Below are 115,343 nucleotides of genomic sequence, written 5' to 3'. Positions count from 1 at the left end.
ACAACAGCTTCGTTATATTGTTGAAGTTGTTAATCACAACCTAAATGTGTCTTCTACCGCAGAAGGGTTGTATACCTCTCAGCCGGGGATCAGTAAACAGGTCCGCATGCTGGAGGATGAATTGGGCATTCAGATTTTTGCCCGTAGTGGAAAACACCTGACACAGGTGACACCCGCTGGACAGGAAGTCATCCGCATTGCACGCGAAGTGTTATCGAAAGTTGATGCCATCAAAGCCGTTGCCGGAGAGCATACCTATCCCGATAAAGGGTCGCTGTATGTCGCGACTACCCATACGCAGGCCCGCTACGCGCTGCCAGGCGTTATCAAAGGTTTTATCGACCGCTATCCTCGCGTGTCTCTGCACATGCATCAGGGCTCGCCGACGCAGATTGCCGAGGCCGTTGCTAAAGGATCTGCGGATTTTGCTATTGCGACGGAAGCGCTGCATCTTTACGACGATCTGATCATGCTACCGTGCTACCACTGGAATCGTGCTGTGGTAGTAAAACCCGATCACCCGCTGGCATCCAAGACAGACATCACTATTGAAGAACTGGCGGCGTATCCCATTGTCACCTATACCTTTGGCTTTACGGGACGCTCCGAACTGGATACGGCATTTAACCGGGCTGGGCTCACACCGCGCATCGTCTTTACCGCAACAGATGCTGATGTGATTAAGACCTACGTGCGTTTAGGGCTGGGTGTGGGGGTGATTGCCAACATGGCGGTCGATCCGCAAACGGAAACCGATCTGGTGACCATCAACGCAAACAGTATCTTCAGCTATAGCACCACGAAAATTGGTTTCCGTCGTAGTACGTTCTTACGTAGCTACATGTACGATTTCATCCAGCGCTTTGCTCCGCATTTGACGCGTGATGTCGTCGATTCCGCCGTTGCGCTACGTTCGAATGATGAAATTGAAGCCATGTTCAAAGATGTGACGCTGCCTGTGAAGTAAACGTCATTCAGGACGGGTCAAGCACAATAAAAAAGCCAGACACTGTCTGGCTTTTTATCATTTGGCTCTTTACCAATAGCACTTCACATCATTATTTGAGTGAGGTGCTCAGATACGTTATCAGGCAGATGCTGCGGCAGTTTCTGTGTCCACAGGTGCATCGTCGGCATCCTGCGTCATACGCGTCAGTTTTGGTGCCGTCAGCAGCATCAGAACAGCGATGATGCCGGTGACGATACCAATCTGGAGGAAGACATTGCTATAAATCTCAAGAGAGGCATGCGGGTCTACGACGTTCTCAGGCACCGCCATCATATTGGCGACGTAGCCTGCGATAATCGCTGCACCTGCTGATGTCAGGAACCAGGCACCCATGATGAAGCCCATCAGACGCTGAGGCACTAGTTGGGCGACCATCGCCAGACCCAGACCGGAAATCATTAACTCCCCGATACTTTGTAGGCCATAGCAGAGGATCAACCAGTTGACGGACACGATACCCTGTTCGTTGGCCATGCTGGCACCCCATGGTAGCACCAGAAACGCGCCGGAACACAGCACCATACCGATCGCAAACTTGTGCGCCATCGGTAGCTGGTCGCCCATTTTGTTGTAAACCGCAGCCAGAATCGGGCTGGCAACCATGATCCAGAATGGGTTGAGCGCCTGATACTGCTCTGGCTCAAAGGTAAAACCTAAAATAGAGTGTTCAACGTTGCGGATAGCAAAGAAGTTCAGCGATGTTGGCATCTGGTTGTACAGCACAAAGAAGACGACGGCTTCCAACATCAGCAGAAGTGCCACGATCATTTTCCGGCGTTCAGCACCGCTCACCGCCAGCATTTCTTTGATGAAAATCGCGACAACGGCCAGTGAAATAAGTGTCAGGATCCAACGCGCGATGCTTTGGTTGTGCAACAGCCAGGTCGAAATAGCGACCAGCACGACAATACCCACAAGAGTGACGGCAAGTTTCTGTAGATTAATCGGCTGGAAATCGGGTTGAGAACCTTGTGTGCTGACCCATTTACGGCAGAACATGAAGTTAACCAGTGTCAGAATCATACCAACTACGCTCAGGGAGAAGGCCACGCTCCAGCCATAGTGCGCGGCAAGCACTGGGGTAGCTAGCATAGAAAAGAACGAGCCGATGTTCACCGACATATAATACATGGTGAAGGCGCCATCCAGACGCGGATCGTCTTTCGCATAGCAGGTAGACAGCAGGGCTGACGGGTTGGCTTTAAACAATCCGTTACCGACAGCAATGGTTGCCATACCGATATAAACCCATGTAACGCTGTGACCGGAGTAGGAAATCATGGCGTAGCCGAATGCCAGCACGATAGCACCCAGCACGATCACACGTTTGGTGCCGAGGACTTTATCGCCCAGCCAGCCGCCAATGGCGACGAAACCGTAAACCAGCGCGCTGAACGAGGAGAAAAGGGTGATGGAGTCAGTTTCGGACATACCCAGCATTTTGACCAGATAAACCGCCATAATGCCCTGTAGACCGTAGTAACCAAAACGCTCCCACAGCTCGATACTAAAGATGAGATAAAACGCTTTTGGTTGTTTGAAAGCGTTCATGCTGACGCTTTCTGTGGAATCGCTGTTGTTGTTTGCTGTTGACACAAAGACCTCTGATTTTACATATCTCGTTTTTTTTAACGAGAAAATAACAAGAGTGAAACAGTGAAACTGCAACCTCTTTTGATTAGTTATGGGGAGGAAAAACGACGTTATATTGACGTGATTTTACGGATAGACAAGCTTTTTGAAATGTTTTGTTACAAGCGGATTTTGTGGTTGGATAAAACCAGAAAATAAATGTTATGCAGAGTTTAATTTCATAACTTGCTTTTGCTTCAAATGATTATCTTGCTTTGTCACGTTTGTTTTTTATAAAAGGGATATAATCTGCCTTTTCATTAAAACCAAGACAATATCATTAACTATGAATGAATATGCGGTTTAATCTTTTGCATATTACTAAATATGCAGTGAGTATAAAAATCCACCAACAGCATGCAATAAGATGGTTTTGGATATAATCACAATACGTTATTTTCAATCACTAAATTTTCTATTAAAAATAACTTATTGGCCTTAAATAGTGGTTATTTGTGTTTTTATACAGGCTTTTTGATAGAGGAATATGCTACAGCATAGGATTTGGGGAGCAGCGAAACAGTAACCGCAGTTAAGCGGTTACTTTAAATAGCCATTAAATTAAATATTAATGTGCTGCGCCATTATTCTCATGATGTTGAAATGAAGGCCGAAAGGTCGAACTGGACATTGCCACCTCAAAACTCTCTGCTTCAGTGTTCAAAAGCCCCTTCGCAAACAGATAAAAACAATAAACGTCGCGGAAGTTCGAACCCAGGCCAAGTGAAACACGTATTGCTCCGCAGAGGCCCTTGCTGAGGATCTTGTCATCAAAGGTTTTGCAGTCGAGGATTTTTTCATCCTTGTCAAGTGCACAGTGTTCCGCTCCGGCAGTAGTGTATGTCGCCTGCTGAACAGTGCCCAGATTGCAGAAACACCCGTTACGCACAATGATTCCGACGTTCTCCAAAGCTTGCCTGATCAAGGCGTGGGAGAAGATGGCGTTATTGCAGTCGAAAAAATTTAGCATCACTGTGGCCCCTTTATTTTTCACCGACAGTCCATACACCTGACAGAGAGGGGTACCGAGTTTCGTGCTGTGCCGAAGTTCTGACAGTTTCAGCTCAAGCCATCGCGCAAGAGCAGATGAACGTCTCTCAACCTCTTCAAGTCCCAACTCGGAGAGAAACTGAAATCCCAAGGCAATAGCATGGAAGGAGGCATAGTTTGGCGTACCGATCTCAAATCGCCGACCATCATCACGGTACAGCAGTCGCTCCGTTGGAGACCACGGTCCCGAGTAGTAGCACACGGCACCGCCAGCAAAGGAGTGCGGCACCAGTTTATCCAGCGATGATCTCCTGGCAATAAGACAACCAGCCCCGGTCGGATAACCAAACATCTTGTAAAAGGAGATAGTCATAAAATCTGGCTGGTGTTGCGAATAATCCAGTCTGGACTGCGGGACAAACGCAGCTGCATCCAGCAAAACCATGGCTCCCTTCTCCTGTGCGGCATTAACCCACTTCAGGCTGTGCCTGATACCGGTGGCGTTTGACTGTGCCGGGTATGCCAGCAGATGGATATGCCTGGGGGACAAATTATCCAGTGCCCGCCGCATTGAACTGCCAGGGATCTGGAGTGCCTGGTCCAGGGGAATATATTTTACCTGCGCCCCCTTTGACTTAGCGTATTCCCGAATGCCGTGGACAGAGGTGTGGTTATCTTTGGTCAGCAGAACTTCTGTTCCATTTTCGAAGGGGAACGATTCCGCCACAAGGCGGATAGCACTACTGGCGTTAGCGGTGAAGATGATTTCATACTCATCTGGTGAACAGTTGAAAAAGTGATAGATCGCCTGACGGGTCTGCTCATAAATTTCCTCGGAAGTCCTGGAACCACTGTGTGGATTGCCCAGGATAGTGTTCCTGAGCATCTGATAATTCCCTTCAATAAGACACAGTGGTGCCAGCGTGCCACCTACATGGTCCAGATAGGTCACCTTGTGAGAGTCCATACGTGAAAAGTTGCGTGCACGAAGCGCCTCAACCTTGGCTTCAGGGTATGTGGGATATTCGGACAAGAATGCCTGCTTCATTGCCAGGTACTGCTGTAGTGGTTGAGAATTTTGCAGCAAGGGCGGTAATGTCTTTCTCTTCCTGAATGCTTCTGGCGTTAGTTGATAAAACGCGGCCAACTCTGCAAATTCAGGACCCGGAGCCTTTTTAACAGACGTGTTGCCCGTTTTATCGACCTGTCCGCGTATCAGCCAGGCTTCGACCTGATAGTGTCGGTCCGGAACCTGCGCATTAAAAGCGCGGAGCATGGCATCCAGATGTTGCTCTCGCATGACGCTATCACACTGGTTGAACTCTTCCAGAAGAATGCAGACATTAAAGAGGAATTCACGTGTATCATCGTCACTAAGCTGAAAACTCATGGGGTACAGGGTGACGCTCTCATCGGTATTCTGACACAGTCCCTCAAGGGAGAAGGCCTGGGTGATGGGCGAGTGATCGCTCAGGCTAAGCGCTGCGTCCATGATTGCAGAGGGGATACCAAAATATTTCTGCGATTCACTCCGCGCCAGATCGAATAACTCGTTGTAATGAAAAACCGTGCCGTAAATTTTTCCACCGGAACGTAGCACCCGTTTAAACTCACGGGCGATCCGAACTTTGTCCGGCGGGAACATTAGCCCAAAGCCACACACGATAATGTCAAAACTATTGTCTGCAAAAGGCATATCGGCCATGTCCACATCCGCCATGAAGGTGACATCCCGCCTCATTTCATCACTAACCACACGCTGTGCCATGTCAATTGCGATCTTCGACAAATCGGTCGCGGTGAGTTGGATATTTAGTGGCTTTGCCAGCTCCTCATAGATTGCAGTGGTGATACGGCCTGTTCCACAAGCTACCTCCAGGATGCGGGTGGGCGGCGTCCTGGTATCAATATCTTTTCGAATCTCGTTGACAAGCAGTTCTCCATAGGGCTTGTAGAGTCTGGCTCCTAGGACTCGCTCATAGAATTCCGTGAACGTACTCAATGACCATTGTTGATCTGACACAACCTTGCAGTGATGCTGTGCTGCATTATTCATTGTCGGGTATCCAAAATTATCGTGGTCAACGATAACAGACCACAGTTTTAGCATTGTTTCGGAATCTTTTTCCGATTCATCGGGCGTCACTCCGCTGGGGCCTGTGCATAATTTCAGGGTTCTATGAACCGTCTGATTCATACATGGCCCGTACACTGCTTCAAAACGTAGTTCATACTATTCTTTGTGCAAATCCCGTGAAAATGGACGGCTGAACGTTATGTCCATAATGAAAATAAACGAGGAAATGACAGGGTCATTCTGACTGTAAAATAACTAAAGACGAGGCGGAGTGAGGAATAACGGAGAAGACGGTCTGGCGAGAGGGAGTTTCACCAGACCACAAGAGATTAGGCGTCGATCTTCTCGCCAAATTCGCACAAATCTTCGATCAGGCAGGAGCCACAGCGGGGTTTGCGAGCGATACAGGTGTAACGGCCATGTAGGATTAGCCAGTGGTGGCAGTCAACTTTAAATTCTGCTGGAACGACTTTCAGCAGCTTTTCCTCTACCTGTTCGACATTTTTACCCGGGGCGAATCCTGTGCGGTTACTGACGCGAAAGATATGGGTATCAACGGCAATTGTCGGCCAGCCAAACGCAGTATTCAGAACGACGTTTGCCGTTTTTCGCCCTACGCCGGGTAACGCTTCTAACGCTGCGCGATCTTCAGGAACCTGTCCCTGATGCTTTTCCAGTAATAGGCGGCAGGTCTTGATAACGTTTTCCGCTTTGCTGTTAAACAGACCGATTGTCTTGATATAACCTTTAACGCCTTCCACACCGAGTTCAAGTAAGGATTCAGGCGTGTTGGCAACAGGATAGAGCTTTGCGGTTGCTTTGTTTACGCTGACGTCGGTTGCCTGTGCGGAAAGCAGTACGGCGATGAGCAGTTCAAATGGCGTGCTGAAATTTAACTCAGTCGTTGGATGGGGATTGTTGTCTCGTAAACGCGTTAAGATCTCAACCCGTTTGGCCTTGTTCACAGCGATTCCCCTACGGTATCGGTTGCTGGCGTAACTTTCCCTTCGGCGGCAACGGCACGCGCTCGGCGTTGTTTCATTTTCTCATCGATCAAATATTTCACGGCCAGTAGCAGTCCCAGACCGATAAAGGCACCTGGTGGCAACATCGCCAGCAGGAAAGGGGAATCGAGGTGGACAACCTCAATGCGGAGGGCTTTAGCCCAACTGCCCAATAGCAGGTCTGCGCCGTCGAACAACGTACCATTGCCCAGTATTTCACGCAAAGAACCGAGAACGACCAATGCGCTGGTTGCCCCTAAACCCATTGCCAAACCGTCAATGGCTGAAGGAAAGACAGCATTTTTTGATGCGAAGGCTTCAGCCCGACCGATCACGATACAGTTCGTCACGATTAACGGAATAAAAATCCCCAGCGATTGATACAAACCGTAGGCATACGCGTTGATCAACATCTGTACGGTACTGACCACCGAAGCAATGATCATGACATAAATCGGAATACGAATTTCCGCTGGCACCCAGCGGCGCAGCGCAGAGACCGCCATATTGGTACAGGTAAGAACCAATGTGGTTGCCAGCCCGAGTCCCAGCGCGTTAGTTGCAGTGGATGATACAGCCAGAAGGGGACACAGACCCAGCAATTGAACCAGTGCCGAGTTGTTCTTCCATAACCCGTCAATGAAAAGCGCTTTGGTTTGACTCATTGATTCTCTCCACAGGCGGACAGCGTGTTGATTTGTGACGGCAGCGTTTGCAGGTAAAGCGTGCTACGTTTTACGCTGTTAATAACGGCGCGTGGCGTGATGGTGGCACCAGTAAACTGATCAAACATCCCGCCTTCTTTCTTCACCGCCCAGCGGGCGTCATGCTCGCCTTGTACCATTAGCCCATTAAACCGCGTGATCCAGTCAGAAATTCGCACTTCGATTTTATCACCCAGCCCCGGCGTTTCGTGGTGCTCGGTCACGCGGACGCCGAGTACCTTGCCATGAAAATCGGCACCAACCAGCAGCCGAATAGCACCAGAATAACCATCTGGTGCGGTACTTTCCAGTGCGGCGGCTACCGGCTCACCATCCTGACGGGCGATGAAAACACGGTGCGGTGCTGACGATCCTAATGCTGGGTTAGTGACAACGTAACACTCCTTTTGAATGTCACTGTTATATAACTCGGCGGGAACCACCTGATCCAACAACATCTTTTGTTGCAACATCGCCTGATGGGAGATCGTTGGTTCCGTCAACATATTCACCACGGCAGTGACTGCGGTAGTGGATGCAGCAAACAGAGCCAGTGTTGTCGCATGGCGGCGCATTGTCGTCATCATGGGCGTCTCCTCAGCGATGGTGGCCGTAAGCGCGTGGCTTGGTGTAATAGTCGATTAGCGGCACGGTGATGTTCGCCAGGAGAACGGCAAACGCTACGCCGTCTGGGTAACCGCCGTAGGTGCGAATCAGCCACACCAGCAATCCAATCAGTGCCCCGAAAATCAGACGACCACGGTTTGTGGTTGAGGCAGTAACGGGATCGGTCGCGATAAAAAATGCGCCAAGCATGGTGGCGCCTGACAGCAGATGTAACATTGGTGGGGCAAATTTCTCCGGTGCGATGACCCAGCTTAGCGAAGCGCAGAACATCAGCGACAGCAGAAAACTGACCGGAATATGCCAGCGAATGGTGCCGCGCATTAGCAAGAACAGCCCACCGATGAGAAAACCGATATTAACCCACTGCCAGCCAATACCAGACAGCGATTGCGCAAACATCGGCTGTTGCAGAATGGCTTGTGGCGTTTGACCGGAACGTAAGCTGGTTTTAAACGTATCCAACGGGGTGGCCTGACTCACGCCATCAACGTTATGCATCAACTGTTGCATAGTGTGCCCGTCAGGTGTGTGTCCGGTAAAGATGATGATGAGCGCATCATGGAAGCTGAGCGGGATGGTTTGCAGTGGTGCCGGTGGCAGCCAGCTCGTCATCTGGACCGGGAAAGAAATTAACAGCACCACATAGCCAATCATCGCGGGGTTAAAGGGATTTTGCCCCAATCCGCCATACAGCTGTTTGGCGATAATGATAGCGAAGACCGTTGCCATGACCACCATCCACCAAGGCGCTAGCGGTGGCAGGCTGATTCCGAGCAGCACGGCGGTCAGCAATGCAGAATTGTCAGCCAGTGTAGTGCGTACGGCAAACTTTCTCAGTGACAGTGTCACGCCTTCCGCAATCAACGCGGTGGCAGAAGCCAGCCCGACTTGAATCAGATTGCCGTAGCCAAAGAAATAGACCTGCGCCAGCATGCCCGGCAGACAGGCCAGAATAACCAACAGCATGATACGCTGTGTGCGCTGCTGGTTATGTGTGAACGGTGAACTCGCAATTCTAAAAGCCATTTATTCCTCTTGATGTGACGATGCCTGCGCGGCTTTACGTGCTTTAACGCGAGCGATAGCGGCGGCAACGGCAGCCTTACGCGGATCTTCCGGCTCTTGCGCTTCAACAACTGCGAACGATTCTGCTACTGCTTCGGGAATGGCGGAAGCGGCTGCGTCTGTTGCAGACTGCTGTGCAGCTTTACGAGCTTTAACACGCTCGATAGCAGCAGCAACGGCTGCTTTACGTGGATCTTCGGGTTCTTGTGCTTCAACGACCGCGTTCGATTCTGCTGCTACTTCGGGAACAGAGGAAGCGACGGCATCTGTCGCAGACTGTTGCGCGGCCTTACGGGCTTTAACACGAGCGATAGCGGCAGCAACGGCAGCCTTACGTGGATCTTCCGGCTCTTGCGTTTCAACGGCCGCGATCGGCGCTGTAATGGTATCGGGAACGGCTGATGTCACCGTCTCTGTCGTATTTAACTCGGACTGCTGCGCGGCTTTGCGGGCTTTAACACGCGCAAGGGCTGCGGCTACGGCTGCTTTACGTGGATCAAGCTCGTCAGGTGCCGGCTGTGCCGCTGGTGTGTCCTGCTGTACCTGTTTCTCTCGCACCCGTTCTTCACGTACTAATGCTTTGCGTGCGGCACGCGCGGCGATGGCCGCACTGTTATCCGGCTGCGCATCGGGGACTACGGTGATGGGGGAACCGATCTCAGCTTCTGTCGTTTGCTTGCGTCGCACGCGCTCCAATGCTGCCTGAACCGCGTCTTTATCACTGTTCGACACACCCGCTGCAGCCTGTTTATGGCGCAGTTCGCGTGCGGCTTTTTCCCGTTCCAGACGAGCCTGTTTGGCATCAAACCGCACTTTGGCCTGAGCGGCACGCTGAGCGTCTTCGTCGATGGCCCGAATTTCGGCCTTTTCCTGACGATAGTACTGTACCAGAGGAATATTGCTGGGGCAGACATAGGCACAGGCACCGCATTCAATACAGTCGAACAGGTGGTGATTGCGGGCTTTTTCGTGTTCCTGTCCGCGACTGAACCAGTAAAGCTGCTGTGGTAAGAGACCCGCAGGACAAGCATCGGCACATTTGCTACAGCGAATACAGGATTGTTCCTCGGCAACCGGCTCCATTTCCGAATGTGAGGGAGCGAGCAGGCAGTTGCTGATTTTGACGATGGGCACATCCAGCGATGGCAGAGTAAAACCCATCAGCGGGCCACCCATCACGACCATCGGCTGTTTATTAACATGAAAGCCACCCTGTTTGAGCAGATGGCGTACTGGCGTCCCCAACCGTGCCCACACGTTACCGGGCTGGCGTAGTGCCTCACCGGTCAGCGTCACTACGCGCTCGGTGAGTGGCTCGCCGTCGATCACGGCACGCTTGATGGCGAAGGCTGTGCCGACGTTCTGCATTAACACGCCAATCGCGGCGGAGTGTTTACCGAACGGGACTTCTTTGCCAGTCAGAATTTTGGTGAGTTGCTTGGCGCCGCCTGATGGATACTTGGTGGGGATGACGCGCAATTGCATGTCGCTGCGTTTTCCCAACGCCAGTCGCAGGGCGCTAATAGCTTCCGGTTTGTTATCTTCGATTCCGATCAGAATACGCTTCGGCTGCAACAGGAACGACAGGATCTCGACGCCCTGAATAATCTCATCGGCACATTCCTGCATGAGTCGATCATCGGCGGTAATGTAGGGTTCGCATTCTGCGCCGTTGATAATTAGGGTTTCAATCCCGCGCATCCCGCCTTGTAATTTGGCGGCAGTAGGAAAACCTGCGCCGCCCAAACCTGCAATGCCTGCCTGATGCAGATGGGCAAGCAGGGTATCGATGCTCTGCGCGCGGTAATCCGTAAAGGTTTGGCGTTCGCACCAGCGATCCTCACCATCTGGCACGATAATGATACTGAGTTCGGACAAGCCAGAAGGATGCGCCGTCGTGTGCTGGCGAATCGCATTCACCGTTCCCGATGTTGGTGCGTGAACGGGCAATGTACGGCCTTTTCCCCGCGTCAACGGCTGGCCGCGCAGTACTTTATCGCCGACGCTGACGCAGATTTCACCCTCCGGCCCGAGATGCTGCTTGAGCGGAATAATAAACTGCTCTGGCAGCGAGATCTGACGCAGAGGCGTCTGGCTGGACTGTGTCTTCATTTCCGGCGGATGAATGCCTCCGTCGAAATCCCAGATCCTGTCTTTTCTAAAGGCGGAAAACAGCTTAAGCATGTCGTTCTACTTGAATAACGCGTACTGGAATCGTATCGAGATCCCATTTCCAGTTAGCGGGAGTCGGAGCGATAGGACGTAATTCGATACAGTCCGTGGGGCAAGGGGAGACGCAGAGATCGCAACCGGTACATAAATCGCTGACGACGGTGTGTACCGCTTTGGTACTGCCGATGATGGCATCAACCGGGCACGCCTGAATGCACTTGGTACAGCCGATGCAGTTGCTTTCATCGATCCAGGCAACCTGGCGCGCAGGAGCTTGAACGTCAGCGTCGCCTTCCAGCGGCTGCGGGTCGACGTTGAGCTTTTCAGCCAGCTTCAACATCATCGCTTCGCCACCGGGTCCGCATTTATTGATACTTTCACCGTTCAGCGCGACGGCTTCTGCGTAAGGCCGACAGCCAGGGTAGCCGCACTGGCCGCACTGGCTCTGTGGCAGCATCGCTTCCACTTCTTCCACGATCGGATCGTTTTCGACTTCAAAACGACGCGAGGCGTAGCCAAGCACCAGACCAAATGCCAACGCGAGTGCGCTTAATGCCGCAATGGCGATCCAGATAGCGATCATCAGAATTTCACCAGTCCGGTAAAGCCCATAAATGCCAGTGACATCAGGCCTGCGGTAATTAGCGCGATAGAAGAGCCTCGGAACGGTGCAGGGATGTCCGACACGGCGAGTCGCTCTCGAATGGCGGCGAAGAGCACCATCACCAACGAGAAACCCGCAGCGCCGCCGAAACCATAAATCGTCGATTGCAGGAAACCGTGCGACAGGTTGATGTTGAGCAAGACGACGCCGAGTACGGCACAGTTGGTGGTGATCAGCGGCAGGAAAATCCCGAGCAGGCGGTACAGCTCAGGACTGACTTTACGCACAAACATCTCGGAAAATTGCACCACAACGGCGAGCACCAGAATAAAAGCCATGGTGCGCAAATAGAGAATATCGAGCGGGACAAGAATAAATTCGTTGATCAGCCAAGAAAACATGGAACCCAGCGTCATTACAAACGTGGTTGCCATGCCCATGCCAATCGCCGTCTCCAGTCTTTTGGAAACTCCCATAAAGGGACATAGCCCAAGAAACTTCACTAAGACGAAATTATTTACCAGAAGGATGCTAACAAAGAGCAATGCGTATTCGGTCATTACGGTGCCTACAAAACAAAACCGGACTATTATCAGGCATTGTTGGGTTTTCGACAACATACCCAAAGTAGGGTTATCGCCATCCCCTTCAAGGACGGAAGATCAGTGCCTCTTAAAAAGAGACGCGCCGGACTATCAGACAGCAACGCGCAGTGTGTTCTGAGTAATAACCCGGAAGAAAATTATTGCATAATTATTCTTTTTATCGCTGATAATTCGTTATCACTACAGAACGTGATGCCAGACAGATTTTGGCACACAGCCGATATCGAATAAGCGTCCGCCGGATGCTAATTCAGCCCGCCGGTGGTCAGCCGCACGATACATGTTGATGATTTCCTGACTATCTGTCAGAGAATAATTAAGATGGTCAAAGAGTTTTTCCAGACTTTCTGTTGAGCTGACTTTCCTGAATTTGAGCAAATAGTCATGAACGGTCATGGTGAATTGGTCTAATAGTTATGTGGTTGAGATGACTAAGTATATTCAAGCAAGAAAGTCTGTCTAGAGGGTGATGTAATAAAGTACGCTTATTTTTCAATAACAAACGAACCAAAATGAAAAATAATGAATTGACAGGAAAATAACTGGCTTTTAAGGCTACGCCGGGTGGCCGGGTAATAACACAGAGAGTAAGAACGATTAATGCCTATAAAAGAGCAGATTGTCTACGGATGAGAAATCCATAAACAATCTGTCCTGATGCGTGGAATTAGCGACTACAAAGTTTGTAATACACCTCGTTCCAGCGCAGAGCATCTTTGAATTCGTGGAGTCGGGTTTCGTTGTCGATCACCAGCAGCTCAATGTTTTGCATCTCTGCGTAAAGCCGCATGTGTTCAAGATCCAACGCCTGACTAAAGACGGTGTGGTGCGCGCCGCCCGCAAGAATCCAGGCTTCGGCCGCCACTTCCAGCGACGGTTGCGCTTTCCAGATGGCGCGCGCAACCGGCAATTTGGGCAATGGACGCGGCTGCTCGATGGTATCAACCAGATTAACCAACATTCTGAAACGGTCGCCCATGTCAATTACGCTGGCGTTGAGAGACGGCCCGGCAGGCGTGGAGAAAATCAAACGGGCAGGGTCGGCCTTTCCACCAATGCCAAGGTATTGCGCATCCAGAATTGGCTTCTGCTCTTTCGCAATGGTGGGGCAGACTTCCAGCATATGGGAGCCGACGACCAGATCGTTTCCATTCTGGAAGTTATAGGTGTAATCCTCCATGAAGGAGGTGCCACCTGACAGACCGCCAGCCATCACCTTCATAATGCGCAGTAGCGCGGCGGTTTTCCAGTCGCCTTCTCCGCCGAAACCATAGCCTTGCTGCATCAGACGCTGTACCGCGAGACCCGGTAGTTGTTTCAAACCGTACAGGTTTTCAAAATCGGTGGTGAACGCGTGATAGCCGCCTTGCTCCAGAAAACGTTTCATCCCAAGTTCAATTTGGGCTGCATCCAGTAGATTTTGACGGTTAGCGCCGTTGAGTTTCACAGCATCCGTCAGTTGGTAGCTGGTTTCATACTCTTCGACCAGTGCATCGATATCGCCTTTGGAAACGGCATCAACCACGGCGGTTAAATCGCCCAGCCCCCAGGCGCTGACGGAGTAGCCGAACTGAATCTGTGCGCCGACCTTATCTCCTTCAGTAACGGCGACTTCGCGCATGTTGTCGCCAAAGCGCGCGACCTTCAGCTGTTTGCTTTCCTGAATCGCAGCGGCAACCCGCATCCATTTACCGATGCGGACATGGGCGTTCTTATCCTGCCAGTGGCCAACCACCACCTGATGCGCTTGACGCATCCGAGCACCGATAAAGCCGAACTCACGTCCGCCGTGCGCGGTTTGATTCAGGTTCATGAAATCCATGTCCATGGTGTCCCACGGTACTTCGGCATTGAATTGAGTATGGAATTGCAGCAGCGGTTTACTGAGTACGCTCAAGCCGCCAATCCACATTTTGGCCGGTGAGAACGTGTGTAGCCAGGTTAGCAGACCGATGCAGTTATCCTGATAGTTGGCATCGCGACACAGCGCCAGAATTTCATCCGATGTTTTCACCAGCGGCTTCAGCACCAGCTTAACGGGCAGATTTGCCTGTTGATTCAAACCAGCAACGACTTTTTCTGCGTTCTCTTTTACCTGACGTAGCGTTTCCGGCCCGTAGAGATGCTGGCTACCGATGACGAACCAGACTTCAAGCTGCTTAAAATGATCCATGATGACTCCTGTAACGTGATCCCCTAGGGGATAAAAATTAGTTTTTTGCCGTAGACGTTGGGCTATAGGCCGGTTCTGCGAGGCGGCACCACTGCTGATAGCGCTCATAAAGCTGTTGATAACGGGCAACGCGCTGGCTGTCCGGCATCAAGGTACGTTCGATGCTGCTGGCCATATGCTGTTGTGCGGTTGGGATATCGCCGTGAACACCAGCTGCGACGGCGGCAAAAATCGCCGCGCCGAGCGCACAGCACTGATCGGATGCGACGATTTGTAAGGGACGATTCATCACATCGGTACACACCTGCATGATGACGGGGGATTTCCGCGCAATGCCGCCCAGCGCCAGCACGTTCTCGACGGGAACACCCTGATCTTCAAAGCACTCCATGATCGCGCGTGCACCAAAGGCCGTAGCGGCAATGAAACCGCCAAACAGCGTAGGGGCATCGGTGCCCAGATTGAGATCGGTAATCACGCCTTTTAATCGCTGATTGGCAAACGGTGTTCTGCGGCCGTTAAACCAATCCAGCACGATGGGCAGGTGATCCAGCGTGGGGTTTTCCGCCCAGTTACGGGTAAGCCGCTCCAACAGTTTGGCTTCCATCGCCTGTAGCGAGGTTTTGAGTTCAGGATGGTCTTTTGCCGCTTCCTGTAACGACCAACCGAGCAGCCTGCCAAACCAGGCGTACATGTCACCGAAAGCCGACTGTCCGGCTTCCAGGCCGATATAGTTAGGGACGACGCTGCCGTCTACCTGCCCACAGATACCCGCAATGGTGCGGTCGGCAATGCGTTCTTCGTCGGCGATCAGAATGTCGCAGGTGGAAGTGCCAATCACTTTGACCAGCGTATAGGGCTGTGCGCCTGCGCCGACGGTGCCGACGTGGCAGTCAAACGCGCCGCCTGCAAGCGTGACAGTCTCGGGGATACCGAGACGCTGTGCCCACTCTGCGGTGATCGTGCCGACGGGCTGTTCAGCGGTCCAGGTATCGGTAAACAACGGGTACTGCAATGTTTCGGTCAGGCAGGGATCGAGCGCGTGTAAGAAATCTTTCGGCGGGAGTCCGCCCCAGCTCGGGTGCCAGAGTGATTTATGCCCGGCGCTGCACCGGCCGCGACGAATATCGGCAGGCGCTTGTGTGCCGGAAAGCAGAGCGGGCACCCAGTCGCACAGTTCTATCCAGGAAACGGCTGCCTGACGCACCGCCGTATCTTCGCGCGAGACATGGAGAATTTTGGCCCAGAACCACTCAGATGAATAAACGCCACCGATATAGCGGGTGTAATCGGGGAACTGGCCGCTGCGACACAGCGCGTTAATGGCATCTGCTTCTTCTATTGCCGTGTGATCTTTCCACAGCACGAACATCGCATTGGGATTGTCGGCAAACTCGGGACGCAGCGCCAGAATCTGGCCTTGCTCATCAATCGGTGCGGGCGTTGATCCGGTTGAATCCACGCCAATACCGATGATGTGCTGACGTTGCTCGTTCGTCAGACGGGAAACCACGACTTTGATCGCCTGTTCCAGCGATTCGATATAGTCCAGCGGATGATGTCGGAACTGGTTGTTGGCAGGCTGACAATATTTACCCTCACGCCAGCGGGGGTAATAGACCACTTCTGTTTCCAGCTCTTGCCCGCTTTGGCAGTCAACGGCTAAGGCGCGTACCGAATCACTGCCGAAGTCGAGACCAATCGTAATAGCGCCCGCGCTCATGCTTTGCTCCTCATTAATCCCAGATCGTTGGTGTTTACGATAGGCAGGGATAACGAGAGGCGGTTAGGAGTGGTTAGCTGGAAGTATGTATTTTTCTGTCGCCAGCAGCCATTTTGTGAAGCCGGTCAAAGGTTAATGATTGGTTAAATTTGCTAAATGTATGCACAAATCTGTCATTGTTCGGGACTGTGATAGCGCTCTATATTCTTACCGATAATAACGGCTAAAACATAAAGCGTCTGAATGCTACTGAGTAAAGGAATCATGCTAAGCCTGTGTTTTTCCTTTATCCAGACCGGAAATACCTTACCAGGAACTCGAACTCGCTTCAGCGTCGCTGGCGAATGAAAAGATAATTACACCGGAGAACATCATGCATAAATTCACTAAGGCGCTGGCAGCAATCGGGTTAGCCGCTGTTATGTCACAATCAGCTATGGCAGAGAACTTAAAGTTGGGATTTCTGGTTAAGCAGCCGGAAGAACCCTGGTTCCAGACCGAATGGAAATTCGCTGATAAGGCAGGAAAAGATCTCGGTTTTGATGTGATAAAAATTGCGGTTCCTGATGGGGAAAAAACCCTCAACGCGATTGATAGCCTGGCGGCCAGCGGGGCGAAAGGATTTGTTATTTGTACCCCTGACCCGAAACTGGGGCCTGCCATTATTGCAAAAGCGCGTAGCTACAATCTTAAGGTGATCGCGGTTGATGACCAGTTCGTGAATGCCAAAGGTCAGCCGATGGACACGGTGCCGTTAGTGATGATGGCAGCCACCAAAATTGGCGAGCGTCAGGGGCAGGAACTGTATAAAGAGATGAACAAACGCGGCTGGAAAGTGGATGAAACCGCGGTGATGGCGATTACGGCTAACGAACTGGATACCGCACGCCGCCGTACTTCCGGTTCGATGGATGCGCTGAAGGCCGCGGGTTTCCCGGAAAAGCAGATCTATCAAGTGCCAACCAAATCTAACGATATCCCCGGAGCATTTGATGCCGCTAACTCCATGCTGGTTCAGCACCCCGGCGTGAAAAACTGGCTGATTATCGGTATGAACGACAATACCGTGCTGGGTGGCGTTCGTGCAACGGAAGGACAGGGCTTTAAAGCTGCAAACGTCATTGGTATCGGTATCAACGGCGTGGATGCCGTGAGCGAGTTGTCCAAAGGCCAGGCAACGGGCTTCTTTGGTTCACTGCTGCCAAGCCCGGATATTCACGGCTACAAGAGTATCCAGATGCTGAATGACTGGGTCACTAAAGGTGTAGAGCCAGAGAAATTCACCGAAGTGACCGACGTGGTGCTGATCACTCGTGACAACTTTAAGGTCGAACTGGAGAAAAAAGGCCTGATGTAATCACGCCTGATTTCGTAAAGACGCGGATAACGCCGATCGGCATGATGCTGGTCGAGGTTATCCGCGCTCTACCTGCATCGTTATGAGGAAACAGACATGACAGCACAGTCACCCTATTTGTCGTTTCATGGGATCGGTAAAGAATTTCCCGGTGTTAAGGCGCTTTCTGATATCAGCTTTTCCTGCCATGCCGGCCAGATCCATGCATTGATGGGGGAAAACGGGGCGGGCAAGTCGACGCTATTAAAAATCCTGAGCGGAAACTATTCACCGTCAGCGGGCGAAATCCACATTCAGGGCAAGCCTGTGCAGTTTAGTAATACGATGGATGCCCTGAATGCGGGTGTTGCCATCATTTATCAGGAACTGCATCTGGTGCCGGAAATGACGGTCGCCGAGAACATCTATCTGGGTCAACTGCCGCATAAATACGGCATGGTGAATTATTCACTGCTGCGCTATGAAGCCAAACTGCAATTACAGCATCTGGGATTGGATATCGATCCTGATACACCGTTGAAATACCTGTCGATTGGGCAGTGGCAAATGGTGGAAATCGCCAAGGCTCTGGCGCGTAATGCCAAGATTATCGCTTTTGATGAACCGACCAGCTCGCTGTCTGCCCGTGAAATTGAGCAGCTCTTCCGAGTCATTACGGAATTACGCAGTGAAGGCCGGATCATTTTGTACGTTTCACACCGTATGGAAGAAATTTTTGCGCTGAGCGATGCCATTACCGTGTTTAAAGATGGCCGCTATGTGCGCACGTTTGATGATATGCAGCAGGTGAACCATGAGTCGCTGGTACAGGCGATGGTTGGGCGCAACCTGGGAGATATCTATGGTTACGCGCCGCGTCCGCACGGCGAAGAGCGTTTGACGTTGAAAGAGGTAAAAGCACCAGGCGTGAAATCCACGATTTCCCTAAATGTGAAGCAGGGAGAAATTGTCGGGCTATTTGGTCTGGTGGGCGCTGGCCGCAGCGAGCTGATGAAAGGGCTGTTTGGTGCGACCAAAATCACCAGCGGACAAGTGCTGCTGGATGGTAAACCGCTAGTGGTGAATTCTCCTATCGATGCGATTCGTCAGGGGGTGATGCTCTGTCCAGAGGATCGCAAAGCGGACGGTATCATTCCGGTGCACTCGGTGCGTGACAACATCAATATCAGCGCAAGACGTAAGAGCCTGAAAGCGGGTTTTATTATTAATAATCAGTGGGAAGTGGATAACGCCTCACAGCGTATCGACGCGTTGAACATCAAAACACCGTCCGATGAACAGCTGATTATGAATCTTTCCGGCGGAAACCAGCAGAAAGCTATTCTTGGCCGCTGGCTGTCCGAAGAGATGAAGGTCATTTTGCTCGATGAACCCACGCGCGGCATCGATGTTGGCGCAAAGCACGAAATTTATCATGTCATCTATGAGCTGGCGAATCAGGGGATCGCGGTGCTGTTTGCCTCCAGCGATTTACCAGAGGTGCTTGGGCTGGCCGACCGGATTATCGTCATGCGCGAAGGTGCTGTCTCCGGTGAACTGCTGCATGGCGATGCCACGGAGCAGAAAGTGCTCAGTCTGGCTATGTTACGAACCCCCGATATCGAATCTGCGGTTGCTTGACCGCGAAGGAGCAAAACAATGTCAACGGTTACGTCTACAACCTCAGAAAAGAAGAAAAACGGTATGGGATTATCCCGCATTTGGGATAACTACGGCATGCTGGTGGTTTTTGCCGTGCTGTTTCTTGGCTGTGTCATTTTTGTCCCGAATTTCGCCTCGTTCATCAACATGAAAGGGTTGGGGCTGGCGATTTCCATGTCCGGTATGGTGGCCTGTGGAATGCTGTTCTGTCTGGCTTCCGGCGATTTTGACCTGTCGGTAGCGTCGATTATTGCCTGTGCCGGGGTCGCGACGGCGGTGGTAATTAATATCACAGAAAGCCTGTGGATTGGCGTCGGTGCCGGGCTGCTGCTGGGTGTGGCGTTCGGTTTACTTAACGGTTTCGTGATAGCCCGTTTGAAGATCAACGCGCTGATCACGACGCTGGCGACCATGCAGATTGCGCGCGGTCTGGCGTACATTATTTCCGATGGTAAGGCAGTAGGGATTGAAGATGAGCGTTTCTTCGAGCTGGGTTATGCCAACTGGCTGGGCTTGCCTGCGCCAATCTGGATCACCATCGGCTGTATGATTCTGTTTGGTTTGCTGCTGAACAAAACCACGTTTGGCCGCAATACGCTGGCGATTGGGGGAAATGAAGAAGCAGCGCGTTTGGCCGGGGTGCCGGTTGTGCGTACCAAGATCATCATTTTCGCCTTGTCTGGTCTGGTATCTGCCGCCGCGGGGATCATTCTGGCGTCACGTATGACCAGCGGCCAGCCGATGACTTCTATCGGGTATGAGCTCATTGTTATTTCTGCCTGTGTGCTGGGTGGTGTGTCGCTGAAGGGCGGGATCGGTAAAATTTCCTACGTGGTTGCCGGTGTGCTGATTTTAGGGACGGTGGAGAATGCGATGAACCTGCTGAATATCTCCCCGTTTGCTCAGTATGTGGTGCGCGGTTTGATTCTGCTGGCGGCGGTTATCTTCGACCGCTACAAACAGCTGGCGAAGAAAACGGTATAAATGCCCGTGCGGCAGGTCAGTGATCCTGCCGCTTTCTTTCTTATTAGCGTGTACCGGAGGCCTGATGTATCACCGTATGGCGCATGAGTCTCAACCTAATCCTTTGCTGCCGGGATATTCGTTCAACGCTTACCTCGTGGCAGGTTTAACACCGATTCTGGCTGAAGGGCCGCTCGACTTCTTTATCGATCGTCCCGATGGGATGAAAGGCTACATCATTAATCTCACCATGAAAGGGCAGGGTCAGGTCTTTGATGGCGATGAGGCCTTTTTCTGTAATCCTGGCGATTTACTGCTGTTTCCGCCTAAATCGAAGCATTTTTATGGTCGCTCATCGGGCAGCGACTGCTGGTATCACCGCTGGGTCTATTTTCGCCCACGCGCCTACTGGGCAGACTGGTTGGAATGGCATACAAAAAGCAGCGGTATTGGTCGCATGAGTCTGCCAAATAACCAACTGCTGTTGGAATTCGATAGGCTATTTGCCAATATCGAGCAGACGCAGCGTTCAGGGAGGCGTTTCTCTGAAGAGCTGGGCATGAATCTGCTGGAACGTCTATTGCTCAGAGCGATGGAAGAAGATCCGCAGAGCCCGCAGAAGATCATGGATCCGCGCGTGATTGAAGCCTGCCAGTTTATTACCAGCAATCTGGCTGGTGAACTGCGTATTGATGAAGTCGCGCGGCACGTTTGCCTGTCGCCGTCGCGGTTGGCGCATCTGTTCCGTGAGCAGGTGGGGATTAACATTCTACGCTGGCGTGAAGATCAGCGTGTGATTCGTGCCAAGCTGTTATTGCAGACGACACAAGAATCCATCGCCAATATTGGTCGGGTGGTGGGGTATGACGATCAGCTCTATTTCTCGCGCGTGTTCCGCAAGCGAGTCGGCGTTAGCCCCAGTGATTTCCGTCGCCGCAGCAGTGAAATCAACTATCCGGCGGCTAAAACGTTGCCCGTTGCGTGGGGAGAGCGGATACCTAATGCCGTGAGCGGTTAGCATACATAAAAATCTGGCAGATTCCCCTGTCGGTTATCCCTCTCTGCACTCTGGCTGATGACGGGTATATACTGAGTGAGAAATCACAAAGTCAAAATAAGCAAAGGGGAATCGTCATGAGTGAGACCGTTCGTGTTGGGCTGCTGGGCTACGGCTATGCCAGTAAGACATTCCACGCGCCGTTAATTGCAGGTACGGCAGGTATGGAGCTGGTGGCCGTGTCCAGCAGCAGTGCTGAAAAAGTGCATGCGGATTGGGCAAACCTGCGGGTAGAGAAAGACCCTCAGGCGTTGTTTAGCGATCCCGATATTGACCTCATTGTTATTCCTACCCCTAATGACACACATTTCCCGTTGGCGAAACAGGCGCTGGAAGCGGGTAAGCACGTCGTCGTCGATAAACCCTTCACCGTGACGTTGTCACAAGCATCCGTTCTGGGCGCGATTGCTGAACGCGTCGGAAAGGTGCTTTCTGTTTTTCATAACCGCCGCTGGGATAGCGATTTTCTGACGCTGAAACAACTGCTGTCTGCCGGAACATTGGGAAATGTGGTTTATATGGAATCGCATTTTGATCGCTTTCGCCCTGAAGTTCGTCAGCGCTGGCGCGAAGACGGCAGCGAAGGTAGCGGGATCTGGTACGATCTTGGTCCGCACTTGCTGGATCAGGCGTTGGAGCTATTTGGTTTGCCGGTAGCGATTCAGGTGGATATGGCGCAGTTGAGGCCGGGCAGTAAGGCAACGGATTATTTTCATGCCACGCTGATTTATCCACAGCGCCGGGTTGTCCTGCACGCCAGTATGCTGGTGGCCGCAGCGTCTGCACGCTATACCGTGCATGGTACGCGCGGCAGCTTTGTAAAATACGGGCTAGACCCACAGGAAGATCGTCTGAAAGCGGGTGAACGCCCACCGCTGGCCGATTGGGGGCAGGATAAACGTGATGGCGTACTGACACTATCTCGTGATGGCATAACGGCGGAACAAACTATCGCAACGATTCCGGGTAACTATCCAGCCTACTATGCCGCAGTGCGTGATGCGCTGCTGGGTAAGGGGGAAAACCCCGTCAGCGTGCATCAGGCGATTCAGGTAATGGAACTGATCGAACTGGGGCTACTTTCTCACGAGCAGAAAAAAGCGGTCACGCTGAAAAATAGCTAGATTTGCCATGTTTTATTCCAGATAGTTAACGGTTTGTTTAAACTGGCGATCTTAGGATCGCCGTAGACTGCCGTTTTGGGCGATCTACAGATCGCCCGTAGTGTCAGAGTGTTAATTAAGCTAAGGCTAGGGGAAAGGTGTCGTGCATGGGGTGGTTACAACGGTTACGCATTGATAAGTTTTTATTGGTTCTGATTCTGGTTGTGGTGACGGCGTCGATTCTTCCTGCCGAAGGCAGTGTGAAGGTTTTCTTTGAGTATCTGACAACCGCGGCGATTGCTCTGCTGTTCTTTATGCACGGTGCGAAGCTCTCGCGTGAAGCGATTACGACAGGTATGGGGCACTGGCGTTTGCATTTAGTGGTATTTGCCAGCACGTTTATTCTGTTCCCGCTGCTGGGAATTGGCATGAGCCTGTTATCGCCAGTGGTGCTGACGCCAACGCTATATCTTGGTTTCCTCTATCTGTGTGCGCTACCGGCGACGGTGCAGTCGGCGATTGCTTATACGTCTATGGCTGGGGGTAACGTAGCGGCGGCGATCTGTAGTGCGTCGGCATCCAGTATTTTGGGCGTGTTTCTCTCGCCAATACTGGTTGGTTTGCTGATGCACACGCAAGGGGGCGAAACGGACACGCTGCATGCTATCGGTTCCATCATCATGCAATTAATGGTGCCTTTCGTTATTGGGCATCTGTCTCGCCCGCTGATTGCCAAGTGGGTCGAGCGTCACCGTAAGTTGATTAATATTACTGACCGGTCATCGATTCTTTTGGTGGTTTATGTCGCCTTCAGCGAGGCGGTTGTGCAGGGGATTTGGGGACAGATCAACGGTTGGTCGCTGCTGGCCGTGGTCGGTTGTTCGATGGTGCTGTTAGCCATTGTGCTGGTGGTGAATACGCTGGCGGCACGCAAACTGGGCTTTAATACTGCCGACGAAATCACTATTGTTTTCTGTGGTTCGAAAAAGAGTCTGGCAAATGGGATTCCAATGGCAAATGTGCTGTTCCCCGCTGCGGCTGTTGGCGCGATGGTACTGCCGTTAATGATTTTCCATCAAATTCAATTGATGGTTTGCGCTGCACTGGCACAGCGTTATGCCAAACGGCTAACCAAGGAACAAGATACATCTCAGCAATAAGAAACTGTCGGTATCTCTTATAGGCAAAACACCCCCGGTCTATGCAGACCGGGGGTGTTGTTATTTATCGCTATCACTTGTAACTACACGGAAATACAATAAATAATCTATTACAGTGATAGTTTCGTAAGTGTATCACTTTCCCGATCTGTTGCGTTATAACAATGCTGGCTCATCGACATTCGTTGTCGAGGGCAGGGCACAGTTGATAATAATCAGTATGTTGAGATCGAGGGAATATGTTAAAAAAAACGGTGTTAACTTTAGCAATGCTAGGGATGTTGGCTTCCGCGTCAGTGCAGGCAGCTCAGCATATGGACTGTGTGAAAACCGATCAAAAACAGATTGCATCGTTATTTGAGCGCTGGAATGCCTCGCTGCAAACTGGCGATGCTAAAGCAGTTAATAAAAACTATGCACCGGATGCCGTATTGTTACCCACCTTATCGGGTAAACCACGCACGACTGATGCTGAGCGTATTGATTACTTCGAACATTTTCTGGCGAAAAAACCCGTTGGAAAGATTGATACCCGAACGATTCGTATTGGCTGTAATGACGCAGTTGATACCGGAACGTACACCTTCACGTTTGGTGATGGAAGTGAAGCCAAAGCGCGCTACACCTATACCTACATTTGGGACGGGAAGCAGTGGTTGATTAGCTCACACCATTCCTCGGCGGCGCCGAACGACTGATCTCTATCATTCATCTGCAACAAACGTGTGTCAAACGGCTAACAAAGGTTAGCCGTTTTTTCGTATGCCGTTTTGCGTGGGGAAATGCTCAAGGTACAAATTACTGTGTGGCTCCGCGTTTACGCAGAACCTTTTCGCGCAACTGCTGCTTTTCCTGTTCGCTAATAAACGCAATGTTCAGACCATTTTCCTGCGCTTTACGGGTTTCTACCGCCGTTAAGCCAGCAAGTGGTGCAGCAACGTCATATTCGTGGCGGATCTCAATGCCTTGAACCGCAGGATCGTCGGTGTTAATGGTTGCGGGGATACCGTATCGCAGGAAGTGAATCAGCGGATGTTTATCCAGTGATTCCACCGTACTGGTTTGGATGTTGGAGGTCAGGCAGGACTCAATACCAATCCCGTGTTCCGCCATATGCTCCATCAGACTAGGATCGATAATCGCGGTTACGCCGTGTCCGATACGCTCTGCGCCGAGATGATTAATGGCCTGCCAAATACTGTCCGGCCCGGCCGCTTCCCCTGCGTGAACGGTGATATGCCAGCCTGCATCGCGGGCTTGACGGAAATGCGATGTGAACTGTGCACCGGGGAAGCCGAGTTCATTCCCGGCTAGATCGAGTGCGACGATGCGATCGCGCTGTGATAGTAGGGCATCCAGTTCTTGCTGGCAGGCTTCGGTGCCGAATGTCCGGCTCATGATACCAATCAGTCGAATGTCGGTGTCAAAATCACGACTACCTGCCGTAATACCGTCGATCACAGCCTCAACAACGCCTGCAACCGGCAGCTTATGATTCATTGCCATATAGTAGGGAGAGAAGCGCAGCTCGGCGTAATCCAGTCCGGCTTTCATGGCATCTTCAACATTCTCGTAAGCCACGCGGCGACAGGCGTCTAGTGAACCAAGAACGGATACGCCCCAGTCGAGCTTTTGTAAAAAACTCAGTAAATCAGGTTCATTCTTGGTGACCTGAACGTGAGGGCGGAGTGCGTCAAGATCGCTGGCAGGTAACGTAATATTGTACTGGCGTCCAAGATCCAGAATACTCTGGGCGCGGATATTGCCATCCAGATGGCGGTGGATATCCGTCAATGGCAGGAGTAGATCAATCATAATGTCATTGTCTGATTACTGTTTTTCGTACGACAAAGTATAAAAAGAAATCGTGGTAAATAGCCAATTGTTACCGATAAAATTCAAACGTACTGAACAATCATTGAGCAAAAACAATCTGTTATCGGTTTTTTTTCCCCGTGTCAGGCACGTTCAACTTAGGAATGGCCCGGATATAAACGAGTTCACTGAGTAATTCGACTAAAGTTTGGCTGACGATCACGGCTGGGAGTAGCGGTAGTGCGCCCGGTATTGCCAACGCCAGTGGCAGAATAACCAGGGAATTACGCGTGCTGGCGCTAAAGGCTATGGCTCGCGCGCCAGAGGAATCCAATTGGAATACGCGGGCAGTTAACCAGCCAAGCAGCGGTGCCAGCAGCGCGAAGATCAAGTAAAACGGTACCACGAGTAAAACGGATTCCCAAGTGTTACGCAACTGTGGAATGACCGCCGCCACCACGATAAACAATACCAGTGCTGTAGCCGGAACTGGCAGATAGCCCAGCGAGTCCGAAAATGTCGCCATAATACGCTGCCGCGCCGCTAGCCATTGAAGAAGCGCTGCCAGCGCTAAAGGTATGGCAATGAGCCAGATAAAGGCATCGACAAAAGGCGCGAAGGCGATGAGCCCGGCGGCATCATTGCCGAGAAATAGCTTCAGGTAAAAAGGTAACGCCAGCATTTGCAGCAGCAGTAGTATAGGCGTTGCGGTCAGCAGACGGGCGGCATCGGCACGTCCCAGATGCGCGAATGTCACCACGTAATCAATACACGGTGCGAGTAGCACTAATATGATCCCTAGTTTCACTAGCGGTTCAGTGGGTAGAAAAGGTAACAGCGCCGCGACTAGCAAGGGAATCACGATGAAATTGGCAACGATAAGCGCACCGATGAATCTAATCTGAGTGATGCTTTTTCCAATCGTGGTGAGAGGAACTTGCAGAAACGTGACAAACAGCATCAGCGCCAAAGCGGGGTTAATGAGAACATCCAGTTGCTTTGTTTCCGGCAGAACCATCGCTGTTGCCACGGCTGCTATTACAGCGAAAAAGTAGATCGCGGCCTGGTGCGTTTCCATCAAAGGTTTCAGCGCGGACATGACGTTATCTCAATATCAAGAAGAAGATTTAGGGCAAAAAAACGGTGGCTGAAAGGGCGGCCACCGTGTGTTTTAGCGCGTAATTAATATTACCGAGTGCTGGGTTATTGCGCCGGTGGAGCGATTGGCTCTTGCGACGCACCAGGCTGGGATTCTTCACCTTCTTCCGTAGGAACGGAGAAATAAGGGGCGATGAAGTCGGCCAGTGCTATCTTGTTGCCGTTGAAATCAATTTGACCATCAGCGTAGTGCAGTGAACTGGTAATCGCGTTGTCCTTCGTGACACTCATTTGGTTCATTTGGCCAATGTCCGCCATCATCTTAGCTTGCTGCTGCGCCATTTCTGTCGCCTGCTTTTGCTCTTCATCATTGGCTGGTTTCGGTCCCGCCTGCACCATTAACTCTGCCAGCATATCCAGCGGTACGTTGAGCTTGGCATCGAGTTTCTTGACTGATTGGCGAATAATTTTTTCTTCATCGGATACCGTTGCGTCAGCGCCTTTATCTGTGCTCTGCAATGGGTCGGTTAAATCCAGCGCCAGCGTGAACGTACCTTCACCTTTACTGTTCTTCCAACTGATCGGGGAAATCTCAACGCTCGGGTTACCTTTCAGCAGTTGTGGCAGGTATTGCAGGATAGACATAGCGACTTCGTGCTGATAAACATCAGGATCCATAGCACTGGGATCCTGCAACAGTTTCTGCACTTTTGCCTGATAGGCGGTGATGAACTGCTTGGTGCCCGCACCGTCAAGCTGTGAAATAGACATGCTTGCGTTACCCGAGCCCAGATTGCGATCGCCGATGATTAAGGAACCCAGCTTAACGGCCATTTTGCCAGCCAGATTTTTATCATCTTCCGTTGCGCTACTTTGCAGAGAGAAGTCGTTCAAGGTAACGGGATCGCCACCTTCTACGATAAATGTCAGCGTTTTAAGAGATAGAGCACCATCGCCTAAATCAAGATCGAATTTGCCTTTTTGATTGGTTCCTTTGATGGAGAAATCGGTGACATTGACGTTCTCGGTCTGGCCCCAGGCATTTTTCCTTTCCATCTTCACGCTGCTGATGGTGGTATCTAGCTTGCTGCTGCGCAGATCGTGCCCGATATCCAACAGCGCCTCTGCGCCGCTGAAGGAGAATTTCTGTTCTGGCGTCTGATAGTCAATCGGTACTAGCGTAATGAGTGATTGCGTATCACCGCTGTAAGCGACGCGGGTTTCGGCCGTAAAGAACGGTTTATCTTTGGTCAGTTCAAACCAGGCTTTGACTGCTGGAGTGTTGGCCAACTCGGTATGAACAGAAGCCATCGCCGGGGCGAGGTTGAATTTCTTGAGCTGCGCCAGCGGGAACGGCCCGTGAGAGACGGTTTCGTTGAAAACGAGTTCTTCACCAGGAGCAAGGAACTGTGTACCTTTTGCTGTGCCATCGGTCTGTATAACGTAGGCCAGCGTGCTGCTAAACACCCCACCTTGATAGTCGCGATAGACCACTTTTAACCCAGCGTTCGGGTAGGCTTGTTTGATCTTAGTGTTCAGCGTATCGGTGAAACCATCAATCTGCTGAGCCACCTGTTTGCCGGTGTACCAGGATGCGCCGGTCCAGATGGCGCCCAGAGCAACAATGACGCCTACGGCGACTAACGACTTCTTCATTTTTATTCATCCTTTAGTAAAAAAATGCGCGTTCTCAACGTGAAACACTGGTCACTCTCGACGTAGTGCGCAGGTAACTTCAGCGCGATACGCGGGTAACGCAGCGTATGGAACGAGTTATCGGTTAAATACGCGAGCGAGACGCCCCTGTCCCTCAACCGTTATCGGTGATTCATTGGCGGAAATAAAGCAGGATTCTCCCGGATGTAGCGAGAGTCGTTGCTCATTTTTTTGCAAGACGGCATGGCCTTCAACGCAAAATACAATCGCGGCACTGTTTTGACTGAGCGCTTGCGGACTTTGGCTCAGTTCGTGCAGTGAAAAAGCAAAATCATCCACAGGGATAGGGAAGCTGAGTTCATTACCCTGGCGCAGCGGCGTAGTCAGTAATTGGTTTGCTGGTTTGGCTTCAAACACGACATTTTCCAGTAGCTCGGGAATATCAATGTATTTCGGCGTTAACCCCGCACGCAGCACGTTATCCGAGTTTGCCATGACTTCTAATGCCACGCCTTTCAAATAGGCATGCGGTGTTTGAGCAAACAGGAACATGGCTTCGCCGGGTTGAAGCGTAATAACGTTCAGCAACAACGGGGAAAATAACCCGCTATCATCGGAGTAATATTGTGTAATCGCACGGATGGTGGCCCAGGGCTCGTCGTTCTGACTGTTTAGCGCGGCCTTCAATACACCGAGTGCCCGTGATTTTTGCTCACCTTCCATGCTCAGTAGGTTGGTGAACAGCATGGCGAGGCTCTTCGCATCGGGTTGTTGTAAAAACGCGGCGATTGACGGGTGTGCGCTGGCAACCGGCTCTAGCAGGTGCACAATTTCAGATAATTCTCGGAACCCGTTCATGGCCTGAAAGGGCGTTAGCGCATAAACCAATTCCGGTTTGTGATTGGCATCTTTATAGTTTCTTTCGGCGGCATCCAGCGGGATGCCGGCTATATTTTCTTTCGCAAAGCCTTGTTCTGCCGCCGATTTACTCGGGTGGACTTGAATGGAAAGCGGCTGTTCCGCGCACAACACTTTAAACAAAAAGGGTAATTCGCCAAAACGTTGCGCGATCGTTGCGCCAAGATGGGCTGTGGCATCTCCGGCAATCACCTCACGCAGGCTGAGGGTGTTACCTTTTTCATCAATAATCGCCGAACTGCTTTTAGGATGGGCGCCCATCCAAAGTTCCGCCATCGGTAAATCATTTGAATTATCAATGCCATATAGCTCAGTTAAGGCGTGTTTGCTGCCCCAGGCATAGTGCTGGATGCAATTGAGCATTTTTTGCATGTCGGCTCCCTGCTATTACATTAATTGTTAATTTCTGTGATGCTGGCTGTTAATTACCGGAATGATTATGAATACACTGCATCTTCTTCGCTTCATGGTAATGTTTTATGTTGCGTGATACCAGACAGTGTTAGCAGACACAATAAGTGTCATAGGCCAGCCAGTGTTATCAGAATAGGCCCAGCGATGTGATTCGATGTCTTCTACTATTTGAATCTGTGTTTTAAGGAGGAAAGGTAATGAGCACGACGCGTAGTGAAAAAGACTCAATGGGGCCCATTGATGTCCCTGCTGAACGTTTATGGGGTGCGCAAACGCAACGTTCACTGGAACACTTCCGTATTTCGGAAGAAAAAATGCCACGAGCGCTGATTTATGCGCTGGCGCAAACCAAGCGCGCAGCGGCCCGCGTCAACATGGATCTCACACTGCTACCAGCCGATAGGGGAAATGCGATTATTCAGGCAGCGGACGAGGTGTTGGCAGGCAAGCATGCCGGGGAATTCCCTCTAGCGATCTGGCAGACGGGATCTGGCACGCAAAGCAATATGAATATGAACGAGGTGTTGGCTAACCGTGCCAGTGAGCTACTGGGGGGAGAGCGGGGTAACAATCGACGGGTTCATCCTAATGATGATGTCAACAAAAGTCAGAGTTCTAACGACGTATTCCCAACGGCGATGCATGTTGCGGCCGTGGTTGCGATCAACGAACACCTGATTCCTGAATTGAGGGCATTGTATGCCACGTTGGCGTCAAAGGCTGAGCAGTTCAAGGACATCGTCAAGATTGGCCGTACACATTTACAGGATGCGACACCGCTAACGCTGGGGCAGGAAATTTCCGGCTGGGCCGCGATGTTACAGCATAATTTGAAGCACATCGAAAACAGCGTGCCGCATATTTGCGAACTGGCGCTGGGCGGAACGGCTGTCGGGACAGGGTTGAACACGCATCCTGAATATGCGGTGCGTGTAGCGGCGGAACTAGCGAAATTAACCGGTCAGCCATTTGTAACCTCGCCGAATAAATTTGAAGCGCTGGCGACCTGTGATGCACTGGTTCACGGGCATGGTGCCTTGAAGGGGCTGGCAGCATCATTAATGAAAATTGCCAACGATGTGCGCTGGCTGGCATCTGGCCCACGCTGTGGCATCGGCGAACTCAGTATTCCTGAAAATGAACCGGGTAGTTCCATCATGCCAGGCAAGGTCAATCCGACCCAGTGTGAAGCGCTGACAATGCTATGTTGCCAGGTTATGGGCAATGATGTTGCCGTGAATATCGGCGGTGCCTCCGGTAACTTTGAGCTAAACGTCTACCGCCCCATGGTGATTCATAACTTCCTGCAATCGATTCGCCTGCTGGCTGATGGTATGAAGAGCTTTGATGAGCACTGTGCGGTGGGAATTGAGCCTAATCACGATCGTATCACTCAATTGTTGAACGAATCGCTGATGCTGGTGACCGCGCTGAACACGCATATCGGCTATGACAAAGCCGCTGAAATTGCCAAAAAAGCGCACAAAGAGGGGCTGACGCTGAAGGCGTCCGCGCTCAAACTAAACTACCTCACTGAAGCGCAGTTTGATGAGTGGGTCCGACCGGAAGATATGGTCGGTAGCCTGAAGAAGTAATGGCGATGTAGTTAGCGTTTTATCTTGTAGCCTGCTGATGTCTATCCGCAGGCTTTTCTTTTTTATTCCGGTGCATCGGTATACAGATGCAAACGTGGGATGAGCAGGCGAAGTTCCGCTGCTTTCGGTTTGTGCTTATGTTTGATGTTGTTGGCATCGTAAGCATTAAGTTCGCCGATAATTGGCACATCGCCCCCAGATTCCTGCTGACAAAGCACGAGTAGAGGAGACGGGCAGGGATGTTGAACCTGTTTCTGTTGCTCGGGATACCACACGCGTGCGATGGGCTGCACCTTCACCGGACGTTTGATCTTCAATACCGCATCTTCTGGCAACTGCAATACGGCATCCATTTCCTGTTCTACATGCTCAATCCACTGCGCTTTGGTATACGGTATCGCGTGTTTTGCTGCATTCAGGCTTTTGGTCAATTTTTCCAGCAATTCTACGCGCGTCATGTTTTTGATGACGTGCTTATTCGCCCAACCAAACCGGACGGATGCTGGATTCGTTATGAGCGTTAACGAACGGTAAGCGCTGAGTGTGATCAGCCCTTTCAGATGAGTATGGACGAATTCAAAGCGCTGTTCCGGCTCTAATCCTGATTCGACAGTAATAATCCGTTCCAGATCTTTTTTCAGCGCATTAATTTCTGCGATGAGTCGCTGCGCCTGCTGATATTGTGTTGGGTTTACCGCAAAACAGAGCGCGCCCGGCAAGCGAATCGCACTTTTGCTGCTGAGCGTTTCCGGGTAGTGATGAATGAACAGACGCTGAAAGTGCGCTAGCCCTTTATCGCGAGCCTCTTGGCCAACGTACTGCGTGACTGCTATGTCTTCAATGGGATCATGCTCCGTTCCTTTTTCTACAGGGGGAAGGGAGTAGACGCGACCAGCCAACAATCGATACGCGGAGAACTGCTGTTGCATCATGGCAAGTTTCGTTTCTAACGTCTGAAAACAGTGGTTCATGCGATCGATTAGCACATAGTGATTCATATTCAGTCTTTATTTAGTTACAACATACTTGTCTTTATACGCATAAAAACATACCTCAGCAATGGTGATTACCATCGTTTTCAAGCAGGGCTGGTGGGTGGATATCGAGGGAGTGGGCAGAAGCAACTCGGAGTTTACCTCGGTTAGGGTAAACTCCGGTAGGAAAAGAGGTTAAAGGCGGTGTTTTAGTATCAGGCTTACTCCCAGTGCGATAAGTAAGAGCGTCCCCAGAAATAGGGTGATCCCCATCCAGCCGAATGAATACCAGAAGAATCCCCCCAGCGTACCAGCCAGACTTGAACCCAGATAGTAAGAAAAGAGATACATTGATGAAGCTTGACCTTTAGCGCGCCGTGCTCGTTGTCCAATCCAACTGCTGGCTACCGAGTGGGCGGCGAAGAAGCCAGCGGTAAAGAGCATCATCCCAGCAAAGATTGCGAACAGCGGACTCAGCGCTGTCATTCCCAGCCCCGTTAGCATCAGAAGGATCGAAATACTCAGCACTGGGCCACGCCCGTAGCGGGAGGTCAGTGCTCCCGCTTTTGGTGAACTGTAACTCCCAGTGAGATAGACGACGGAAAGTAAGCCAACCACCGCCTGACTGAGCAAATACGGTGGCGCCAGCAAGCGATACCCAATGTAGTTAAACAGGGTAACGAATGCGCCCATTAGCAAAAAACCTTCAAGGAACAGCAGCGGCAAACCCGCATCGCGCCAGTGCAGTTTACTATTCAGTAGTAGCGTTTTCGGGCGTAGTGAGCCGGGACGGAAATGGCGTGATTCCGGCAGAATTCGCCAGAACGTTATCGCCGCAATAAGCGCCAGCACGCCGATAACACCGATAGCAACCCGCCATGGGAAATAGTCCGTTAATACGCCGCTGACGAGGCGTCCACTCATCCCGCCAATCGAGTTACCGCTGATATATAACCCCATCGAAAATGCCAACACACTGGGGTGAATTTCTTCACTGAGATAACTCATGGCGACGGCTGCGACGCCGCTTAGCGATAAACCGATCATCGACCGCATGATCAATACGCCATTCCAACTGGTCATAAACGCGCAAATCACGGTACAGATCGCAGCCAGCATCAGCGACACGACCATCACATTCTTACGACCAATCGTGTCGGAAAGTGGGCCAGTGAACAACAGACCAAAGGCTAGCATCACCGTTGAGACGGAAAGTGATAGGCTGCTGGTTGCTGGTGAAATATTGAAATCCTGAGATAACACCGGCAACAGCGGTTGTACACAATACAGTAGGGCGAATGTTGCTAACCCAGCAGAAAACAGCGCCAGCGTGACACGCATAAATTGTGGTGTACCACGCGTAATATAAGGGGTTTTACCAGACAATTTCGGGGCAATCTCATCCGCATCGTCGGCCGTAGAAATAGGCCAGTCGCTCGGTGCAGAAGATGGCAGGTTACTCACAATAATTCCTTAGCGGGAAAGGTAAATCAGACGTAAAACAATGAGAAGGCGATCATAGAAGAGTGAGATTATTTTGTATAATATATTAATAATCATGATTGATATGTTTAAAATATGAATATAGAGCTACGCCATCTTCGCTACTTTATCGCGGTCGCTGAAGAGCTGCATTTCGGTCGAGCAGCGGAAAGATTACGTATTTCACAGCCGCCACTGAGCCAACAGATTCAGATTCTGGAAGAGCAGGTGGGAGCAAAACTTTTAGCGCGCAACAACAGAAATGTTCAGCTCACGCCAGCAGGCGAGATGTTCCTGAAAGAAGCCTGGTCGATTATCAGCCAGGTTGAGCAGGCAGCAGAGCGGGCGGCCCGTATTCAACGCGGTGAGATTGGAGAATTAACGATCGGCTTTACGTCGTCCGCACCGTTTATCAAAAAGATCTCCAGTAGCCTGCTGCGTTTTCGCCAAACGTACCCAGAAGTGCATATTCAAATGATGGAGCTCAATACCAAACAGCAAATTGAACCGCTGCTGAATGGTAAGCTCGACATCGGAATTATGCGCAATAACCCGTTACCGGACGCGCTGGATCATCAGTTGCTGCTGCATGAGCCGCTGATTGCCGTGGTACAGGAGTCTCATCCGCTAGCGCAGCAGGCCGCAGGGCGTGCAATCAGCATCACACAGTTGGCAAATGAGCCATTCGTTTTCTTCTCCCGCGCCGTTGGAACCGCACTGTATGACGATACGCTGACGTTGTTAAAACGCTATGGCATCAGCCCCTACATCACGCAAGAAGTAGGCGAGGCGATGACCATCGTTGGGCTGGTATCAGCGGGATTGGGCGTGTCCATATTGCCTGCGTCATTCTTGCGTATTCGGGTCGATGGCGTGAAATACGTGCTTCTGGAAGAAGAGGACGCCACAACGGAAGTCTGGCTGGTTACGGCACGACATCATCCACAAAGTGCGGCGGCTAATATGCTGATGTCGCTTATGTTGGGCGGATAATAGTTAAAATATGCGGGCTAAATCACATAACGAATCAAATATTTGACGAGTTTAGTGAAAAGCCCCACCATACCCGCAGTTTTTTTATTTTGCAGCGTGAAAAATAGTCATGCCGTAATAATAAAGATAAATTTTTCAACAGCAGTGCCAGATATAATGCGAATAAGTAGGAGCCAGGTTTGTGATAGCCGACGGTCAACCAGGACACATCGATCAAATCAAACAAATGAATGCCGGTGCAGTGTATCGGCTGATCGATAAGTACGGCCCGATATCACGTATCGAACTGTCAAAACGTGCCCAGCTCGCGCCTGCAAGTATAACTAAAATCGTCCGCGAGCTGCTGGAAGCCCATCTGGTACAGGAAACCGAATATCAGGATATCGGTAGCAGAGGGCGTCCCGCAATCGGTCTGATTCTGGATACAGAAGCCTGGCACTATCTTTCCGCACGTATCAGCCACAATACCCTGTTATTGGCGCTGCGCGATCTCAGCAGTAAACTGGTTGTGGAAGAGGAGATCTCGCTTCCCGCAGAATCCCCACAGCCATTGCTCGACCGCATTCTGAATGAAATAGACCAATTCTTTATTCGTCACCAAAAACGGCTGGAGCGATTAACGGCAATCGCCATTACTGCACCAGGTATGATTGATGCCAGCAAGGGCATTATTCATCGGATGCCGTTTTATGACGTTGAAGAAATGGCGATTGGCCCGGCACTTGAACAGCGCACAGGGCTGCCGGTGTATTTGCAGCATGACATCTGCGGCTGGACGATGGCCGAAGCGTTATACGGTGCCTCACGCGATTGTCAAAACGTAATTCAAGTAGTGATCGACCACAACGTCGGCGCGGGTGTGATTACCGGAGGGCGCATTCTGCACGCAGGAAGCCGGAATCTGGTCGAGATCGGACATACGCAGGTCGATCCTTATGGCAAGCGTTGCTATTGCGGCAATCACGGCTGCCTCGAAACGGTCGCCAGTACGGAAAATATGCTGGAACTGGCGCAACAACGGATGAATACGTCCATGAGTTCGCTTTTACACGGTTCACCGCTCAGCGTAGAGAACCTGTGTGAAGCCGCGCTCAAGGGCGATCAGTTAGCCAAAGATATCATTAATGATGTAGGCAATAACGTGGGTCGAATTGTCGCCATCATGGTGAATCTTTTCAATCCCGATAAAATATTGGTCGGATCCCCTCTGAATAAAGCGGCCAGTATTTTACACCCCGCTATTTTAGGTTGCATTCAACAGCAATCCTTTCCGCCTTATAGCCACAATATCCAGGTGGAAGCGACCCAATTCTACAATCAGGGCACAATGCCCGGTGCGGCACTGGTAAAAGACGCACTCTATAATGGCTCGCTGCTGGTTAAATTGTTGCAGGGTTAACCATAAAGACGTAGAGCAACAAAACATTGCGCTAACGCAAACCGTCCGAATGAGGCATAGCCTAGACTTTCACGCTTGGAAAGCATTTTAGCTGTGCTTGTTTTTTGGTATTCAGGTGGTCTGGAGTTATCCCATGTTGAAACGTATTTTTGTCACTGGTACCGATACCGCTGTTGGCAAAACGGTGGTATCCAAGGCGCTATTGCAAAAACTGGCGCAGGCAGGTAAATCGGTTGCAGGCTATAAGCCGATAGCCAAAGGGTGCGAAGAGACGGAGGCAGGTCTGCGTAATAAAGATGCTCTGCTGCTACAAGCGGCTTCCACGCTGGAACTGCCCTACAACATGGTTAACCCCATAGCACTGCGAGAAGATGAAATTAGCGCCAGCGAAGGTACCATTGATTACTGTGCGATGACACAGGGTCTGCGACAGATGGGCGAGGTAGCCGATATCGTCGTGGTTGAAGGCACTGGCGGATGGCGAACCGTCATGAACGATTTACGACCGTACTCCGAATGGGTGGTACAAGAACAACTGCCTGTTGTGTTAGTTGTCGGCATCAAACTGGGCTGCATCAGCCATGCGCTGCTGACGGCGCAGGCGATCATCAACGATGGTTTACCGCTGGTTGGCTGGGCTGCTAACCGTATTAACCCTGGGCTGGCGAATTACGCAGAAATTATTAACGTTCTGAGGAAGAAAATTCCGGCACCACAAGTAGGTGAACTGCCTTATTTACCGCGTGCCGAACAGCGAGATCTCTCGTCTTATATCGATCTTTCTGCCGTTAGCTACTAATTTCTATTAGTCTTCTATTCCCGCATCTCTGCGGGAATAAATTTCCTCCGCCACGCCACCTGTTATACTCACAGACAGTTTTTCTTCTTATCCTGAAAATATAATGAAAACAGAGAATAACCAGAAACAAACACCTGTTCCACATCGCCATTGGATTTTAATTGCCTGTATGTTGGCCATGTTTACCGCAGCGATTGAAGTGACAATTGTCGCGACAGCACTGCCCACGATCATCGCGGATTTAGGTGGATTTTCCCTATTAGGGTGGGTTTTTGCTGGTTATTTGCTGACGCAGTCGATCAGCATTCCGATTTATGGCCGATTGGCCGATCTGTATGGTCGAAAAAAGATTTTCTTCTTCGGTATGATGGTCTTCCTGCTGGGGTCTATTCTTTGCGGGTTCTCGACACAGATGGGCTGGCTGATTGTTTTCCGCACGTTGCAGGGGTTGGGCGCAGGTGCGATTACGCCGATTGCTTTCACCATTGTTGCCGATGTGTACAGTTCAACCGAACGCCCGAAAATACAGGGCTATTTGTCCAGTGTGTGGGGTGTTTCCGCCATTATTGGCCCGTTGCTGGGGGCGTTTATTGTCCAACACTTCAACTGGGCGCTAGTCTTCTGGGTCAATGTGCCGATTGGGCTATTTTCTATCTTCCTACTGGCTCGCTATCTGCCGACGATTAATGCCGTTCGTCAGCACCAGTTGGACTGGACGGGCGCGTTCTATCTGGTTGTGTCCGTTGCCAGTTTGCTGATGGCGCTGCTACAGGCTGAGGTATTTGGTTACTGGGTGATTCCTCTGCTCGCGCTCTCCATTGTGGGTGCCATTTTGCTGATTCGACAGGAAAAACGTACACAGGAACCTCTGTTTCCGCTGGCGCTGTGGCGTAACCGAGTCATTATCGCCGGTAACCTCGGTGGGTTAGTCGTCGGTGCAGCCATGATGGGCGTGAGCGCCTTTTTGCCGACGTTTATTCAGGGCGTGATGGGTAAAACACCGTTAGAAGCGGGCAGTATATTAGCGATGATGTCGATTGGCTGGCCGCTGGCCAGTACGCTGAGCGGGCGTTTAATGCTGTGGACGTCTTACCGATTTACAGCGATGTGCGGCGGTATTGTGTTGATTATCGGTAGCCTGACGCTGTTAACCGTTCAGCCAGATAGCAATCTTATGTGGGCACGGCTCGCCGCATTTTTGATCGGTTCGGGAATGGGGCTGAGCAGCACCACGTTTCTGGTATCGATACAAAACTCGGTGGACTACTCCATTCGCGGTATTGCGACAGCCTCCGCCATGTTTACCCGGATGCTGGGTTCCGCGCTGGGAACGGCAATTCTTGGCGCTACACTGAACATCAATCTGCACTGGCGATTGCCGGAAGTGAGCGATCCTCTCCAGACGCTCATGGATCCAGCCAAGCGTATCTTGCTGAGCGTAAACCAGCTCGATACGATGGCATCGCAGGTTGCTTCGTCAATCCACGGCGTATTTATCGTTTCTGCACTTATTGCGGCAATCACACTGCTTTCTGCCAGAATGATCCCCGCGAGCCAACGCCCAGGACAGACGTAAACCCAACAGGAATAACAGAAAAAGAAAAGGCGCAAAAAGCGCCTTTTGCACATCAAGAAGAAGAGGTTACGGTGTCGTTGTTGGCTGGCCTTCTGCTGGAGTTGGTGCGCTTTCAGCAGTAGCTTCGCCATCGGCATGGCGGGTGTAAACAATCTTGTGTGAATCATTCTCGCAGTGACCAACCACCTGACCACCGGCCTGACTCACCTGATCGTTCGGTACAATATCCAGTGTAAAACCGGATTCTGGTACGCCATTGGCAATGATTTTCTGGGTAATATCCGCTTTCACACTCTCGCAAGATGCCTGAGCAGCCAACGGAGCAACCAAGAATAACGCAGCACCCAAAATGACGGTTCTTTTCATCTTTTGATCCTTTTCTCTGAAAAAAGTCTCTTTGAGTATATCAAACGATGAAAATAACGCGAAAAAGCCGTGAAATCAGGCCATCAACGATGGCCCGGAAACATTCTAGACGCAGGGCCCGGTGGCGCAGCCATACATCATAAACAGCGGGAAAAGAATAACCGCTGGCACCATGAGAGGGGCAAGCAGTATGTCTTTACCCGAATTATCACTGCTATTGATGACAACGGGGATCGGCTGCGGCAAGCGTCCATTTTCTGTCGGGCTAACTAGGGGGCCTTTTTTCTCACTGAACGTGCCTTGCGCGCTAAACGTAACCTCACCTTGTCCCATTGTTGTGGGAATGCGGGCCGCGTAGAGCTCGCGTAAATCGGTTTTCTGCTCTTTGGTTAATCGGTGAGTATCAATCATATTTTTATATCTTGCATAGACTTGGCCATTATTACGGAGAGAAAAATCGACTCTCACACCCGTGATGATGTCTTTGTAATCACGGTAAAAGGCGTAATAGTCCTGATACTCTTTTTGCGCTCTTGCGTCGGGAAATTTGTAAACGTAGGTATTGGACTCAGCAACAAGCGTCCCGTTGTTATTGGCGATATGCGTGATGTTGTCCGTCTCAGGATATGTGCTTGCGCACGAACTGACTAACAAGCACATGATGAGCAGGCCCCACAATTTTATGTGAAAAGGGCGTGAAAATAACCGTGCTAAATCCATATTCATCCTGATGCACTCCATTTTGGATAAAAACGTGTGTTGCTACGGAATAGCGATAATCATTGAATTTAACGGTGACGTCATCATCTGATGCAGGTTAACTTTCTGCAATCCGAAGAGAAAAGGGGAAACCCACGCCAGAAGGCGTGGGTAAAGAATCATGGATTAACTGGACGCCCAGTACGACGATCGAGGCATCGATCGGTCGTGTTTTCCCAGTAAGCATTGACGTTATAGCTGGCGTTGCATTTTTCACGCCCATCAATGGATTTTTCAGTTTTATCGAATTCTTTCTCAACGCGATTATTGACTTTATTACGCAGTGAGCGGGTTGAATCCCATTGCTCTTTGCTTTGACGCGCTGCTTCTTTCGACAACGTGCTGTCGCCGGAATCGACAATGATATGACGTGTATCAGCCAGAGCGGCTGGCTGCCAGGCCGCGGAAACGATAACCAGAGAAAGCGGGATTAAGGCCCGAATCAAAGAGGAAAAAGAGTAGTGGTTCATGTTTCACCTTGACAGAACGAATGATAAAAACAAACGCCGATGCCGCAAAACGATAACAAGCGCACGGCAAGCGATAGACAACAAAAGGCGACCGCCGTTCCCTGTAACCTTCGCGCTTCGTGCAAAACGAAAGGTTGCCTATTACAAGAAGTATACATCCTTCGCTTCAACGGCACTATAACCGTGCAACATCTGGTTAAATGCCGTTTGTGTCCCAATAAAAAGAGCATGAAACAATGTTCATGCCCTTAATGCTAGTCCTGTCGGTGATATCAGCCTTCGCGATGTACGCTTAACCCAGCGAAAGATTGGCTGACTGGCATCATTTCCAGCGTGTTGATGTTGACGTGCGCTGGCAAGGTGGCAACCCAGAAAACGGCTTCAGACACATCTTCTGCGGTCAGTGGCGTCGTGTTGTCGTAGACTTTGCTGACCTTGTCGTCGTTGCCCTTGAAACGTACTGCCGAGAACTCTGTTCCCCCAACCAGACCAGGTTCGATATTCGTCACACGAATTCGAGTGCCAGACAGATCGGCACGTAACCCCAGGCTAAACTGCTGCACGAATGCCTTGCTGGCACCGTATACGTTGCCGCCAGCATAAGGCCAGTTTCCTGCGGTAGAACCGATGTTAATGACATGGCCGATGTTGCGCGCGACCATGTCAGGCAGCAGAGCTCGCGTCATAAACACCAGTCCTTTATTGTTGGTATCGATCATATTTTCCCAATCGTCTACCGATGCCTTATGGGCAGGCTCCAGACCCAGCGCCAGCCCGGCGTTATTGACCAGCACATCAATCGCTCGCCATTGAGCAGGCAAGGAGGCAACAGCCTGCTCAATGGCCTGACGATCGCGCACGTCTAATTTCAGCGTATATATCGCATCGCCCAACTCTGCCTTCAGCGCATCCAGACGTTCCTGACGGCGACCCGTCGCAATCACTTTATGGCCTGCGCTAATAAATTTACGGGTAATTGACTCACCAAATCCAGCCGTTGCACCGGTAACAAAAATAATCATGCTTTTTTTCTCCCTGACCGTTTTCATGTTCTGCTTGTGCCTGATATCAATATAAATAATGAAAGGCATACGATCATTTAGCCGCGCAATTCCGCTTGGGTCAAGCGTTACTCCGGTTTCAACGGTGTGGTTCAGGAATAATTGCCCCTCAGAAAGAGGGGCGGATGTCGTGTCATGACGCGACAAGCAGGTATGACAGAGAATTAAATCCAGTTTTTGTTACGGAATTCGCGCATGGTATCCGCGACCCACTGCATTTCCTGCGGTGTACCTAATGAGATACGACACCAGTTATCCGCCGGAGGAAATGCACGGCCAATCAATACGCCCGCGTCTGCCATATGCTTTTGGTAATCCTTGAGCGGAACAACCAACTGGTGGAAAACAAAATTCCCTTCTGACGGCAAGTACGGCAGTTTCAGGTCATCTAGCGCCTTCAACAAGATTTGACGCGACACATCATTACTCTTTTTGCTGTAGGTAATAAATGCCGAGTCGTCCATGGAAGCCAGTGCCGCATCCACGCCGCTAAAGTTGATTTTTTCACCTGCGACATATCTCCCCATCAACGCAATCACGCTGGGATGTGCGACGGCATACCCAACGCGCATACCCGCCATGGCGTGTATTTTGGAGAACGTTTTGAGCAGAATAATGTTTTCTGCACCTTGGGTAATCATCGGTGAAATAGAGCGAAAACGCGGATCATTGACGAACTCGGCGTAGGCTTCATCGACGATAAACATCGTATTGGCAGGTTTGCTGGCAATCCACGGCTCGATTAAATCCGCAGGCGTAATCGTGCCCGTTGGGTTGTTGGGATTTACCAGATAAACGATGGAAGGGCCGCTATACCCCGCAACAGCAGCTTTTAGTCCTTCAATATCGAATGCCCAGTTGTCGAGCATTTTGACTTTAGTGACTTTGATTCCGGCAATTTTGGCAAAGTGCTCACCGTCGCCATAGGTTAATTCAGGAATTACCAGTTGTGCATCCAACGACGCGTAGGCTTCAATCGCCGCCCGGATACCTTCGGACGACCCCGCCGTCAGAAAAATGGAAGGGGCTTCCACCTGATGATGCGCCGCCAGTTTATTGCCAAGCATCAAAATTTCATTCTTTGCATAGCGGTTGGCTTTTACAACGGCATCACGTGCGGCGGCTTGTGCTTTGGGCGACATCCCCAGTGGATTCTCATTGAAGTTAATACGGATTGGGTTATTGGCCGACGGTGCAGTAAATGCAGCATTCTCAGGCTGTGTCTCGGCAAAAACTCGTGAACTTAATCCAGTTGTTACCGCAGCCGTCCCCAGTAGGGCGCCAGAAAGTTTTAATAATGCTCTGCGTTTCGGGTTTAACACGTCGCTTTCATTGATTAAAAAATTCATCAAAACACTCTCCTTAGTTACATAATGACAGGAGAGCTAAAGCATAAAACGCGCCAATTTTACGCAGCGCTCGATCTCTAATACCTTGTCAAATAGATAAAATCATATTTTCTTACGACAAGTTTTCCCACATGGCGGGAAATTTCACCTTTTTTGCGCATCAATTAAAGGTAAAAAAAATTGATTTATTCATTGGGTGATTAAATCAATCGATAGTTGTTACTTATGCAAGAACGCCATCATGACGCATGAAATGATGCATCATGATGCGCTTGCCCTATGAGATAGCGATTGCGTTATGCTTCCTGATTGTCGGCTTCTACCGCCGCATATAGCCGGTCAAGAATATCGGGAAAAGCAGACTGCACGCGGTTCCAACTTGGCACAAAGGGTTTATCACCTGGGCTATCGCTATAAGCATGGCCGGAAAAGGTGATCACATCAGAAAATAGCTCCACAGCTGACTCTTCTTTATGGCGGTCAAAACTCAATCCATTCATGCGGGCATCATGTTCGAAAGCATCGATCATATCGAGAGCCGTGCGATAGTAGGTTGCCCGCAGGACACGGAAAGAATCCGTGGTGATATTCACACCAAGAATGGCCAGCTTGCGATACAGCGCTTTTGTGATATCCGCCGCCATGCGCTGCAATCCTGCGTTCGGATCGCCTTCAGACATCGGCTGGTGCTTATGGTCGTAGCGATCCGCGATATCTACCTGGCAAATACGGCGGGTTGCCGTTCCTCGATGGATCTCTGATAGCACACCAATTTCCAGTCCCCAATCGCTTGGAATGCGCAGGTTATTCAGGATTGAAGTGCGCATCGCAAATTCGCCAGAAAGCGGATAACGGTAACTGCGCATATAATCCAGATAGTCGGAATTACCGTAGACCTTTTGCAGTGATTTCAGTAACGGATAGACCAGTAGGCGTCCCACGCGGCCATTCAGTTTTCCCTCAGCAACACGGGCGTAATAGCCTTTGCAGAAGTCGTAACTAAAGTGCGGATTCGCCACAGGGTAGAGCAGGCGAGCCAGCATTGCACGATCATAAGTGACAATGTCACAATCGTGCAGCGCAACACAGGCAGATCGACGTGAGGCTAACGTGTAACCGACGCAAAACCAGACATTTCTGCCTTTGCCGGGCTCCTGCGGTGCCAGTGATTTTTCTGCTAACTCATCGCTGAGTGCTTTCAAGCGAGGGCCATCGTTCCACAGAATACGATGCCGCTGTGGTAGACGAGAAAAAAACTCTCGGGCGTAAAGAAACTGTTCGCGATCGGCGCGATCCAGTCCAATCACAATTTCGCCAAGGTAAGAGACCTGGGACAACTGCTCAATAATATGGCCCAGCGCTGGGCCTTCCAGCTCAGAATAGAGCGAGGGCAAAATTAACCCCATACTATTTTGTCCGGAAAACACCTGAAGTTCATACTCCAATTCTTCCGTACTTCTCTGAGTGAGGTTGTGAAAATTAGTAATGATGCCATCTTGATAAAATTCGCTCATCATGTGCTCCCATATCATCTTGCGGCGAGTTCATGCCGAGAAATAATCGTTGCTGATAAAGTGATCCAGTCCTTCACTCCAGCCTTGAGGGCCCGAAGCCTGTGTGCAATATTGCTCACCGTTATACGTTCCTGGTAGGCTAACGATTTGATTTTCTTTGCCTTTGATTAATACCGCATAGTCTACGGTGCATAAAAGAGAGATATCATTTGGGCCATCTCCGAGGCCGAGGGTTTTGACGCCAGTACCATACCTCTCGGAGTACTGTGTTTTTATCCAGTCTGCCGTAAATCCCTTACTCGTCTCAGCACTCATCACGTGATAGAAGCGACCGCCTTGCGTCAGAGCCAGGCCCACATCCGCCAATAACTGACGAAAATGTGGTAACCGGCTGGCATCATCCAGCCAAAGCAGCGGTTCAGAGGCTTCGCGCTGTTGCGCACGCTGAGAATCTTGCTCGTTTAACCCTGTGGCTTCTGCTATTTCCGCGTAGCTCATATCGCCAAAGCCTTTGAAGCGAAAACCGAATGCGCGCAGTTGCTCTAACTGCGTGCGGATAATGGGATACCCTGAGCCGATTCTCTTCCTTGGATAAGCAGGGTGTGTTTGCCATGCAGGAGGCAGCGCCACAATTGCGCCGTTTTCCGCAATATAGGGATAATCATCCAGCCCAAGCGCCTGCTGTAATGGCTCAACTTCCGCTGCCGTTTTACTGGTTGTGATGATCAGCGGGATTGCCTCATCCGCTAGCCGCATCAGCCAGGGTTGTGCGGCATCCCACCGGTAGGTCTCATGATCAAGCAACGACCCGTCGAGGTCGCTGAAAATGATCAGCTTCGTATTGCGCGTTTGCATGGGTTCTCCATGTTTTATCGTGGATAAACAGAGAGTAACGATGGACGGTTAACGTTAGTCAGAAAGGGCGCATGTTTGCCAATGAGGTATTGTATTCGTGGTATTTGTGAATGTGATCATAATCACATTTTAAGCGTAGGCGGCAATCAGTAGCTTCACCAATAGTATAATGATCTGGCTACTTCGTTGTACGAGATGGGAATTAGCGAATACTGCTTTTATCCTGAAACGTTTTACGCCAGTCAGTTGGACTAACGCTAAAATGCTGTTTGAACTGCTGACGAAATGTCACCACTGACTGAAACCCCACACTATCCGCAATCGCTTCAATTGAGTGGGATGTCGATTCCAATAATACCTGGCTATGACGAAGTCGCTCTGCCGTTAACCAGTCGCTAACCGTCATACCTGTGGCGCGGAAGAAATGCCGGGTAAATGTTCTGCGGCTCATCTGCACGCGGCTCGACAATGTATCCAAAGAGTGGGGAGAGCGGAGGTGCGTACGCAGATAATCCAGCAACTGATTGATTTTGCTATCCCTCGTATTCTCCGGCACAGGATGTTCAATAAATTGTGCCTGCCCACCTTCCCGATAAGGCGGAATAACCAGACGACGAGCGACACGGTTAGCAATAGCACTGCCGCAATGCTGGCGAACGAGATAAAGACAGCAGTCAATGGCTGCCACCGTGCCAGCAGATGTAATCAGATGCCCGTCTTCAACATAGAGTGCGTTGGTATCCAACTGCACGTTAAGAAAGCGGGCGACAAAATCCTGCTCAAACGCCCAGTGTGTTGATGCGCGGCGATCCTCTAACAACCCAGCATAAGCCAGCACGTAGGTGCCCAAACATAATCCAGCGATCTGTGCTTTACGGGATTCGGCAGCGCGTAATGCATCCAGAAGCGCCTCAGAGGGGCGCGTATCTGGATGGCTCCAATAGGGAACGATGATCAGACCGGCGTTTTCTAACGCAGAAAATCCGTGCTCAACATTGATGGAAAAACCGTGTTCAGAGGCAACCATTCCCGGTTTTTCCGCACAGAAAAAAAGCGAAAACTGTTTTTCTTCATAGAGCATATCGCTGAAAACCATGCTCGGTATAGATAAATGGAACGGGCTAAAATGTTCGCAGACAACCACCGCGACGGTTAATACAGCCATCATAGCCCTCACCAAAGATAATATGTTCCGGTTATTAGCCAGTTCAGAATTGCACGCTTTCGCCATCGTTTGGTACGTGCACGATGGACTGAAGTTGTTCTTCCCGTAGGTAGCCACGCAGTTCGACGCGGCTCAGGAGGCAATGATTCACCGCTTCCATGTGTGTAGCGACTATCGCCGCGTTAGGCACAAGCTGATGTACGTGCCGAACATCCTCTTTTCCCATAATAATCGAACCGAAGCTGGGGATGAATGCATTACCGATATTCAATGCCACCACATCGGGAGAATAATTCGTCAGCACATCGATAACATGCTGATTCCAGACGGTATCGCCAGCCAGATAAAACGACTTCTCATTAGCATGTTGAAAGACGATACCGCAGACTTCACCTAGGCGTTCCGCCAATTGTGGATTGGCATAGGTCTCATCAGAACCATGTTGGCCAGATGTTTTTATCAGCGTGATTCCGTCATATTCTGTTTTCTCTCCAAGTACACGCACCGAGATAAACCCCGCACGCCGAATAATCTCGGCATCCTGCGTATTTTGGCTGAAGATTGGCATCGTTTTCGGGATGACCTCGATAGCGGCATCATCCCAATGGTCAAGGTGTGTATGCGTCACAATCACGGCATCAACATCCAGAATTGTCGACATCGGCAATGGAAGGTCGACCAAAGGATTACGCAGATGATCATTTGCCGTTCCAGGGAAGCCGGGGTAGGTAGCTTTGGGTGCCAACATTGGATCAATCAGAAACGTTTTCCCACCAAATTCAAGTTGTAATGTCGCATTACGAATCTGCGTTATTTTCATTTTATTGTTCCTATATCAGGTTAACTGGCAGCGCCGTTATGCGCCAAACAGGATCAGTATAAGAATCTGGCAGATCGCTAACAGTGGCCTGAATGACACACTTCGATGGATTTAGGCCAATTTGCATAAAGCGATTGTTTATTATCGGCGGGGCTATCCTATTGCTGTCTTCATGCACACTAGCTATCTTAACTAACTGGCTATCTTAACCAACGTGCTGTTTCATCACTGAAAAGGACCGTCCTATGCCCCATATTGATGTCAAACATTTCCCAAGAAATCTGTCTGAAGAAGAGAAGAAAGTCATTGCTGAGGATCTCGCTGCGGTTCTGAAGAAGCACTTTGGTTCTTCTAACGATTCACTTTCTGTCGCGTTCAACGAAATTGAGCCAGAACGTTGGAAGGACGAGGTTTACGATCCGATCATCAAACCGCATTTGGATACGTTGGCGAAAAAACCGGGCTATTCGTACTAAAAAATACGTAGTAAAAAGCCGATAACTTTTTGAGTGTTATCGGCTTTTTATGCTGCTGTAGAGCAGGGAGGATTATGCTGTCAGCAGGTGCTGTGCGGTACTTTCAACCAGAGCCAGCAGGACTTTGACATCATTCAGGCTTACCGTTGGGTTCAGCAACGTCAGTTTCAGGCAGGTAACGCCATCAAACTCGGTTACCCCGACGTTGGCGCGTCCTGATTCCAGCAGAGCATCACCAATGCGTTGGTTAAGCAGTGCAATCGTTGCATTATCCGCTGTCGCCAACGGCTGTGGACGATAGCGGAACAGAACGCTTGCCAACTGTGGCTGCATCACTAATTCCAGCGAGGCGTGTCCATCCACATACTGTGCAACCTGCTGTGCCAGCGTGACGCCGTGATCGATGATCGCCGCGTACTGCTCTTGGCCTAACGCTTCCAGACCCATCCACAGTTTCAACGCATCAAAACGACGCGTCGTCTGCAATGACTTCGACACCAGATTAGGCACGCCTTGGGCTTCATCGAACTCAGAGTTCAGGTAAGCCGCCTGATAGCGCATCAGTTCATAGTGACGTGCTTCTTTCAGTAAGAATGCGCCACAGCTGATGGTCTGGAAGAATTGTTTATGGAAATCCAATGTAATGGAATCCACCAATTCAATACCGTCCAGATAATCGCGATATTTCTCGGACAGCAAGAGTGCACCGCCCCAAGCTGCATCAACGTGTACCCAAATCTGATGCTCCGCTGCCAGTGTCGCAATCGCACGTAGAGGATCGATCGCCCCCGCATCAGTCGTTCCCGCCGTCGCAACAATCGCCAGAATCTGCTCACCGTTAGCCTTGGCCAACGCCACTTTCTCAGCTAAATCGTTCAGATCCATCCGCGCGAAGCGATCGGTTTTCACCAGCGTGACACATTGATAACCTAAGCCCAGTAAAGCCATGTTCTTTTGCACCGAGAAATGGGCATTTTCAGAACAGAACACTTTAATTTTCTTCAGGTTACCGACTAACCCATCTTGCTGGATCGAATGTCCCTGACGTGCGAAGAAGGCATCACGCGCTAACATCAGCCCCATCAGGTTACTCTGGGTGCCGCCGCTGGTGAATACACCAGCATCGCCAGACTGATAACCAACTTGAGTACGCAGCCATTCAATCAGCTTCATCTCAATGATGGTTGCTGACGGGCTTTGATCCCAGGAGTCCATGCTCTGGTTGGTGGCGTTAATCAACACTTCAGCCGCCTGGCTGACCACCAAACTTGGGCAGTGCAGGTGAGCGACGCACTGTGGATGATGCACCGACAGGCTGTCTTTCAAAAAGTACTCAATTGCACGCTCAATAGCGGCCTGGTTACCCAGACCCTGAGGATTAAAATCCAGCGTGATGCGTTCACGCAGTTCCGCAACCGTTTTCCCCTGATACATCTCAGGCTGTTGCAGCCACTGCATAACAGCTTGACTACTCTGCGTAATCGCTTCCTGATAGGCTTCGATGCTTTGAGCAGAAGAGGCCAGAATCGGGTTTACCTCTGTTTCAACTAATTGGGACATCGTGGTCATTCGCTCCACTCAGACTGGCTTCACGCCAGCAGACAGCAGGGCGTTTTCAAATTTATCCAGGAAGATTTCCAATTCAGCATTGCTGATCAGCAGGGAAGGCAACAGACGCAGAACGCAACCGTTACGGCCGCCGCGTTCCAGAATCAAGCCTGATTCGAAACATTTTTTCTGCAACAGCGCAGACAAATCGCCATCAGCCGGGTAGCAACCCATGTGATCCTGCGCTTCGCCAGGTTTAACGATCTCAATCCCGATCATTAATCCCAGACCACGAATATGACCGATCACGGGATAACGTGTTTGCAGCTCAGCCAGTTTGGCTTTCAGCCATTCACCTTGCTCAGCGACTTTATCTGCCACCTGATTGTCTCTGAGGTGCATCAGCGTCGTCAGGCCAGTTGCCATTGCCAGTTGGTTACCGCGGAAAGTACCGGTATGGTGACCCGGTGCCCAGGCATCGAACTGCTTCTTGATACCCAGTACGGCTAATGGCAAACCGCCACCGACTGCTTTGGACATCACGATGATATCTGGCTCAATGCCAGCGTGTTCAAAGGCGAAGAATTTACCGGTACGTGCAAAACCAGCCTGAACTTCGTCGATGATCAGCAGAATACCGTGTTCCTGCGTCACTTTACGGATGCGTTGCAACCACTCGACTGGTGCCGGGTTCACGCCGCCTTCACCCTGAACGGCTTCCAGAATGACCGCAGCAGGTTTGCGAACGCCACTCTCAACGTCGTTGATCAGGTTTTCAAAATAGTAGGTTAATGCTTTAACGCCAGCGTCACCGCCAATACCCAGCGGGCAGCGGTACAGATGCGGATAAGGCATAAACTGGACTTCAGGCATCATGCCGTCAACCGCTTCTTTCGGTGACAGGTTGCCGGTTACCGACAACGCGCCATGCGTCATACCGTGGTAGCCACCTGAGAAGCTGATCACACCAGAACGGCCGGTGTATTTTTTTGCCAGTTTCAGTGCAGCTTCAACCGCATCGGCACCAGAAGGGCCGGTAAACTGGAGGCAGTATTCTTTGCCCTGACCAGGCAATAAGGAAAGCAGATATTCGGAGAACTGATCTTTCAACGGCGTTGTCAGATCAAGTGTATGTAACGGCAAGCCGCTAGTAATGACACGTTGGATGCTTTGCAGCACGTCAGGATGGTTATGACCAAGCGCGAGCGTACCCGCACCAGCCAGACAATCAAGATATTGATTATTCTCAACATCGGTGATCCACACACCTTCAGCTTTCGCAATTGCCAGAGGCAACTTGCGTGGATAACTCCTCACGTTCGATTCAAATTCAGCTTGTCTTGCCAAATAGGTTTCATTGTTTCCGTTTAATGAATTCGCACCTAAACTGTCAATACGGACTTTATCCGTCATCATATCTCTCCTACAACCGTGTGCTCGCTGGCAACCACGGTTGAATAAATGAATTAAATACGTAACTACTATAAGAAAAACGCGGCCAATATAGGGTTTTTCAGTCACCGACTCAATGATTTATTTCGTTTCGAAACCTTTATTTTTTCACATAAAAATCAAATGGTTGAATGATTAATTGCTAGTCATGATGCCATGGCTATCTTACATGCTTATTAAATAAGCAAAAAAAATCCTCCTGCAGCAGGATTTTTGAGCCCAAAAGATGGTAACGAACGGAGTAAACAGCACTTTTAGCTAGAGAAAACGGAATAGAAACCGCAGGCTAGGGGGAATGTGATACTGCTTAATGCGTTGTGTTCAGCCTATATAAAGGCTGATGCAGAGGTTTGGATGCCTCTGCAACTCGTTAAATCGGATTCCAGCGGTTCCTGAGGTAATTAACGGCTTCCTGAGTTTGCGGCTGGTTGAGATAGTTCTCTCTGAACAGAATGGTGCCGTTAATGTGCGGCGTAGACTCGTTCAAATCGAGCTGCTTTTTCAGCTCTGGTACGCCACCCTTTATCATCCAGTCTGGTTCATTTTTTGACGGTTCACCCACTTTATACAATGCAACGCCAATATAGAGGCGCGTACTCGTAGGTTTCACCACATCCGCCCACCATTTTGCCAATACATCATAGCGAGCAGCGTCGCGTGCGAAGGGCCAGTAAAGCTGTGGAGCGATGTAATCCAATAGCCCTTGCTGCACCCACAAGCGAGTATCGGCATAGGCTTCATCATAGGCAGCCGCGCCCCGCGTGTCGGAACCTGCTGCATCGTGTGAGCGGTTGCGCCATACGCCGGCAGGGCTGACGCCGAATTCAACCTCGGGTTTCAACTGCTTAATAGTGCGTGAAACCTGCTCAATCAGTTGCTGTGTATTGTATCGCCGCCAATCTGGTTTTGAGCCAAACCCCTGACCATACTTTTTAAACGTCTCTCCATCGTTAAGAACGGAGCCGGGTGATTCAGCATAGAAGTAGTCATCGAACTGCACACCGTCAATCGCGTAGTGCGCTACGACTTCGGCCACGATACTGGTGATCCAGCTTCGTACTTCTGGGATTCCCGGGTCGAGCACAAAGCGATCGCCAGCCGTGCGGATCCAGTCACGATGCAACACAAATACGCTAGCCGGGTTCTGCGACAGCGTGCGGTTTAGCTCAGTAACGGTTCCTAGCTTGGTGTTGACGGATACGCGATAGGGATTAAACCAGGCATGGACTTTCATACCGCGCTTGTGCGCTTCATCCAGCATGAACTGAAGCGGATCGTAGCCAGGATCTTCACCAATATGGCCCGTCAGCATATCTGACCACGGCAATATTTTAGAAGGCCAGAGTGCGGTGCCATCCGGTTTAACCTGGAAAAATACGGTATTGATACCGAGATTTTTCAATTTATCCAGTTTGCTTTTCAGCGCGTCCTGTTGCTGGGTAATGCGGATAGCAGGGCTGCTGGCATTGACTGATGTCACCGGCGGCCAGTCGAGACGGGAGACTGTCGCCAACCAGACTCCGCGTACCGGTTCCTGACTTTGCTGAGGTGTGACCGGAAGCGTCTGTTTAACGGGAGGGACAGGGGTAACAAGTGAACTCGGCGGCTTGGACGCGCAACTGGCAAGTAGAAGCGCAGCAGCAATAAGTACGACTGGCTTTTTCACGTTGGTTAGCTCTTATTTTTACGACTATTAGCCCATGGGTCAACGGCACTATCCTCTGATTTTGCGGGAGCAACATTATCCAGAGAATCAAGATACAGCGCTTCAACTTCGGCGCGAGCCCACGGTGTCCGACGCAGAAACTTTAAACTGGATTTCACGCTCGGATCGCTTTTAAAGCAATTGATGTTGATCCGTTTACCCAGCTCAACCCAGCCAAAACGGTCAACCAGCGCGTTGACTTGCATTTCAAGCGTTACGCCATGTAAAGGGTCTTTAGAAATATGAGCGGTCATGTAGTCGAAGTCCGGTAGTTTCAGATGTTGTTTTCAGAATTGGGCTGTTAGCAAGGGAAGGGTACAAGAAAGCAGGGCGAGCGGCAATGTTGTGCAGCTATGTGAGTATGACAACGTTGTCACCAATACACAGGATTACATTAGCAAAGTGCTAATATGAGCATCCTCAGTAATCATCGAGGAAAGGTAATGAGAGACAGTATTCGGACGAAGATAGTGAGGGTATGTGAAGCCAAGATTGCGGCTAAAGGAGATAATGTTGGCGTGTCATTTTATGCTTTTTTTGCTAACAAGAATGACGATCCAGAATTACTCATGGAAGTCGCTCAATGGTGGATCATGGAGATGAAGCTAGACCACTTTGAAAAAGCCAGAAAAATCATATCTCTCCTTACACGCTAGACAATAATAAATAAGGGTTTTTAATGCTCTGTAAATCGACATCGGTGGCTTTACCTCTGCTAGTAGCGTCGGCACTCCTGCTGACAGGGTGCGCGCCAGCACCGGATCTAACGCAGTGGAAACGTCCTAACACAGACATCGACGGCGTGCGCGTCGCGATGGGTAAATGCGGGGTGCCGCTCCCCGGACCCGATATCCCCAAAACAGACAATGAATCAGTCCTGTATTACCAATGCATGGAGAGTATGGGTTTTACCCGTAAAGACGGATTCAAAATTTGCAGCGTTCGTGTCTACCATGATACCCCAGCCTGCATTAAGCAAGAGCAGGGGGACTCTTTGAGTCAGCGCCAGCTAGAAGCGCTGCATTTTGTCGCAGACAGAGGGTTTCATCCGATTAAGCCGGATTCCGGCGTGAGCCAGTTTTCCTTGGTTAGTTGGCGTAAAGCGGGAGCGTCGCGGCATTTTTCTCATGAAATCGAAAACGACAAACAAGCACTGGCGGTGATGTATCAATGTGGTTATCCGCAGCCTTTGGGCTCAGTGCCTTACGTGCCGACACTGCGCAAAGCCGCGGATGTTCAGCGATGCATGCTGGATAAAGACTTCGAGCCGAAGAACAAACTTAATCTAGTCTGTCGCAATTACCCGCAAGTCACGGGCTGCCAAGATATGAAGTAGATGTACCTAATACAAGAAACGAGAGGCATGCCCAAAATCACTAACATTTTGATTTGTTAGAAAGGGCTCGTGAGATATGAAGTTATTTATCACTATAGGTAATTTAACTTATGTTGAGTAAAAATTCAGTTCATGAATCATATTACCTGTATCAATATGATTTTATTTAATATTTTTAAATATAAGGGTGAGATCACTTTCGGATAACTTCATGAACTAACAAAGAGCTGCTTCTTTTAAGCATTTCCTGACAACCTGCTATACAAACATTGCCCTTCGCAATCGCATATCCCTCCCTACAAATTATAGGTGGGGCCTTATTGTTTTATTGAAAAATTCATGATTTTCAGTGAGATTTAGATACATCAATACTTAATCAGGGCTAAAGTCTCTGATGGCGGTAGCGTTCTTAACGCGGGCTGGGTTACCTAAATCGTATGTCCGAATTTAGTTGACCACTACAGAAAGATAACCGCAGGGTCGTGACACAGTTCGACAAGCTTGCAAAAAGCTATGCGGCAATGGTCTCACTGACTTGTTCCATGCAGTATTTGCGACATCTCATTTCGTACAGAGCACAGGTTGAGTTAGAAGTAAAATTGAGTGTTACTAATTTTCATTCAGGGCCTATGCACGGTGCACATCGACCTGTCTATTGGTTCTGGTTGACTCGGATTGACAAAATTGAAGCATCGCTTGGAAAGTATAAAGTTGTCATTGACTATGATAGAATAATTGAACAGAGTGAATGTGGATTAGATGAAATTTCATCTTTTATAGCACAAAGACTTTCTGTTGTTCCTGAGTCATCAGATACTAAACCACCACTACCTGATGAACAAGAAAATGATGCTGAACAGTTGAATCAAGAACATTTCATCTTGAACGAAGTTTACCCGCTTGATGAGTAACAAACAGTGGGCATCGAGATATTAACTTAGAAAAACGAGAGCTATATGCGCCAAGATTATTGCTTCTGAGATGGTGGTTTTTTTAAGTTCTAATTCTTGTTAGAGTGGCTTTTAATATCATGCTTTATTTATCAGGATTAAAAGGAGATGTGATGCGTCCACATGCTTTAGATACAGCACTCATCACAGAGAATGCATTCCAACTTGTCGTCTGGTGCTCAGGTAATCATCATGTGCTCGACCACTTTTTAGATGATGGAGACCATATTTCATTTGGTCCTACAAAGCCAAATTTCATTTACCATCTACAAAAAACAGTTTGTGAGTTACTTATTGTAACGGCGACAAAAATTAGAATCCTGCAGGATTCCCTCACCGATACATATTTAGATCATGACGAACTCATAAAACCAGACAAAAGGATCACGACTTTTAACCCATGTGCGCAAGAACTGCATTCCTTAAAAAATTTATCAATCCGTGAGACCTGTAATAAAATAATACACGCCACCTCAGTTGCTTTCATTATGTGCAATAAAGATGGCCACAAGGAGCGATTTTTATATTGGTCTGAAGACTTATACGGTTTTTGGTTCAGCGGAGTAGTGGAACTTCATGGAAAAATAAAAGGTAAGGAATGGATCGTCACGTTAGACCCATCAAAGCTTGGAGTAAATATTATTAGCTACATTCATGAACTTGAATCAGAGCATGAAATTTATAGGGCATGGGAATAAGAAATAAGTCGGCCTCATAAAAATGTGTTTTATAGAGGTAGCAGTTCTTTCCTAGAAGATGACTATTACAGAAACACTTTAATACAGAATGTAGTTCTAAGCTCAAAGCAATGGAAACATGAGCCTATCCTAATCTTTCATCATGATCGCGCCATAATTTATAAAAATTGGAGCATCCCTAATTAGGTTTTACCCTGACCACAGATCGAGTTACCGCTAATGTATCAAATGTGTTCACTGGTGAGAATTATTTACTGGTGATTGATGATAATTTCTAGATAATTAATTTAAGGCAACGTATTATCCAGTTGTTCATCCCGATAATGATGGAGATAAGAGTTTAATGAATGTTGAAATAAAAGTGCTTAACCAAAATATTGCAAGGATTATTACTTCACCAGACCTGGATGGGAGTATCATTTCATTTAAGAGGGAATGCATTTCCGCTCTTTCTAATTTGGAAATCATCCCTTCTAGTCCAATGTGTTACATTCTCTATCATGATTATTATGATCGCACTATAGATAGAAATGAAGTTTACATCGGCCAGACAGATGCTGGGATGAATAGAATAAAACAACATCATCAACATAAAGAAAACTGGAATAAGGGTTTGTTGTTTATAAATAGGAAGCCTTCATACGACTTTAGTTTTAAGCTTGAGAGTGATTTAATACAATTAGCTAAAGAGTCTTTGAAGTTTCACGTATCAAACATTAGAAATGAAAATAGAGGGAACTTGTGTGATTGCCAAATAGAAGAATATGATAACTATCTAAATAATCTACAAACTATACTAACTGCTATTAACATTGATATCCTTGAGCGAAATTATGATGGTGCATTCATACATGATACTCAATTAAATCTGAAAGCCCATTTAACTAAAAAAACATTACCATATGAGATAAAAATTCTTGCTGGTAGTTATGCTGAAGTATGTAGATTGGGTTATACAAAGAATTTATTTAACAAGTATGACGTTAAAATTGAAGTTCGTGATAAAGAAATTATTACAAACCGAAAAGATAATCGTCTTCACATCATAAAAGAAGAATATTTCATTTTTGATGATGATATGAATCTTACAATTGAAAACGAAGAAAAGATGGCTCTATACAACTTTTTAAGTATTAATGGTGTTCGAATGTTTAACTATATTGATAAGGTTTAATTTTTTTTACTCCTTATCCTATGAGCTTCATCAATTGTAGTAATAAATTACCATAATAAACCATAAGCGATAATTTGTTAGTTATGGCCTCTAAGTATAGGAAGCCATTTTCTATACATTATCCGTGGCGATTCAGTTTGTGATCTAGGAAACAAGCATAAATCTGATGAGATTCAAAATTATTGCGCCTATACCAGTGCTTCTGTGGCTATAAAATTTATTATTGATAAGTGCGATGGTTTAATTTGATAAATTTTCATGCGATTTAAATTTTCCCTTGGACTAGGAAATTATATGCAAATGAAGTGGGGGGACATTAACTGAATCGCCACGGGTTTAACAGACACCTCAGAGTCATTTATGGACTGACCCCGCCCCGGTAGACGATCCTGCCCTATAGTTTGAGCATAGGTGGAGCGTATGGGCACAGCACGATTTACACCTGAATTTAAGGAAGAAGCCGTCCGCCAGATAACGGAGCGCGGTTATTCTCTTGCCGAAGTATCAGACCGTCTGGGCGTTTCTGCGCACAGCCTCTACAAGTGGCTACGGGCTATCAAGCCTGATAACAGCGAACATCTTACCTCGCTTCAATACCAATACATTTTTAATGGGTATAATATGTGATTGCTTTTGCCGCATTATTGACAGGAACAAGGACTGGTGATGAATATTGATTTCAGTTTAATTCGCAGCGCCCCCAAAAGCCGTAACGATAGCTTTGAAGCACTTGCCGTACAGTTATTTAGGAAAACCTGTCGAGTACCGACAAATTCAACATTTATTAGTCTGCGTGGAGATGGTGGAGACGGTGGCGTTGAGGCATATTTCCGCTCACCGGACGGTGCCGTATTCGGTGTTCAGGCAAAATACTTTTTCCAGCTTGCTTCCGCAGAGCTTACACAGATTGATAGTTCCCTTAAAGCTGCGCTAAGCAACCATCCCACACTAACCGAATACTGGATTTATATACCGTTTGACCTGACCGGGCGTGTTGCTGCGGGAAAGCGAGGAAAAAGCCAGGCGGAACGCTTTGAAGAATGGAAAAGTAAAGTCGAATCGGAAGCGTCAGCGAAAGGGAAGTCACTTTCTATTGTCCTTTGTACCGCTGCTGTTATCTGCAATCAATTACTTGAGATAGACCCTTACGGAGGGATGCGCAGGTATTGGTTTGATGACACGTTGCTGACAACAGCTCAAATTCAACAATGTCTGGATGACGCCATTGCTTTTGCCGGGCCAAGATATACTTCAATGTTGGATGTGGTGACGAATGCTCATGTCGGCCTGGATTTCTTTGGTGGGACTGGTGACTTTTGCGAGTGGTACGAAACATCATTAACACCAATCGTTCGAGAGTTCCATTCACTGAATGGATACGGACGCAAATCGCTGGATATACTCGGCGAAACCCGTGCTACATCTGCCACGGCATTGATTGAAGAAATAATTGCCTACTGTGAGAGCATGAGAGATAACAATGTCACGGCCACATCGGTTACAGATCTTTGCGTCGCTCTGTCATCCCTATTGACACTTTTCGCTGATGCGCGCCATGCTCAAGAAGATAAATTTTATGAAAAGCATGGCAAGCATAGTGATACAGAATCGTTCCGACAGTTCCACGCAGAGTATATGTGTGCATTTCCTGCCGGAGATATGGATGCGGCGAGAAAATGGGAAGAGCAGGCGCAGCAACTGCAAAATTTGCTGACTTCGCAGGTCATTGGTGCCGCAACAGCACATTCCTTACTGCTGGTTGGGCCAGCGGGTATCGGCAAAACCCATGCCATTGTCAGCGCAGCATTGCGTCGACTGGAACATGGTGGTTTTTCCATGGTCGTCTTTGGAGATGACTTTGGCAAAGCAGAACCTTGGGAAGTGCTACGCAGTAAAATAGGGCTGGGTGCCGCCATCGATCGTTCGACATTATTTGAATGCATACAAGCCTGCGCCGAACATACTGGCTTACCTTTTGTCATTTATATCGATGCCTTGAACGAAAGCCCGCAAGAAGTGCGCTGGAAGGACAAGCTTCCCGAATTGCTCGCTCAATGCAAGTCTTATCCAGACATCAAAATCTGCGTTTCAACCCGAGATACCTATCGCAATCTTGTGGTCGATTCACGCTTTCCAGGGTTTGCTTTCGAACACATCGGTTTTTCAGGACATCAATTCGAAGCGGTACAAGCTTTCGCAGCCTACTATGGGCTGGATGCAGAGATTACACCACTTTTTTCACCCGAACTCAGTAATCCTTTATTTTTACACTTGGCCTGTAAAACGCTAAAGGGCGAAGGCCGTGACAGTCTGGATATTTCTTTGCCGGGTTTTACCTCTCTGTTTCAAGGACATCTCAAACATTGCGATGTTTTAATTCGAGAACGCCTCCACTACGCAAACCCTCGCAATCTGGTAAGGGCTGCAATGATGGCACTCGCGAATACCCTGACACATGAGTTGCCGCAGAACCGAACCTGGGAAACCTGTTGCGAAGCACTGAGCAAAATAGTGGGAACTGAGACCACACCTGAATCCTTTTTAAATGCATTGGCACATGAAGGCCTCATTATCCTTTCTGTTGTAGATGAGGATACCTTCCTGATCCGTCTGGGTTATCAACGCTACGGTGACATACTCCGTGCTATCAGCCTTGTGGAAGCTCTTGATTCGGATACAGCAAAACTAGCGGAGAAAATTGCAGCGTTAACAGAAGAAGATGCTGGATTGCTGGAAGCTCTTGCCGCCGTGCTGCCAGAGAAAACTGCTCTTGAAATTACTGCTGAAGAAGTAGGATTACCATCCGAACAAGCCCATAAGCTGTTCATCCAGTCATTGGTTTGGCGCTCCCGACAAAGTGTAGTGGAAGAAATTGATGAACACATCCATGCAGCACTACATACACCTGGATTATGGGAGTCGGTTTATGAAGCGCTGTTTTCACTTAGTCTGGTTCCTGACCATCGTCTAAACGCAACTAATTGGCTGGGGCCATTTTTACGGCAGTCATCCTTAGCTGAACGTGACACCTACTTGTCATTAGCTGCGCTGGGATCATTTGATAACAAGACTGCTGTCTATTCACTCATCCATGCAGCACTATTTGCTGACATAACCCATTGGCCTGCTGAAAGCCGGAGGCTGGCCAGTCTAACACTTGCCTGGCTCACTTCGTGTGCTGACCGCCGAATCAGGGATTTATCCTCAAAAGGGCTAAGCAGAATCCTGGCAAACTACCCAGAAAACTGCCAAACAGTAATCAGTGAATTTGCATATTGTGATGATGATTACGTATTAGAGCGTATTAGCCTTGCTATCTACAGTGCATGCTTATTGTCACGCCAACGTAGAAATGCGTTTATGCCAGCGCTCCCTGGCCTATTAAGCATTGCGTCAGATAGCGAGAATATTCTGCTCCGGGATACGGTTCAGCTATTAGTAAACTTGTTGAAAACAGGAGAATTTCCCACAGCCGTAACTAGCCAATTACAGCATTACCAGACAAACGTATCATTACCATCACGATGGCCTGTACTGGCGGATGTCAAACTCCTCTTAGATCTGGAACATTTACCATCAAACATGGTGCTCTGGGGAGAGTCCATGGCCCCGGATTTCTGGCGTTATCAGGTGGAATCGAAGATTTCCGGCTTTGACCTGAAGAGCGCCAATATCAGCCATGAAAACATTGCCTGTTGGTTAATGCGAGAAGCACTTAATTTAGGATATCCCGGTTATAACCACTGCGCGCTCAATTATGATCGCCATATCGGGAGTCAGTATGGCTCGGGACGGGGTAGAAAAGGGTATGCTGACCGACTCGGTAAAAAATATTACTGGATCGCCTTACATCGACTACTGGGCATTCTGGCCAGTAATGTTCCCGCACTGGAAGACCCATATTCCGACTACGAACCTACAAGTGATCATCTATGGTCAGTCGACGTCCGTAAAGTCGACCTGACCGATGTACGCGACATCACCGCAGAAAGTGTCTATCCAGTACTGATGGAAGAAACAAATTATGCATTCCCTGACCGCAATTCAGATATCAAAGGTTGGGTTCGGACCGATGATTTGTCACCTTATGAAGCTTGTCTGATTCGAACTGACAAGGAAGGGGAACAGTGGGTAGCGCTTTCACACAGCTATAGGGACGAGGATAAAGCGCCGAATGAAAATAGCTGGAATTCACCTTACCTGGCAGTGCGTGCTTATTATTCAAGCGCACTCATAAATGAAAGCATCCAGAACTTTAAACAGAAAAGTGCGCGCGATATTTTCCAATATAATCAGAGGAATAGCTGTTATCGCGGTTATCTTGCTGAATATCCTGACAGCCCAGTGTACAAACAACTTCTTAATAATGAGGAAGATAGGGAAGCATTTAATTTTACAGAAGTCAGTTTACTTCGCGGAAGCGAATGGGAATACGACTACTCATATACCACGCCCGAACGCCAGGATAACCTCATTGCGCCATGCCAGGGAATCATTCAAAAACTCGAACTTTTATGGGATTGTCAAAGCGGTTGGGTTGATCGTTCTGGCAAACTTATAGCCTTCCATCATAAAGGTGTAAGACAAAGCGGACTTTTCATTCATCGTTCGGCGTTGAACGCCTACCTGTCCATAACAGGTGAAGAACTTATATATCGCCGTTTTGCTAACAGGGGATATTTTGATTTAGCTGGCCGTAACGGCTCGCAAATAGACCTGAAAACTTGGATCCAGTACCGGGCAGACAAGGCGCCAGTAGTTTTACGAGAAGAGGAACTGCCGTTTAACTGCTGACAACGATACTTATTAAGTAATCAACTGGCTGCCCTGGCATCGAATGCCAGAAGAGCCATTTCACACTACCAATTTAAGTAGACTGAAGGAATACTTGGTACAAGCAAACGCACGCCATATCGGATAGAGGGGACTATGAACGAAACCATCGAAAAACTGATTGCCAGTGGAAAGGAAGGGCCATGGTGGGACTTTAAACAAACCTACCACCAAAACAATGCAGCCCTTGTTCACGATATCCTTTGCATGGCAAACGTCCTGCATGACGGTGACCGGTATCTGATTTTTGGCGTGAATGATGAAGGGTTGATTACTGGCGTGCCGGAAGATGGTAAGCAACTTAACCAGGCAAATTTAATCGATCTGTTAAGAAAAGTCAGTTTTGCAGAGCACCATTGTCCGGATATTCAGCTGCGCCACATCACACTCCAGCATAAGGTGCTGGCTATTCTACAAATTCGTAACGTCAGAATGAAACCCTACTATCTGACCCAGGACTATATAAAAGAGGGGAAAACTGTCAGAGCCGGTGTCGTTTACACCCGGCAACAAGATGCCAATACGCCCGTAACTAGCTGTGCCAGCCCTGGAGATGTCATGGCAATGTGGAGAGAGCGCTTTAACCTGGACCTGGCACCCGCTGACCGCATAGTCAGACTGCTTCTGGATTATGACAATTGGGAATATGACGGTATCAGCGAGGCCTATTATCGGTTGGACCCGGATTATGCCATTCATATTGGCGACACAGAAAAAGATATAGGAGGACAACACTGGTGGTCAACGATTAGTATTGAGCAACCTTGTCACTATGAATACATCCTCAAATACCGTGGGCGTGTACTTGAACGAGTGCCAATCGTACATTACAGAAATGAGGGTTTACAGTTTCCCTTTCCAGAGATGGATACGCTGGCTTATCCAGGAAAAAGGGATGGATTCGTAACTGATTATTATGCAGACGTTTTTTACTTCGTAAAAAACACTTTACCCTACAATCTGTTAAGTCATATCAGAGAATTACACTCACTGCCTGGCCGTAATTCAGGCATAATCATGCCGTTAACCACCCAGACCAAACCGCCGATTATCGAGCTGCCATTCATGGTGTTTGAGAACGCAGGGGAAAAAGAAGAAAAGCTAAAGTTTACTCAAAGTCAGCTTGCTGATTTTTGTCCGGATGGTGTGCCTGATACAGCATCGATGAAAACTGACCCAGAACTAAGAATGGAAGTAGAGAGACAATTTTCTTGGTGGGTTTTTAATCATATGCGTTGAGCCGAAGCCAGTAACCCTGCCTGGGAGTTGTTCATTTTTGACGTTGCAACTAAGGGTCAGCGCTACCATAGCGTGTTTTAGTGCGCACTCGCGTATTTTATCGCTCTTGGGTGAATTTGGCCTGCTTTCGCAGGCCATATACTGCCCCCACGCACGACGATGTGCTTTAAGAGAGTCAACGGCAATACCAATAAAAAGCGCTCGGTTGCACGATGTGGACTGCATCCTGATATGACTCCCGTGGACTTAGCCCCCCGGCCGCGTCCAACATAGCGAAGCCAGCACTCAGGCTCCATGACATTTTTTATACTTTACTCCCGACCCGCAGGGGCAAGGTTCATTTCTGCCTACCGCCCCGAAAAATCGCGTTACTTCGGATTTAGCCGCCTTGTAAGCAAGCTGCGCTATGTAGTTCGACTGATTTTCAACCTCCTAGAGCCGGAGAATCACCTGAGTCACGTCAGTATGAAGAGGCTTGTGAACCAGCTTGCTGCTGAGCGGCAGACACAACTGTTTATCGCCACACACAGTAGCCATATCTCGTCACGCCTCGATCTGCGTAAAGCGATCCTCCTTGGAAAGTCTCATCCAGTACGGCTTAATGAACTATCAGAGGAGACGGCTTCCTTCTTTATTAAAGCCCCGGATAATAATGTTCTTGAGTTTGCACTGTCACGACGTGTGCTCCTCGTTGAGGGGGATGCCGAATTTATCTTGATTGAGGACTTTTATCGACGCTTGTACAGTAAGGCTCCGGAGGATGATGGTATACATGTCATCGCCATCGGCGGAACAAGTTTTCGCCGCTATCTTGAGCTAGCCCGTTTGTTGGGTAACCGTGTTGCTGCACTGCGTGACAACGACGGCGACTATCAGCAGAACTGCGTTGAGCGTTACGCTGATGTACTCAGTGATGCTACGCGTATTTTTGCTGATAGCGACAACAATCGTTCAACATTCGAAATCAGTCTATACCAAGACAACACCGTATTTTGCGAGGAACTACTGGGTAGGGATCGCCGGACGCTGACTGTGCAGGCCTACATGCTGGCTAACAAGGCAGAAGCGGCATTCAGGCTTCTGCAGCAGGGCAACACTAAACTAATAGTACCTATTTATATCAGGGAGGCGCTGGCATGGATAAGAGAGTGATTTTTGCCGTTGCAGGATCAGGTAAAACTACGCTACTGACACAGAGACTGAGAGAAGATAGTCGAAGCCTGATCCTGACACACACCGTTAATAACGAAGCGCATCTGCGGGCTAGGATCATAAAGCAGTTTGGCTTTATGCCCGAAGGGATCCGAGTGATGACATGGTTTGAGTTTCTGCACAATTTCTGTTTTCGTCCATTTTTGCAGGAGCGACTTGCCTCGCGCGGCCTTAGTTTCGCTCAGCCTCCGTTAAGACTCCCGCGTACAAATGCGCTGCATTATCAGGACCGCAGTGGCCGATTGTACCATCGGCGACTCACGCAACTCCTGATCGCACTGGACATGTTGCCATCTATTTGCGATCGGTTGGTACGCTACTATGAGGAGTTACTTGTCGACGAAGTGCAGGATTTTGCCGGAAATGATTTTAACTTTTTGCTAGCTCTCTGCCGTGCAGACGTGTCGATACTGTTTGCTGGGGATTTTTATCAACATACGTTCGATGTTAGTAATCTCTGTATTTTTGAAGCCATCTCCTGGTTGTTTGCGAAGGTGGTTAGACCAGAGCATCGTATCTGAGGTTGGATGCTTCAACAGAACGAAAACCAGTCATATATAGCAGCAACGCACCTCGAAAAAGGGGCGTTCAGAGTCAGTTCTAGAACAATCGCCTATATCATAATGGAATTGGTAGCCGACTAATCCCGGCAATCATCATGGTCTGGCTAAAGTGGAGCCCGATATGAAGTTAATGTACTATCAATCTAATGCAAGAAATGGGAGCCAAGCCAAAGATCAATAACTCATTGATATGTAGCAAAGCTACGGATACATATGAAGTTGTTAACCGCTAAAGACTATTTAACATAATATACATTATGCGAACCAACGGATGTTCAGGCAGGAACTGACTGTTCCGCTGAGTAAATCCTCACCTCCGTAATTATTTGCATAACTTTTTATTTTTGCTTTGATTAAGAATCTTTTGAACTGTTCTAAATTGCTTATCATGATAAAACTCAATGTGGCAGGAGTGGCGAAAAAAAGCCCTCTGGCCTGAATCAGTCATACAACCAGCGTCCAGCTTTAGCTGACGCGATTAGCATATTGATGGTCAATGGCTTCTCGTCTTTACGGTGCTTAGTAAAATAAGCCTGAAAATTTAAATCATCAAAGTTAAGGCTAAACTCTTCAAAGACTTCCAGCAAAAGATCAGCTGCTTCAATAGGGTCCATGTTCATCGAATGATTCAGTGACGTTTCACCTGCTAACGGCTTAATTTTCAGGGATGACCATGTAATCCCATTCCATGGCTCAATAAGTTCATAAATCCGTTTTTCGATAGCATCTACCATATTTTGTCATTTCCCTTGGCGATACAGTTGTAATCTCTTAGGGTGCGGTAAGAAATATGCGACACATCAGAGGCGAGGATAATCCAGCCAACTACAGGAACGGCTCTGCCAGCAAAAGTACCTATTCTGCTTACCATTTTGATTCTAAGCGTTGACGGTGGATAACCACCTATAACAGAAGGAAGCCTGATAGGTCTGGGGAAACGAGCATTGCCAAATAATTTACGCGCCCCCTTTGAAGCCATTGATGTATCTGGAATTGCTCCGGCAAGTTTTCCACTTACAGGTAAAACATTCAACCCGGTCACAATAGACACTATCGCCCCAAAATCCTGCACACCCAATTGATTAGCGGTATTTTCGCAAAAAATCATAAACAGCAACTGACTAGCGGTCAGATTTGAGCGGCCAGCATAAAAATATGTGTTGTTAAGCTCTTCGACTGTATCCATATCCTAATCACCTGATTAAAAATAACTTTCTATACTTGGTAAGCATCTAATGCATCATTACGCATCGTACATAATACGAGTCTATAGATGAATAGGAACAATCTGGCCGAATCTCGATTTTTTGCAATGGGTACAGGGGGTAAAACACGCAGTGCGATTTATCTGGGACTCAGAGCGTTTTCCTCTACAATGTATTTTCCCGCTCGCTTATTAGGCTCATTCCTATGCCCAGACTGACTCAGAAAGACATGACAGAAAGTGAACAACGTCAACTTAAGACGTTACTCGATCAGGCAAGAAAAAAACTGGATCGTCCGTTGACCAACTCTGAGAGTAATCATATTAAAGATGATTACATCGATAAACTGATGAAGGAACGTGAAGCCGTGGCAAAGCAAGCTCGAGCCGAGCAGAAGAAAAATAAATTCAAGCCTGATTCCGCCACAACCTATGAGTGGTCTGCTAATACTAATTTACGAGGCCGCCGCTAGCGTCCCAACACAGATGATTGAAAAAGATGCCTAACGGCCGCTGCTCGCACACTCTGACTTAATGCTTCCAGCGGCACAGAGCGTATATTCCAACGGTGCCAGTACAGACCGATATCAATCGGGTTCCCAATTTGCAGCGGCACCAGTTCACCTTTTTCCGTATGAGGTGAGGCCATATGTTCAGGGAGCATCCCCCACCCTAACCCTCTGCAAATGGCGCCAACAAAGGCTGTAGTTGAAGGAACAAATTGCTGTGGTGGTTCAATCGCGTCAAGAACCAGCGACTCTATGAATAAGGACTGTAGCCTGTCTTTATTGTTAAATATCAGAAGCGGCGCTTTCTGCAAACCGTCTGCATTAATGCCGTCAGCAAAATACATATCGTGAAAAATTTGTGAGCAATAGGCGTGGTAGCGCATTGTTCCTAAATATTCTACACCGCATCCTTGAATCGGCTCTGGATTGGCACTGACTGCGGCCATGACCCGGCCTTCACGCAGTAAAGCCGCTGAATGTTCCTGATCCTCAACGAGAATGTCGAGCAACAGACCAGATTGGAGACAGGCATCTTCCATCGCATCCAGAAACCATCCATCAATAGAGTCCGCATTCACAGCGACTGAGATACGCTGTCTGGCGGGCATTTCAAGCGTGCTGAAGAGCTCATTCTCCAACATATCTATCTGTTCCGCGTGCCGAAGTAACGCTTGTCCCGTCGGCGTTGCACGACAGGGATTACCCCTTACGATCAGTACCTGACCGAGCTGATCTTCCAACTGCTTGATACGCTGGCTGATGGCAGACTGCGTGACATGAAGTTTACGAGCCGCAATTTCAAAACTGCCGCTCCGGACGATCTCCATGAATGCTCTCAAGCAAGGGTAATTCAGATGCATGGTTATTTTTTCTTAACAATATCAGGGGGATTCAATCTGCCTTAAGTAAGGAAACAATACAACTTTCGTAGCGTTACGAATGGCATACACGATATTGGGGGATATGGATAAGCGTTGAATATATCAACCCGGCAACCTCATGGTCGCCGGGTGATGTTGCTTCTTTTTACCTCAATAATGCATGGGGTGAAACGTGCTGCTGCTCCAGGCGGAAATGCTCTATCGTTTGCGCCAACAGCATCGACTGATCTTCCAGTGAACTGGCTGCGGCAGACATCTGCTGCACCAGCGCGGAGTTTTGCTGCGTTACGCCATCCATTTCATTGACGGCGATCGTTACCTGACTGATGCCTTTCGCTTGCTCATCCGATGCGGTGACAATCTCACCGATAATGCTTTGTACTGAACTGACGGCATGCGTCATATCCTGCATGGTTTTACCTGCATCATTCACCAGTTTAACGCCACTTTCAACGCGCTGGCTGGATTCCTCAATCAGGGCGGCAATCTCTTTCACCGCACTGGCACTGCGCTGTGCCAGACTGCGAACTTCCGATGCCACGACGGCGAATCCTCTTCCCTGCTCACCCGCTCGCGCTGCCTCTACCGCCGCGTTCAGCGCCAGAATATTGGTCTGGAAAGCGATGCTGTTAATCATGGAGGTAATATCGCCAATTTTCTTCGCACTATCGTCAATCTGCGACATCGTCAGCACCACCTGACTAACCAGCGATTCACCGCGCTGAGCGATCTTCGTGGCATTCTCTGTCAGCGTTGTGGCCTGATGGGCATTGTTGGCATTGTGTTTCACTGTGGCAGTAATCTCCTCCATGCTCGCCGCTGTTTGTTCCAACGCGGCAGCCTGCTGCTCCGTACGCGAGGCAAGATTGAGGTTGCCGCTGGCAATTTCCGCCGCGCCTTGTCGCACAGAATCACTGGCGTCCTTGATCTGTCCGACCACCTGACGCAACTGTGATTGCATCGTATTCAGCGCGAAGAATAGGCTGCTGCGATCGTTGGTTTTCACGTCAATCACATTACTCAACCGTCCTTCCGCAACAGACAGCGCGATAGTTGCCGCTTCAAGTGGCTCGCCGCCAATCGGTTTAAGCACTTTACGGCTGAATACCCAGCCCAGCAGCGCACTCACCAACAGAATACTGATCACCATCATGATGACGGCATTGATCAACTGGCGCTGAGAAGCGGCCATCACCTGGCTCATTGGAGCAACAATGCCCAGATACCATTTCTCCGTGCTGTTGCCGATAGTGACCGGCTGCCAGGTAACCAGCGCTTGTTCGCCCAAAATCGCATCATCGTGCTGTACCACTGAAGAGGTGAAATTGTCCGTTGGCCCTTGCCAGGCTTTGCTCGTCTGCGATTTATCAGGATAAGAGATGACTTTACCCGCGCTGGATAACAGCATTGCGTAGCCACCGCCTTCCCAGGGTTTAATCTGGTTAACTTTTTGCTGCAATGACGCAAGAGAAATGTCGGAAGTGACGACGCCCCACAGTTTCCCCTGACTGACAATCGGTGCGGCGACTGACGTCAGCAGCGTTGGGATGCCGTTGTAAGCATAGGTGTAGGGTTCAATTAGCGTATCTTTCTGACTCTTCTGCGGCAGCAGATAGTAATCGCCCTGGCCTGGAGTCAGGTAAGAAAGAAGAGGATGCATCTTGTAATTGCCAGTCTGATCGCGGTCAACAAACCAAGCGTAGCGACCTTTTGGTGCCTGGCCCGGTTGATCGGCAAACTCGGCATCTCGCCCGTCAAACATATTCTCTTCAAAAATGACTGAAATCGAGAGATATTCCGGGTTATCTCGTAGAGCATACTCCATCATTTTATCGACCACCGCGCGGTCTTTAATGCCTGCGGATGGCAACGCAGCCAGCCCTTGCCCGAGGTTATGCGCCACATCACGAGCGTAATTGAGTTCCTGCTGAATTCTCAGGGCTTCGCTTTGCGCGATCTGCTGTAAATAACGCTCGGCCAAAGATTTTTGTTCACTACTGGACTGCCAACTGAGCACCCCGATGGTGACAGCGAAACCGAGTGCGATGGTGAATGCGCCAGTTAACAATACCTGGGCGCGGGTGCTCATTGTCTTTTTTTGTATTAGTTGCTTGGCCATTATGGCTCTCCTGGTGTTGACACTTATCGTAATCAACAATCCCTTGCAATGAGTTCCCTGCTATTTGTCTATCGGCGTTTTTTTTTTGAACTTTAACGGCGCAGAAATGAACAAGATATAAGGGATGGAGGCCAAGGGTCGTAGGAGATCGTTTTTTTACGTCATAGACTTAGCCGCAGTCTGACGATGCGTCAGATTCCAGACTTTTGTGCATATTAAAACCGGTAATCTGGAATCCGTGTTTTTCATATAACGCCTTGGCAACTGAGTTACCCGTAGCGACTCTTAGCCCGACTTCGCGAATACCTAACGCCGCGACCGCCACATCCATCGCTGTCAGTGAGGCTTTACCAAAACCGCGGCCGCGCCATGCTGGCAGAAGGCAAAAATCAGATACCCAAGCAGAGTTCCCGTTCAGAATCACCCACAAATAGCCGATCACGACGCCTTCGTTCGTTAAAGAATGTATGGACCATAATTTATTGGCTGGTGTGTGAGTACCTTGCGGTAACGCAATATCGATAGATTGCGTGGCGATCGCCCTCGCCTTTTCCGCGTCATATCCTCGGGACTCTTGCAAATCCTGAGCATATTCAAGAATAAAGAACTGACGATAGTCGGGATAATCCAACTCGGTCATATCCGTTAAATGTACCATTGCGCTCACTTACTTTCCCCGAACCGAGTGACGGCTGTTATTCAGCAATTTCAGCCATCACATAATTTATTTTCAACATAATCAATATAATGACACACTCCGCGCGGTTCCGATAATGAAACAAAACCGCGTAGAAACGTCAGGATGGAGTTTCAGATGCTGTTCGGGCTGCACGATCGCGGGCGGAAGAAGAACAAATAAAGGCCAGAATAACCATGATAAGCACCGGTAGCATGGCGATGCGTAACCCCGCAACCTCACCAAGAAAGCCCAATGCAGGCGGACCCACGAGAAAAGCAAAATAGCCTAATGTTGCGGCAATCGTGACGCGAACGGCACTGTTATCTCCACTTCCTGCGGCGGAAATTGTGAGTGGGAACCCCAGCGATGCACCAATACCCCAGAAGATAACCGCGGCGGCTGCCAGCAGTGGCGCATCGGAAAAGATGACAAGCGTCAGTCCCAGAGCAGCGGAAGCGGCACTGAATCGGAGAACATTGACCTTGCCGAAACGGTCGACAAAATACCCGCCAGCAAAACGGCCCAGCGTCATACCCGCCGTAAACCCGACATAAACCAGCGTCCCCGTCGTATGCCCGAAATTGTGACCATCGATCATCAGTAACGGCAGCCAGTCGTTGGCTGAGCCTTCCGCAAGCGCCATAGCAAGAATAACCACGCCCAGAATCAGCAGTCGGCTGTCTTTTAGTTCATTGAAAACCTGAGTCTTGTAATTCCCTTTTTCTTCTTGCTCTGCGTTTGCCAAATCACTCAACCACGGCATTTTGCGCATTAGTAAAATAGCGGTAAGTATCGACAGGGCAACCACGACCAGAAAATGCAGCGTCGTATCGATGCCAAAAGCCGTCATCAACATCCCTGCTAATGCACCAACCAGTGTACCCAGGCTGAAAAATCCATGTAGCGTTGTCATCAGGCTTTTCTTCAGGTGCTGCTCAAATGCCGCGCCTTCAATGTTGATGGCGATATCAACCAGGCCGACGCCCGCACCGAAAATCAGTAACCCCATAAAGGCACTGGGTGTGCTCCGAATCGACAGCGAAACGGCAAGGACAAGTAATCCAAGCAGAAGCAGTAGAAATCCACTGGCCATGGTTTTACGAATGCCGAGGACATTAATAACTTTACCCGCAGCCAATACGCCGAGCATGGAACCACATGAAAAACCGAACAGGATCATGCCCATTGTTTCCGTCGAAGCATTCAAAACATCACGCATAACGGGGGTTCGGGTCACCCAGGTTGCCCACGTAAAACCGGGAATAAACATGAGTCCGAACAGTGCGAATTTATTGATAGCGGGTTTTGTGGTCATAGCTCTCGTCGTCTTTATTTACATCAATTCGTACATATGTACGAATAACTATCGCACAAATATGCACCCTATTGCACCTGTTTCATTACGTTCTTTTTCACAAAAAGATGTCCGGTAAGAGCGTGCCAGAGGGTATCAGGATGTCAGTTTTATCACGGTATTGAGAATGTCTTCGCGGCTGACAGCTTCATTATTGAGATAGTTATGGATCGTATACCCTTCAATCACTGCATCCAGTGAGCACGCGGTTGCGATGTTGAAATGAAGGTGAAGTGATTTTCTGCTACGCGTCATCCACTCCTGCAATATCAGCCGGTACTCTTCTTTGCGCGATGCCAGCGCGTACAGTTCAAAGCTTAATGTCAGATGACGTGGAGTCGCCCAGATATCGCCACAGATCAGGTCAACTACCGCTTCACGCGCGCTGTTGATGTCCTTTGCCTGCTTGAGGCGGACACGGAATGCCTGTGAGATACCATCAACCATGTAGACGAACGCATTGTTCAGCAGTAATTCAATACTGCTATAGCGGTAGGTCAGCGTCCCCGGAGAAAGCCCAGCCTGTTGCGCAATTTTTCGGTAGGTTGCCCCCCTCACGCCATGATCGAGTATGACTTCCAGCGCGGCCTCAAGAATTCTGTGTTGTGTATCTTTGCCATCATGCGTTGCATCGTGTGATGGTGACATCATTCTGTTCCCCCTTTAGCTGGCAATACTGACTATCGTAACCTTTATAATAAAAAAACCGCCAGTGGTTCGATTCCCACTGGCGGTTTATGGTAAACAAAAAGCGGTTAGCCTCTTAATTTACTGTGGTATTCACCTTTCAACGTATTGATTTCTGCTAATACGGCTTTGGCTTCGCTCACTTTACCTGCATCAGCCAGAGCCTGCGCACTGTCGACTTTTTGCAAAATCTTATCCAAACCTTCCACATAGGCTTTTCGGTCTGGGCCGTCTGCGGGTTGCTTAGCGAAATCAGGCGGTACTTGCGTTTTAGCATGCTCGACATGTTCGCGGAATGTGCTCAGCGCGGTTTTCAACGTTGCGGCATCGTCCGCCTTCGTTGCCGAGGTATAACTTTTTTGCATGCCACGCATGTCTTCCGACACGGTTGCATTCGCCAAAACCGGTGTCAGCAAACTCCCGGCCAGCAGTACAGAAAAACAGATCTTGGTCATTCTATTCATCTTGAATTCTCGCTTGTGTTCCATAGCACGACATACTCGGAGAATCTGGTCATCACACGCCGACCAGCCCAATATTGATCTTGTTATATTGCGACCTACGCCATTGCCCACATCACGGAGCGATGACTAGGCTAATTTTATGGTTATTACGGTAAAGATGTTAAATTATTTTTAATCGTTTCGTTGTTTTTAATTGTATAAATGTAAAAAGGCTCACCAGTATCACTCTGATGAGCCTTTTATCAGCACCAATTTTATTGGCAAAGCAGGTGTTCCGTCGTCTTGGTTCAGCAGCTTACTCTTCGTTCAACGAGCGCTTAGTTCAACTGATAATCCAGCGTAATCTCTGCCTTGAGCACTTTTGACACCGGACAGCCTGCTTTCGCTTTTTGGATAATCTTATCGAATGTGGCTTCATCAATCCCCGGTAGCGTCACCGTGCTGTGAAGGGCAATCTTGGTGATCGCGAATCCACCATCAACTTTATCCAGCGAGACATCCGCAGTCGTATCAATTGACTCGGGTTTATGCCCTTCTTCGCCTAACATCAGCGATAGCGCCATAGAGAAACAAGCCGCATGCGCCGCACCAATCAACTCTTCGGGATTTGTGCCGGGCTTATCCTCAAAACGGGTATTGAAACCGTAAGGTTGCTGCTGCAATGCCCCGCTTTCCGTTGAGACAGTGCCTTTTCCCTGCTTGATATCACCTTCCCAATGCGCCTGTCCTTTCTTATGAATAGTCATGTAATCTCCTCTTCATCATAGATTAGCTATTGGCAGCTAGCGAAATTATGCTGTCACCATACCCTTTAAACCGTAGAACACATTCTGCATAAATCCAAATCTATTATTTCAATAATAATTTCACACCATAGAAATAAACTCAGTGATATATTCACTGCTTTATTTTTTTAAGATAAAACCGATTTACTTATTTATACAAAACGCTGATTATCGATGTGCCAAAGCAATCGACTTTCAGAAAATGGACTTCTGTTTTGGTGTATTTTTACAACTCACCTATGTTATTAATCTTGAATCATATTGGATGTGAAACATGAATAAAATAACCTCGTTAGCTTTGTCTGCATTATGCGTCATTCCCCTGATTAATACCGCACACGCCCAGTGGGAACTGGACGATATCTGTTACGGCTATGCAACCGCAACCGGCTCTGGGTATCAGGGCGGCGCACTCTTATTGGATCCGATCCCCCAGAATATGGAGATCACAGCGTTAAACAGAAGCCAGCTGGATTATCGTGGTGTGAAAGCGTCACTGGCAGGGGCTTACCTGAAAGTAAATGGCCCAAAAGGTAGTACGGTCGTTTATGTCACAGACCTTTACCCTGAAGGTGGAGATTGTGCATTAGATTTATCATTTAATGCTTTCGAAAAAATAGGTGACCTGCGGGATGGGAAAATTAATATAGACTGGACGCTGATCGAAGCACCGGTAAATGGAAACGTTATTTATCGTATAAAGGAAGGCTCAAATCCTTATTGGGCGGCAGTGCAATTCAGAAATGTAAAATATCCGGTTATTGAAATGAAATATATGCGCGGTAACCAATGGATTGCCGCACAAAAAACAGACTATAACCACTTTATTGTTGAGCACGTCGGAATGAACGATATTCCCATTGAATTTACTGATGTAAAAGGCAACGTCCTCAGTGATACGTTGCCGCCGATGTCACAAAGTACCTCATCCGCCTACCTGATCACAGGCAACGTCCAACTGTAATCGCCCACAGTATGAGGGACGCTGACACCGTGCAGTATCCCTCGTTTCTGTCAGATTACGTTTAATAAAAGCGCCCGCTATTTTGCCTAATGCTGATCGTTTAAGCATCAAGGTACACGGAATGAACACCGGTGTGAGACGTTCCTACGGGAATCTTCCCTGTCTTTTCCCTAATCACGAGCTAAAGTGAGCAGCATCGCACCATTTTTTTCAGTGTTATCATCATATTATCTGGACGTTGCCCGCAGCTTGTGAGTGATATTTCTCGTTTCCCACTTTTTCTATTGCTCAAATATTTGTTAGTTTTATCACTTCTTTAAGCGTTTGATTCGCCATCATTCGCACTACAGTATACCCTGTCGCAGATTACATTTTATTTTCTGCTTTAGGCATCATTACAAAAGGTCTCTTTTGCGTGGCAAAATTATTTTTACGTAGTGGAAGTTTGGATGATTTTCTGGCGCTGGGTGAGAACGGGCAGCCAGTTTATGCATCGGCACTTCAATTGCGGGAAACGTTACGTCTCAGAAAACAACAGCAGATTGCCGATTGTCTGGCAATTCCCCAACCCAACGAGCATGGCGACCGCATTGACTGGTATTCACCGGTTGACGGTAAAGTCACCTCCTGGATTGCCGCTAGTGAAGAAGAACGAGAAAAGGCGCTGGCGTTACTGGAAACCTATCAAACTGCGGTTGCCGACATCAGCCAGCGTGCGCAAAATGCAGAAAAAGCCGGGCAGAAACTTTTTGGTGTCCTGCTGGCAAAAGCAATACAGTTCCCAGGCGCGAACCACGTCTATCTGGTTGATGGTAAGCCAGTCTTAACATTCTGGGGCTTCGTCAATCTCGATAAGAAATCCCGCCTTGATGCGTTGGACTGCCTGCGGCCTGTCATTAAGGAAGTTGAGCCACTTTTTGTTGCCCCTGTTCCCGTAGCTAGCGCCCCAACGCCTCCGCTGGTCGACCCTGAACCTGAGCCGGAACCACAGCCTATTATTCAGCCCGAGCCTGTCGCTGCGGCAGCAACGTTGCCTGCTCGTCCGCCATTCTTCCGTCTGTGGTGGCTATTACCTGCCGCCGCACTATTAGCAATTTTGTCATTACAGATACGCGGCTGTGTTTCAGGGCAAGATGACAAACCGACATCCGACCAAGCGGCAACGGTCAAACCGGAAAAACGCGCGCTGCCTTCTTCCACGCCAGCGGAACCTACGCCACCACCAGTTCCGGCTATCGCAGAAAAAGAGAGTGTGAAAGCGGCTGAGCCCCCTATTTCAGCTCCACCTGTCGCTGCTGCGCCGACCGTAGAAGCAGCTAAACCAGAAGCCCCTGCTGCCGCAGAACCCAAAGAGCCTGTTGCTCCGCCAGTTGAACCAGCGACAGAGCAAGTGCCAGCACTTCCTGCCGGCAAAGATGATTTAGTCATGCCAGCCGACGCAGTGAAAATTGGTTCCATCAAGTTCCTGAACGGCAACTGGCGCGTCATTGTTGATGGCAAAGCCCCGATTACTGGCAGGCCGCCTAGCCTGCGTTACCAAATCCAAAATGGTAAAGGAACGGCACGCATTACTCATGGTGACGGTGTCACGTGTCGCGCTAACGTTGAGGCAGGATTAATGGGATCCGGTAACCTGATCATCAACAGCCGTTCTGGTGCGCGCTGTTCCGATAATTCTCGTTTCCAAATGCCAGAGCTGGTCTGTAAACAAGGTGCATCCGGCACCGCTGCGGAGTGTATTGGTCGTTATGACGCAGACACCGTTTTCCCGATGACGATAAAGCGCGAGAGTAAATAATCATGCTGGCGACGATTACCGATTATAAACAACGCATTACGTTGATTCAGGACAGCGGGATTCAGTTTTTGGATTTTGCTTTAAAGCCGCAGTTTTTGGCTGAACAGCCTAACTGCTATGTGCGTAAAAGTGCCAACGGTCCCTTATTGCACCTGCTTTATGATGAGCATACGGATAAATTCTTGCTGCCTTCTACAACAGGTATGCCACCGGAAGTGGTGAAGCCTGAGTTAAGTATTTCACTTGAGCAATCACTGAAGCTGCTGGAGAAGATCTGGCTGCCGCTGCCCTTCTTCCGCTTCAATCCACCGCGTACCTTTATGGGCGGCCCAGACAACTGGGCGCGGATGCAGATCCTTGCGTTGGATACGCCCGATCAGGACGGTAACACGCACCGTATTTGTCTGGCGTTTGATACCAAAACCTATCCCGAAGGCCACGAGTATGAGTCACTGGCACCGAATGCCAATGACATCAAAACCGGCGGAAATTTCGCGCTGGCTTATCACAGCGATGAGCTGGGTGAATTCCTCGATGAAACCTGGGTCGACGGCTGGCTGCGTGAAGTCTTTACTCAGCGGGTTAAAGCACTGGAAAATCGCGATAGCCATGATGTGAAAGTGGCGCTCAGAGGATTCGAATATCAGGCACATTACCTGAATGTGTTGGATATGCTGGGCAACCAGCTTGAAGTACCGGAAATCCGCATCAATACCAGCACGTTGCAAGAACCAGCCGTCAACGTTGACTTGATTTTGGATGTCGGTAACTCGCACACCTGCGGCATTCTGGTAGAAGACCATGCAGATGAAAGCAACGGTCTGAAACAGACCTATGAGCTGCAACTGCGCGATCTGAGTGAGCCGCACTATCTGTATAACGAATTGTTTGAGAGCCGCGTTGAGTTTTCACAGGCAAAATTCGGCAAGGAAAACTTCTCCGTGGAAAGCGGCCGTGATGACGCTTTCATCTGGCCGTCGATCACCCGTGTCGGACGTGAAGCCAGCCACATGGCGCTGCTGCGTCAGGGAACGGAAGGATCGAGTGGTATTTCCAGCCCGCGTCGTTATCTGTGGGACGAAGAGAGTTATGCGCCAGGCTGGCGCTTCAGCCAGACGGACGCGCATTCTCAAACCGAACCGTTAGCGACAGCTATGCCGCTGACCATCATGCTGAATGATGAAGGTCAACCGCTCTACAACCAGCCGCTGGATGAGCGTTTACCGGTGTTTTCGCCACACTATAGCCGCAGTTCGATCATGACCTTCATGCTCTCCGAATTGCTGGCACAGGCGCTCATGCAGATGAACAGTGCCGCCCAGCGATTGAAAATGATCCACAGCAGCGCACCGCGCCAACTGCGTAACATCATTTTGACGTTGCCTTCCGCGATGCCGAAGCCTGAGCGTGAAATTTTCCGCCGCCGCATGCATGAAGCGATTGCGCTGGTCTGGAAAGCGATGGACTGGCACCCGATGGATGAGGATTTCACCACGCTGGCTGACAAGCAGCAGAGTCGAGTTCCCGTGCCTGACGTGCAAATCGAATGGGACGAAGCCACATGCGGGCAGATGGTTTATCTGTACAACGAAGCACAGGTGAACTTTGGTGGCCGAGCAGAAGATTTCTTCGCCAGCATGGCTCGCCCAGATAAAGAACTCGATGAAGGTGAACCCGCAGGGAAAACGTTGCGCATTGCCTCAATCGACATCGGCGGCGGCACCACTGACCTTGCCATTACGCAATATCTGCTCGATGACGGTGTCGGTAATAACGTTAAAATCATTCCACGCCTGCTGTTCCGTGAAGGTTTTAAGGTCGCAGGCGACGATATCCTGCTGGATGTGATTCAGCTTTATATCCTCCCCGCGCTACAGGCTGCACTGAAAACCGCAGGAATGGCTAGCCCGGATGTGCTGATGGCGAAGCTGTTCGGCAATGAAGGCCGTATGGATGCGCAACTTACGCTGCGCCAGCAGGTAACGTTGCAGGTCTTCATTCCAATTGGTCGCGCAATTCTGGAAGCCTACGAACGCTTTGATCCGCTGGACACCAGCGCCGAGATCGAATCCACTTTCGGTGAACTGTTGGAACAGGCTCCGACGGAAAAAGTGCTGGAATACATCAATACGGAAGTACAGCGCGAGCTACCAGTTAGCGATGTCGTCTTTGATATTTTGCAGGTGCCGCTTATTCTCAAGCTGAGCAAACTGCACGGCGAATTCTTGTCGAACAAAATGAACATCACGCAGAATCTGCGACTGATGTCTGAAGTGGTATCGCTGTATTCATGCGATGTGCTGCTGCTCACGGGTCGTCCTTCGCGCTTCCCTGGAATTCAGGCGCTGTTCCGCCACCTGCAACCACTGCCGATTAACCGGATGCTGTCGCTGGATGGCTATCACACTAATGACTGGTATCCGTTTAACAAACGTGGGCGCATCGATAACCCGAAATCCACCGCTGCTGTCGGCGCGATGCTGTGCCTGTTGGCGCTCGATCTGCGTCTGCCGGGCTTTTACTTTAAGGTCGGTGATTTCCAGCCGTATTCCACAGTACGCTACCTCGGCATGATGGACAGCAACAACGCGCTGACGTTGGATAATGTGTATTACAGCGATATCGATCTGGATGAGCCTGATTTCGTGCTGGATCCGAAACACAGCTTCCAGGTGCGTGGTTCTCTCTGCCTCGGATTCCGCCAGTTGGACAATGAACGCTGGCCAGCGTCCTCGCTCTATATGCTATCGATTGTCGATCAGGATTTAGCCCGTAAGGTCGTCGGCGACAGTAAGCTACGCGTGCGACTAGCTGTGACGAAGAGCGATGACCAAGATAGCCCCGAGCGCTTTGAGATTGCTGATGCAGTGCTGGAAGACGGTACCCGCGTTCCACCTCATCATTTACGACTTAAATTGAACACATTATCCGCTAACGGTTCTGGAGCGACCCATTATTGGATCGATAGTGGGAGTGTATTTAAAAAATGAAACGATTAACGCCCAAACAGCTCTCCACCCGGCTTCACAGCCAGCTACAGGCCGTCGCGCAAGGTGTTGAACAGGCCATAGACTGGGTTGAAAGCACGCGTCAGAACGCCCCACGCCTGGATATTGAAGCCGACCGTCTTATTGTCAAACTGCGCCGTAACCACAATAAAGCGCAGCACCTGTCCGATGTGGCGCAGAAAGAGATTGCTATCGGCTTTTTTGGCCTGTCTCAGGCGGGGAAAAGCTATCTTATCTCGTCGTTGGCAGGGGGAGAAAACGGCAAGCTGGAAACCTCATTTGAAGGGCAACAGCTGGATTTTATCGATCACATTAATCCCTCCGACCGGGCAACCGCGCTCGTTACGCGCTTTAGCAGACAGTCGGGCGTGAAGAACAAATCGTTTCCTGTTCAGTTACAGCTCCTCAGCGAGCTGGATGTCGGCAAGATCATGGCTAACGCGTTTTTAAACGATCTCAACCAAGAGACAACGTTTGAAGAGCTGGATGAACGCCATATCGCCGAGCATATTAAAACGCTGTTGATGCACCGCCAGCCAGAACCCGTTGAAGGGATGAGCCGCGATGAAGTGGTCGAACTCTGGGATTATCTCGTGCGTCACGATGTGAAGCGGCAAAAGCAATTGGAAGCACACTTTTGGCCAGTCGCGATTGAATTAGCGCCTTATCTCACCGTAGATGACCGCGCCCAACTCTTCTCCGTACTGTGGGGAGAGTTGAATTCGCTGACCTCTGCGTATCGCCATTTCAGCCACACGCTGCAACACTTGTCCGGTGCGAGTAAGTTATTAGCACCGTTGCGAACACTGGTGGATGATGAGTTAAATCCGGCAGACGGTCTGATCGACGGTTCCGCGCTGGAACGACTGCACAGTACTGACGATCCTAGCGTGCTGGTGCGCCCGATTCAAAACGGTCGCGCCGGGAAAACGGCAGAACTCTCGCTGGCGGAGTTAACGATGCTGACGGCGGAGTTACTTATCCCGCTACAATCGCCGCCAAAAGAAGCGTTGTTCGAGCAGGTTGATGTACTGGATTTCCCCGGCTTTGGTGAGCTTCGCGAGACGCGGAACGCGCCACCAGCGAGAGGTCAAAATACACTGTATCCGCTGGCGCACACGCTATTGCGTGCCAAACGTGCCTATCTGCTGGAACGCTATACCGATAATCAGGAAATGAACGTACTGATGGTATGCAGCGCCGCTGGCGATCGTGCCGACGTTAAAGTGGTCGGCAAGGCGCTGGATCACTGGGTTAAACAGACTCAGGGTGAAAATGCGCAGGTTCGTAGCCACCGCAAACCGGGGCTGATTTGGGCGGTGACCCGCCACGACCGTCGTATTACGCACGGGCAAAACTACGACGCCGCAGTACAACGTTATGTCGGTAATCCGGGGGACGCCTGGGGAACGATGCTGGCGATGGACAAACGTGGTGTCACACGGATGGCAACCTGGTTGGGGACTGAAGTTCACCGGGAAGTGAAGCTGGGACGCATCAACGAACAGCTTAACGAGATCCAACGTGAACTCAGCGATAACCTACTGGGTAACTGGTATCTACCCGTGGATGTTGACGATCCGGCTGAAAAACAGCGCATTGCAGAAACCTTGCTTAAATCACTCCAGACCCGCACCGGTGTGCACGGTGAGCTGCTGGAACGCCTTCTGCCCTCGCGTGATGAGCTGCGCCGTTTGTATCTGCAACAGAAAGGAACAAGTTACGGCGGTTTCCATGCCGATGCTGAAGACCTGTCTGCGCCTTTGACGAATAGCGATCCGTTTGGTGTCGGGATCGAAATCGATCTGTTTGCCGATGAGCCGATCGCTATCGACCAGCCTGTAATGCCCGTTCTGACGATCGATCATGGCTATGAAGCGGACTATGCGCACGGCGTTTATCGTTACTGGATTAACTATCTGCGCGGCCTACCGGAAAATGCCCCACTCCTCGATCTGCTGAATGTGCCGAAATCAACGATCGAAATGCTGGTCGAAGAACTGATTACCGGCAGCATCCGTTTACGTATCGAAGAAGCATTGGTCGATATGTTGGTTGATGGTGAGCAGTTAGGCATTAATCGCGAGAATAAAGCCGATCGTCAGGTTTCACGCGTGCTAACTATTCTCGGTGACTTTGTCGCCTGGCTCGGCTTCCAACAGCTTGATGAATCCCTGCGCCCTGCCAGCCGCATCAATCGCGGCCATAAAATTTTCGCCAAGCCGGAAAAACAGGCGGTCAGCTTTGGGGCCTCACAGCGCTTAACCAAACTGTCGCTCACGCCGACCAACAATACGGCATTTTATATCTATGACTGGCTGGTTGGTCTGAATGAGATGATTATCCAGAACGCAGGCTACTCCGCTGCGCGAGAAGTTAGTGCTGAACAGCGTGAGCAACTCGGCACAATTTTGGCGCTGATTAAGCCCGCTGAGAAATAACAGTCAACCTACCGCTGCTGATGTAAGAAACATGGCGTGACGTTGTCACTAAAACTCGCGCCATGTTTTCCTTTTTCTGCCACATCCTCCCTCCTAATGTATTTATCTTCTGTTGTGTTCCTCAAAATCGTATTTGACGAACTGTGGATTCAATCTATACCTAACTATATGACTTTCAATTAATAAACGTTGAGTTCCTCTATCTGTTAGCCATTCTAATTATGTGGGAATGGGTGACCTTAACGGGAGTGGTTATGACGATAGAAAAAGCGCGCAAGGGGGACGATATATCGCTAGAAAACGGCGAATATGAGTCTGTTTTGCTGAAAATAAGGGCATTCTATCGAGAGCTGACAATCGAGAGATTAACGGAGTTGGGTGATATTTATCATCAGGACATTCATTTCATCGATCCCGTATCCAGTCATCACGGACTGAGTATGTTACATCGTTACTTTTCCCATTCACTCGACAATCTGAGCTACTGTCAGTTCGATATCAGCGACATCCACACTTTCCGCGGCGGTGCAACGATGTTCTGGACAATGCACTATGCGCATCCGTCGTTAAAGCGAAATGCGCCGCTGACGCTCGCGGGTTGTAGCCACCTGCTCTTCGCGGACGACAAAGTGATCTACCATCGCGACTATTACGACATGGGCGCGATGCTTTATCAGCATGTTCCCTTGCTCGGCTCGTTAATCCGTTATTTCAAATCGAGACTTCAGGCATGAAGCGAGTGTTAATTACTGGCGCCAGCTCTGGAATCGGCAAACAGCTGGCGCTGGATTATGCCAGAGACGGTTGGGATGTCCTCGCCTGTGGGCGTGATGAACAACGGCTTCACGCACTGACAGTCTCTTTTCCTACCCTTCACACGCGGGCATTTGACATGACGGTTCTGGCCGACACCCGTCAAGCGTTGGAGGGTATCACAGCCGATCTGGTGATTCTCTGCGCGGGAACCTGTGAATACTTGGATAACGGTGTCGTTGAGGCGGAAAAAATAAACCGGGTGCTGACAACCAACGTGATCGGTCCGGTAAATTGTCTGTCGGTATTATTGCCACAGCTTGCCAGCCACAGCCATCTGGCGTTGGTTGGTTCAACCGCCAGCCTCGTTCCCTTACCGAGAGCGGAAGCCTATGGCGCCTCAAAGGCGGCGCTGGCCTATTTCGCTCGTAGCCTGTCGTTAGACTTACAGGCGCGTAATATCACCGTGTCGCTGATCCTGCCAGGTTTTGTGGATACTCCGCTGACCGCGCGTAATGATTTCCCCATGCCGATGTTGATTTCCGTCTCACACGCCTCTGATGCTATTCGGCGTGGTCTGGCAAAGAAGAAACGTGAAATCGCCTTCCCTCTGCGCTTTGCGCTATTACTCAAATTGATTTCTGTGCTTCCACAGTCATGGCAACGTCTGCTGGCCAGCCGCTTAGTAAGGTAAAAAATATGAAGATTGCCATTATTGGTAGCGGCATTTCCGGTTTAACCTGCGCGCTCAAGTTATCCGAGCGCTTTCATGTGTCAGTATTTGAAGCGAACGATTATCTGGGGGGCCACACGGCAACGGTCGATGTGGTTCAGCATGGCATTACCTATGCCATCGATACCGGGTTTATTGTCTATAACGAGCGGACCTATCCAAACTTCATTGCTCTGCTGGATGAACTGGGGTTAACCGGCCAGCCTACAGAAATGAGCTTCTCGGTTAGTAATCCGGTTTCTGGGCTGGAATATAACGGGCATACCTTAAACACGCTGTTTGCCCAGCGCGGCAACCTTTTACGCCCCGCGTTTTATCGCTTTATTGCGGAAATCGTGCGCTTTAACCGCGTGTGCAAGCAATATCTGACTGACGGTAATTATCAGGGGCTGACGCTAAGCCATTTATTGCAGCAGGAAAAGTTCTCGTCGTTCTTTGCTCAGCACTATCTTTTGCCCATGGGCGCGGCGATTTGGTCATCATCGCTTGAAGATATGCGACATTTTCCCCTGTCACTTTTCCTGACCTTCTTCAATCATCATGGGCTATTGGATTTGGTCAATCGTCCGCAGTGGATGGTGGTACCCGGAGGTTCGCGGGAATATGTGCGGCGTATTGCCGAGCGTATCCGCGATCGAGCGACGATCCACCTCCAAACGCCTGTCAGTCAGGTAACACGCGATGACGCAGGCGTTACGGTGCATACCGCCGAACAGGTATATCGGTTCGATCAGGTTATTTTTGCCTGCCATTCCGATCAGGCGCTGGCGCTGTTGGAAACGCCTATGCCCAATGAGCAGCACATTCTCGGTGGCATACGTTATCAACCTAACCACGTGATTTTGCATACCGATACCCGACTTTTACCTCGTAGCCGACGGGCATGGGCCAGTTGGAATTACCGTCTACCGGTCGATCAGGCATTTAGCCGTTCGCGTGCGTCCGTCACCTATAACATGAACATCCTGCAAGGCATTGGTTCATCCACCACTTTCTGTGTTTCGTTGAACCCTCAGCAAGATATCGACCCGAGTAAAATCTTGCATCGCGCGGTTTATCATCACCCCGTATTTACTCAACAGACGACGGAATATCAACAGCAACGTGAATGTATTAGTGGGCACAACCGTAGCTGGTTTTGTGGTGCCTATTGGTATAACGGTTTTCATGAAGACGGTGTAAGAAGCGCGCTGGATATCGTCAACCACATCGAACAAGGTGTGCAATATGAATAGCGCGCTGTATGTGGGTAAGGTTCGTCATCGACGTTTTACGCCCGTCACGCATCGTTTCGACTATGCATTATTCATGGCGTTAATCGATTTAGATGAAATCCCCTCCTTGCCGCACGTAGGCATTGCATTGGAGCGTTTTGCTCCAGCGTCATTTTATCGCGGTGATTACCTCGGTGGCGGTGATATCAAAACCAAAGCACAGGATCGCATTGCGGAACTGACTGGGGAACGCCTCACAGGGAAGGTCTTGCTGCTATGCCAACTACGCTATTTTGGCTGCTATTTCAATCCGGTTAATTTCTATTATTTGTACGATGAGCATAACCAGCTACGCTGGTTATTGGCAGAAGTGCGAAATACGCCCTGGAACGAACGTCATACATATGCCGTCGTCCCCGATGGTTCTACCCCCATTTCCAAGGCGTTTCACGTGTCGCCTTTTAACCCGATGGATATGGTGTACCACTGGCGACTCACGCCGCCCGTCGAGCGTTTGAGGATCCATATCGAGAATCACAGGCAAGGACGCGAATTTGATGCGACGCTATTACTGCATCGTCAGCCGCTCACTCGCGCCGCCCTACGTAACCAGCTTTGGTCCCTGCCGTTAATGACGATGAAGACCGCCTGCACCATATATTGGCAGGCTTTGAAACTGTGGATTAAACGTTCTCCCGTTTATCCTCATCCGCAGTCTGGAAAGAAGGACAACTAATGAGCTCAACGGAAACACAGTTGGTGCGTCACCCGTACGATACTGCTCGCTATGCCCGAGCCAGAAAAATGGTATTTGCCTTGCTTGGGCGAATAGAAAACGGCAGTGTGCGCCTCCTCGAATCAGGAGGTAATGAATCGTTATTCGGGGATCAACACGCGGCGCTGCAAGGTGACATCACGGTACACCATCCTCGTGTTTATCGTCGTATCTTGTTGGGCGGGAGTATAGCCGCCGGAGAAAGCTATATTGATGGCGACTGGAGTTCAACAAACCTCACGCTCGTTCTTCAGTTATTGGCACAGAATCAGACGTTAATCGATACGCTTGAAACGCGTTTTGGCTGGATCACGAGACCATTTCATCGGTTTATCCACTGGTGCCGCCGTAATCATCCAGAGCAGGCGAAGAAAAACATCGCCGCCCATTACGATCTGGGCAACCATTTTTATCGCAGTTTTCTCGATAGCGAGATGCTCTATTCCAGCGCCTGGTATCAGCAACCCGACATGTCGCTGGAGGAGGCGCAGCGCGCCAAGCTCCGTCGTCTCTGTGAACAGTTAGCGTTGTGTGAAACCGATCATTTGTTGGAAATTGGCACCGGATGGGGAGGATTAGCCGAACTGGCCGCTCGTGAATATGGCTGTCACGTCACCACGACTACGCTGTCACAGCAGCAGTATGACTATGCAGTTGAGCGTATCCAGCAAGCGGGACTGAGTCATAAAGTGACTGTGCTGCTACAGGATTACCGCGTATTGACCGGCCAGTATGACAAGCTGGTATCAGTCGAAATGATCGAAGCCGTTGGCAAAGCCTATTTGCCCACCTTCTTCACACGCTGCCAACAATTGCTGCGTCCACAGGGCCGTATGGTGCTTCAGGCAATCACGATTGCTGACCAGCGCTACAGCCATTACTGCCGTAATGTGGACTTTATCCAACGCTATATTTTCCCCGGTGGTTTTCTGCCCTCGATTACTGTGATGACCACAACCATGACGCGGCATACCGACTTTATCACTCGCGATCTGTTTGATATCGGTCAGGATTATGCCCGCACCCTCTGTGAATGGCGTCAGCGTTTTTATCAACAGTGGCATAGGCTAAATGCGCAAGGCTTTGATGAATCTTTCCAGCGCCTGTGGGTGTTTTACCTTTGCTATTGCGAAGCAGGTTTTCGCGCACGCACCATCAGCACGGTACAGCTCACGGCAGAAAGGGCATGAGCTAAAATCATCGGACACTCAAAACCTAAGAGGCAAAAGACAATGAAACTGAAGGCACTTATCCTGACAGGCGTGCTCTTTTCCTGTTCTACCTTCGCGGCAAGCACCACGGTTACGCTGAATGAAGCACTGCCTACTGGTGCTGGCAACAGTATCGGTGAAGTCTCCATTACGGAAACGCCCTATGGCCTGCTTTTCACTCCGAATCTGAAGGGACTGGACGCGGGTGTCCATGGATTCCACGTACATGAAAATGCCAGTTGTGAACCTGCCGAGCAAGACGGTAAGTCCGTTCCGGCGCTTGCAGCAGGCGGCCACCTCGATCCGAAAAAAACCGGTAAACACCTTGGGCCCTATAACGATCAAGGGCATTTAGGCGATTTGCCCGGATTAGTAGCTAATACCGACGGCACGGCAACGTATCCGATTCTGGCTCCTCGGATAAAATCACTGTCTGAGGTAAAAAATCATGCATTGATGGTGCATGTCGGCGGGGATAACTACGCGGATATGCCCGCAAAGCTGGGAGGTGGCGGTGCCCGCATGGCGTGTGGTGTGATTAAGTAAATCAAGAAGGAAAAATAGCGATGCCCTATCACAAAGGATATGGCATCGCACGTTAACAATCGTTGGTTATCGAATGGCGCGTTTTAATATACGGTTAGCGCCACTGAGGAAATCATCGGCAACCTTATTCACTTCACCATTGCCGTAATCCAGTTTTTGCAGGCTCGTTGTCCATAGCTGAACCAATTCCTGATTTTCCATAAACGGTGAAACGGGCACCTTTGATTCAGGCTGTGCAGCGGCTGCCCGATAAGCATTGGCTAATAGATTACCAGGATTGATCACGCCGATATCTTCCAGCAGTTTTTGTGCTTTCGGATTCGCAGGCATGCCGTTTTGCAGCCCAACGGCCTTCACGCCTTCTGGATTACTCAGCATGAAATTCATCAGCATCGCCGCTTCTTTTGGATGCTTAGTGTTCTTGCTGATCGCAAACAGTGAGGAGGGTTTGCTTGTCAGGCCCGAGTCTTTAGCATCCGGCATCGTGATGAACGGCCCGGTTTCCAATACGGCCTCTTTCGGCATATTGCTCGAATAGGTATAGATGGCGGAATCCCACAGATACATACCAGCTAATTCGCCGTTAATCCACGGACGAATCTCATAGACATTGGTACGCCCGAACGAGGAAAAATAACGCTGATCGGGTATCACATGGGAGTCAACCAACTTTTTATAAAAGCCGAAAAGTTCCCGCACCTGATCGCGGCTATAGGCAATACTTTGCTTCTTCTCATCGATCATATCGATGCCGTATTTCTGCGCCATATAGCTACGACCGAGCGTGAGAATATCCAGCACATCACTTGCCCCTTGGGCTACGCCGAGCGGATAGTAATTATCACCCAGTTTTTGTTTAAACACCGGGCCAGCGGCGAACAGCTCATCCCAGGTTTTCGGATAAGCAACGCCCGCATTGTCCCACGTAGTTTTATTGTAAATCATACTGCGGGACGTCATCGAAATCGGGAGACCTTGCAGCTTCCCTTTTACATCCGCCGTTTTCAGGTAGTTAGGCGGAAAATCACTCAGCCCCAGCGTGTCTTTTTGCTTATTCAAATCATAAAAACCGTCGCCATTACGGGAAAACTGCGGCAGCCAGTTCCAGTCAATGCGAATAACATCAGGCTCTTGCCCCCCAGCCATCTGGGTTGACAGACGGGAAAGGTAGCCGTCCCAGCCGGCATATTCGGCTTTGACAGTAATCGTCGGATTAGCTTTTTGAAACGCGTTAATAGCAGCCAGCGTAGCCTCATGTCGCTGATTACCGCCCCACCAGGAGATGCGTATCTCGGCAGCGTCAGCAGAGTGAGAAAATGCCGCCCCCAAGGGAAGAGCAGCACAAAGCAGGAGTAGATGAGATAATGTGTTCCGTGTTTTCGCCATAATAGAACCCTTATAATTGTATTCGGAGGTTTCCACCCGCTTCCCTTTTAGGGGCAGACAGGTACTACGGATGCGGAAGCTTTTTCTGCCGACATGGCAGAGACTCTGATTAATTCTCTCTTTTCAGGTTGACCGCCAACTCGCTTATTTTCACTGGCAGTTCGGTGCGTAATGATCGATTGGCAGCAATGCCGGTTAAAATAGACATAGCCCCATCGCGATAATCCGCTGCACGATGTAATGGATCGGGTTCCGGTGTACCAAACAGATCGTTTAACATGACCTGATCGCCGCCGCCGTGTCCGCCGGCTTTAAATTCAACCGGTACGACATAAGGCTCGTCAAACATCGGATAGATCTTTATTTCACATTCATTCAGCGCACCTTCATCCTCTTTTTGTCCGCCTCCGTTTACATAAGATTTTTCCACCAGTTTCATTTCTAACCGACCGTTGCTGCCATTAAACACCACATTCAACCCTTCCCAGGGTAAATACGCATTTAATGAATACGTCATAATGGCTTTGCTCTTATATCGCACCATCACACCCAGCACATCTTCAATATTAATACCGTCATCGAATACGCTTTTATCGCGGTAATAACCATCTTCGTGTTCAGCGTCTAAATATAACGCCGTCAGCTGTTCGCTTTGATTCATATGCAACGCAAACGGATCGTTTTCCGCCGCAGCGCTATTATGTGAACGTGAATAGAATGCCGTGACACCACGTGCTTCAGCATTGGCTTTGCCATAAAAACGCAAATCGCCTTGCGCATAAACCGTTTCCGGCTCGCTGTTCAGCCAGAAATTGACCAGGTCGAAATGGTGCGTGGATTTGTGCACCAACAGCCCGCCGCTATTACGCTTGTCACGGTGCCAACGACGAAAATAATCTGCTCCGTGTTCGGTATTCAGCAGCCACTCAAAATGAACGGAATAGACCTCACCAATTAATCCTGCGGCAATTAATTCGCGGACTTTACTGTGATGTGGCGCGTAACGGTAATTAAAGGTCACGCGTAATTTACGGCCAGTGCGGTTAATCGCATCAATAATGGACTGGCATTTCTCTTCGTCAATCGTCATCGGTTTTTCACTGATGACATCACAGCCTAATTCCATTGCCCGGATAATATAATGGTGATGCGTCCGATCGATAGACGTCACAATAACAATATCTGGCTTGGTTTCCGCGATCATCTGCTCAAACCGATCGGCGTGATACGTTGCCACATTATCGTGTCCGAATTTATGGACAATACGGTTGGCGTAATCCATTCGCGTCTGGTTTGTATCGCAAAAAGCAACGAATTGTCCCTGATCCTGATAATCTCTGGCGATCGACTCCAGATAAAGGCCTGCGCGGCCACCCGTTCCCACTACGGCATATTTCTTTTTCATTCTGCGTATTTCCTCCAAATAACGTAGGGCACATAGCTATTCGTACATAAAACAGGACGCTAAAAAATTTCACCGAATCGACTGGTACAGTTCAACCAATTAAGGGACTGGTATAGTGATTTTCATCATGGTAAATCACACCCATACGCTTACGTCTTTACCATAAAAAATAGAACATCCCGATATCGTTCACCTTCACATTATTGCCATGTGATGATGTTATCTGGCAGTAGGATGAAGATTGACCTGTTTTATCTCTCATAAATACAATTTGCCCGAAGCCATATTAGCATTTGATTTTATTAACAATATTAGATGTTAATATCTCACATACCTCACGTTGAATATGCATCGCCTCTCTTAAGTGCGCGCGCATCAACGGGATTCTCTCTAAAACAGCGTTGCTCACCACATTCAAATCAGCCTGCTATGTAAATAGCTTGCCAGGCTAACAACATCTCGGGGTCACTCTGGATTACGATCGTGATGGCTTGCTCTTTTTTCACCTCACCGCGTGACAGATCTCGCATTTTATTTTCAATCCGCCTGATGATGCCGGATAATCGGCGTGTAACTCATGAGAGATGCAGGAAAGTGTCAAGCGCGTAAGAAACGACAAGGAATCACTATGCAGACTTTTTTTCAGGATACGATGGCCACCCCGCTTGGGGAATTATTGATTATTGCTGATGAAAATAATCATTTACGTGCCGTCGAGTGGCAAGAGTACGAAGACGATTTATTTCGCTCGCTCAATCGCAGTTATCGAAATGATCCTTTTTCGTTACAACCACGCCATAATCCCGGTGGTTTGACAGACAGTCTGCAACGCTATTTTGATGGCGAATTAGCGATTATTGATACGCTGCCCGTCGCGTCCATAGGGACGGAATTTCAACAGCAGGTTTGGCGGGAATTACGTCGAATCCCCTGCGGAGAAATTACCACATACGGCGAACTCGCTACGCTGTTGGGACGCGCTGGCGCAGCGCGTGCAGTCGGTATGGCAAATGGCTCAAACCCTGTCAGCATCGTGGTTCCGTGCCATCGCGTCATCGGTACAGGCGGTGCACTGACGGGCTATGCGGGGGGGATTCATCGTAAACAGTGGCTGTTAGCGCATGAAGGCTACTTACCTCGCCAAAATAGTTTACCTCTATAATTATAACGTTTCGAGGCATGAGAATTATCCACCGAATTGCTTATCACCGTAAGTGATTCGGATTAATCAATGTGTTAACCGTTCAATAACGAAATGGATGATAATATTATCGTCACACAGCGCTTATATATCGGGATCTCTTCCAGCAAAATCGAAAAATTATAGTTAGTTCACTATTTATTGGTCTATTCCGATGATTGTCGGTCTTATCACAGCCGATAAAAGCTGTTAAAATTGACCAATATCAATTATTGCCTGAGCAAAGCCTATGATCCCGGAAAAGCGAATTATCCGACGCATCCAGTCTGGCGGTTGTGCAATCCACTGTCAGGATTGCAGTATCAGTCAGCTATGCATCCCTTTCACCCTGAATGAACACGAGCTTGATCAGCTCGACAACATCATTGAAAGGAAGAAGCCTATCCAGAAGGGGCAAGCGTTGTTTAAAGCTGGTGATGAGCTGAGATCGCTGTACGCTATCCGCTCCGGTACGATAAAAAGCTACACCATCACCGAACAAGGCGATGAACAGATCACCGGTTTTCATCTGGCGGGCGATTTAGTTGGCTTTGATGCCATCGGAACCGCTCAACACCCCAGTTTTGCTCAGGCGCTGGAAACCTCGATGGTCTGTGAAATTCCTTTCGAGACGCTGGACGATCTCTCAGGGAAAATGCCTAACCTGCGCCAGCAAATGATGCGTCTGATGAGCGGTGAAATCCGTGGCGATCAGGACATGATATTACTGCTGTCGAAAAAGAACGCCGAAGAGCGTCTGGCGGCGTTTGTTTACAACCTCTCCCGTCGTTTCGCTCAGCGTGGTTTCTCGCCACGTGAATTCCGTCTGACCATGACGCGCGGTGATATTGGTAACTATCTGGGGCTGACCGTTGAAACCATCAGCCGTCTGTTGGGGCGTTTCCAGAAGAACGGTACGCTGGCAGTAAAAGGAAAATACATCACGATCGAGAATATTGATGCACTTTCCGAATTAGCCGGGTCTTCACGTAAATAATCTTTCCAGTCTAACTATTTGATGCGGCCACTGTTTTTCTTGTGGCCGTGACAATGTTTCATCTTCCCTGCCCGCGTTGTTCGTGATATTTCCTATTTTGTTATTCTACGGCTTATCTCTGTTGTCCAAAGCGATTCCATTGCGGTACTCTTGATTGACAGGCTGTGGAGTAACAGCTGTTTGGAGGAGCTATGGCAAAGTATCAGAATTTACTGGTAGCTATTGACCCAAATCAGGATGACCAACCAGCGCTGCGTCGGGCGGTTTACCTGGTTCAGCGACTTGGCGGCCGTATCAAGGCATTTCTGCCGATTTATGATTTCTCTTATGAAATGACTACTCTGCTTTCTCCCGATGAAAGAGTGGAGATGCGTCAGGGTGTTATTCAACAGCGCACCGAGTGGATTGAGGAACAGTGTAAATACTACCTTGAAGCAGGTGTTTCGATAGAAATCAAAGTGGTTTGGCACAATAAGCCCTTTGAAGCCATTATTCGGGAAGTGATTTCTGGAAACCATGACCTGTTGTTGAAAATGGCACATCAGCACGATCGGCTAGAAGCGGTTATCTTTACGCCAACAGACTGGCAGTTACTGCGCAAATGCCCTTGCCCGGTGTGGATGGTAAAAGATCAGCCATGGCCGACCGAAGGCCGTGCATTGGTTGCGGTCAATCTGGCCAGCGAAGACCCTTATCACGATCCGCTCAATATCAAGCTGGTATCAGAAACGCTGGAACTGGCTCAGCAGGTTGACCAAACCGAGGTTCATTTGGTTGGTGCCTATCCAGTGACTCCCATCAATATTGCTATTGAATTGCCTGATTTCGATCCTAGCGTTTACAACGATGCGATTCGTGGGCAGCACCTTATCGCCATGAAGTCGCTACGGCAGAAGTTCAGCCTGGATGAGCGTGTGACGCACGTAGAAAAAGGTCTTCCAGAAGAAGTGATTCCCGATCTGGCAGAACATTTACAGGCCGGTGTCGTGGTATTAGGGTCGCTGGGGCGAACCGGCCTTTCCGCTGCCTTTATCGGCAACACGGTTGAGCATGTTATTGACCACTTGAAGTGTGACCTGCTGGCAATCAAACCCGATGACTTCGTTTCACCGATTACACAAGAAGACGGTGACAATAGCTGATTACAAGTGTCATCACGTTCAAATCAAATAATGCCAGCCTAAGTGCTGGCATTATTTTTGGTGATGCCATGCAACGTAAGTATGAAGAGCAGAGCATATTTAAGATGTAAAAAAGGGGCGATATTCGCCCCTTTCGTTTTCTACGTCGTCACGTCACGCTTACAACGCTTTCAGAATCGCCTCAACGCTGTCTTTGGCGTCGCCAAATAGCATCTGCGTGTTCTCTTTAAAGAACAACGGGTTCTGTACGCCAGCGTAGCCGGTATTCATGGAACGCTTAAACACGATAACATTCTGCGCTTTCCACACTTCCAGCACTGGCATGCCCGCGATTGGGCTATGCGGATCTTCTTGCGCAGCCGGGTTAACGGTGTCATTCGCGCCAATGACCAGTACGGTGTCAGTGTCGGTGAAATCATCATTAATTTCATCCATTTCCAGCACGATGTCGTAAGGCACTTTTGCTTCAGCCAACAGCACGTTCATGTGACCAGGCAGACGCCCAGCAACTGGGTGAATACCAAAGCGAACATTTATACCACGCGCACGCAGTTTTGCGGTGATGTCATGCACAGGATATTGCGCCTGTGCAACGGCCATACCGTATCCTGGGGTGATGATCACCGACGTTGAGTTCTTGAGTAAATCAGCCACGTCTTCAGCTGAGGCCTCACGATATTCGCCAACCTCTTCGCTCTCACTGGAGGAAACGCCATCGGTACCAAAACCACCGGCAATCACGCTGATAAAGGAGCGGTTCATCGCCTTACACATGATGTAAGACAGAATTGCACCAGAAGAACCCACCAGAGCACCAGTCACGATCAACAGGTCATTGCTCAGCATGAAGCCTGCCGCTGCTGCTGCCCAACCAGAGTAAGAGTTCAGCATAGAAACGACGACTGGCATGTCTGCACCACCAATCGATGCCACCAGATGCCAGCCAAATACCAGCGCAATCGCCGTCATCAGAATCAGCGCCAGAACCTGCAACGCTACGCTACCAGTGTTGACGAAAACCAACAGCAGCAGGAAGGATACAACCAGCGCCGCCAGATTCATCTTATGGCGATGAGGCAACATCAACGGTTTTGAAGAGATTTTTCCGCGCAGCTTACCGAATGCGATAACCGAACCTGTGAAAGTCACCGCACCGATGAAGATACCCAGGAAGACTTCCGTCAAATGGATATTTACCATTACCGGATCGGTGATTTCACCATGATCGAGGAAGCTGTTAAAGCCCACCAGTACCGCGGCCAAACCCACAAAGCTGTGAAGAATAGCGACCAATTCTGGCATTTCGGTCATTTCAACCTTACGCGCCAGATAAATACCAATCGACCCACCGATCGCCATAGCAACGATGATCCAACCAACGTTGCCAGAATCAGGCCCCAGAATCGTCGCGATCAGCGCAAGCGCCATGCCGCTGATCCCAAAGATGTTCCCTTGTTGCGACGTTTCGTGCTTGGACAACCCAGCCAAACTGAAAATAAAGAGAATTGCGGCAACAATGTATGCAGCAGTTACTAATCCACCAGACATGTGTTACCCCTTAGTTTTTACGGAACATTTTCAGCATGCGCTGAGTCACGGTGAAACCACCGAAAATATTGATGCTGGCAATCAATACGGCAATGAATGAGAAGAATGATACCCATCCGCCGTGACCGATCTGCAACAATGCTCCGACAACGATAATGCCTGATATCGCGTTAGTGACTGACATTAATGGTGTGTGCAACGCGTGGCTGACATTCCAGACAACGTAGTAGCCCACCACGCAGGACAGCGCAAAAACCGTAAAGTGAGACAGGAACTCTTTAGGAGCAACATCAGCCAGCCAGCCAAACAGCAGAATAGCGATCACGAGGAATGCATATTTCTTCCACGGCGATGTTGGTTTGGCTTCGACCTTCACAGCCGTAGCGGCAGGTTTCGCCTGCTGTGGTTGAGCGGAAACCTGAATCGGCGGAGCTGGCCAGGTGATTTCGCCTTCTTTAACCACGGTCACACCGCGAATCACGGTGTCGTCAAAATCAACGTCGATTTCGCCGTTTTTCTCTTTGCAGAGTAATTTCAGCAGGTTAACCAGATTCGTGCCGTAAAGCTGTGAGGATTGCGTCGGTAAACGGCTTGGTAAATCGGTGTAACCGATAATTTTGACGCCGTTTTCCGTCACGGTAACGAGGTCTGCAACGGTCAATTCGCAGTTCCCGCCCGTTTGCGCGGCCAAATCGACAATCACACTGCCTGGCTTCATGCTCAGCACCATCTCTTTGGTGATCAAGCGCGGAGCCGGTTTTCCAGGGATCAGGGCGGTAGTGACGATAATGTCGACTTCTTTCGCCTGTGCGGCAAACAGTTCCATTTCGGCTTTGATAAAGGCTTCAGACATGACCTTGGCATAGCCGTCACCGCTGCCAGCCTCTTCTTCAAAGTCGAGTTCGAGGAACTCGGCGCCCATGCTCTTAACCTGCTCTTTTACTTCAGGGCGGGTGTCAAAAGCACGAACGATAGCACCCAGGCTACCTGCAGCGCCGATCGCGGCCAAACCAGCGACACCGGCACCGATAATCATGACTTTGGCAGGATGAACCTTACCCGCAGCGGTAATCTGTCCGGTAAAGAAGCGGCCAAATTCGTGGGCGGCCTCAACGATAGCGCGATAGCCTGCGATGTTGGCCATCGAACTGAGCGCATCCAGTGACTGCGCACGAGAAATACGCGGTACAGAATCCATTGCCATCACCGTCACCTGACGGGCAGACAATTTCTCCAGCAGTTCTGGGTTTTGTGCCGGCCAGATAAAGCTGACAACCGTACTGCCCGCTCGGGTCAGTTCGATTTCATCATCCTGTGGCGCATTTACCTTCAGGACGATATCGGATTGCCAGACTTCCGAACTGTCAACAATAGACGCGCCAGCTTCTTCATATGCCGCATCGTCAAAACTTGCCAGTTTTCCCGCTTCACGTTCTATCGAGACCGTAAAGCCCAGTTTCAGCAGTTGTTCAACCGTTTTCGGCGTCGCTGCTACACGGGCTTCATTGGCCAACCGCTCTCTTGGTACACCAATACGCATGCTGATACCCTTTTCGCTTATTTTTAACGAAGGTTATTATTCTCACCCTATTCTGTTATACAAATTCGCCGAGACCTGCTGCACCCTGTATCCCCGCATTCACGCGGTAGGAAGAGGGTCTTATCATCTTCTTGTCACACGCTTTTTTGGGGCGTCTCACTGTAGGCGAACTCATTTATAACGTACTGAAAATGTGATCGATGATCCATAAATAAAATGAATTTCACAGAAAAGCCGAGTTATCACAGGTTCTATCAGCCTTTCTTGGTCGAAAATCATGCTCTTCTCAGCCTTTTGTAGCATTATTATAGAAGTATTTTTCTGTGCTGTTTCACAAAAACAATGTGTTACAAGGTTGTTAATGCGATAAATCACATAAATATCCCTTATGATGTCAAAACAATCATTAACCGTTATTATTAGCACTTTTCTTGTTTACAACCGAAGCATCACGGCTTTTCGGCCCCGCTGAAAATGCTAAAGCACAAGAATTTATTCCGTGCGATAATCAGCCCTATTCCGTTACAGGTTGATTGCTATACCTTAAATAATTCGAGTTGCAGGAAGGCGAAAGGATTTTTTATGAAGCTGAAGACTACTGTTATTGCATCCACATTGTTGTTATCACTCTCGGCATTTTCAGCGCAGGCTGCACAGGAACTTACGCCTGAGCAAGCAAACTCCCTGCAACCCTTTGAGAGAATTACGTTTAAAGGACGTTTTCGAGCAATTAATGAAGCGGTTGACGCAGCGTCAAAACGCGCCGACAAACTGGGTGCAGCATCGTTTTATGTGCAATCTATGACCGATGCTAATTCAAGCGACGCCTGGAATGTTACTGTCGATCTGTACCGCAAAGATGCGCCCAAAGCGAAAAAAGATGTGCAGTACCGCACCGTCTACGGTGTAAAAGAACTGCCGAAAGATGCAGCTTATTTGCTGGAACCCTATGACACTGTTACGGTAAGTGGTTTATTTAGCAATCAGCCTGATCTAATCGATGCTATTGCAAAAGCGGCAAAAGAGAAAAATGCTGACTCGTTTTACATCGTACGCCAAATTGATGTGAACTCGAATAGCGCGAATCAAAGAGCTACCGCGTTTATCTATAAAGCCGATGCACCAAAACGTCAGCTTCAGCGTCCTGATGCGATCCCTGCCGATTCTGATGCGGGTCGTGCTGCACTTGCTGCCGGTGGTGCAGAGGCTGCTAAAGTAGAAATCCCAGGTGTTGCATTCTCTGATAGCCCAAGTCGCAGCGTGGGTAACTTCTTTGAAACGCAGTCATCAAAAGGTGGGCGTTACACGGTAACGTTACCTGATGGCACACAAATTCAGGAATTGAACAATGCCACGGCGGCGAAGATGGTACCTTTCGACTCCATCCAGTTCCGCGGCAACTATACCAATACTACACAGATCTCTGAAGCTGTAGCCAAACGTGCAGGAGAGAAAGGCGCTAAATACTACCACATCACCAGACAGTGGGAAGGCAAAGGCAGCAATATGACGATCAGCGCCGATCTTTATAAATAACAACTGTCGTATGGTGTTGTAGAGAACAGCGAAACGCTATAAAACGCAAAAACCCGCGATATCGCGGGTTTTTTATGTCAGCAATCAACCGACAGCGAGTACGATTTTACTTACTGGTATCCAGTTCCGGGAAGCTTTTCACCAGATCGTCAATCGCTTTGATCTGTTGCAGGAACGGCTCCAGCTTATCCAGCGGCAACGCAGATGGCCCATCACACTTCGCGTTAGCAGGATCGGGGTGAGCTTCAATGAATAGCCCCGCCAAACCTACCGCCATACCGGCACGCGCCAATTCGGTCACCTGTCCACGACGGCCACCGGATGCCGCACCAAACGGGTCGCGGCACTGTAGCGCATGCGTAACGTCAAAAATTACCGGCGCGCCGTTGGAAGCGTGCTTCATGACATTGAAACCCAGCATATCGACAACCAGATTGTCATAACCGAAGTTGCTGCCGCGATCGCACAGAATTACCTGATCATTACCACCTTCGATAAATTTATCGACGATGTTCCCCATTTGGCCTGGGCTGACGAACTGTGGTTTTTTCACGTTGATCACTGCACCCGTTTTCGCCATTGCTTCTACCAGATCGGTTTGGCGTGCTAAAAACGCGGGAAGTTGGATTACATCAACCACATCGGCTACTGGCTGCGCCTGATGCGATTCATGCACATCAGTGATAATTTTTACGCCAAAGGTCTGTTTCAGCTCCTGGAAGATTTTCATCCCTTCTTCCAGGCCGGGACCACGGTAAGAGTGAATCGAAGAACGGTTAGCCTTATCGAATGACGCCTTAAACACGTAAGGAATACCCAACTTCTGCGTGACCGTGACGTAATGCTCACAAATGCGCATCGCCAGATCGCGTGATTCAAGAACATTCATGCCGCCAAACAGCACAAAAGGCAAGTCGTTGGCAACGGGGATATCCCCTATCTTGACCACTTTATTCGTCATACTTTTACCTTCATGTCGGGAAATAAATAAACGCTGCATTACTGCAAAACAGTTTCTTAATGCAAGACAATCTGTTTCTGCTCTATCGAGTGAATCTGCACTTTTATCATTTCACTCACTGGATCTTCCGGGCACTGTTCAACGAAATAGTTAAGATCGGACAGTGCAATATGGTCGCAATCCAATTGAGCATAAATCAGGCCGCGATCGCGGATTTCGTAAGGATCTTCCGGGTCAAATTGCAGCACCGCCTCACTGGCTCTCAGCGCCAATTCCATCTGTTTTTCTTCCATCAGTGCGACTTTCAACGTGTCGAGCATTTTACGCACAATCAGGACGTTCTCCGCTTCATCCAGATCTTCATCCAGCAAGCGGGTTGATGGGCCGATATTACCTTTGAGCCACACTTCCAGCACATGCTCACTCAGCGTATCGCCATTGAGCGGATTGATCAGCCACATCTCTTCGTCGAGCCAGTCGGCACGTAGAATCAACTGCGTCGGGAAAATCACCGGCATCAGCGGCAAACCGAGTTCGTTTGCGATATGCAGGAAGATAATGCCAAGTGATACGGGCATGCCCTGACGAGATTCCAGCACCTGATCCAGCCATAGTGCATCAGACAGGCGATAAATGCCGCCAGCACCGCCGAACCCCCAAGTGTGATAAAACAGCTCAATCAGTTTTTCAAGCTGAAGATCTTGCTCAAGACCGTCAGGAATAGCGGCTCGGGCGCTCTCAACCATCTGTTGCAGATTTTGCCGCACATCCTGAGCGGGAAAGTCGCGGCGAATCGCCTGTGAAACCAACACGACACCATCACTTAGCAGTGACTGGTTGAATTCAAAATCAGCAATAGCACTCATAATTATTCCATCAGCAACGGTGATTGGGTCAGTGCTAGCAGCACGACCACACCAAAGCATATTAAAGCAGATACAAACGCCAGCCAGCGAACATTCTGGCTACGAGGGCGTTTCCCCAAGGCGATAGCGCCAAGAAGGATATAAATGATAACGCCAAACAGTTTTTCCGTCAGCCAGCTTTGCTCGGGCGTAAACGGATAAGTGTGACTCAGAATGATTAAACCAATACCGCTGATCAATAACAAGGTATCGTTAATATGCGGCAGAATTTTAACCCAGCGCTGTTGCAGTAGAACCGATTGCCGACACAGCCAGAAAAAACGAATGACAAATAGGGAAATACTGATGCCAACCGTTGCCAGATGCAGATATATCGTGGCTGGGTAAAGAGTTATCACGTCCATTGCTCCTAATAATTAAATGCTATCTAACCAGCGCCCTAACGACACTCGGTCATTGCCACCATAGTCCTGACAAGTTTCTATCTGTGTAAATCCTCGGAGCTGCAACAGTTGACGCACCACTTCACCCTGCTGCCAGCCGTGTTCCAACAGCAACCAGCCACCGACATCTAAATAATGCGGAGCGAATTCAATGATGGTACGTAAATCCGCCAATCCGTTGTCGTCAGCGATCAGTGCGCTCGCAGGCTCGAAGCGAACATCACCCTGTGACAAATGCACATCATCAACATCGATATACGGAGGATTGCTGGCGATAAGCGCAAAGCGCATATGATCAAGCGGTGAATACCAGTTTCCAAACAAGAAACGAGCGTTATCGAGCCCCAATTGCTGGGCATTTTTTGTCGCTAACGCAACGGCATCCGGTTGAACATCGACACCAACTACCTGGCAGTCACGCCGCTCACTGGCCAGCGCCAGCGCGATTGCTCCCGTTCCGGTACCCAAATCCAGTATGGGACACGGCGTTTGAGGTAGACGCAACAACGCTTGCTCGACCAGGCATTCGGTATCGGGACGGGGGATCAACGTGGCAGGCGAGACAGCTAGCGGCAGTGACCAGAACTCACGCACGCCGATTAAATAGGCGATAGGCTCTCCCTGTTCACGACGCATCAGCAATTCAGTTAACTGCTGCTGTTCAGCCGCGTTCAGCTCGGTTTCACCAAACGCCAGCAAAAACGTACGGGATTTTCCCGTCACAAATCCCAGCAAAATTTCCGCATCTCGCTTTGGGCTTTCACCCGCCGCGAGTTGCGTTACCGCAGAGACTAACCAATCCTGATACGTCATTATTCCTGCTCGGACAACGCAGCAAGTTGATCGGCCTGATATTCCTGTACGACTGGTTGAATCAGCGTATCCAGTTTCCCTTCCATGACCTCATCCAGTCGGTAAAGCGTCAGGTTAATACGGTGATCGGTTACCCTTCCCTGCGGGAAGTTGTAAGTGCGGATTCGGTCGGAGCGATCGCCGCTACCGAGCAGGTTACGACGGGTTGACGCTTCTTCTTGCTGACGTTTCTGTACCTCTGCCGCACGGATACGCGCCCCCAACACAGACAGCGCTTTAGCTTTGTTCTTGTGCTGTGAACGCTCATCCTGACATTCCACGACAATGCCAGTTGGCAAGTGAGTAATACGGATGGCGGAATCGGTGGTGTTAACGTGCTGACCGCCCGCGCCAGAAGAGCGGAAGGTATCGATGCGTAAATCCGCAGGGTTGATGTCTGGCATTTCAGCTTCCGGCACTTCCGCCATAACGGCGACGGTACAGGCTGACGTATGAATCCGCCCCTGAGATTCCGTAGCAGGAACGCGCTGCACGCGATGGCCGCCAGATTCAAACTTGAGCTGACCGTATACACCGTCACCGGAGATCTTGGCGATAACTTCTTTATAGCCGCCATGTTCACCATCGCTGGCACTCACAACTTCTACGCGCCAGCGGCGTGATTCAGCATAACGGCTGTACATACGGAACAGGTCACCGGCAAAAATAGCCGCTTCGTCACCGCCGGTTCCGGCGCGCACTTCAAGAAAACAACCGCGCTCATCGTCGGGATCTTTCGGTAACAGCAGTACCTGAAGCTGCTGCTCCAGTGTCTCAATTGTCGTTTTGCTTTCTTTCAATTCTTCCTGCGCCATATCGCGCATTTCTGGATCGTCCAGCATCATTTCTGCGGTCTGCTGGTCTTCCTGTGCCTGCTGCCATTGCTGGAAACAGTCGGTAATATCTGTGAGCTGAGCATATTCTCGCGACAATGCGCGAAAGCGATCCATATCAGCGATGATGCTGGGCTCACCGAGTAACGCCTGAACTTCTTCATGGCGTTCTTGTAACGCTTCCAGTTTAGCAACAATAGAAGGCTTCATGCGGGCGGTTAAATCCTGTAATAGAGATGAATGCTAGTCCAGCCCAAGGCTGTCACGTAAAATTTGTAACCGATTTTGGTCGCCGTCACGAGCGGCTTGCTGAAGGGATTTAGTCGGCGCGTGAATCAGACGATTCGTTAAACGGTGTGTCAGTTCCTGAATCACCGCTTCAACATCATTGCCTTGTTGAATGGCAGCCAGCGCCTTGGCCGTCATTTCCGCACGCAACTCATCGGCCTGAGCGCGATAGTCGCGAATCGTTTCCACCGCAGACTGCGCACGCAGCCACGCCATGAAATCAGAGCTTTCCTGCTGCACGATAGATTCAGCCTGTACCGCCGCCGCTTTGCGCTGTGCGAGATTGTGCTGAATGATCGCGTGCAGATCGTCCACGCTGTAGAGATAAACGTTCGGCAATTTGCCCACTTCCGGTTCAATATCACGTGGAACCGCGATATCAACCATCAGCATAGGCTGATTCCGTCTCGCCTTCAGCGTCCGTTCCATCATCCCTTTTCCGATAATCGGCAGTGTACTTGCCGTTGAGCTAATTACGATATCGGCATGAACGAGCTGTTCGTCCAATTCTGCCAGCGTGATGACGTCTGCGCCCACTTCCGTTGCCAGCGCCTGCGCGCGCTCACGGGTGCGGTTCGCAATCACCATTTTCCGCACGTTGTGCTCGCGAAGATAGCGAGCAACCAATTCAATGGTTTCGCCAGCACCGACCAGCAGCACCGTGACATCGGCCAGAGATTCAAAAATTTGCCGTGCCAGCGTACAGGCAGCAAACGCCACCGACACCGCGCTGGCACCAATATCCGTTTCCGTACGAACACGCTTGGCAACAGTAAAAGATTTCTGGAACAGCCGCTCCAGCTCGCTGGAAAGAGAATGACCACGCTGTGATTCGGCAAATGCCTTCTTCACCTGTCCTAAAATCTGCGGCTCACCTAACACCAAAGAATCCAGGCCGCTGGCAACACGCATCAAATGACTAACTGCGGCGTTATCCTGATGCCAATACAGGCTGTCGTTAACTTCTTCCGGGCGCAATTGATGATATTCACACAGCCAGCGAATCAGTTGTTCACGCTGATTTTCCTGTTCACCAACGCTAAGATAGAGTTCCGTGCGATTGCAGGTAGACAACACAACGCCGCCCTGCACCAGCGGTTGCTGTAACAGACTGTCGAGGGCCACCCCAAGTTTATCTTGTGAGAACACAACGCGTTCACGCAGAGAAACCGGTGCGGTTTTGTGATTAATACCAAGCGCAAGCAGGGTCATTATGCTGTTTCTGAGTAATACCGGTCTTAGTATGGATTTCGTTTGAGTCGCATTCTACTTGATGCAGGAGTGCAAGAAAAGCGACAGCACGCGATACACATCGTCTGGGGTATACACTTTTTGACAAAAAACAATAAACGCCATTAACGAATAACAACCATTGACGCTGAGCGGTAAGCCCGTTAGCGTGACGTATTTCACGGACTTCCTTCATTTACAGGATACGACCGATATGCCAACCAAAACCGTCCGATGCCTGCGTTTACTGCCTTTAGCCAGCCTGTTGCTAGCCGCCTGTAGCGTTAATCAACCGACCCAAACAGGTAAAAGCCCTACCTCGCCGGAGTGGCAACAGCATCAGCAAAAAGTACAGCAACTCAGCCAGTACCAGACGCGCGGCGCTTTTGCCTATATCTCCGATAGCAAAAAAGTATCAGCCAATTTTTTCTGGCAGGACACCCCGCCACAACGTTATCGACTGCTGCTGACCAACCCGCTCGGTAGCACCGAACTAGAACTGCGAGCCCAACCCGACGGCGTGCAAATCACCGACAATCAAGGCAAACGTTACGTAGGTAAAGATGCCGAATACATGATCCAGCAACTGACTGGCATGGCGATTCCGTTAAATAATCTACGTCAATGGATCCTTGGTATACCGGGTGATGCGACCGAATTCACGTTGGATGAGCGCTACCTGTTAAAAACCATCACTTATCGCCAGGGCAACCAGAACTGGAATGTCAGCTATCAGAGCTACAACACCGAGTTGACGCCCCCGCTCCCAACCAGTCTGGAGCTGGTTCAGGGAGAACAGCGTATTAAGCTGAAGATGAATAACTGGATGGTTAAATAATCGATGCAATTGACGGTTACCGAGACATGGCCTGCTCCCGCCAAACTGAACTTGTTTCTTTATATTACCGGCCAAAGGCCGGACGGGTATCACTTGCTGCAAACGTTATTTCAGTTTCTGGATTATGGCGACACGCTGACGATTCATCCGCGCGATGACGATCAGATTAACCTGCTTACACCGGTAGACGGTGTAGATAACGAGCAAAACCTGATCGTCCGCGCCGCACGCTTGTTACAGCAGCACTGCGTACACCACAATATTTGCCCTGCACAGTTCGGCGCCGATATCAGCATCGATAAATGCCTGCCGATGGGCGGCGGGCTAGGCGGCGGATCATCCAATGCAGCCACCGTTTTGGTCGCCCTTAATCATTTGTGGAAAAGTGGGCTAAACGTCGATACGTTGGCCGAATTGGGGCTACAACTGGGTGCAGATGTTCCTGTGTTTGTCCGTGGACATGCTGCCTTTGCTGAAGGTATCGGTGAACAGTTAACACCGGCGAATCCACCAGAAAAATGGTATCTGGTGGCGCACCCTGGCGTTAGCATTGCCACACCGTTGATTTTCGGCGATCCTGAACTGACGCGTAACTCACCAGTTCGTGATTTAGAGTCTTTATTAAACCAGACGTTCGTCAATGATTGTGAAGCTATCGCAAGAAAACGTTTTCGTGAGGTTGAACAGCTACTTTCATGGCTGCTAGAATATGCTCCGGCGCGCCTGACTGGAACGGGGGCTTGTGTGTTTGCTGAGTTTGACACCGAGTTCGCAGCCCGTCAGGTGCTTGACCAGGCCCCGGAATGGTTAAACGGTTTCGTAGCACGAGGCGTTAACGTCTCACCGCTACAACGTAGACTTTCTGGGCAACTTTAGGTTTTGATACACACCGGCTGCCGTGCGGCCAGTCTGTAGCAAACTTAATTCATACACCCGTATGCATATTGTGCCTGTTGCTCTTCCCTGTCTGGCAGGTGCAATATTTCTCTGGACGCAAGCCTGAGGTTCTTCTCGTGCCTGATATGAAGCTTTTTGCTGGTAACGCCATCCCGGAACTAGCACAACGTATTGCCAACCGTTTGTACACTAGCCTTGGCGACGCCGCTGTCGGTCGTTTTAGCGATGGCGAAGTCAGCGTGCAAATCAATGAAAATGTACGCGGTGGTGATATTTTCATCATCCAGTCCACCTGTGCACCCACCAATGACAACCTGATGGAACTGGTTGTCATGGTCGATGCTCTGCGTCGCGCTTCCGCGGGACGTATTACCGCCGTTATCCCCTACTTCGGCTATGCCCGTCAGGATCGTCGTGTGCGTTCCGCACGCGTGCCAATCACCGCGAAAGTCGTTGCTGACTTCCTATCCAGCGTGGGTGTTGACCGTGTTCTGACCGTTGATCTGCACGCTGAGCAGATTCAGGGGTTCTTCGATGTGCCGGTAGATAACGTATTTGGTAGCCCGATCCTGCTAGAAGATATGTTGCAACAGAATCTGGAAAACCCAATCGTGGTTTCTCCTGATATCGGTGGCGTTGTGCGTGCTCGCGCAATCGCTAAACTGTTGAACGATACTGACATGGCGATCATCGACAAGCGCCGTCCACGTGCCAACGTTTCTCAGGTGATGCATATCATCGGTGATGTAGCGGGTCGTGACTGCGTGTTGGTTGACGATATGATCGACACTGGCGGTACGCTGTGCAAAGCGGCAGAAGCGCTGAAAGAACGTGGGGCTAAACGTGTATTCGCTTATGCCACACACCCAATTTTCTCAGGCAATGCTTACGAGAACATCAAGAACTCTGTCATTGATGAAGTGATTGTCTGCGATACCATTCCGCTGGCGGAAAACATTCGCGCACTGCCGAATGTTCGTACATTGACGCTGTCTGGTATGTTGGCCGAAGCGATTCGTCGTATCAGCAACGAAGAATCCATTTCTGCGATGTTTGAACATTAATCGCTGCTGATCGGTTATCCGATCGCAAACGATTATGATGGAGCCACCTGTAACAAGGTGGCTTTCTTATTTATAGCGTTTTTATCGCTATAAAAAACGAAAAAACCGCCATAGCGAGGCTACAGCGGCTCTGTTGTTCAATTTTCATTAATGATTATGGGTGATGCTGGCGGCGGCAACGCTTATCAAAGTGTTTAACCCACCAATAACGGTCTGCGACTTCTTCACGCCCGCTAATACGTGCCCCTACCAACCAAAATATTGCACCAGAGAAGATCCCAACCAGATCAATGTAAGTCATATATTCAGGAACATTCAGCTTAGGAAACTGACTGGCGATGGAGAAACCAATACCACCAATCATCAGAATCATACCGAGCCCCATCAACACATTACCTAATGCTGCCACGTTTTTGCGTTTCATCTGCCACCTCCAGATTAATTCAGTGGATGAATCGGAGTGCCATTACCGTTTACTTTTTATTATTGATGTAATTATAGACAATAACGCTGCCACATGATTGCGGGAGGGATCACAGATAAAAGGAATGATTAATGTTTTTTTACGTTTAAACAAACAAATAGACAAAAATATGAATAATCACATTACTAAACAAATAACAGTACATGCACATTCCAATACCGAGATTTGGCTATCTAGCACTCGGTGTGTAAACTAGCGCTTTCGTTATCACACTACCCTACGTAAGTTTAAGCACGTAATCTGGAATATACCGTGAGCAGCATTAAATTAATTGTCGGTCTGGCTAATCCTGGCGCGGAATATGCCGCAACTCGTCATAATGCAGGCGCCTGGTTTGTCGATCGTCTGGCTGAGTCTTACCGCCAGCCGCTGAAAGAAGAAAGCAAATTTTTCGGTTACACAGCCCGTCTAAATCTGGCTGGGCAAGATGTACGCCTGCTGGTTCCCACTACATTCATGAATCTGAGTGGAAAAGCTGTCGCGGCAATGGCCACCTTCTACCGCATTCAGCCTGATGAAATTCTGATCGCACATGATGAACTGGATTTATTACCAGGGATTGCCAAACTTAAGCTAGGTGGTGGGCACGGCGGTCACAACGGATTGAAAGACATCATCAGTAAATTGGGTAATAACCCGAATTTCCATCGTTTACGCATTGGAATTGGCCACCCAGGTGATAAAAACAAAGTGACCGGTTTTGTGCTAGGTAAACCGCCGATGAGTGAGCAGACGTTAATCGACGGAGCCATTGATGAAGCTGTGCGCTGCACAGAAATTCTGATGAAAGAAGACATGATAAAAGCGATGAACCGCTTACACGCCTTCAAAGCGGCATAATCTGGTCAGAATGCGGATGGTAGATCGAGATAAATCGCCATTCCGTGTATAATCGGCCGAAATATTTCCATTCTGACAGGCAAAATAAAGTAATTGCCTGATTAATAAGTTATTTAAGGTGATATAAACATGGGATTCAAATGCGGTATCGTTGGGCTGCCTAACGTCGGTAAATCCACTCTGTTCAATGCGTTGACCAAAGCCGGCATCGAAGCGGCCAACTTCCCGTTTTGTACCATCGAGCCGAACACTGGCGTCGTGCCAATGCCCGATCCACGTCTGGACAAGCTGGCTGAAATCGTTAAGCCGCAGCGTATCCTTCCTACCACTATGGAATTTGTTGATATCGCGGGGTTGGTAAAAGGCGCGTCCAAAGGTGAAGGTTTGGGTAACCAGTTTCTGACCAACATCCGTGAAACGGAAGCCATTGGCCACGTTGTACGCTGCTTCGAAAACGACAACATCATCCACGTCAATAATAAAGTTGATCCGGCCGATGACATCGAAGTAATCAACACTGAACTGGCTCTGTCTGACCTCGACACCTGCGAACGCGCCATTCATCGTGTGCAGAAGAGAGCCAAAGGCGGCGATAAAGATGCTAAAGCTGAACTGGCGGCACTGGAGAAATGCTTACCGCAGTTGGAAAACGCTGGCATGCTGCGTTCTCTGGATTTAAGCGACGATGATAAAGCAGCGATCCGTTACCTGAGCTTCTTGACGCTTAAACCAACGATGTACATCGCCAACGTCAACGAAGACGGTTTTGAGAATAACCCATACCTCGATAAAGTGCGTGAAATCGCCGCCGCTGAAGGTTCTGTCGTCGTAGCCGTCTGTGCCGCCGTAGAATCAGACATTGCAGAGCTGGATGATGCCGATCGTGAAGAATTTATGGCTGAATTAGGTCTGGAAGAACCTGGTTTGAACCGCGTTATCCGTGCAGGTTATGAACTGCTGAACCTGCAAACCTACTTCACCGCTGGTGTGAAAGAAGTTCGCGCATGGACAATCCCTGTCGGCGCCACTGCCCCACAGGCAGCGGGTAAAATTCATACCGACTTCGAAAAAGGATTCATCCGCGCACAGACTATCGCTTATGAAGACTTCATCACCTACAAAGGTGAACAAGGCGCGAAAGAAGCTGGGAAAATGCGTTCAGAAGGCAAAGAGTACATCGTAAAAGATGGCGACGTGATGAACTTCTTGTTCAACGTCTAATTTGATTTTGTTGTCTCATGGGATCTCACTGCATAGCATGAAGGCTAACAAACCCATAAAATCCACGCAGTTGCGTGGATTTTTCGTTTCATGGTGTCTCATTCCATCTCATAAATGTCCCGTAACGAATCAACGCCGCTTCTCCGCGTTGCGTCTCCCCAGTGCAAAGCACATCATGGGCAGAGGGAGCGTGACAATAAGCAGCATCCATAACAACGTATACACGGCATCCACGCCGTCATTTTGTAGATTGGTGTACAGCTTGACGGGAATTCCTTGAGGGAAGTAGGCAAAGATCATCACAATGCCAAACTCACCGACAGCGCGAACCCATGCCAGGGTTACGGCGGAGGCCAAGCCGGGAAAGGCGATGGGCAGGGTTAGATAGCGAAAGCGGTTCCACGCTGATGCGCCAAGAGTTTGACCGGCCTCGAGGATATCTTTCGGCACCGTGGCAAATGCGGAGCGTGCCACCACAATGAAATAAGGTAGTGAGCCGTATATTTGCGCCAACACAAAAGCCGCCGGGTTGTTGACCAGCGTAATTCCAATTTTTGATACCCACGACCCGAACAACCCGTATGGCCCCAGTGCAGAAACCAGCAGGATCCCCATCGCCAGTGGTGGCGTTAGCAGTGGGATCATGACTAGCAGCTCACCTATCAATCGATATTTTCCGGTGGCCTGCGATAGCCACCAGGAAACGGGCAAGCCGATAGCAACCGTAATGCAGAGCGCTAGCCCGCCTAGCCCCATCGACACGGCAATGGCGTTATCGTCTCGCCATGCCAACTGTAAATGGTGCCACGGAGTTACGCTAATCAGGGTAATAAACGGAATGCTCAGCAGGAGAATAGCAGGCAGGGAAAGCCAGCCAGCTATTCTGCCTGGACGACTTAACGAGCGTATAGGTTGTCCCCTTTAGGCTCCGCGTAGCCGTATTGTTTAAATAGAGCCTGACCTTGAGCGCTCTGCATAAATTTGACGAATTTCTCCCCCTGCTCAATGCCGTTAGGCGCATTTTTCAGCACTGCTGCGTAGAACACCATTGGTTGAGTATGCAGAACCAGATCTTTGCCCTGGCTGTCTTTGATGGTGAAGCTTACGGTGTCATACCACTGCTTCGCCATGGCCGGGTTGCTCAGGTTAATTTCATCCGGCAGCGCCACGTATGGCTGGTGTGCGGAGCGAATTTCGCTTTCATAACCAGCGGCGGCATCAACCTGCCCGCTTTCAAGACGCGATATCAGACCACCTTCCTGGTGGGTCTGCTGTGGGTTTTGTAGGCTGCCGAGAATCTTCATCGCGATGCCAGGCTGCTGATAATATTTTTCTGCCAACATCAGGGTAAAGACGATGTTCTGGCCTTTTGGATCGACGTACGGGTCGGTACGCCCGAAACTGATATCTTTCTTCGCCAGCAGGTTTAGCCATGAACCATCGTTTTTCTTGCTGGCTTCGGCAAACTGCTCGCCATATTTGCCTTTCGGGTTGTAGGCAAGCACCATGCTGGTACTGGCAACGGGAACCGCTTCGTCAATCAGCCCAGCATCTTTCAGGATCTGCATTGGACCTGGGTTGATAGAAACAAATACATCGGCCTCAATTTTGTGGCTGGCTAACAGACGAGCCATGCCGTAAGCACCCTGTCCTTGGCCTTGATATTCGCCGCTCTCAGCCTTACTAAAGGCTGGACCGAGACCTTGATCCATCACTTTACCCATTGAGCCAGCATAAGTGACGCGGATATCTTGTGCGAATACTGTTGGTGTACAAACCATCAGTGCCAAAATCCCGTACTTCATTTTTCCTGAAACCATCGACCTGCCTCATTATGTATTTTTTTACATAACGATTTTTCATCAAAACGAGAGGATGAACAACTCTGGCGAGACGGCCGTTGAGCTTAAGTTGAAAAAATACTCACAGCGAGGTAGTCATGTCATCCTTGTCTGGGCAATCGGTGGTGTTGTTTCTGTCTTACTGACTAAGAAGCTTAAGCTCTTATTATTAGTCTCTTTGACCAGGAGCACCCATACAGTCCTCGCATGCTTATTCATCATCCCAAGATTCTGAAGCATGCCGAAATCATTTCAGGCAATCGGGAGGAATATTCATATGCGGCAACACCGATTTCAGAATATCGCCAAAAATAGGCGCAGCCACAGAACCACCAAAGTGGGCTCCAGCCGTAGGGTTGTTTACCAACACCACTAACGCGAGTGTTGGGTGAGCCACAGGAACAACACCGGCCATGTAGTTAACATACCCACCGTCATATTTCCCCTTCTCCCCGAGTTTTTCCGCCGTTCCTGTTTTTGTTGCCATGCAGTAACCTGGAATGGCAGCCTTGACCCCAGTCCCCCCCGGAAGTACATCACTTTCCATCATGTGAACGACGGTCCTGACGGTATCAGGATCTGCCACCTGAACCCCGGTTACCGGCGGAGTCACTTTGGTGATTGATAGATTTCGATAAAAACCAAAAGCTCCGAGCGTTGCGTATTCTCGCGCTATTTGCAGGGGAGTCACGCGCAGTCCATATCCAAACGAAAACGTTGCTCGTTCAATATCGCTCCAGCGCTGTCGGTGAAGCGGAAAGTAGCCCACGCTTTCTCCGGTCAGACCAAGATTTGTCGATTTACCGAGACCAAAGTCATGATACAGATTAACCAGTACTGACGCTGGCATGGCCAGAGCGATGTGGGAAACCCCTATATCACTCGACTTTTGTAGGATCCCGGTGATCGTCAGGCGGGGCCAGACGCCTACGTCACGGATTAAATGCCCGTTAATCTGGTAAGGTGAAGTATTCAGCAGCGTGTTGGGTTGAATGATGTGATGTTCCAGACCCGCCAATACCACAAGGGGTTTGACCGTTGAGCCCGGCTCAAAGCTGTCATTAATGGCAACATTTCGCATTTCTGCAGGCGTAGCCGTGGCAAAATTATTGGGATTAAACGATGGATAGGATGCCATAGCCAGTATTTCGCCGGTCTCGATTTTAACCAATACCGCTGTGCCAGACTCTGCCTTGTTCAGTAATACGCCCCTTTTCAGGGCAGTATACACGGCGTATTGTTCAAAACTGTCGATACTGAGCTGCACTTGTGGAGCGAGCGGTGGCTCATCATCATTACTGACAGAAATCTGGTGCCCCAGAGAATCCTGACGGTAGGTTTTCTTCCCTGATACACCTTGCAAGATAGCATTGTAACTATGCTCAATTCCTTCGACACCATCATTTTCAGCCCCCACAATACCGATCAAGGGTGCGGCGGCTTCGCTCGCTGGGTAAAAACGTTTTTCATCATCTTCTTCACTGATGCCAGAAAGATGAAGATTGTTTATGCCTGATGATGTCTCCAGGTCAACATTCTTCTTAATAAAGAGAAAATGCCGTTTGGGATGCTCCAGAATGTCATGATAGATCTCGTCAGGTGTCGTATTTAGCACGGAGGCGAGGTATTGCCATTTGGGGTTTTTAATATCTGGCGATGATTCAATAACCCTGACAGGGTCGGCAATAATATCCTTGGAAGGCACACTCACCGCTAAGGGATTTCCATTCCGATCGGTGATTGTCCCCCGGCTGGCCGTGACAACGGTGGTGCGCAGGGAGCGTAAATCGGCTTCGTGCTCGAGCATTTTGCGTTTTACTATTTGTAAATCGGCTGTCCTTACAAGCAAAGTCACTAAGAAAACCGCGATGCCAGCACATACTAATTGGTATCGGTAAGGGTTAAAGTATGTACGAGCATTTTTATTCACATTCTTTTTGTTAACAACAGCCATTAATACAGTCCGATTAAATCCTGATTAATACTATCCACAGCGTGGATTTAGCCATGCATGTACCTAGCATGGCTCTTTTTGCTATAACAATACGAGGGTTGGAGAGGTTTTCACGGTGAAACCCAGTCAACATTGTTCCCGGATAACTGCGATTCGCCATCCTGAACATCCACCGCCACCTGCTTTTGCCAACCCGATACATAACGACTCTGTAATCCCGTTTTCGCCGTAATATGTACCGATTCCAGATGGATATTCTTTAACGGTGCCTCCGGTAATCCACTGATAATCCCAGCATGGGTTGCACCGCTTGCCTCAATATGTTGAAGGGTAACATCGTGAATGTTGGGAGTTGTGGTGGTCAGCGTCTGGTATTTTATCGGGCTAACGCTGTCAGACGAGTACCCCCCATTGCCACCATAACTGTCGGTAATCACCAGTGGTGTTTTAACCTGCTGCATCGTGACATTACGGATAATCACCGGGCCGATATTTGCGCCACGATCGCGCCCGGACTTAATGCGCACACCGTTTTCGGTACCCGTAAAATACAGGTCCTGTAGGGTGACCTTGCCAATACCATTAATGGTTTCACTGCCAATTGAGATGCCGTGTCCATTTTCCGACAGAATATGGTCAATAGTGATATCACGGCTTTCTGCATCATCAGCCCGTTTTGCCAGACCCGACTTAACCGAAATGTTGTCATCACCGGTGGAGATATTCAGATGGTGGAGGTGGACCTGACGAGAGGAAATAATATCGATGCCATCGGTATTGGGTGAATCGGACGGATTGGTGATGGTGCTGTTAGTAACTTCTATATGGTGACTGTCGCGGATGACCAGATTCCACATGGGGGAATTTTCTATCCCGATACCGGAAATTTTCCCCTGTGACACATTGGCAAATTCAATCAGCCATGGGCGCGGCATACCATTGCCCGTCGGAATGCCCGGATAATGTTGAGTAAACCAATCGGTATCCCCGTGCTTAAGGTGATTACGTGCCTCGGTGGCAAGCGGCCACCAACGCTGCTGCCCCTGACCATCAATGACACCGGGCCCTGCAATCGCAATGTTTTTTACATCTTTCGCCAGAATAAATGCTTCGCCTTCATGCGCTGGCGCCGAAATGAACCCCGGTTTAAACGCATCGCCCTGATAACTGGCTGTCAACCGGCTTCCCGCCGCCAGATACAATTCCACATTATCTTTTAATAACAATGGCCCACTTTGCCATACCCCGGCAGAAAGTTCGACGCGGCCACCGCCAGCTTGTGAACATTGGTCAATCGCATGCTGAATAGCCGATGTTGCGAGGGCGTTCCCTTCGCTAACAACCGGAGGGCGGCATACCTGCACGGATGCCTGAGCATCCAATGATAAGAAAGCAAGACTGATACATACAGGCAAGAAAGATAACGTCGTTCTCATTGTTTCCACGTTTTCGGGTCAGTGAATTTTCAGGCAACACCATAGAACGTTGATGATTTTCAAAACGTTATTATTCGCAAATAAATATTTTCATTAATGCGACGCTCATAGGAAACGTAGATGAGTATGGTTAGCTTGCCGATCCGACGTTACGACACTGACGGCCAAGGCATCCATAATCCCCACGGCAGTCAGCCATCCACCTTAAAGGCCGCTGGCTGGAGGAGTCGGGGTTTATGACCGGGATGCCGATCACCATCACCGTTGATCGGGGCAGGATTATTGTTGAAACGCAGATTAATTTATAGCGATTGCCCAACATATAAAATAAAAAGCCGGAGGATCGTTAAGATTATTTCCATTTTTTACTTAACTCGCATTGAAAATATCATGCAGATCTTTACTGGCATTTAGCGCAACAGATACTCCGTTTGTATTTTGATAATTAAGAACTAGATCACCTTTATTATCATCTTCTATTGCTCGAACTCCGTCGAGCACACATAGCATACCGAACACTGCATCGTCAGCCACATATTTAATTATTTTATTAATCAAAAACTTATTCTCTTCTGTCTGCTGATTATAAAATACAGACAATTCAATAAGTTCTTTAGCAGGCTTTCTGCCAGGTGGTGATTCAAGGATGGAGATCGTATCTTCCACTGCAGCATCTCTAACCTCGGTATTTAATACATTAATAAATTTTTGCGCATCCATTTTTATCACCTTAATTTAAGGAAAGCTTCAGGGAAGGTTTTTTTATTCAATCTGATTAAGTCTTTAATAGACGATGGTGGTGCATTGGTATAGTTACGAAGATCTCTTATATCTTTTGCAAGCAAATCTCTTGCTGTACCTGTAAACGGCCCTTTGATAGTGGGTATCTGCCTGTGTTCGGTTCTGGGAACAGCCATTGATGGTGCTGTTTTCGGATCATATCCAGTAATAATCTGACCTGCTGGATGTTTTTGAGTGACATGATGAATATCAAGCTTGTCCCCCACTTTTGACCGTCGTTGCAAATCATCAAAAGTACCAACTTCATATTTTTCAGTTGGGCTGCACTTACTCAACCCCAGCGGATCGATCCATCCCAACGGATTCGGCGCATATTGATAAAGATTCAGTCCCCCTGCCAGCCCTATCGGATCCTGACTGACAAATCGGCCTGCATCCGGGTCATAGTATCGGAACCGATTGTAGTGCAAGCCCGTTTCTGCGTCAAAGTACTGCCCCTGATAGCGCAGCGGCTGGTGTACTGGCTCGGAATGCGACATTTCCGCCTGCTCCACCCGCACCGTGTTGCCCCACGCCCGATATTCTGCACGCCAGATCAGGTTTCCATCCTGACCCGTCATCTCACGTGGCAGGCCGGAAACGTCGTTGTGATACCAGTACACCTGTGCTTCGTGCTCCGTCTCACCCTGTTGCAGGCTTACCTGCGCCAGCGGCACAAAGCCTTCATCTCCGTAGATCCACAGATGATGACGTGAACCACGAACCTCGCTTAGCAGGCGGTTCCCGTCCCAGATAAAGTGTGTTACGCCGAAGGTATCACGCTTCCAGCTGCGGCGACCAAAGGCATCGTAGCCATACGTTGTTCGCTGTGGCGTGCCGTTGCGCGTACTGACTGTTGCCGTCAGTTGATGCTCCACGCTCCAACTGAACTGCTGCACCGTATGTCGACCAATTCGCTTCTCAGCGACATTGCCAAAACTGTCATACGCCCAGCGCTTGTCCTCAAACACCTGCAACCGGTTGTTCTGCAACGGTTGCGCCTGAGCGCTGTTCAGCAGATTGTGCGCCGGATCGAAGGCAAATCGCTCGTCGCCCGCCAGTGTCAAACGCCCCAACACGTCGTATTCATAGCGGTGATCGCCGGTGTACTTGTCCACCATCTGCATCAGTTGCCCGTCACGCCGCCAGGCGTAATCACGCGCCACCGCCGTCTTCCCGCCTCCCCCGGCACGCTGGCTCACCAGACGCCCCATCTCATCGTGCACGTAGTCGCTGGCGATGGTACCCTGCGTACGGCGCACTTCCCGGTGCAGCACGTCACGCTCACTTTCGCTGATGACCCGACTGCCGAGATTGACCTGAAGACGATGCCCGCTACCGTAATAGAAGTGTTTCAGTTCGTGGCCGTCCGGCAACTGAGTGTGCGTGCGGTTTCCCAGTTCGTCGTACTGATGACGGAGTTCATAACTGACGCCGCGTATAAGGGTGCGCTCCGTCTTAAGCTGTCCGGCATCGTCCCACTCCAGCTCTACCCGGCCACCGTGGTTAACGCCAGTTGTAAGACGACCGAGCGCATCGTAACCATAGCGGGTCCGTTGCCAGCGGGTATCACCACCGCGTGCCGTCAGCTTCTCCAGCAGTCGTCCGGCGGCATCGCGCTGGTAGCGAGTGAGGATACACGGCCCGAAGCCGTCACCATCCTCCATGCGTACCTGTAAATAGCCGCCGTCATCGAATTCATAGCGTGTCGTGTTGCCGTCAAAGC

At 49.5% G+C, this 115,343-nt stretch carries 100 protein-coding genes and 3 pseudogenes (2 of these 103 cut by a window edge); 45 read left to right on the top strand and 58 right to left on the bottom strand.

Going from position 1 to position 115,343, the window contains the following annotated elements:
• Positions 1–967: the 3' portion of an HTH-type transcriptional regulator CysB gene (gene cysB / locus CLR69_RS05145; protein ID WP_129707902.1), read on the top strand. Its footprint begins 8 nt before the window's first position; only the last 967 of its 975 coding nucleotides appear in the window; its start codon lies beyond the left edge, outside the window; the stop codon is at positions 965–967.
• 120 nt (positions 968–1,087) lie between these two features.
• Here cysB and dtpA read toward each other — a convergent pair whose 3' ends face one another.
• From dtpA to CLR69_RS05085, 12 genes are all read right to left on the bottom strand, one after another.
• A complete protein-coding gene (dtpA, locus tag CLR69_RS05140; protein ID WP_129711263.1) occupies positions 1,088–2,605 on the bottom strand; it encodes a dipeptide/tripeptide permease DtpA in 1,518 nt (505 codons plus the stop codon).
• A 604-nt stretch (positions 2,606–3,209) separates the two neighbouring features.
• Positions 3,210–5,828: an aminotransferase class V-fold PLP-dependent enzyme gene (locus CLR69_RS05135; protein ID WP_129711262.1), complete on the bottom strand. Its 2,619-nt coding sequence runs from the start codon at positions 5,826–5,828 to the stop codon at positions 3,210–3,212.
• Between the two features lie 209 nt (positions 5,829–6,037).
• Positions 6,038–6,673, bottom strand: coding sequence for an endonuclease III (gene nth / locus CLR69_RS05130; RefSeq protein ID WP_129711261.1), 636 nt, complete (start codon positions 6,671–6,673; stop codon positions 6,038–6,040).
• Positions 6,670–7,377, bottom strand: coding sequence for an electron transport complex subunit E (locus CLR69_RS05125; RefSeq protein ID WP_129707913.1), 708 nt, complete (start codon positions 7,375–7,377; stop codon positions 6,670–6,672). Before CLR69_RS05125 ends, nth begins: the two co-directional genes overlap by 4 nt.
• Positions 7,374–8,003 carry an electron transport complex subunit RsxG gene (gene rsxG, locus CLR69_RS05120; RefSeq protein ID WP_129707916.1) on the bottom strand — a complete coding sequence of 210 codons (630 nt, stop codon included), beginning with the start codon at positions 8,001–8,003 and terminating at the stop codon, positions 7,374–7,376. Before rsxG ends, CLR69_RS05125 begins: the two co-directional genes overlap by 4 nt.
• A 10-nt stretch (positions 8,004–8,013) precedes the next feature.
• Positions 8,014–9,069 (bottom strand): electron transport complex subunit RsxD, encoded by a 1,056-nt coding sequence (gene rsxD, locus CLR69_RS05115; RefSeq protein WP_129711260.1) that lies wholly within the window; start codon positions 9,067–9,069, stop codon positions 8,014–8,016.
• Positions 9,070–11,292, bottom strand: a complete 2,223-nt coding sequence (gene rsxC, locus CLR69_RS05110; RefSeq protein WP_129711259.1) for an electron transport complex subunit RsxC — start codon at positions 11,290–11,292, stop codon at positions 9,070–9,072. It abuts the gene before it with no gap.
• Entirely contained in the window at positions 11,285–11,863 is a 579-nt protein-coding gene (gene rsxB / locus CLR69_RS05105) for an electron transport complex subunit RsxB (protein ID WP_010275193.1), read from the bottom strand. The genes rsxC and rsxB overlap by 8 nt, the downstream gene beginning before the upstream one ends.
• The gene (gene rsxA, locus CLR69_RS05100; RefSeq protein WP_129711258.1) at positions 11,863–12,444 is read right to left on the bottom strand and encodes an electron transport complex subunit RsxA; all 582 of its coding nucleotides are present in this window, start codon (positions 12,442–12,444) and stop codon (positions 11,863–11,865) included. Before rsxA ends, rsxB begins: the two co-directional genes overlap by 1 nt.
• 225 nt (positions 12,445–12,669) lie before the next feature.
• A complete protein-coding gene (gene ydgT / locus CLR69_RS05095; protein WP_129711257.1) occupies positions 12,670–12,885 on the bottom strand; it encodes a transcription modulator YdgT in 216 nt (71 codons plus the stop codon).
• 271 nt (positions 12,886–13,156) lie between these two features.
• A complete protein-coding gene (araA, locus tag CLR69_RS05090; RefSeq protein ID WP_129711256.1) occupies positions 13,157–14,662 on the bottom strand; it encodes an L-arabinose isomerase in 1,506 nt (501 codons plus the stop codon).
• Positions 14,663–14,699: 37 nt separating this feature from the next.
• Positions 14,700–16,385 (bottom strand): ribulokinase, encoded by a 1,686-nt coding sequence (locus tag CLR69_RS05085; protein WP_129711255.1) that lies wholly within the window; start codon positions 16,383–16,385, stop codon positions 14,700–14,702.
• A 373-nt stretch (positions 16,386–16,758) separates the two neighbouring features.
• Between CLR69_RS05085 and CLR69_RS05080 the strand changes: the two genes are divergently transcribed.
• From CLR69_RS05080 to CLR69_RS05050, 7 genes are all read left to right on the top strand, one after another.
• Positions 16,759–17,742 carry an arabinose ABC transporter substrate-binding protein gene (locus tag CLR69_RS05080; protein WP_129707934.1) on the top strand — a complete coding sequence of 328 codons (984 nt, stop codon included), beginning with the start codon at positions 16,759–16,761 and terminating at the stop codon, positions 17,740–17,742.
• A 96-nt stretch (positions 17,743–17,838) separates the two neighbouring features.
• Positions 17,839–19,362 carry an L-arabinose ABC transporter ATP-binding protein AraG gene (gene araG, locus CLR69_RS05075; RefSeq protein WP_129707936.1) on the top strand — a complete coding sequence of 508 codons (1,524 nt, stop codon included), beginning with the start codon at positions 17,839–17,841 and terminating at the stop codon, positions 19,360–19,362.
• Between the two features lie 18 nt (positions 19,363–19,380).
• Positions 19,381–20,367: an L-arabinose ABC transporter permease AraH gene (araH, locus tag CLR69_RS05070; protein WP_129711254.1), complete on the top strand. Its 987-nt coding sequence runs from the start codon at positions 19,381–19,383 to the stop codon at positions 20,365–20,367.
• 64 nt (positions 20,368–20,431) lie between these two features.
• Positions 20,432–21,364 carry an arabinose operon transcriptional regulator AraC gene (araC, locus tag CLR69_RS05065; protein WP_129707943.1) on the top strand — a complete coding sequence of 311 codons (933 nt, stop codon included), beginning with the start codon at positions 20,432–20,434 and terminating at the stop codon, positions 21,362–21,364.
• 116 nt (positions 21,365–21,480) lie between these two features.
• A complete protein-coding gene (locus tag CLR69_RS05060; RefSeq protein WP_129711253.1) occupies positions 21,481–22,527 on the top strand; it encodes an oxidoreductase in 1,047 nt (348 codons plus the stop codon).
• Positions 22,528–22,673: 146 nt separating this feature from the next.
• Positions 22,674–23,666 carry a bile acid:sodium symporter family protein gene (locus tag CLR69_RS05055; RefSeq protein ID WP_129707949.1) on the top strand — a complete coding sequence of 331 codons (993 nt, stop codon included), beginning with the start codon at positions 22,674–22,676 and terminating at the stop codon, positions 23,664–23,666.
• Between the two features lie 239 nt (positions 23,667–23,905).
• On the top strand, positions 23,906–24,364 hold the full coding sequence (locus CLR69_RS05050; protein WP_129707952.1) for an SgcJ/EcaC family oxidoreductase: 459 nt from the start codon (positions 23,906–23,908) through the stop codon (positions 24,362–24,364).
• Between the two features lie 100 nt (positions 24,365–24,464).
• Here CLR69_RS05050 and add read toward each other — a convergent pair whose 3' ends face one another.
• The 4 genes from add to manA form a co-directional block, all read right to left on the bottom strand.
• Positions 24,465–25,481, bottom strand: coding sequence for an adenosine deaminase (add, locus tag CLR69_RS05045; RefSeq protein ID WP_129711252.1), 1,017 nt, complete (start codon positions 25,479–25,481; stop codon positions 24,465–24,467).
• A gap of 121 nt (positions 25,482–25,602) precedes the next feature.
• Positions 25,603–26,580 (bottom strand): arsenic resistance protein, encoded by a 978-nt coding sequence (locus CLR69_RS05040; RefSeq protein WP_129711251.1) that lies wholly within the window; start codon positions 26,578–26,580, stop codon positions 25,603–25,605.
• A 104-nt stretch (positions 26,581–26,684) separates the two neighbouring features.
• On the bottom strand, positions 26,685–28,235 hold the full coding sequence (locus CLR69_RS05035; protein WP_129711250.1) for a YdgA family protein: 1,551 nt from the start codon (positions 28,233–28,235) through the stop codon (positions 26,685–26,687).
• Positions 28,236–28,352: 117 nt separating this feature from the next.
• Positions 28,353–29,525, bottom strand: coding sequence for a mannose-6-phosphate isomerase (manA, locus tag CLR69_RS05030; protein ID WP_129711249.1), 1,173 nt, complete (start codon positions 29,523–29,525; stop codon positions 28,353–28,355).
• A 239-nt stretch (positions 29,526–29,764) separates the two neighbouring features.
• Between manA and fumC the strand changes: the two genes are divergently transcribed.
• Positions 29,765–31,162 carry a class II fumarate hydratase gene (gene fumC, locus CLR69_RS05025; protein ID WP_129711248.1) on the top strand — a complete coding sequence of 466 codons (1,398 nt, stop codon included), beginning with the start codon at positions 29,765–29,767 and terminating at the stop codon, positions 31,160–31,162.
• A gap of 62 nt (positions 31,163–31,224) precedes the next feature.
• On the opposite strand, the gene tus is transcribed toward fumC, so the two are convergent.
• Both tus and CLR69_RS05015 read right to left on the bottom strand, forming a co-directional pair.
• Positions 31,225–32,160 (bottom strand): DNA replication terminus site-binding protein, encoded by a 936-nt coding sequence (gene tus, locus CLR69_RS05020; protein ID WP_129711247.1) that lies wholly within the window; start codon positions 32,158–32,160, stop codon positions 31,225–31,227.
• 171 nt (positions 32,161–32,331) lie between these two features.
• Positions 32,332–33,600 carry an MFS transporter gene (locus tag CLR69_RS05015; RefSeq protein ID WP_129711246.1) on the bottom strand — a complete coding sequence of 423 codons (1,269 nt, stop codon included), beginning with the start codon at positions 33,598–33,600 and terminating at the stop codon, positions 32,332–32,334.
• A 114-nt stretch (positions 33,601–33,714) separates the two neighbouring features.
• Here CLR69_RS05015 and CLR69_RS05010 point away from each other — a divergent pair, with 114 nt between their 5' ends.
• From CLR69_RS05010 to CLR69_RS04995, 4 genes are all read left to right on the top strand, one after another.
• Positions 33,715–34,611, top strand: a complete 897-nt coding sequence (locus CLR69_RS05010; RefSeq protein ID WP_129711245.1) for a LysR substrate-binding domain-containing protein — start codon at positions 33,715–33,717, stop codon at positions 34,609–34,611.
• 181 nt (positions 34,612–34,792) lie between these two features.
• Positions 34,793–36,010: a sugar metabolism global transcriptional regulator Mlc gene (gene mlc / locus CLR69_RS05005; protein WP_129711244.1), complete on the top strand. Its 1,218-nt coding sequence runs from the start codon at positions 34,793–34,795 to the stop codon at positions 36,008–36,010.
• Positions 36,011–36,143: 133 nt separating this feature from the next.
• Positions 36,144–36,809: a dethiobiotin synthase gene (bioD, locus tag CLR69_RS05000; RefSeq protein WP_129707981.1), complete on the top strand. Its 666-nt coding sequence runs from the start codon at positions 36,144–36,146 to the stop codon at positions 36,807–36,809.
• A 103-nt stretch (positions 36,810–36,912) separates the two neighbouring features.
• Positions 36,913–38,385, top strand: coding sequence for an MDR family MFS transporter (locus CLR69_RS04995; protein WP_129711243.1), 1,473 nt, complete (start codon positions 36,913–36,915; stop codon positions 38,383–38,385).
• Positions 38,386–38,451: 66 nt separating this feature from the next.
• On the opposite strand, the gene CLR69_RS04990 is transcribed toward CLR69_RS04995, so the two are convergent.
• From CLR69_RS04990 to CLR69_RS04950, 9 genes are all read right to left on the bottom strand, one after another.
• Positions 38,452–38,751, bottom strand: a complete 300-nt coding sequence (locus CLR69_RS04990; RefSeq protein WP_129711242.1) for a DUF1161 domain-containing protein — start codon at positions 38,749–38,751, stop codon at positions 38,452–38,454.
• A 105-nt stretch (positions 38,752–38,856) separates the two neighbouring features.
• On the bottom strand, positions 38,857–39,477 hold the full coding sequence (locus CLR69_RS04985) for a hypothetical protein (protein ID WP_129711241.1): 621 nt from the start codon (positions 39,475–39,477) through the stop codon (positions 38,857–38,859).
• Between the two features lie 152 nt (positions 39,478–39,629).
• Entirely contained in the window at positions 39,630–39,980 is a 351-nt protein-coding gene (locus CLR69_RS04980; protein ID WP_129707994.1) for a DUF1283 family protein, read from the bottom strand.
• A gap of 272 nt (positions 39,981–40,252) precedes the next feature.
• On the bottom strand, positions 40,253–41,002 hold the full coding sequence (gene ydfG, locus CLR69_RS04975; RefSeq protein WP_129711240.1) for a bifunctional NADP-dependent 3-hydroxy acid dehydrogenase/3-hydroxypropionate dehydrogenase YdfG: 750 nt from the start codon (positions 41,000–41,002) through the stop codon (positions 40,253–40,255).
• A gap of 203 nt (positions 41,003–41,205) precedes the next feature.
• On the bottom strand, positions 41,206–42,390 hold the full coding sequence (locus CLR69_RS04970; RefSeq protein ID WP_129708000.1) for a pyridoxal phosphate-dependent aminotransferase: 1,185 nt from the start codon (positions 42,388–42,390) through the stop codon (positions 41,206–41,208).
• A 296-nt stretch (positions 42,391–42,686) separates the two neighbouring features.
• Positions 42,687–43,904: a glycosyltransferase family protein gene (locus CLR69_RS04965; RefSeq protein WP_129711239.1), complete on the bottom strand. Its 1,218-nt coding sequence runs from the start codon at positions 43,902–43,904 to the stop codon at positions 42,687–42,689.
• 30 nt (positions 43,905–43,934) lie between these two features.
• On the bottom strand, positions 43,935–44,759 hold the full coding sequence (locus CLR69_RS04960) for a mannosyl-3-phosphoglycerate phosphatase-related protein (RefSeq protein ID WP_129708006.1): 825 nt from the start codon (positions 44,757–44,759) through the stop codon (positions 43,935–43,937).
• Positions 44,760–44,961: 202 nt separating this feature from the next.
• On the bottom strand, positions 44,962–45,924 hold the full coding sequence (locus CLR69_RS04955) for a GlxA family transcriptional regulator (protein ID WP_129711521.1): 963 nt from the start codon (positions 45,922–45,924) through the stop codon (positions 44,962–44,964).
• A 43-nt stretch (positions 45,925–45,967) separates the two neighbouring features.
• On the bottom strand, positions 45,968–46,744 hold the full coding sequence (locus CLR69_RS04950; RefSeq protein WP_129711238.1) for an MBL fold metallo-hydrolase: 777 nt from the start codon (positions 46,742–46,744) through the stop codon (positions 45,968–45,970).
• Positions 46,745–46,989: 245 nt separating this feature from the next.
• Here CLR69_RS04950 and pptA point away from each other — a divergent pair, with 245 nt between their 5' ends.
• Positions 46,990–47,220 carry a tautomerase PptA gene (gene pptA / locus CLR69_RS04945; protein ID WP_129711237.1) on the top strand — a complete coding sequence of 77 codons (231 nt, stop codon included), beginning with the start codon at positions 46,990–46,992 and terminating at the stop codon, positions 47,218–47,220.
• Between the two features lie 72 nt (positions 47,221–47,292).
• On the opposite strand, the gene CLR69_RS04940 is transcribed toward pptA, so the two are convergent.
• From CLR69_RS04940 to CLR69_RS04925, 4 genes are all read right to left on the bottom strand, one after another.
• Positions 47,293–48,789, bottom strand: coding sequence for a pyridoxal phosphate-dependent decarboxylase family protein (locus CLR69_RS04940; RefSeq protein ID WP_129711236.1), 1,497 nt, complete (start codon positions 48,787–48,789; stop codon positions 47,293–47,295).
• Between the two features lie 9 nt (positions 48,790–48,798).
• Positions 48,799–50,184: a diaminobutyrate--2-oxoglutarate transaminase gene (locus CLR69_RS04935; RefSeq protein ID WP_129711235.1), complete on the bottom strand. Its 1,386-nt coding sequence runs from the start codon at positions 50,182–50,184 to the stop codon at positions 48,799–48,801.
• Positions 50,185–50,590: 406 nt separating this feature from the next.
• Complete coding sequence (locus CLR69_RS04930; protein ID WP_129711234.1) at positions 50,591–51,886, bottom strand: glycoside hydrolase family 10-like protein; 1,296 nt, start codon at positions 51,884–51,886, stop codon at positions 50,591–50,593.
• Positions 51,887–51,891: 5 nt separating this feature from the next.
• The gene (locus tag CLR69_RS04925) at positions 51,892–52,179 is read right to left on the bottom strand and encodes a VF530 family protein (RefSeq protein ID WP_129711233.1); all 288 of its coding nucleotides are present in this window, start codon (positions 52,177–52,179) and stop codon (positions 51,892–51,894) included.
• A 189-nt stretch (positions 52,180–52,368) separates the two neighbouring features.
• Here CLR69_RS04925 and CLR69_RS04920 point away from each other — a divergent pair, with 189 nt between their 5' ends.
• The 8 genes and pseudogenes from CLR69_RS04920 to CLR69_RS04885 all read left to right on the top strand — a co-directional run bounded on the left by CLR69_RS04920 (position 52,369) and on the right by CLR69_RS04885 (position 62,155).
• Positions 52,369–52,581, top strand: coding sequence for a DUF6500 family protein (locus CLR69_RS04920; protein ID WP_129711232.1), 213 nt, complete (start codon positions 52,369–52,371; stop codon positions 52,579–52,581).
• 23 nt (positions 52,582–52,604) lie between these two features.
• Positions 52,605–53,261, top strand: a complete 657-nt coding sequence (locus CLR69_RS04915; protein ID WP_129711231.1) for a hypothetical protein — start codon at positions 52,605–52,607, stop codon at positions 53,259–53,261.
• 482 nt (positions 53,262–53,743) lie between these two features.
• Positions 53,744–54,172, top strand: a complete 429-nt coding sequence (locus CLR69_RS23020) for a hypothetical protein (protein ID WP_197730536.1) — start codon at positions 53,744–53,746, stop codon at positions 54,170–54,172.
• Positions 54,173–54,324: 152 nt separating this feature from the next.
• Positions 54,325–54,909, top strand: coding sequence for a hypothetical protein (locus CLR69_RS04905; RefSeq protein ID WP_129711230.1), 585 nt, complete (start codon positions 54,325–54,327; stop codon positions 54,907–54,909).
• A gap of 343 nt (positions 54,910–55,252) precedes the next feature.
• Positions 55,253–56,083, top strand: a complete 831-nt coding sequence (locus CLR69_RS04900; protein ID WP_129711229.1) for a GIY-YIG nuclease family protein — start codon at positions 55,253–55,255, stop codon at positions 56,081–56,083.
• A gap of 420 nt (positions 56,084–56,503) precedes the next feature.
• Positions 56,504–56,659: pseudogene (locus CLR69_RS04895) on the top strand (transposase); the annotation flags it as partial.
• 90 nt (positions 56,660–56,749) lie between these two features.
• A complete protein-coding gene (locus CLR69_RS04890) occupies positions 56,750–60,877 on the top strand; it encodes an NACHT domain-containing protein (RefSeq protein ID WP_129711228.1) in 4,128 nt (1,375 codons plus the stop codon).
• A 135-nt stretch (positions 60,878–61,012) separates the two neighbouring features.
• The gene (locus CLR69_RS04885) at positions 61,013–62,155 is read left to right on the top strand and encodes an AlbA family DNA-binding domain-containing protein (RefSeq protein ID WP_129711227.1); all 1,143 of its coding nucleotides are present in this window, start codon (positions 61,013–61,015) and stop codon (positions 62,153–62,155) included.
• A gap of 285 nt (positions 62,156–62,440) precedes the next feature.
• Here the strand turns inward: CLR69_RS04885 and CLR69_RS04880 are convergent, their stop codons facing one another.
• A complete protein-coding gene (locus CLR69_RS04880) occupies positions 62,441–62,563 on the bottom strand; it encodes an SEC-C metal-binding domain-containing protein (RefSeq protein WP_242451629.1) in 123 nt (40 codons plus the stop codon).
• A 21-nt stretch (positions 62,564–62,584) separates the two neighbouring features.
• Here CLR69_RS04880 and CLR69_RS04875 point away from each other — a divergent pair.
• Both CLR69_RS04875 and CLR69_RS04870 read left to right on the top strand, forming a co-directional pair.
• Positions 62,585–63,307 (top strand): annotated as a pseudogene (locus CLR69_RS04875) (ATP-dependent nuclease); the annotation flags it as partial.
• A pseudogene (locus CLR69_RS04870) lies at positions 63,292–63,822 on the top strand (DNA helicase UvrD); the annotation flags it as partial. The pseudogenes CLR69_RS04875 and CLR69_RS04870, both read left to right, overlap by 16 nt.
• Before the next feature lie 548 nt (positions 63,823–64,370).
• On the opposite strand, the gene CLR69_RS04865 reads toward CLR69_RS04870, so the two are convergent.
• Both CLR69_RS04865 and CLR69_RS04860 read right to left on the bottom strand, forming a co-directional pair.
• Positions 64,371–64,664 carry a DUF1493 family protein gene (locus CLR69_RS04865; protein WP_129708026.1) on the bottom strand — a complete coding sequence of 98 codons (294 nt, stop codon included), beginning with the start codon at positions 64,662–64,664 and terminating at the stop codon, positions 64,371–64,373.
• Complete coding sequence (locus tag CLR69_RS04860) at positions 64,658–65,116, bottom strand: STM2901 family protein (RefSeq protein ID WP_129708029.1); 459 nt, start codon at positions 65,114–65,116, stop codon at positions 64,658–64,660. The genes CLR69_RS04865 and CLR69_RS04860 overlap by 7 nt, the downstream gene beginning before the upstream one ends.
• 224 nt (positions 65,117–65,340) lie before the next feature.
• On the opposite strand from CLR69_RS04860, the gene CLR69_RS04855 reads away from it, so the two are divergent.
• Positions 65,341–65,607 (top strand): YjbD family protein, encoded by a 267-nt coding sequence (locus CLR69_RS04855; protein WP_129708031.1) that lies wholly within the window; start codon positions 65,341–65,343, stop codon positions 65,605–65,607.
• On the opposite strand, the gene CLR69_RS04850 is transcribed toward CLR69_RS04855, so the two are convergent.
• The 7 genes from CLR69_RS04850 to CLR69_RS04820 all read right to left on the bottom strand — a co-directional run bounded on the left by CLR69_RS04850 (position 65,604) and on the right by CLR69_RS04820 (position 72,573).
• The gene (locus tag CLR69_RS04850) at positions 65,604–66,503 is read right to left on the bottom strand and encodes an HTH-type transcriptional regulator ArgP (protein WP_129711226.1); all 900 of its coding nucleotides are present in this window, start codon (positions 66,501–66,503) and stop codon (positions 65,604–65,606) included. The genes CLR69_RS04855 and CLR69_RS04850 overlap by 4 nt on opposite strands.
• Positions 66,504–66,669: 166 nt before the next feature.
• Complete coding sequence (locus CLR69_RS04845; protein WP_129711225.1) at positions 66,670–68,643, bottom strand: methyl-accepting chemotaxis protein; 1,974 nt, start codon at positions 68,641–68,643, stop codon at positions 66,670–66,672.
• Positions 68,644–68,812: 169 nt separating this feature from the next.
• Positions 68,813–69,301, bottom strand: coding sequence for a GNAT family N-acetyltransferase (locus CLR69_RS04840; protein WP_129708345.1), 489 nt, complete (start codon positions 69,299–69,301; stop codon positions 68,813–68,815).
• A 139-nt stretch (positions 69,302–69,440) separates the two neighbouring features.
• On the bottom strand, positions 69,441–70,637 hold the full coding sequence (locus CLR69_RS04835; RefSeq protein WP_129708040.1) for an MFS transporter: 1,197 nt from the start codon (positions 70,635–70,637) through the stop codon (positions 69,441–69,443).
• Between the two features lie 135 nt (positions 70,638–70,772).
• Positions 70,773–71,327, bottom strand: a complete 555-nt coding sequence (locus tag CLR69_RS04830) for a TetR/AcrR family transcriptional regulator (RefSeq protein ID WP_129708043.1) — start codon at positions 71,325–71,327, stop codon at positions 70,773–70,775.
• Positions 71,328–71,431: 104 nt separating this feature from the next.
• The gene (locus CLR69_RS04825; RefSeq protein ID WP_242451555.1) at positions 71,432–71,818 is read right to left on the bottom strand and encodes a cytochrome b562; all 387 of its coding nucleotides are present in this window, start codon (positions 71,816–71,818) and stop codon (positions 71,432–71,434) included.
• A gap of 326 nt (positions 71,819–72,144) precedes the next feature.
• Complete coding sequence (locus CLR69_RS04820) at positions 72,145–72,573, bottom strand: OsmC family protein (protein ID WP_129711224.1); 429 nt, start codon at positions 72,571–72,573, stop codon at positions 72,145–72,147.
• A 313-nt stretch (positions 72,574–72,886) separates the two neighbouring features.
• Here CLR69_RS04820 and CLR69_RS04815 point away from each other — a divergent pair, with 313 nt between their 5' ends.
• The 10 genes from CLR69_RS04815 to sodC all read left to right on the top strand — a co-directional run bounded on the left by CLR69_RS04815 (position 72,887) and on the right by sodC (position 86,055).
• Complete coding sequence (locus tag CLR69_RS04815; RefSeq protein ID WP_129708052.1) at positions 72,887–73,576, top strand: expansin EXLX1 family cellulose-binding protein; 690 nt, start codon at positions 72,887–72,889, stop codon at positions 73,574–73,576.
• Between the two features lie 415 nt (positions 73,577–73,991).
• A complete protein-coding gene (locus CLR69_RS04810; RefSeq protein ID WP_129711223.1) occupies positions 73,992–75,374 on the top strand; it encodes an SrfA family protein in 1,383 nt (460 codons plus the stop codon).
• 2 nt (positions 75,375–75,376) lie between these two features.
• Complete coding sequence (locus CLR69_RS04805; protein ID WP_129711222.1) at positions 75,377–78,364, top strand: virulence factor SrfB; 2,988 nt, start codon at positions 75,377–75,379, stop codon at positions 78,362–78,364.
• Positions 78,361–80,823: a putative virulence factor gene (locus tag CLR69_RS04800; RefSeq protein ID WP_129711221.1), complete on the top strand. Its 2,463-nt coding sequence runs from the start codon at positions 78,361–78,363 to the stop codon at positions 80,821–80,823. Before CLR69_RS04805 ends, CLR69_RS04800 begins: the two co-directional genes overlap by 4 nt.
• Before the next feature lie 254 nt (positions 80,824–81,077).
• Positions 81,078–81,557, top strand: a complete 480-nt coding sequence (locus tag CLR69_RS04795) for a nuclear transport factor 2 family protein (protein ID WP_129711220.1) — start codon at positions 81,078–81,080, stop codon at positions 81,555–81,557.
• Entirely contained in the window at positions 81,554–82,270 is a 717-nt protein-coding gene (locus tag CLR69_RS04790; protein ID WP_129711219.1) for an SDR family NAD(P)-dependent oxidoreductase, read from the top strand. The genes CLR69_RS04795 and CLR69_RS04790 overlap by 4 nt, the downstream gene beginning before the upstream one ends.
• A 5-nt stretch (positions 82,271–82,275) precedes the next feature.
• Positions 82,276–83,544, top strand: coding sequence for an NAD(P)/FAD-dependent oxidoreductase (locus tag CLR69_RS04785; RefSeq protein WP_129711218.1), 1,269 nt, complete (start codon positions 82,276–82,278; stop codon positions 83,542–83,544).
• Positions 83,537–84,259, top strand: coding sequence for a DUF1365 domain-containing protein (locus tag CLR69_RS04780; RefSeq protein ID WP_129711217.1), 723 nt, complete (start codon positions 83,537–83,539; stop codon positions 84,257–84,259). The genes CLR69_RS04785 and CLR69_RS04780 overlap by 8 nt, the downstream gene beginning before the upstream one ends.
• Complete coding sequence (locus CLR69_RS04775) at positions 84,259–85,488, top strand: SAM-dependent methyltransferase (protein WP_129711216.1); 1,230 nt, start codon at positions 84,259–84,261, stop codon at positions 85,486–85,488. Before CLR69_RS04780 ends, CLR69_RS04775 begins: the two co-directional genes overlap by 1 nt.
• A gap of 42 nt (positions 85,489–85,530) precedes the next feature.
• Entirely contained in the window at positions 85,531–86,055 is a 525-nt protein-coding gene (sodC, locus tag CLR69_RS04770) for a superoxide dismutase family protein (protein WP_129711215.1), read from the top strand.
• A gap of 66 nt (positions 86,056–86,121) precedes the next feature.
• Here the strand turns inward: sodC and CLR69_RS04765 are convergent, their stop codons facing one another.
• A complete protein-coding gene (locus CLR69_RS04765; protein WP_129711214.1) occupies positions 86,122–87,441 on the bottom strand; it encodes an ABC transporter substrate-binding protein in 1,320 nt (439 codons plus the stop codon).
• Between the two features lie 109 nt (positions 87,442–87,550).
• Complete coding sequence (locus tag CLR69_RS04760; protein ID WP_129711213.1) at positions 87,551–88,846, bottom strand: Gfo/Idh/MocA family protein; 1,296 nt, start codon at positions 88,844–88,846, stop codon at positions 87,551–87,553.
• Between the two features lie 628 nt (positions 88,847–89,474).
• Between CLR69_RS04760 and ogt the strand changes: the two genes are divergently transcribed.
• The 3 genes from ogt (at position 89,475) to uspE (ending at position 92,165) form a co-directional block, all read left to right on the top strand.
• On the top strand, positions 89,475–90,008 hold the full coding sequence (gene ogt / locus CLR69_RS04755) for a methylated-DNA--[protein]-cysteine S-methyltransferase (protein ID WP_129711212.1): 534 nt from the start codon (positions 89,475–89,477) through the stop codon (positions 90,006–90,008).
• 268 nt (positions 90,009–90,276) lie between these two features.
• Positions 90,277–91,023 carry a fumarate/nitrate reduction transcriptional regulator Fnr gene (fnr, locus tag CLR69_RS04750; RefSeq protein WP_039299770.1) on the top strand — a complete coding sequence of 249 codons (747 nt, stop codon included), beginning with the start codon at positions 90,277–90,279 and terminating at the stop codon, positions 91,021–91,023.
• Between the two features lie 191 nt (positions 91,024–91,214).
• Positions 91,215–92,165: a universal stress protein UspE gene (uspE, locus tag CLR69_RS04745; protein WP_129708092.1), complete on the top strand. Its 951-nt coding sequence runs from the start codon at positions 91,215–91,217 to the stop codon at positions 92,163–92,165.
• Between the two features lie 159 nt (positions 92,166–92,324).
• On the opposite strand, the gene pntB is transcribed toward uspE, so the two are convergent.
• Together pntB and pntA are read right to left on the bottom strand one after the other, a co-directional pair.
• Positions 92,325–93,713 (bottom strand): Re/Si-specific NAD(P)(+) transhydrogenase subunit beta, encoded by a 1,389-nt coding sequence (pntB, locus tag CLR69_RS04740; RefSeq protein WP_129708097.1) that lies wholly within the window; start codon positions 93,711–93,713, stop codon positions 92,325–92,327.
• A gap of 10 nt (positions 93,714–93,723) precedes the next feature.
• Positions 93,724–95,253 (bottom strand): Re/Si-specific NAD(P)(+) transhydrogenase subunit alpha, encoded by a 1,530-nt coding sequence (gene pntA / locus CLR69_RS04735; protein WP_129711211.1) that lies wholly within the window; start codon positions 95,251–95,253, stop codon positions 93,724–93,726.
• Positions 95,254–95,835: 582 nt separating this feature from the next.
• On the opposite strand from pntA, the gene ydgH reads away from it, so the two are divergent.
• Positions 95,836–96,789 (top strand): DUF1471 family protein YdgH, encoded by a 954-nt coding sequence (gene ydgH, locus CLR69_RS04730; protein WP_129708103.1) that lies wholly within the window; start codon positions 95,836–95,838, stop codon positions 96,787–96,789.
• 106 nt (positions 96,790–96,895) lie between these two features.
• On the opposite strand, the gene kdsA is transcribed toward ydgH, so the two are convergent.
• From kdsA to hemA, 6 genes are read right to left on the bottom strand one after another with little or no spacing between them, the layout of a single operon-like run.
• Positions 96,896–97,750 carry a 3-deoxy-8-phosphooctulonate synthase gene (kdsA, locus tag CLR69_RS04725; RefSeq protein WP_010274945.1) on the bottom strand — a complete coding sequence of 285 codons (855 nt, stop codon included), beginning with the start codon at positions 97,748–97,750 and terminating at the stop codon, positions 96,896–96,898.
• Between the two features lie 56 nt (positions 97,751–97,806).
• On the bottom strand, positions 97,807–98,616 hold the full coding sequence (sirB1, locus tag CLR69_RS04720) for an invasion regulator SirB1 (protein WP_129708107.1): 810 nt from the start codon (positions 98,614–98,616) through the stop codon (positions 97,807–97,809).
• A 2-nt stretch (positions 98,617–98,618) separates the two neighbouring features.
• The gene (locus tag CLR69_RS04715) at positions 98,619–99,020 is read right to left on the bottom strand and encodes a SirB2 family protein (RefSeq protein ID WP_129708110.1); all 402 of its coding nucleotides are present in this window, start codon (positions 99,018–99,020) and stop codon (positions 98,619–98,621) included.
• A gap of 12 nt (positions 99,021–99,032) precedes the next feature.
• A complete protein-coding gene (prmC, locus tag CLR69_RS04710) occupies positions 99,033–99,872 on the bottom strand; it encodes a peptide chain release factor N(5)-glutamine methyltransferase (RefSeq protein ID WP_129711210.1) in 840 nt (279 codons plus the stop codon).
• A complete protein-coding gene (gene prfA, locus CLR69_RS04705) occupies positions 99,872–100,954 on the bottom strand; it encodes a peptide chain release factor 1 (RefSeq protein ID WP_129711209.1) in 1,083 nt (360 codons plus the stop codon). Before prfA ends, prmC begins: the two co-directional genes overlap by 1 nt.
• 33 nt (positions 100,955–100,987) lie before the next feature.
• Positions 100,988–102,244 (bottom strand): glutamyl-tRNA reductase, encoded by a 1,257-nt coding sequence (gene hemA / locus CLR69_RS04700; protein ID WP_129708118.1) that lies wholly within the window; start codon positions 102,242–102,244, stop codon positions 100,988–100,990.
• A gap of 232 nt (positions 102,245–102,476) precedes the next feature.
• Here hemA and lolB point away from each other — a divergent pair, with 232 nt between their 5' ends.
• The 3 genes from lolB (at position 102,477) to prs (ending at position 105,061) form a co-directional block, all read left to right on the top strand.
• Positions 102,477–103,100, top strand: a complete 624-nt coding sequence (gene lolB / locus CLR69_RS04695; RefSeq protein WP_129708120.1) for a lipoprotein insertase outer membrane protein LolB — start codon at positions 102,477–102,479, stop codon at positions 103,098–103,100.
• Between the two features lie 3 nt (positions 103,101–103,103).
• Positions 103,104–103,976, top strand: a complete 873-nt coding sequence (gene ispE, locus CLR69_RS04690) for a 4-(cytidine 5'-diphospho)-2-C-methyl-D-erythritol kinase (RefSeq protein WP_129711208.1) — start codon at positions 103,104–103,106, stop codon at positions 103,974–103,976.
• Positions 103,977–104,113: 137 nt separating this feature from the next.
• Entirely contained in the window at positions 104,114–105,061 is a 948-nt protein-coding gene (gene prs / locus CLR69_RS04685) for a ribose-phosphate diphosphokinase (RefSeq protein ID WP_005968468.1), read from the top strand.
• 154 nt (positions 105,062–105,215) lie between these two features.
• On the opposite strand, the gene ychH is transcribed toward prs, so the two are convergent.
• Entirely contained in the window at positions 105,216–105,485 is a 270-nt protein-coding gene (ychH, locus tag CLR69_RS04680; RefSeq protein ID WP_129708126.1) for a stress-induced protein YchH, read from the bottom strand.
• Between the two features lie 312 nt (positions 105,486–105,797).
• Between ychH and pth the strand changes: the two genes are divergently transcribed.
• Positions 105,798–106,385 (top strand): aminoacyl-tRNA hydrolase, encoded by a 588-nt coding sequence (gene pth, locus CLR69_RS04675; protein WP_129708129.1) that lies wholly within the window; start codon positions 105,798–105,800, stop codon positions 106,383–106,385.
• A gap of 129 nt (positions 106,386–106,514) precedes the next feature.
• Positions 106,515–107,606: a redox-regulated ATPase YchF gene (gene ychF / locus CLR69_RS04670; RefSeq protein WP_129708132.1), complete on the top strand. Its 1,092-nt coding sequence runs from the start codon at positions 106,515–106,517 to the stop codon at positions 107,604–107,606.
• Between the two features lie 129 nt (positions 107,607–107,735).
• Here the strand turns inward: ychF and CLR69_RS04665 are convergent, their stop codons facing one another.
• The 4 genes from CLR69_RS04665 to CLR69_RS04650 all read right to left on the bottom strand — a co-directional run bounded on the left by CLR69_RS04665 (position 107,736) and on the right by CLR69_RS04650 (position 112,837).
• Positions 107,736–108,488 carry a molybdate ABC transporter permease subunit gene (locus CLR69_RS04665; protein WP_129708134.1) on the bottom strand — a complete coding sequence of 251 codons (753 nt, stop codon included), beginning with the start codon at positions 108,486–108,488 and terminating at the stop codon, positions 107,736–107,738.
• Between the two features lie 14 nt (positions 108,489–108,502).
• A complete protein-coding gene (locus tag CLR69_RS04660) occupies positions 108,503–109,411 on the bottom strand; it encodes an extracellular solute-binding protein (RefSeq protein ID WP_129708137.1) in 909 nt (302 codons plus the stop codon).
• Positions 109,412–109,694: 283 nt separating this feature from the next.
• The gene (locus CLR69_RS04655) at positions 109,695–111,401 is read right to left on the bottom strand and encodes a penicillin-binding transpeptidase domain-containing protein (RefSeq protein ID WP_129711207.1); all 1,707 of its coding nucleotides are present in this window, start codon (positions 111,399–111,401) and stop codon (positions 109,695–109,697) included.
• Between the two features lie 110 nt (positions 111,402–111,511).
• Entirely contained in the window at positions 111,512–112,837 is a 1,326-nt protein-coding gene (locus tag CLR69_RS04650) for a glycoside hydrolase family 28 protein (protein ID WP_129711206.1), read from the bottom strand.
• 197 nt (positions 112,838–113,034) lie between these two features.
• Here CLR69_RS04650 and CLR69_RS23350 point away from each other — a divergent pair, with 197 nt between their 5' ends.
• Positions 113,035–113,145, top strand: coding sequence for a SymE family type I addiction module toxin (locus CLR69_RS23350; RefSeq protein WP_129711520.1), 111 nt, complete (start codon positions 113,035–113,037; stop codon positions 113,143–113,145).
• A 61-nt stretch (positions 113,146–113,206) separates the two neighbouring features.
• Here CLR69_RS23350 and CLR69_RS04640 read toward each other — a convergent pair whose 3' ends face one another.
• Both CLR69_RS04640 and CLR69_RS04635 read right to left on the bottom strand, forming a co-directional pair.
• Positions 113,207–113,557, bottom strand: a complete 351-nt coding sequence (locus tag CLR69_RS04640) for a hypothetical protein (RefSeq protein WP_129711205.1) — start codon at positions 113,555–113,557, stop codon at positions 113,207–113,209.
• Positions 113,558–113,562: 5 nt separating this feature from the next.
• Positions 113,563–115,343, bottom strand: partial view of an RHS repeat-associated core domain-containing protein gene (locus tag CLR69_RS04635; RefSeq protein WP_242451553.1) — the 3' portion only. It continues 2,209 nt past the right edge of the window; only the last 1,781 of its 3,990 coding nucleotides appear in the window; the start codon falls outside the window, past its right edge; the stop codon is at positions 113,563–113,565.

It is taken from the genome of Pectobacterium zantedeschiae (genome assembly GCF_004137795.1).
Taxonomy (GTDB): Bacteria; Pseudomonadota; Gammaproteobacteria; order Enterobacterales; family Enterobacteriaceae; genus Pectobacterium; species Pectobacterium zantedeschiae.
Note: the sequence above shows the minus strand (reverse complement) of the source record. Positions and strands in the feature narration are given on the sequence as shown.

What these genes read in the sequence shown, in the direction of transcription:
- CLR69_RS05135 (WP_129711262.1), bottom strand. Translation starts at nt 5,828, where the DNA reads ATGAATCAGACGGTTCATAGAACCCTGAAATTATGCACAGGCCCCAGC.
- CLR69_RS05125 (WP_129707913.1), bottom strand. Translation starts at nt 7,377, where the DNA reads ATGAGTCAAACCAAAGCGCTTTTCATTGACGGGTTATGGAAGAACAAC.
- rsxG (WP_129707916.1), bottom strand. Translation starts at nt 8,003, where the DNA reads ATGATGACGACAATGCGCCGCCATGCGACAACACTGGCTCTGTTTGCT.
- rsxD (WP_129711260.1), bottom strand. Translation starts at nt 9,069, where the DNA reads ATGGCTTTTAGAATTGCGAGTTCACCGTTCACACATAACCAGCAGCGC.
- rsxC (WP_129711259.1), bottom strand. Translation starts at nt 11,292, where the DNA reads ATGCTTAAGCTGTTTTCCGCCTTTAGAAAAGACAGGATCTGGGATTTC.
- rsxB (WP_010275193.1), bottom strand. Translation starts at nt 11,863, where the DNA reads ATGATCGCTATCTGGATCGCCATTGCGGCATTAAGCGCACTCGCGTTG.
- rsxA (WP_129711258.1), bottom strand. Translation starts at nt 12,444, where the DNA reads ATGACCGAATACGCATTGCTCTTTGTTAGCATCCTTCTGGTAAATAAT.
- ydgT (WP_129711257.1), bottom strand. Translation starts at nt 12,885, where the DNA reads ATGACCGTTCATGACTATTTGCTCAAATTCAGGAAAGTCAGCTCAACA.
- araA (WP_129711256.1), bottom strand. Translation starts at nt 14,662, where the DNA reads ATGGATCATTTTAAGCAGCTTGAAGTCTGGTTCGTCATCGGTAGCCAG.
- CLR69_RS05085 (WP_129711255.1), bottom strand. Translation starts at nt 16,385, where the DNA reads ATGAGCGCGGGCGCTATTACGATTGGTCTCGACTTCGGCAGTGATTCG.
- CLR69_RS05080 (WP_129707934.1), top strand. Translation starts at nt 16,759, where the DNA reads ATGCATAAATTCACTAAGGCGCTGGCAGCAATCGGGTTAGCCGCTGTT.
- araG (WP_129707936.1), top strand. Translation starts at nt 17,839, where the DNA reads ATGACAGCACAGTCACCCTATTTGTCGTTTCATGGGATCGGTAAAGAA.
- araH (WP_129711254.1), top strand. Translation starts at nt 19,381, where the DNA reads ATGTCAACGGTTACGTCTACAACCTCAGAAAAGAAGAAAAACGGTATG.
- araC (WP_129707943.1), top strand. Translation starts at nt 20,432, where the DNA reads ATGTATCACCGTATGGCGCATGAGTCTCAACCTAATCCTTTGCTGCCG.
- CLR69_RS05060 (WP_129711253.1), top strand. Translation starts at nt 21,481, where the DNA reads ATGAGTGAGACCGTTCGTGTTGGGCTGCTGGGCTACGGCTATGCCAGT.
- CLR69_RS05055 (WP_129707949.1), top strand. Translation starts at nt 22,674, where the DNA reads ATGGGGTGGTTACAACGGTTACGCATTGATAAGTTTTTATTGGTTCTG.
- CLR69_RS05050 (WP_129707952.1), top strand. Translation starts at nt 23,906, where the DNA reads ATGTTAAAAAAAACGGTGTTAACTTTAGCAATGCTAGGGATGTTGGCT.
- add (WP_129711252.1), bottom strand. Translation starts at nt 25,481, where the DNA reads ATGATTGATCTACTCCTGCCATTGACGGATATCCACCGCCATCTGGAT.
- CLR69_RS05040 (WP_129711251.1), bottom strand. Translation starts at nt 26,580, where the DNA reads ATGTCCGCGCTGAAACCTTTGATGGAAACGCACCAGGCCGCGATCTAC.
- CLR69_RS05035 (WP_129711250.1), bottom strand. Translation starts at nt 28,235, where the DNA reads ATGAAGAAGTCGTTAGTCGCCGTAGGCGTCATTGTTGCTCTGGGCGCC.
- manA (WP_129711249.1), bottom strand. Translation starts at nt 29,525, where the DNA reads ATGCAAAAAATGCTCAATTGCATCCAGCACTATGCCTGGGGCAGCAAA.
- fumC (WP_129711248.1), top strand. Translation starts at nt 29,765, where the DNA reads ATGAGCACGACGCGTAGTGAAAAAGACTCAATGGGGCCCATTGATGTC.
- tus (WP_129711247.1), bottom strand. Translation starts at nt 32,160, where the DNA reads ATGAATCACTATGTGCTAATCGATCGCATGAACCACTGTTTTCAGACG.
- CLR69_RS05010 (WP_129711245.1), top strand. Translation starts at nt 33,715, where the DNA reads ATGAATATAGAGCTACGCCATCTTCGCTACTTTATCGCGGTCGCTGAA.
- bioD (WP_129707981.1), top strand. Translation starts at nt 36,144, where the DNA reads ATGTTGAAACGTATTTTTGTCACTGGTACCGATACCGCTGTTGGCAAA.
- CLR69_RS04995 (WP_129711243.1), top strand. Translation starts at nt 36,913, where the DNA reads ATGAAAACAGAGAATAACCAGAAACAAACACCTGTTCCACATCGCCAT.
- CLR69_RS04990 (WP_129711242.1), bottom strand. Translation starts at nt 38,751, where the DNA reads ATGAAAAGAACCGTCATTTTGGGTGCTGCGTTATTCTTGGTTGCTCCG.
- CLR69_RS04985 (WP_129711241.1), bottom strand. Translation starts at nt 39,477, where the DNA reads ATGAATATGGATTTAGCACGGTTATTTTCACGCCCTTTTCACATAAAA.
- CLR69_RS04980 (WP_129707994.1), bottom strand. Translation starts at nt 39,980, where the DNA reads ATGAACCACTACTCTTTTTCCTCTTTGATTCGGGCCTTAATCCCGCTT.
- ydfG (WP_129711240.1), bottom strand. Translation starts at nt 41,002, where the DNA reads ATGATTATTTTTGTTACCGGTGCAACGGCTGGATTTGGTGAGTCAATT.
- CLR69_RS04970 (WP_129708000.1), bottom strand. Translation starts at nt 42,390, where the DNA reads ATGAATTTTTTAATCAATGAAAGCGACGTGTTAAACCCGAAACGCAGA.
- CLR69_RS04965 (WP_129711239.1), bottom strand. Translation starts at nt 43,904, where the DNA reads ATGAGCGAATTTTATCAAGATGGCATCATTACTAATTTTCACAACCTC.
- CLR69_RS04960 (WP_129708006.1), bottom strand. Translation starts at nt 44,759, where the DNA reads ATGCAAACGCGCAATACGAAGCTGATCATTTTCAGCGACCTCGACGGG.
- CLR69_RS04955 (WP_129711521.1), bottom strand. Translation starts at nt 45,924, where the DNA reads ATGGCTGTATTAACCGTCGCGGTGGTTGTCTGCGAACATTTTAGCCCG.
- CLR69_RS04950 (WP_129711238.1), bottom strand. Translation starts at nt 46,744, where the DNA reads ATGAAAATAACGCAGATTCGTAATGCGACATTACAACTTGAATTTGGT.
- pptA (WP_129711237.1), top strand. Translation starts at nt 46,990, where the DNA reads ATGCCCCATATTGATGTCAAACATTTCCCAAGAAATCTGTCTGAAGAA.
- CLR69_RS04940 (WP_129711236.1), bottom strand. Translation starts at nt 48,789, where the DNA reads ATGACCACGATGTCCCAATTAGTTGAAACAGAGGTAAACCCGATTCTG.
- CLR69_RS04935 (WP_129711235.1), bottom strand. Translation starts at nt 50,184, where the DNA reads ATGATGACGGATAAAGTCCGTATTGACAGTTTAGGTGCGAATTCATTA.
- CLR69_RS04925 (WP_129711233.1), bottom strand. Translation starts at nt 52,179, where the DNA reads ATGACCGCTCATATTTCTAAAGACCCTTTACATGGCGTAACGCTTGAA.
- CLR69_RS04920 (WP_129711232.1), top strand. Translation starts at nt 52,369, where the DNA reads ATGAGAGACAGTATTCGGACGAAGATAGTGAGGGTATGTGAAGCCAAG.
- CLR69_RS04915 (WP_129711231.1), top strand. Translation starts at nt 52,605, where the DNA reads ATGCTCTGTAAATCGACATCGGTGGCTTTACCTCTGCTAGTAGCGTCG.
- CLR69_RS04905 (WP_129711230.1), top strand. Translation starts at nt 54,325, where the DNA reads ATGCGTCCACATGCTTTAGATACAGCACTCATCACAGAGAATGCATTC.
- CLR69_RS04900 (WP_129711229.1), top strand. Translation starts at nt 55,253, where the DNA reads ATGAATGTTGAAATAAAAGTGCTTAACCAAAATATTGCAAGGATTATT.
- CLR69_RS04890 (WP_129711228.1), top strand. Translation starts at nt 56,750, where the DNA reads ATGAATATTGATTTCAGTTTAATTCGCAGCGCCCCCAAAAGCCGTAAC.
- CLR69_RS04885 (WP_129711227.1), top strand. Translation starts at nt 61,013, where the DNA reads ATGAACGAAACCATCGAAAAACTGATTGCCAGTGGAAAGGAAGGGCCA.
- CLR69_RS04865 (WP_129708026.1), bottom strand. Translation starts at nt 64,664, where the DNA reads ATGGTAGATGCTATCGAAAAACGGATTTATGAACTTATTGAGCCATGG.
- CLR69_RS04860 (WP_129708029.1), bottom strand. Translation starts at nt 65,116, where the DNA reads ATGGATACAGTCGAAGAGCTTAACAACACATATTTTTATGCTGGCCGC.
- CLR69_RS04855 (WP_129708031.1), top strand. Translation starts at nt 65,341, where the DNA reads ATGCCCAGACTGACTCAGAAAGACATGACAGAAAGTGAACAACGTCAA.
- CLR69_RS04850 (WP_129711226.1), bottom strand. Translation starts at nt 66,503, where the DNA reads ATGCATCTGAATTACCCTTGCTTGAGAGCATTCATGGAGATCGTCCGG.
- CLR69_RS04845 (WP_129711225.1), bottom strand. Translation starts at nt 68,643, where the DNA reads ATGGCCAAGCAACTAATACAAAAAAAGACAATGAGCACCCGCGCCCAG.
- CLR69_RS04840 (WP_129708345.1), bottom strand. Translation starts at nt 69,301, where the DNA reads ATGGTACATTTAACGGATATGACCGAGTTGGATTATCCCGACTATCGT.
- CLR69_RS04835 (WP_129708040.1), bottom strand. Translation starts at nt 70,637, where the DNA reads ATGACCACAAAACCCGCTATCAATAAATTCGCACTGTTCGGACTCATG.
- CLR69_RS04830 (WP_129708043.1), bottom strand. Translation starts at nt 71,327, where the DNA reads ATGATGTCACCATCACACGATGCAACGCATGATGGCAAAGATACACAA.
- CLR69_RS04825 (WP_242451555.1), bottom strand. Translation starts at nt 71,818, where the DNA reads ATGACCAAGATCTGTTTTTCTGTACTGCTGGCCGGGAGTTTGCTGACA.
- CLR69_RS04820 (WP_129711224.1), bottom strand. Translation starts at nt 72,573, where the DNA reads ATGACTATTCATAAGAAAGGACAGGCGCATTGGGAAGGTGATATCAAG.
- CLR69_RS04815 (WP_129708052.1), top strand. Translation starts at nt 72,887, where the DNA reads ATGAATAAAATAACCTCGTTAGCTTTGTCTGCATTATGCGTCATTCCC.
- CLR69_RS04805 (WP_129711222.1), top strand. Translation starts at nt 75,377, where the DNA reads ATGCTGGCGACGATTACCGATTATAAACAACGCATTACGTTGATTCAG.
- CLR69_RS04800 (WP_129711221.1), top strand. Translation starts at nt 78,361, where the DNA reads ATGAAACGATTAACGCCCAAACAGCTCTCCACCCGGCTTCACAGCCAG.
- CLR69_RS04795 (WP_129711220.1), top strand. Translation starts at nt 81,078, where the DNA reads ATGACGATAGAAAAAGCGCGCAAGGGGGACGATATATCGCTAGAAAAC.
- CLR69_RS04790 (WP_129711219.1), top strand. Translation starts at nt 81,554, where the DNA reads ATGAAGCGAGTGTTAATTACTGGCGCCAGCTCTGGAATCGGCAAACAG.
- CLR69_RS04785 (WP_129711218.1), top strand. Translation starts at nt 82,276, where the DNA reads ATGAAGATTGCCATTATTGGTAGCGGCATTTCCGGTTTAACCTGCGCG.
- CLR69_RS04780 (WP_129711217.1), top strand. Translation starts at nt 83,537, where the DNA reads ATGAATAGCGCGCTGTATGTGGGTAAGGTTCGTCATCGACGTTTTACG.
- CLR69_RS04775 (WP_129711216.1), top strand. Translation starts at nt 84,259, where the DNA reads ATGAGCTCAACGGAAACACAGTTGGTGCGTCACCCGTACGATACTGCT.
- sodC (WP_129711215.1), top strand. Translation starts at nt 85,531, where the DNA reads ATGAAACTGAAGGCACTTATCCTGACAGGCGTGCTCTTTTCCTGTTCT.
- CLR69_RS04765 (WP_129711214.1), bottom strand. Translation starts at nt 87,441, where the DNA reads ATGGCGAAAACACGGAACACATTATCTCATCTACTCCTGCTTTGTGCT.
- CLR69_RS04760 (WP_129711213.1), bottom strand. Translation starts at nt 88,846, where the DNA reads ATGAAAAAGAAATATGCCGTAGTGGGAACGGGTGGCCGCGCAGGCCTT.
- ogt (WP_129711212.1), top strand. Translation starts at nt 89,475, where the DNA reads ATGCAGACTTTTTTTCAGGATACGATGGCCACCCCGCTTGGGGAATTA.
- fnr (WP_039299770.1), top strand. Translation starts at nt 90,277, where the DNA reads ATGATCCCGGAAAAGCGAATTATCCGACGCATCCAGTCTGGCGGTTGT.
- uspE (WP_129708092.1), top strand. Translation starts at nt 91,215, where the DNA reads ATGGCAAAGTATCAGAATTTACTGGTAGCTATTGACCCAAATCAGGAT.
- pntB (WP_129708097.1), bottom strand. Translation starts at nt 93,713, where the DNA reads ATGTCTGGTGGATTAGTAACTGCTGCATACATTGTTGCCGCAATTCTC.
- pntA (WP_129711211.1), bottom strand. Translation starts at nt 95,253, where the DNA reads ATGCGTATTGGTGTACCAAGAGAGCGGTTGGCCAATGAAGCCCGTGTA.
- ydgH (WP_129708103.1), top strand. Translation starts at nt 95,836, where the DNA reads ATGAAGCTGAAGACTACTGTTATTGCATCCACATTGTTGTTATCACTC.
- kdsA (WP_010274945.1), bottom strand. Translation starts at nt 97,750, where the DNA reads ATGACGAATAAAGTGGTCAAGATAGGGGATATCCCCGTTGCCAACGAC.
- sirB1 (WP_129708107.1), bottom strand. Translation starts at nt 98,616, where the DNA reads ATGAGTGCTATTGCTGATTTTGAATTCAACCAGTCACTGCTAAGTGAT.
- CLR69_RS04715 (WP_129708110.1), bottom strand. Translation starts at nt 99,020, where the DNA reads ATGGACGTGATAACTCTTTACCCAGCCACGATATATCTGCATCTGGCA.
- prmC (WP_129711210.1), bottom strand. Translation starts at nt 99,872, where the DNA reads ATGACGTATCAGGATTGGTTAGTCTCTGCGGTAACGCAACTCGCGGCG.
- prfA (WP_129711209.1), bottom strand. Translation starts at nt 100,954, where the DNA reads ATGAAGCCTTCTATTGTTGCTAAACTGGAAGCGTTACAAGAACGCCAT.
- hemA (WP_129708118.1), bottom strand. Translation starts at nt 102,244, where the DNA reads ATGACCCTGCTTGCGCTTGGTATTAATCACAAAACCGCACCGGTTTCT.
- lolB (WP_129708120.1), top strand. Translation starts at nt 102,477, where the DNA reads ATGCCAACCAAAACCGTCCGATGCCTGCGTTTACTGCCTTTAGCCAGC.
- ispE (WP_129711208.1), top strand. Translation starts at nt 103,104, where the DNA reads ATGCAATTGACGGTTACCGAGACATGGCCTGCTCCCGCCAAACTGAAC.
- ychH (WP_129708126.1), bottom strand. Translation starts at nt 105,485, where the DNA reads ATGAAACGCAAAAACGTGGCAGCATTAGGTAATGTGTTGATGGGGCTC.
- ychF (WP_129708132.1), top strand. Translation starts at nt 106,515, where the DNA reads ATGGGATTCAAATGCGGTATCGTTGGGCTGCCTAACGTCGGTAAATCC.
- CLR69_RS04660 (WP_129708137.1), bottom strand. Translation starts at nt 109,411, where the DNA reads ATGAAGTACGGGATTTTGGCACTGATGGTTTGTACACCAACAGTATTC.
- CLR69_RS04655 (WP_129711207.1), bottom strand. Translation starts at nt 111,401, where the DNA reads ATGGCTGTTGTTAACAAAAAGAATGTGAATAAAAATGCTCGTACATAC.
- CLR69_RS04650 (WP_129711206.1), bottom strand. Translation starts at nt 112,837, where the DNA reads ATGAGAACGACGTTATCTTTCTTGCCTGTATGTATCAGTCTTGCTTTC.
- CLR69_RS04640 (WP_129711205.1), bottom strand. Translation starts at nt 113,557, where the DNA reads ATGGATGCGCAAAAATTTATTAATGTATTAAATACCGAGGTTAGAGAT.